Annotated in this window: 107 protein-coding genes (1 of these 107 running past the window's edge); 96 read left to right on the top strand and 11 right to left on the bottom strand. The window is 35.4% G+C overall.

The window, feature by feature from the left end:
* The 4 genes in view from H9661_RS06935 to H9661_RS06920 are tightly spaced (at most 14 nt apart) and all read right to left on the bottom strand, a layout consistent with a single transcriptional unit that may run on beyond the window.
* On the bottom strand, positions 1-443 hold the start of the coding sequence (locus tag H9661_RS06935) for a restriction endonuclease PLD domain-containing protein (protein ID WP_082831366.1). Its footprint begins 514 nt before the window's first position; the window shows 443 of its 957 coding nt (coding positions 1-443); it begins with the start codon at positions 441-443; the stop codon falls past the left edge of the window.
* 14 nt (positions 444-457) lie between these two features.
* A complete protein-coding gene (locus tag H9661_RS06930; protein ID WP_063442200.1) occupies positions 458-2317 on the bottom strand; it encodes a Z1 domain-containing protein in 1860 nt (619 codons plus the stop codon).
* Between the two features lie 11 nt (positions 2318-2328).
* Positions 2329-3477 carry a restriction endonuclease PLD domain-containing protein gene (locus tag H9661_RS06925; protein ID WP_145677659.1) on the bottom strand — a complete coding sequence of 383 codons (1149 nt, stop codon included), beginning with the start codon at positions 3475-3477 and terminating at the stop codon, positions 2329-2331.
* 4 nt (positions 3478-3481) lie between these two features.
* On the bottom strand, positions 3482-3712 hold the full coding sequence (locus tag H9661_RS06920; protein ID WP_063442196.1) for a helix-turn-helix domain-containing protein: 231 nt from the start codon (positions 3710-3712) through the stop codon (positions 3482-3484).
* Positions 3713-3914: 202 nt separating this feature from the next.
* Between H9661_RS06920 and H9661_RS06915 the strand changes: the two genes are divergently transcribed.
* The 14 genes from H9661_RS06915 to H9661_RS06850 all read left to right on the top strand — a co-directional run bounded on the left by H9661_RS06915 (position 3915) and on the right by H9661_RS06850 (position 17156).
* Positions 3915-5783 carry a helix-turn-helix domain-containing protein gene (locus H9661_RS06915; RefSeq protein ID WP_163200651.1) on the top strand — a complete coding sequence of 623 codons (1869 nt, stop codon included), beginning with the start codon at positions 3915-3917 and terminating at the stop codon, positions 5781-5783.
* 472 nt (positions 5784-6255) lie between these two features.
* A complete protein-coding gene (locus H9661_RS06910) occupies positions 6256-6789 on the top strand; it encodes an ECF-type sigma factor (protein ID WP_243150913.1) in 534 nt (177 codons plus the stop codon).
* A 46-nt stretch (positions 6790-6835) separates the two neighbouring features.
* The gene (locus tag H9661_RS06905) at positions 6836-7054 is read left to right on the top strand and encodes a hypothetical protein (protein ID WP_000682242.1); all 219 of its coding nucleotides are present in this window, start codon (positions 6836-6838) and stop codon (positions 7052-7054) included.
* The gene (locus H9661_RS06900; RefSeq protein WP_163200649.1) at positions 7029-7352 is read left to right on the top strand and encodes an rRNA biogenesis protein rrp5; all 324 of its coding nucleotides are present in this window, start codon (positions 7029-7031) and stop codon (positions 7350-7352) included. Before H9661_RS06905 ends, H9661_RS06900 begins: the two co-directional genes overlap by 26 nt.
* Entirely contained in the window at positions 7345-8493 is a 1149-nt protein-coding gene (locus H9661_RS06895; protein WP_163200648.1) for a DUF2800 domain-containing protein, read from the top strand. Before H9661_RS06900 ends, H9661_RS06895 begins: the two co-directional genes overlap by 8 nt.
* Positions 8486-9031 (top strand): DUF2815 family protein, encoded by a 546-nt coding sequence (locus H9661_RS06890; RefSeq protein ID WP_163200647.1) that lies wholly within the window; start codon positions 8486-8488, stop codon positions 9029-9031. The genes H9661_RS06895 and H9661_RS06890 overlap by 8 nt, the downstream gene beginning before the upstream one ends.
* Positions 9032-9103: 72 nt before the next feature.
* A complete protein-coding gene (locus H9661_RS06885) occupies positions 9104-11038 on the top strand; it encodes a DNA polymerase (protein WP_163200646.1) in 1935 nt (644 codons plus the stop codon).
* Positions 11039-11132: 94 nt separating this feature from the next.
* Entirely contained in the window at positions 11133-11885 is a 753-nt protein-coding gene (locus tag H9661_RS06880) for a phage antirepressor KilAC domain-containing protein (RefSeq protein WP_163200645.1), read from the top strand.
* Complete coding sequence (locus H9661_RS06875) at positions 11885-12319, top strand: DUF7768 domain-containing protein (protein ID WP_055742211.1); 435 nt, start codon at positions 11885-11887, stop codon at positions 12317-12319. The genes H9661_RS06880 and H9661_RS06875 overlap by 1 nt, the downstream gene beginning before the upstream one ends.
* A complete protein-coding gene (locus H9661_RS06870; RefSeq protein WP_163200644.1) occupies positions 12316-14682 on the top strand; it encodes a virulence-associated E family protein in 2367 nt (788 codons plus the stop codon). Before H9661_RS06875 ends, H9661_RS06870 begins: the two co-directional genes overlap by 4 nt.
* Positions 14683-14904: 222 nt before the next feature.
* Positions 14905-15186, top strand: coding sequence for a VRR-NUC domain-containing protein (locus H9661_RS06865; RefSeq protein WP_137743042.1), 282 nt, complete (start codon positions 14905-14907; stop codon positions 15184-15186).
* A complete protein-coding gene (locus tag H9661_RS06860; protein WP_341480411.1) occupies positions 15167-16528 on the top strand; it encodes an SNF2-related protein in 1362 nt (453 codons plus the stop codon). Before H9661_RS06865 ends, H9661_RS06860 begins: the two co-directional genes overlap by 20 nt.
* The gene (locus tag H9661_RS06855) at positions 16525-16746 is read left to right on the top strand and encodes a hypothetical protein (protein ID WP_264371224.1); all 222 of its coding nucleotides are present in this window, start codon (positions 16525-16527) and stop codon (positions 16744-16746) included. Before H9661_RS06860 ends, H9661_RS06855 begins: the two co-directional genes overlap by 4 nt.
* The gene (locus tag H9661_RS06850; protein ID WP_000987998.1) at positions 16743-17156 is read left to right on the top strand and encodes a DUF1492 domain-containing protein; all 414 of its coding nucleotides are present in this window, start codon (positions 16743-16745) and stop codon (positions 17154-17156) included. The genes H9661_RS06855 and H9661_RS06850 overlap by 4 nt, the downstream gene beginning before the upstream one ends.
* Positions 17157-17347: 191 nt before the next feature.
* Here the strand turns inward: H9661_RS06850 and def are convergent, their stop codons facing one another.
* Together def and H9661_RS06840 are read right to left on the bottom strand one after the other, a co-directional pair.
* Positions 17348-17923, bottom strand: coding sequence for a peptide deformylase (gene def / locus H9661_RS06845; RefSeq protein ID WP_027625331.1), 576 nt, complete (start codon positions 17921-17923; stop codon positions 17348-17350).
* Positions 17916-18107 (bottom strand): helix-turn-helix transcriptional regulator, encoded by a 192-nt coding sequence (locus H9661_RS06840; RefSeq protein ID WP_027625332.1) that lies wholly within the window; start codon positions 18105-18107, stop codon positions 17916-17918. Before H9661_RS06840 ends, def begins: the two co-directional genes overlap by 8 nt.
* A 284-nt stretch (positions 18108-18391) precedes the next feature.
* Between H9661_RS06840 and H9661_RS06835 the strand changes: the two genes are divergently transcribed.
* The 38 genes from H9661_RS06835 (at position 18392) to H9661_RS06650 (ending at position 53337) form a co-directional block, all read left to right on the top strand.
* On the top strand, positions 18392-18751 hold the full coding sequence (locus tag H9661_RS06835; RefSeq protein WP_163200643.1) for an HNH endonuclease: 360 nt from the start codon (positions 18392-18394) through the stop codon (positions 18749-18751).
* Positions 18752-18862: 111 nt separating this feature from the next.
* Entirely contained in the window at positions 18863-19414 is a 552-nt protein-coding gene (locus H9661_RS06830) for a P27 family phage terminase small subunit (protein WP_024400905.1), read from the top strand.
* A 17-nt stretch (positions 19415-19431) separates the two neighbouring features.
* A complete protein-coding gene (gene metK / locus H9661_RS06825; RefSeq protein ID WP_147716701.1) occupies positions 19432-20607 on the top strand; it encodes a methionine adenosyltransferase in 1176 nt (391 codons plus the stop codon).
* Positions 20588-21829: a site-specific DNA-methyltransferase gene (locus tag H9661_RS06820; protein ID WP_053995416.1), complete on the top strand. Its 1242-nt coding sequence runs from the start codon at positions 20588-20590 to the stop codon at positions 21827-21829. Before metK ends, H9661_RS06820 begins: the two co-directional genes overlap by 20 nt.
* Positions 21822-23981 (top strand): DNA cytosine methyltransferase, encoded by a 2160-nt coding sequence (locus tag H9661_RS06815; protein ID WP_163200642.1) that lies wholly within the window; start codon positions 21822-21824, stop codon positions 23979-23981. Before H9661_RS06820 ends, H9661_RS06815 begins: the two co-directional genes overlap by 8 nt.
* A gap of 113 nt (positions 23982-24094) precedes the next feature.
* On the top strand, positions 24095-24787 hold the full coding sequence (locus tag H9661_RS06810; RefSeq protein WP_015926205.1) for a hypothetical protein: 693 nt from the start codon (positions 24095-24097) through the stop codon (positions 24785-24787).
* Positions 24784-25011 carry a DUF4314 domain-containing protein gene (locus H9661_RS06805; protein WP_055742201.1) on the top strand — a complete coding sequence of 76 codons (228 nt, stop codon included), beginning with the start codon at positions 24784-24786 and terminating at the stop codon, positions 25009-25011. Before H9661_RS06810 ends, H9661_RS06805 begins: the two co-directional genes overlap by 4 nt.
* 23 nt (positions 25012-25034) lie before the next feature.
* On the top strand, positions 25035-25223 hold the full coding sequence (locus H9661_RS06800; protein WP_015926203.1) for a DUF5049 domain-containing protein: 189 nt from the start codon (positions 25035-25037) through the stop codon (positions 25221-25223).
* Positions 25224-25312: 89 nt separating this feature from the next.
* Entirely contained in the window at positions 25313-26917 is a 1605-nt protein-coding gene (locus H9661_RS06795; protein ID WP_147716704.1) for a terminase large subunit, read from the top strand.
* Between the two features lie 44 nt (positions 26918-26961).
* Positions 26962-28206 (top strand): phage portal protein, encoded by a 1245-nt coding sequence (locus tag H9661_RS06790; RefSeq protein WP_191767987.1) that lies wholly within the window; start codon positions 26962-26964, stop codon positions 28204-28206.
* The gene (locus H9661_RS06785) at positions 28207-28896 is read left to right on the top strand and encodes a head maturation protease, ClpP-related (RefSeq protein ID WP_015926200.1); all 690 of its coding nucleotides are present in this window, start codon (positions 28207-28209) and stop codon (positions 28894-28896) included.
* A gap of 19 nt (positions 28897-28915) precedes the next feature.
* Positions 28916-30109: a phage major capsid protein gene (locus H9661_RS06780; protein WP_163200640.1), complete on the top strand. Its 1194-nt coding sequence runs from the start codon at positions 28916-28918 to the stop codon at positions 30107-30109.
* A gap of 12 nt (positions 30110-30121) precedes the next feature.
* Complete coding sequence (locus H9661_RS06775; protein ID WP_015926198.1) at positions 30122-30334, top strand: head fiber protein; 213 nt, start codon at positions 30122-30124, stop codon at positions 30332-30334.
* 26 nt (positions 30335-30360) lie between these two features.
* The gene (locus tag H9661_RS06770) at positions 30361-30681 is read left to right on the top strand and encodes a head-tail connector protein (protein WP_163200639.1); all 321 of its coding nucleotides are present in this window, start codon (positions 30361-30363) and stop codon (positions 30679-30681) included.
* A 1-nt stretch (position 30682) separates the two neighbouring features.
* Positions 30683-31018 carry a phage head closure protein gene (locus tag H9661_RS06765; protein WP_041706780.1) on the top strand — a complete coding sequence of 112 codons (336 nt, stop codon included), beginning with the start codon at positions 30683-30685 and terminating at the stop codon, positions 31016-31018.
* Entirely contained in the window at positions 31011-31442 is a 432-nt protein-coding gene (locus tag H9661_RS06760; protein WP_015926195.1) for an HK97-gp10 family putative phage morphogenesis protein, read from the top strand. Before H9661_RS06765 ends, H9661_RS06760 begins: the two co-directional genes overlap by 8 nt.
* A complete protein-coding gene (locus tag H9661_RS06755) occupies positions 31439-31783 on the top strand; it encodes a hypothetical protein (RefSeq protein ID WP_015926194.1) in 345 nt (114 codons plus the stop codon). The genes H9661_RS06760 and H9661_RS06755 overlap by 4 nt, the downstream gene beginning before the upstream one ends.
* Positions 31784-31785: 2 nt before the next feature.
* A complete protein-coding gene (locus H9661_RS06750) occupies positions 31786-32385 on the top strand; it encodes a major tail protein (protein WP_015926193.1) in 600 nt (199 codons plus the stop codon).
* A 2-nt stretch (positions 32386-32387) separates the two neighbouring features.
* A complete protein-coding gene (locus tag H9661_RS06745) occupies positions 32388-32771 on the top strand; it encodes a hypothetical protein (RefSeq protein ID WP_015926192.1) in 384 nt (127 codons plus the stop codon).
* 209 nt (positions 32772-32980) lie between these two features.
* Entirely contained in the window at positions 32981-35437 is a 2457-nt protein-coding gene (locus H9661_RS06740) for a phage tail protein (protein ID WP_015926190.1), read from the top strand.
* Between the two features lie 15 nt (positions 35438-35452).
* Complete coding sequence (locus H9661_RS06735; protein WP_015926189.1) at positions 35453-36226, top strand: distal tail protein Dit; 774 nt, start codon at positions 35453-35455, stop codon at positions 36224-36226.
* A 5-nt stretch (positions 36227-36231) separates the two neighbouring features.
* Positions 36232-38751 carry a phage tail spike protein gene (locus tag H9661_RS06730; protein WP_163200638.1) on the top strand — a complete coding sequence of 840 codons (2520 nt, stop codon included), beginning with the start codon at positions 36232-36234 and terminating at the stop codon, positions 38749-38751.
* 222 nt (positions 38752-38973) lie between these two features.
* The gene (locus H9661_RS06725; protein ID WP_015926186.1) at positions 38974-39543 is read left to right on the top strand and encodes a hypothetical protein; all 570 of its coding nucleotides are present in this window, start codon (positions 38974-38976) and stop codon (positions 39541-39543) included.
* Positions 39540-42008, top strand: a complete 2469-nt coding sequence (locus H9661_RS06720; RefSeq protein WP_015926185.1) for a glycosyl hydrolase family 18 protein — start codon at positions 39540-39542, stop codon at positions 42006-42008. The genes H9661_RS06725 and H9661_RS06720 overlap by 4 nt, the downstream gene beginning before the upstream one ends.
* Before the next feature lie 84 nt (positions 42009-42092).
* On the top strand, positions 42093-42509 hold the full coding sequence (locus H9661_RS06715; protein ID WP_015926184.1) for a phage holin family protein: 417 nt from the start codon (positions 42093-42095) through the stop codon (positions 42507-42509).
* A complete protein-coding gene (locus H9661_RS06710) occupies positions 42506-43207 on the top strand; it encodes an N-acetylmuramoyl-L-alanine amidase (RefSeq protein WP_015926183.1) in 702 nt (233 codons plus the stop codon). Before H9661_RS06715 ends, H9661_RS06710 begins: the two co-directional genes overlap by 4 nt.
* Positions 43208-43401: 194 nt before the next feature.
* Positions 43402-43647, top strand: a complete 246-nt coding sequence (locus H9661_RS06705; RefSeq protein ID WP_191767986.1) for an SHOCT domain-containing protein — start codon at positions 43402-43404, stop codon at positions 43645-43647.
* A gap of 52 nt (positions 43648-43699) precedes the next feature.
* The gene (locus H9661_RS06700) at positions 43700-45265 is read left to right on the top strand and encodes a recombinase family protein (protein ID WP_058258317.1); all 1566 of its coding nucleotides are present in this window, start codon (positions 43700-43702) and stop codon (positions 45263-45265) included.
* Complete coding sequence (locus H9661_RS06695) at positions 45266-45679, top strand: serine integrase family protein (protein ID WP_067424350.1); 414 nt, start codon at positions 45266-45268, stop codon at positions 45677-45679.
* A 3-nt stretch (positions 45680-45682) separates the two neighbouring features.
* Positions 45683-47254, top strand: coding sequence for a recombinase family protein (locus H9661_RS06690; protein ID WP_163200637.1), 1572 nt, complete (start codon positions 45683-45685; stop codon positions 47252-47254).
* A gap of 158 nt (positions 47255-47412) precedes the next feature.
* Positions 47413-47925, top strand: a complete 513-nt coding sequence (locus tag H9661_RS06685) for a hypothetical protein (protein ID WP_067424354.1) — start codon at positions 47413-47415, stop codon at positions 47923-47925.
* A gap of 34 nt (positions 47926-47959) precedes the next feature.
* Positions 47960-48958 (top strand): PD-(D/E)XK nuclease family protein, encoded by a 999-nt coding sequence (locus H9661_RS06680; protein ID WP_079764933.1) that lies wholly within the window; start codon positions 47960-47962, stop codon positions 48956-48958.
* Between the two features lie 15 nt (positions 48959-48973).
* Positions 48974-49843 (top strand): nucleotidyltransferase domain-containing protein, encoded by an 870-nt coding sequence (locus H9661_RS06675; RefSeq protein WP_007897428.1) that lies wholly within the window; start codon positions 48974-48976, stop codon positions 49841-49843.
* A complete protein-coding gene (locus H9661_RS06670; protein ID WP_032541185.1) occupies positions 49824-50564 on the top strand; it encodes a class I SAM-dependent methyltransferase in 741 nt (246 codons plus the stop codon). Before H9661_RS06675 ends, H9661_RS06670 begins: the two co-directional genes overlap by 20 nt.
* 37 nt (positions 50565-50601) lie before the next feature.
* Complete coding sequence (locus tag H9661_RS06665) at positions 50602-51096, top strand: HD domain-containing protein (protein ID WP_032541186.1); 495 nt, start codon at positions 50602-50604, stop codon at positions 51094-51096.
* 94 nt (positions 51097-51190) lie between these two features.
* The gene (locus tag H9661_RS06660; protein ID WP_074441033.1) at positions 51191-51775 is read left to right on the top strand and encodes a GrpB family protein; all 585 of its coding nucleotides are present in this window, start codon (positions 51191-51193) and stop codon (positions 51773-51775) included.
* Between the two features lie 44 nt (positions 51776-51819).
* A complete protein-coding gene (locus H9661_RS06655) occupies positions 51820-52314 on the top strand; it encodes a P-loop nucleotide/nucleoside kinase family protein (protein WP_074441034.1) in 495 nt (164 codons plus the stop codon).
* 843 nt (positions 52315-53157) lie between these two features.
* Positions 53158-53337 (top strand): hypothetical protein, encoded by a 180-nt coding sequence (locus H9661_RS06650; RefSeq protein WP_191767985.1) that lies wholly within the window; start codon positions 53158-53160, stop codon positions 53335-53337.
* 236 nt (positions 53338-53573) lie between these two features.
* Here the strand turns inward: H9661_RS06650 and H9661_RS20065 are convergent, their stop codons facing one another.
* Positions 53574-53822, bottom strand: a complete 249-nt coding sequence (locus tag H9661_RS20065; RefSeq protein ID WP_423738979.1) for an ATP-binding protein — start codon at positions 53820-53822, stop codon at positions 53574-53576.
* Between the two features lie 1116 nt (positions 53823-54938).
* On the opposite strand from H9661_RS20065, the gene H9661_RS06645 reads away from it, so the two are divergent.
* The 8 genes from H9661_RS06645 to H9661_RS06615 all read left to right on the top strand — a co-directional run bounded on the left by H9661_RS06645 (position 54939) and on the right by H9661_RS06615 (position 65267).
* Positions 54939-57095, top strand: a complete 2157-nt coding sequence (locus H9661_RS06645) for a radical SAM peptide maturase, CXXX-repeat target family (protein ID WP_143315956.1) — start codon at positions 54939-54941, stop codon at positions 57093-57095.
* The gene (locus H9661_RS06640) at positions 57070-57387 is read left to right on the top strand and encodes a CXXX repeat peptide modification system protein (protein ID WP_143315955.1); all 318 of its coding nucleotides are present in this window, start codon (positions 57070-57072) and stop codon (positions 57385-57387) included. Before H9661_RS06645 ends, H9661_RS06640 begins: the two co-directional genes overlap by 26 nt.
* Positions 57388-57459: 72 nt before the next feature.
* Complete coding sequence (locus H9661_RS19845) at positions 57460-57585, top strand: hypothetical protein (protein ID WP_279232044.1); 126 nt, start codon at positions 57460-57462, stop codon at positions 57583-57585.
* A gap of 634 nt (positions 57586-58219) precedes the next feature.
* Positions 58220-59080, top strand: coding sequence for a MurR/RpiR family transcriptional regulator (locus H9661_RS06635; protein ID WP_143315954.1), 861 nt, complete (start codon positions 58220-58222; stop codon positions 59078-59080).
* Between the two features lie 174 nt (positions 59081-59254).
* The gene (locus H9661_RS06630) at positions 59255-60643 is read left to right on the top strand and encodes a 6-phospho-beta-glucosidase (RefSeq protein WP_143315953.1); all 1389 of its coding nucleotides are present in this window, start codon (positions 59255-59257) and stop codon (positions 60641-60643) included.
* Between the two features lie 273 nt (positions 60644-60916).
* Positions 60917-61987: an HD-GYP domain-containing protein gene (locus H9661_RS06625; protein ID WP_191767984.1), complete on the top strand. Its 1071-nt coding sequence runs from the start codon at positions 60917-60919 to the stop codon at positions 61985-61987.
* A 16-nt stretch (positions 61988-62003) separates the two neighbouring features.
* Positions 62004-64850 carry a response regulator gene (locus H9661_RS06620; protein ID WP_191767983.1) on the top strand — a complete coding sequence of 949 codons (2847 nt, stop codon included), beginning with the start codon at positions 62004-62006 and terminating at the stop codon, positions 64848-64850.
* 54 nt (positions 64851-64904) lie between these two features.
* The gene (locus H9661_RS06615; RefSeq protein ID WP_143315950.1) at positions 64905-65267 is read left to right on the top strand and encodes a response regulator; all 363 of its coding nucleotides are present in this window, start codon (positions 64905-64907) and stop codon (positions 65265-65267) included.
* A 137-nt stretch (positions 65268-65404) separates the two neighbouring features.
* Here the strand turns inward: H9661_RS06615 and H9661_RS06610 are convergent, their stop codons facing one another.
* The gene (locus H9661_RS06610) at positions 65405-66406 is read right to left on the bottom strand and encodes a helix-turn-helix domain-containing protein (RefSeq protein WP_143315949.1); all 1002 of its coding nucleotides are present in this window, start codon (positions 66404-66406) and stop codon (positions 65405-65407) included.
* A gap of 256 nt (positions 66407-66662) precedes the next feature.
* Between H9661_RS06610 and H9661_RS06605 the strand changes: the two genes are divergently transcribed.
* The 11 genes from H9661_RS06605 (at position 66663) to H9661_RS06555 (ending at position 82551) form a co-directional block, all read left to right on the top strand.
* Positions 66663-67607, top strand: a complete 945-nt coding sequence (locus H9661_RS06605) for an ABC transporter substrate-binding protein (RefSeq protein WP_143315948.1) — start codon at positions 66663-66665, stop codon at positions 67605-67607.
* Positions 67594-68586 carry a FecCD family ABC transporter permease gene (locus H9661_RS06600; RefSeq protein ID WP_143315947.1) on the top strand — a complete coding sequence of 331 codons (993 nt, stop codon included), beginning with the start codon at positions 67594-67596 and terminating at the stop codon, positions 68584-68586. The genes H9661_RS06605 and H9661_RS06600 overlap by 14 nt, the downstream gene beginning before the upstream one ends.
* A gap of 1 nt (position 68587) precedes the next feature.
* Positions 68588-69595: a FecCD family ABC transporter permease gene (locus tag H9661_RS06595; protein ID WP_143315946.1), complete on the top strand. Its 1008-nt coding sequence runs from the start codon at positions 68588-68590 to the stop codon at positions 69593-69595.
* Positions 69596-70384: an ABC transporter ATP-binding protein gene (locus tag H9661_RS06590; protein WP_191767982.1), complete on the top strand. Its 789-nt coding sequence runs from the start codon at positions 69596-69598 to the stop codon at positions 70382-70384.
* Position 70385: 1 nt separating this feature from the next.
* On the top strand, positions 70386-71618 hold the full coding sequence (locus H9661_RS06585; protein ID WP_143315944.1) for an MFS transporter: 1233 nt from the start codon (positions 70386-70388) through the stop codon (positions 71616-71618).
* Positions 71619-71968: 350 nt separating this feature from the next.
* Entirely contained in the window at positions 71969-73879 is a 1911-nt protein-coding gene (locus H9661_RS06580; RefSeq protein WP_191767981.1) for an acyl-CoA dehydrogenase family protein, read from the top strand.
* Between the two features lie 165 nt (positions 73880-74044).
* The gene (locus H9661_RS06575; protein WP_191767980.1) at positions 74045-75244 is read left to right on the top strand and encodes an FprA family A-type flavoprotein; all 1200 of its coding nucleotides are present in this window, start codon (positions 74045-74047) and stop codon (positions 75242-75244) included.
* Between the two features lie 239 nt (positions 75245-75483).
* On the top strand, positions 75484-77280 hold the full coding sequence (locus tag H9661_RS06570) for a DUF6055 domain-containing protein (RefSeq protein ID WP_207729645.1): 1797 nt from the start codon (positions 75484-75486) through the stop codon (positions 77278-77280).
* Positions 77281-77483: 203 nt separating this feature from the next.
* A complete protein-coding gene (locus H9661_RS06565; protein ID WP_191767979.1) occupies positions 77484-78407 on the top strand; it encodes a S66 peptidase family protein in 924 nt (307 codons plus the stop codon).
* A 346-nt stretch (positions 78408-78753) separates the two neighbouring features.
* Positions 78754-80229, top strand: coding sequence for a protein adenylyltransferase SelO (locus H9661_RS06560; RefSeq protein WP_143315939.1), 1476 nt, complete (start codon positions 78754-78756; stop codon positions 80227-80229).
* A gap of 210 nt (positions 80230-80439) precedes the next feature.
* On the top strand, positions 80440-82551 hold the full coding sequence (locus H9661_RS06555) for a methyl-accepting chemotaxis protein (RefSeq protein WP_191767978.1): 2112 nt from the start codon (positions 80440-80442) through the stop codon (positions 82549-82551).
* 130 nt (positions 82552-82681) lie between these two features.
* Here H9661_RS06555 and H9661_RS06550 read toward each other — a convergent pair whose 3' ends face one another.
* From H9661_RS06550 to H9661_RS06540, 3 genes are read right to left on the bottom strand one after another with little or no spacing between them, the layout of a single operon-like run.
* Positions 82682-83416, bottom strand: a complete 735-nt coding sequence (locus tag H9661_RS06550) for an alpha/beta fold hydrolase (protein ID WP_191767977.1) — start codon at positions 83414-83416, stop codon at positions 82682-82684.
* A 55-nt stretch (positions 83417-83471) separates the two neighbouring features.
* The gene (locus H9661_RS06545; RefSeq protein WP_191767976.1) at positions 83472-84476 is read right to left on the bottom strand and encodes a ketoacyl-ACP synthase III; all 1005 of its coding nucleotides are present in this window, start codon (positions 84474-84476) and stop codon (positions 83472-83474) included.
* A complete protein-coding gene (locus H9661_RS06540) occupies positions 84477-85982 on the bottom strand; it encodes a methyl-accepting chemotaxis protein (protein WP_191767975.1) in 1506 nt (501 codons plus the stop codon). It lies immediately after the preceding gene.
* Between the two features lie 956 nt (positions 85983-86938).
* Here H9661_RS06540 and H9661_RS06535 point away from each other — a divergent pair.
* The 25 genes from H9661_RS06535 to H9661_RS06415 all read left to right on the top strand — a co-directional run bounded on the left by H9661_RS06535 (position 86939) and on the right by H9661_RS06415 (position 115162).
* Positions 86939-87292, top strand: a complete 354-nt coding sequence (locus H9661_RS06535) for a response regulator (RefSeq protein WP_191767974.1) — start codon at positions 86939-86941, stop codon at positions 87290-87292.
* Between the two features lie 156 nt (positions 87293-87448).
* Positions 87449-88213, top strand: coding sequence for a TipAS antibiotic-recognition domain-containing protein (locus tag H9661_RS06530; protein WP_191767973.1), 765 nt, complete (start codon positions 87449-87451; stop codon positions 88211-88213).
* A gap of 261 nt (positions 88214-88474) precedes the next feature.
* Positions 88475-89824, top strand: coding sequence for an FIST signal transduction protein (locus H9661_RS06525; RefSeq protein ID WP_143315932.1), 1350 nt, complete (start codon positions 88475-88477; stop codon positions 89822-89824).
* A 45-nt stretch (positions 89825-89869) separates the two neighbouring features.
* A complete protein-coding gene (locus H9661_RS06520) occupies positions 89870-91345 on the top strand; it encodes a PAS domain-containing sensor histidine kinase (RefSeq protein ID WP_143315931.1) in 1476 nt (491 codons plus the stop codon).
* Between the two features lie 161 nt (positions 91346-91506).
* Positions 91507-92769 (top strand): ammonium transporter, encoded by a 1263-nt coding sequence (locus H9661_RS06515; protein ID WP_143315930.1) that lies wholly within the window; start codon positions 91507-91509, stop codon positions 92767-92769.
* A 43-nt stretch (positions 92770-92812) separates the two neighbouring features.
* On the top strand, positions 92813-93169 hold the full coding sequence (locus H9661_RS06510) for a P-II family nitrogen regulator (protein ID WP_143315929.1): 357 nt from the start codon (positions 92813-92815) through the stop codon (positions 93167-93169).
* 27 nt (positions 93170-93196) lie between these two features.
* Positions 93197-94327: an iron-containing alcohol dehydrogenase gene (locus tag H9661_RS06505; RefSeq protein ID WP_191767972.1), complete on the top strand. Its 1131-nt coding sequence runs from the start codon at positions 93197-93199 to the stop codon at positions 94325-94327.
* Between the two features lie 183 nt (positions 94328-94510).
* On the top strand, positions 94511-95236 hold the full coding sequence (locus H9661_RS06500; RefSeq protein ID WP_143315927.1) for an amino acid ABC transporter ATP-binding protein: 726 nt from the start codon (positions 94511-94513) through the stop codon (positions 95234-95236).
* A gap of 57 nt (positions 95237-95293) precedes the next feature.
* Positions 95294-96160 (top strand): substrate-binding periplasmic protein, encoded by an 867-nt coding sequence (locus H9661_RS06495; protein ID WP_143315926.1) that lies wholly within the window; start codon positions 95294-95296, stop codon positions 96158-96160.
* Positions 96161-96183: 23 nt separating this feature from the next.
* Positions 96184-96891 (top strand): amino acid ABC transporter permease, encoded by a 708-nt coding sequence (locus H9661_RS06490; protein WP_191767971.1) that lies wholly within the window; start codon positions 96184-96186, stop codon positions 96889-96891.
* 94 nt (positions 96892-96985) lie between these two features.
* Positions 96986-98197, top strand: coding sequence for a PucR family transcriptional regulator (locus H9661_RS06485; RefSeq protein WP_191767970.1), 1212 nt, complete (start codon positions 96986-96988; stop codon positions 98195-98197).
* Between the two features lie 221 nt (positions 98198-98418).
* Positions 98419-99681 (top strand): CapA family protein, encoded by a 1263-nt coding sequence (locus H9661_RS06480; protein WP_143315923.1) that lies wholly within the window; start codon positions 98419-98421, stop codon positions 99679-99681.
* Between the two features lie 192 nt (positions 99682-99873).
* Positions 99874-101214: a 4-aminobutyrate--2-oxoglutarate transaminase gene (gene gabT, locus H9661_RS06475; RefSeq protein WP_191767969.1), complete on the top strand. Its 1341-nt coding sequence runs from the start codon at positions 99874-99876 to the stop codon at positions 101212-101214.
* A 151-nt stretch (positions 101215-101365) separates the two neighbouring features.
* Positions 101366-103156 carry a WG repeat-containing protein gene (locus tag H9661_RS06470; protein WP_191767968.1) on the top strand — a complete coding sequence of 597 codons (1791 nt, stop codon included), beginning with the start codon at positions 101366-101368 and terminating at the stop codon, positions 103154-103156.
* A gap of 80 nt (positions 103157-103236) precedes the next feature.
* Entirely contained in the window at positions 103237-104259 is a 1023-nt protein-coding gene (splB, locus tag H9661_RS06465; protein ID WP_143315920.1) for a spore photoproduct lyase, read from the top strand.
* Between the two features lie 105 nt (positions 104260-104364).
* Positions 104365-104928, top strand: coding sequence for a DUF6143 family protein (locus H9661_RS06460; RefSeq protein WP_143315919.1), 564 nt, complete (start codon positions 104365-104367; stop codon positions 104926-104928).
* Between the two features lie 193 nt (positions 104929-105121).
* A complete protein-coding gene (locus tag H9661_RS06455; RefSeq protein ID WP_143315918.1) occupies positions 105122-105925 on the top strand; it encodes a TrmB family transcriptional regulator in 804 nt (267 codons plus the stop codon).
* 83 nt (positions 105926-106008) lie between these two features.
* Positions 106009-106887: an ABC transporter permease gene (locus H9661_RS06450; RefSeq protein WP_143315917.1), complete on the top strand. Its 879-nt coding sequence runs from the start codon at positions 106009-106011 to the stop codon at positions 106885-106887.
* 7 nt (positions 106888-106894) lie between these two features.
* Positions 106895-107722: an ABC transporter permease gene (locus H9661_RS06445; RefSeq protein WP_143315916.1), complete on the top strand. Its 828-nt coding sequence runs from the start codon at positions 106895-106897 to the stop codon at positions 107720-107722.
* Positions 107723-107751: 29 nt separating this feature from the next.
* Positions 107752-108759 (top strand): ABC transporter ATP-binding protein, encoded by a 1008-nt coding sequence (locus H9661_RS06440; protein WP_191767967.1) that lies wholly within the window; start codon positions 107752-107754, stop codon positions 108757-108759.
* Positions 108756-110957, top strand: a complete 2202-nt coding sequence (locus H9661_RS06435; RefSeq protein WP_191767966.1) for a hypothetical protein — start codon at positions 108756-108758, stop codon at positions 110955-110957. Before H9661_RS06440 ends, H9661_RS06435 begins: the two co-directional genes overlap by 4 nt.
* A gap of 84 nt (positions 110958-111041) precedes the next feature.
* Complete coding sequence (locus tag H9661_RS06430; protein WP_143315913.1) at positions 111042-111941, top strand: carbohydrate kinase family protein; 900 nt, start codon at positions 111042-111044, stop codon at positions 111939-111941.
* 103 nt (positions 111942-112044) lie between these two features.
* Positions 112045-113175, top strand: a complete 1131-nt coding sequence (locus H9661_RS06425) for an extracellular solute-binding protein (RefSeq protein WP_191767965.1) — start codon at positions 112045-112047, stop codon at positions 113173-113175.
* Positions 113176-113192: 17 nt separating this feature from the next.
* Positions 113193-114152: an NAD-dependent epimerase/dehydratase family protein gene (locus tag H9661_RS06420; protein WP_143315911.1), complete on the top strand. Its 960-nt coding sequence runs from the start codon at positions 113193-113195 to the stop codon at positions 114150-114152.
* 23 nt (positions 114153-114175) lie between these two features.
* A complete protein-coding gene (locus tag H9661_RS06415) occupies positions 114176-115162 on the top strand; it encodes a radical SAM protein (RefSeq protein WP_191767964.1) in 987 nt (328 codons plus the stop codon).
* Positions 115163-115343 lie beyond the last annotated feature (181 nt).

Below are 115343 nucleotides of genomic sequence, written 5' to 3'. Positions count from 1 at the left end.
ACTTCTTCATAAAACTTATAAGCTTCTTCTGGATCACAGCATACTACTATTTCTTTTCTGGATTGGATAAATGCATTCTGTACAAAATCAGCAGAACCTGTATAGGCCTGTACTGGAGATTCTCCCTTTAGCCATATATACAAATTTGCGTGAACTGGAGGGTTTTCGCAAACATAACTACATGAAAAGCTATCCACTGCATTTGGGTATGTTTTGCCATGAAGTTCTATAAAGCCCTCATGTATAGGTACACTTAACCCATCGTAAGGAACCATTCCTATAAGTAATGAAATATTTACAGGGTGCATATTTTGCTCTTGAAAACTCTTAATAAGCCATGATGCCATATTAGGGGTAGCATATCCGCTTAATATCAATAAAGTGTCCGCTCCTTGGAGTGGAGGGGCAAATAAAATTCTTTTTGCTATGTTGTTGGTTAACATCCATTCTTGCCCTCCTATGCTTCTTCTATAGTTTCTTCAGACACATCATAATACATGGTATCGTGAGGAAGTTTAATATTCGGCACCCAGAGTGCTTTTCCCCCCCATCCCTTAGTACCAGTCACTTGATACATGGTCAGAACTACTTTGTCATGGAAAGTGCCACCTAGTTTCCAGTCGTTCGGAGACAACAAGGCTCCTGTCCCTTGTGCAACATCTCTTCCTCTTCTGACAATCAAAATCCCCTGTCCAGCTGGTTGTTCTGAAAGAAGTGTATCAATGACAGAAAGGAATGCATCTAACTTGAAATCCGGGCTGGCAATAATGTGGGATAATATTTTTTTAATTAACCTCAAATTTACCTGGTAATAAGGATCATCATCGGAGAAAGGCTCCAATAGTTTTGTTATATCATCTATGGTGTTATTATCTGGATAGAACGGATAATAGTTCGTCCCACCTGAAAGGATATTGACTCGTTTGTTATCAATAACATTCCTTCGAGTTGGATTCAATCCAACTGGATAATAAATTTTTATGTTTTCAATTCCTTGCTCTACTTGTGCGATAATGGCATTATTAGTAGCGTTAATGTCCGCAAATAATTTATAGAGTTGTTCATCTATAAATATCTTCATCATGCCAGAGTCTCTGTCATAACCAAACATCCTACTATGTTGCCACATAGTATCAGCCTGGGGCTTTTTGCTGGTTCTTGTATAATAAATTGTCTGTAGCCCTGGAAAAGTTACGCCTCGGCCTAGAGTGTTTCCGCCTACGATAAAATTACAGCCTGTTGCATAATCTGGACTCTCAACATCTGTTTTTCCATTCATAACAAGAATTTTTATACCTTTGTTTTCCAACAAATCCTTAGTAGTTTTATAGATAACTTCAAAAGAAAGTTTCTCACTTTTATTGGGTTCTAAAGAATCATAGTGGGTTTGTAATTCTGTGATGAATTCGGTATTGATATGCTCCATACACCAATCTAGTTCCTTTGCGACATCGTCAGCAAAACGCTGGTGGACATTTTGTCGTACACTCGGATGTAGAAGGCAATTTGACACTTTTCCTTTTGATGCCAAAATCTGAGCAGATACAGCAAGGTGGCGTATAACAACACTTCGTGTAGGTCGTTTGATTGTTTCAAGAAAATCAATGCATTCAGGTTTACCGCTTGTTGGAAAGAAAAAGTCCCCACCTAAATAGCCATCCCCTGGATGGAAGTAGTATGTAAAATATGGATGCCAACCAGATGCAAGGGTCTGTAATAAGATTGCTTGAGGCGTACCTGTAACCTGTAGGTATAAGCTACTTGATGCTCCATTTTTTATAGAATCCAGATATCTATTAATTGATGACTGACTATTACGGTTTATTAGAGTATTTAAGGAAGCAGCATCCGCCTCATCATCAACGATGAATAGAGGATTGCCCTTCATAAAGCCTGTAGAATTAAATACATTTGCCCACAATCTTAGTACTCTTGCATTTTTCTTTAGAACGACAACGGCTGGCTTAACAAGGCTATTTTCAATAAATAAGCCTGAGTCGTTTTCGCCACAAATACAGAAACCGTCTAAGTCGTCTCTAACTCGATCTAAGGTTTGTTGTTGCAAGACAACATTGTCTGTTGTGAGTAAGATGAATGCGGGAAATCCTAAATCTGCAGCTTTGCACATAACGCCAAACATTTGACCAGTTTTTCCAGATTGCACATTACCGAACAACAAGCCAATCTCATGACTTATAAATGAAAAATTGCGAATATGTTGATTACCAATATCTTCAGCTGTTTTGGAAATGGACTCAGCTAATTTTTCGTTACCTCGCTCTTTTATTTTTTGCAGGTATGTTTTTAAATACTGCATTGATACACCTCTCATTCGTTAGTAATAGTTTCAAACGATAAAACCCACACATCAAGCTCGGTGCCATCTTCGTCCAATGCTTTCTGATCCGTTTTTGAAAGTACAAGGCTATCGCAACCGTATGCTTGTAACATTTCTTTCGTAATCATTCCCTTACGATCAGTATCAGCTTGGGTGTCATTAACTGGTGTTACTAAACCTGCAGCTGCAAGTCTACCTTTAATCCAACGACCAAGAATGAGTTCATCGCCAACAGCACTGAATTGTTTATTGCCATCGCTTGTGGTATGAGCTTTAAACCAATAGCCATCATCGGTTACAACAAAAAAAGGCTTGTTTTTTTCAGGATAACCTTCTGAACGAGTTATCGCTTTGCTAACGGTCAATTGAGTTTCGTACCAATCACGGGATTTCCTTTTACTTCGTGGTGCGGCATAGCTAACATTTATATTTGACTTTGTGAAATGCTTACCATCATCCATATGCCGCTCATCGTAAGCAGGAACTTTTAATGGCAGTACAAAAGAAACATCTGTTTTATGCTGTTCATAAAGCTGTACACCAGTTTGGGGAATCTGTGTTACCGTATCAATGCCACTAAGTGATGTGTTAATTTCCCTGATTATTGGCATTCCTGTAATGTTAGCGATATTATCAGAGCAGTTCTGAGCCTTTAACTTCTCTAAGAATTCTGCAATTTCTTTACATTCAGTAGCATCATCAGTAATCGATGAGATTTCATACTGCCTACGGTTATTAGCATCTAATTTGATTACACCTAAGTTTGCGGAACCAATTATAGAAGAAAAAGGTTGCCCATCTTTATAAAAGCAGTATACTTTTCCATGATATTTGAATGCTTTTACGATCTTAATTTCACCTATACCAGTCTCTGTCCATTTTTTGTTGATTTCTAAAGCAGTATTATATGATCCTTCTGGCATTCCTTCGATGAAGTACATTCCAATGGTAAGACATATATTTGATATATTATGCTCTTCGACCAGATTGTCGAGTTCTTCCAAGGCAGCACGAGAAATATATCCAACCGCGATTTCAACACGGTCTGATTTTGCAATCTGCTCGTTAAAACAATCTATAATTGTTTGTTGACCCTCTGATGTTCCAAGAGGTAGGATGTTTGAATATAACAGTTTCATTAGCTCACTCCTTTGTATTTGGTGGGGGTTCCGTAGTTTTTTCAATTTCCATAATATCAGAAATATCGCAGTTAAGTGCTTTACATACTTTTATTAAAATGTCAGTATTAACATTTTCATTTTTGCCAAGCTTAGCCATTGAAGCTGTACTAATTCCAGCTGCTTCTCTTAAGTCCTTTTTTTTCATGTCTTTATCAATAAGAAGTTTCCACAGTTTTTTATAACTTATGGACATATTATCACCTCGCCTTAGTACCTCGCCTAAAGTTAATAAATAAAGTTTATCACAAAATTAGTGAAGCAACAATTAAAATTTACGAACGCAAAATAAATATTGTGGTAGGCATAATATGTGCTATAATTTACCTATGAACTAATGTTTGAATAGTAAAATTACTTAAAGATATTAATTTCATATGGGGTGAGGAGGGAGTGCCTTGGCTGGTAATCGTTCTTTTAAAGATTACGTGGCTGATAGATTCTATAATGAGATATTTTCTGCCATACAAACCTATGCAACGGATAATTGTGAAGATTTAGACTTACGGTTATACAGGGTTCGAAACATTGGCGGCATAGAATTGTCAGATGTAGAAGTTAAGTTTGTGTCAGTTAATGACTTACCGGACATGAAAATAGAATTTGATGTTGCTGTTGAAGCAGAATTTGAAGTCCGAGAATCAGATTATCACTATGATGAATCGGAAAATTGCCGGCAATGGTTTATGCTGGAATGCTCAGGAGATTTAGATTGTAATTTGGATGATTTTTCAATCTCCAGTATAACTGAGTATACTAGCAAAAATAAGCAGCCAAAACCTATGTCAGACTCCCTTGTCCCTATCATTCATAAGGAACAACTAGAATCTGTTGCTACAGACTTCCTTAGAAGACATTACCCTGAAGCATTAAAAACCCCGATGGCAGTTGAGCCACAGGTGTTGGCAGAAAAAATGGGCCTTACAGTAGAAATGCGAGAGATTACAAAGGATTTCTCTGTTTTTGGACAGATATACTTTCACGACTGTGATGCAGAATTTTATGATGAAGATAGCGATGAAATGGTACAGACCCGTGTGAATGCTCGTACAATAATCGTGGACCCTAAAGCTTACTTCCTTCGTAATCTGGGGTCAGTCAATAATACTATTGTGCATGAGTGTGTTCATTGGGATCAACATAGAAAAGCATTTGAATTGGAGCGGTTATATAACAGCAGTGTCACACGAATAAAGTGTCAGGTAGTCGGGGGTATAAAAGACAATACCAGAGATGCAACTGACTGGATGGAATGGCAGGCGAATGCCCTTGCTCCAAAGATACAAATGCCACTAGCCATGTTTAAAACCCAAGCATTTAAGTTTATAAAGCAATTCCGTACAGAACTTGGAACATCAGAACTTATAGATGTAATGGAGCCAGTTATTGACGCATTAGCAACGTTCTTCAGCGTATCTCGGACAGCGGCTAAAATCCGAATGATTGATGTTGGATATGAGGAAGCAATCGGAACCTTTACTTACATAGATGGTCGCTACGTCAAGCCCCATAGATTTAAGAAGGGTGTGCTTGAAAGAAATCAGACCTTTTCTATAGGCGCAGAGGATGCTGCCATCCAAAGCATAACCAATCCAGAAATGGCCGCTTTAGTTAGGGACGGAAGTTATATATATGTAGATTCCCACTTTGTTTTAAACCATCCAAAATATATAACACAGGATATATTTGGACAGACCGTACTTACTGACTATGCACGAACCCATATGGAAGAGTGCTGCTTGGTTTTCGAGTTATCAGTCAAATCCGGGTGTAAGGAAAGATACTATACTGAATGTTTTCTCAACCGCGATAAGACATCGAATATAGATTTTGATATAAAATATTGTAATGGTTTTGAGCATTCATCTCCAGAAAAGAAGGCTCAAATACTGGCTGAAACATTAGCGGAAGAAATGAGAGTCTATAATGAATTGCCAAATAGTTATACCAGCTCTCTCAAAATAGTACGTGAGTGGAAAAAAGTAACTTATAAAGAATTAGCAGAGAAAATATTGGTCAACGAGCGTACCATAAGACGAATCGTTAATGGTGAGGAACCGGGATCGATTAATTCCATAGTATTAATCTGCCTTGGACTTCATCTACCGCCAAATATTAGCAGTCATATAATTCGCAACTCACCATTTTCATTGAACTTCAATAACAATAGTCATATTTGGTATAACTTTGCATTGACTCATCTATATGCAAAATCGATGGATGAGATTAGAAAGTTTTTACAGGAACATGGCGCAGAGCCATTATAAAATTCAATAATATTTTTGAAAAAGCGGACACAGGATGTCCGTTTTTTAGTTATTAAATAAGTAAGCCATGCATGAATCCTTTTAAGGGTTTGTGAATGGCTTTTTTTATTGTTCTTTTTAGGTGTTTTTGTTGGGAAATGCGTCATTTTGAGCCTGAAATTAACGGGCATGAGGTGTCCGCCAAGGCTGTCCAATTCTCACCTACAATAATGATAGATGAAGGAAAGGTCCTTCGTAGTTAGCAAGAATTAGACCATTCCTCGTCTACAAAAAAATATCAAATGCCTGATTTGCAATAAGGGCAAAGGATACATATTGCAACGTTTCAGTCCGTTTAGGATTGTTATGCGTTGCAATAGAAGTACCTTACCTTGTTGCGCTCATTTTCAGGACAAAGGGTCTGTGTACTTCGAGGCACAGACCTATTTTTGTATCCTTTGCCGCCAATGCAGTCCGGCGGAAAGGATGCAAAATGAAAATTAGAATTCAACACGAAAACAAATCTATCTACCTAGAGGTACCAGACGAGGACTTCACTTTAATGATTGATGCAGATTACGAGGACAGGCTATCTTCTGTTGAGGACAAGGAAACTGTAACACGCCGTTCCCCACAGGAGATTATGGACGAGCGTTTCAACAAACCTGAGTACAATAACTGGCATAAATTTGATAGGCACAGAGGGATGCCAAAGAAACCATTCCGCAAGGATGATGAATCTGAAGATGCTACGGACCATATGGACTATTTCCCTGATAACACCGATGAAGTGACTCGAGAGAAACAAGTAGAGTATGAATACCTCTGTGAAATTATCCGCAAGACCCTCAAGGAAAAACAAGCAGAGTTATTGATTGCTATATTCCTAGATGGTGTTTCTGTAACAGAGTATGCAGAGCGTGAGGGTGTTAGTAAAAGTGCCATTTCACACCGTTTAGATACAGCTAAGAAGAATTTCAAAAAAGTTTTTCCAGAATCCTCAACTTTCCCCTCTTGCCAGGGCTAATAGGTAGAGGGCAACACATAAACGCTCTCGAAAAGAGGTGAAGAACATGAAACACAATTTGAAAATCAGTGTTTCAAAAACTCCACAATCTGGCGGGATTGTTTCCTGTCGTAATGTCACCATAAGGGAGCGTTTCCTTCGTTTCTTACTTGGTGATAAGCAGAAACTGACTATCCTTGTTCCGGGTGACACCGTTCAGGAACTCGCCATCAGTGAGATTAAGGAGGGAGGATTAAACCATGAGCAAAATCAAACTACTTCTTGATGTGGTTTCTGATATGCGTTCTTTGGCGGACAGTATACAAGCGGTTGCTGATGTAATGGCCGGCAATGAACCTGTGGAAACAAAAGAACCGACTACAATCGTAAAAGAATCTGCGCCAAAGAAAAAGGAAATCACTCTGGAGGAAGTCAGAGCAAAACTTGCTGAAAAAAGTCAGGTTGGCCTTACTGCCCAAGTGAGGGAAATCATCCAAAAATACGGTGGCTCTAAATTAAGCGAAGTTGACCCAAAACATTATGCAGATATGTTGAAAGATGCGGAGGTACTAGGGAATGAGTGATCATGCAGTACTTTCCGCATCAGGGTCCCACAGGTGGCTTAATTGCCTACCATCTGCAAGATTGGAACTGGAATTTGAAAATAGCGAATCCAATGCGGCTGCTGAAGGCACTGCCGCCCACGCTCTCTGTGAACATAAACTTAAAAAAGCACTTCACATGAGAAGTAAGCGCCCTGTCTCGGCTTATAACACCGATGAGATGGAAGAACACAGCGATGCCTATGTGGAATTTGTAATGGAGCAGCTTGAACTGGCAAGGCAAAGCTGTACGGACCCGTTAATACTTATTGAACAACGTCTTGATTTTTCCTGCTATGTACCGCAGGGGTTCGGAACTGGTGACTGCATCATTATTGGAGATAAAAAGCTTCATATTATCGATTTTAAGTATGGCATGGGTGTGTTAGTAGATGCAGTGGAAAACCCGCAGATGAAATTATATGCCCTTGGTGCTTTGGAAATCTACGATAGCCTGTATGATATCGAGGAGGTTTCCATGACCATCTTCCAACCCCGCAGGGAAAATGTCAGCACATGGACAATCCCGGTAAAGGAATTAAAAGACTGGGCAGAAAATGAACTGAAGCCAAAGGCGAAAAAGGCCTATGAAGGCGAAGGTGACTATCTTCCAGGTGAATGGTGTACTTTCTGTCGAGCGGCTGTTAAATGCCGTGCAAGAGCAGAAGAAAAGCTGAAATTAGCACAGATGGAATTTAAACTGCCACCCCTGCTTACGGATTCTGAAATTGAGGAAGTTCTCTCTAAATTGTCCGATCTTACAAAATGGGCAAATGAAATCATTGCTTATGCCACGGATGCTGCCGTTAATCACGGGAAAGAATGGCATGGTTTTAAGGTAGTCGAGGGCAGATCAGTTCGGAAATATAAGGACGAAGGGGCTGTGGCTGAAGCGGCCAAGGCAAATGGATATAAGGACATCTACCGTCAGAGTCTCATAACCCTTACAGAAATGCAGAAGCTGATGGGCAAAAAGAAATTTGAGCAAATTCTTGGTGGTCTCATACATAAACCACCGGGCAAGCCAACGCTAGTTCCAAATTCGGACAAGCGGCCAGCTATGAATATATCAAACGTAAAAAATGAATTTAACGAAATAACGGAGGAATTGGAATATGAATAATCAAAACAGAACGAAGGTTATTACAAGTGTCGACACACGTCTTAGCTACTTTCACGGCTGGGAACCCGTATCCATCAATGGCGGAGCGGAAAAATACAGCGTATCCGTATTGATTCCCAAAACAGATAAGGAAACCATCAATGCTATCAATGCAGCAATAGATGCAGCCATTGAAGAGGGCATTGCAAAGTTTGGTGGTAAAAAGCCGAATAAGGCGGCTATTAAACTGCCACTTCGAGATGGTGACGTAGAACGTGATGACGAGGCTTACAAAGGACATTACTTTGTAAATGCCAACAGCAAGACTCCACCCCAAATAGTAGATAAAGCGGTTAGACCTATCCTGGATCGTAACGAGGTTTACAGCGGTTGTTATGCAAGAGTATCCCTAAATTTCTACGCTTTTAACTCTAATGGCAATAAGGGTGTAGCATGTGGTCTTGGCAACATCCAGAAGATAAGAGATGGAGAGCCTTTAGGTGGAAGAACCAATGCAGCTGATGATTTCACAACTATTGATGATGATTTTCTAGCATAAGGAATAAATACAGACGAGGTGGTGGAGGTTGTTCTTCTGCCACCTCGTTTGCATTGGAAAGGGCGGTAATATATGAATTCTATTTCTATTGATATTGAAACATTTAGTAGTGCCAACCTTCAAAAGTCTGGAGTTTACCGTTATGCAGAGAGTGATGATTTTGAAATTCTACTATTTGGTTATTCGGTGGATGGCGGTGAAGTACAGGTGGTTGACCTTGCCAGTGGGGAGGAAATCCCCGATGAAATTATAAACGCACTTATGGATGATTCCGTTACCAAGTGGGCTTTCAATGCAATGTTTGAGCGTGTGTGTCTATCAAAATGGCTTAACCTTACTGAATATCTTAACCCCGCATCCTGGAAATGTTCCATGATATGGTCGGCATATATGGGATTACCTCTTTCTTTGGAGGGAGTCGGTGCAGTTCTAGGTTTGGAGAAACAAAAGCTAACAGAGGGTAAAGACCTCATCAAATATTTCTGTACACCTTGCTCCCCTACAAAATCTAATGGTGGTCGAGTTCGTAATTTACCAGAACACGACATGGATAAATGGGAGCGGTTTAAAGTATATAACATTCGCGATGTGGAATCCGAGATGTCAATGCAACAGAAATTATCCAAGTTTCAAGTACCAGAGAACATCTGGGAGGAATATCATCTCGACCAGGTAATCAATGATCGTGGCATTGCCATTGACATGACTTTCGTAAAACAGGCTGTAGAGATGGATGAACATTCTCGTGAAAAGCTAATGGCTACGATGCAAGATATAACTAATTTGGAGAATCCAAACTCTGTACAACAAATGAAAGACTGGCTTGCCGACAATGGGCTAGAAACAGATACCCTTGGTAAAAAAGCGGTTGCTGAGATGTTAAAGACGGCTCCTGAACCACTAGGCACTGTTTTGGAACTTCGCCAGCAGCTTGCAAAATCATCGGTGAAAAAATACACGGCAATGGAAAATGCGGTATGTAGTGACGGTCGTGCAAGAGGAATGTTTCAGTTTTACGGAGCCAACAGAACCGGCAGATTCTCTGGCAGGCTGATTCAGTTGCAAAATCTCCCCCAAAACCATATGCCCGATTTGGAACAGGCTCGTGCTTTAGTTCGAAGCGGAAACTTTGATGCTCTTACTTTACTCTATGATTCAATCCCAGAGGTACTGTCGGAACTTATCCGTACTGCTTTTATACCGCGAGAAGGTATGAAGTTCATTGTGGCAGATTTTTCAGCGATTGAGGCTCGCGTCATTGCTTGGCTTGCAAGTGAAAAATGGAGAATAGATGTATTCCAAAACGGCGGTGACATCTACTGTGCCAGTGCCTCTCAGATGTTTAATGTACCTGTTGAAAAGCATGGTGTGAACGGTCACCTTCGTCAGAAAGGGAAAATAGCCGAACTTGCCCTCGGTTATGGTGGATCTGTTGGAGCATTAAAATCAATGGGTGCTTTGGAGATGGGAATTGAAGAAGAGGAACTTCAGCCCCTTGTAACGGCTTGGAGACAATCCAATCCCAATATCACAAAACTTTGGTGGGATGTTGACCGTGCAGTAAAAACTTGTGTTAAGCAAAAAACTCCTACAGAGACACACGGCATTAAATTTATCTATCAAAGTGGAATGCTCTTTATTGTCCTCCCCTCTGGTAGACGGCTTGCCTATGTGAAACCTCGTATGGGAGAGAATATGTTTGGCGGTGAGTCGGTTACTTACGAAGGGGTCGGTGGGACGAAGAAATGGGAAAGAATCGATAGCTATGGACCCAAATTTGTAGAGAATATTGTTCAGGCAATCAGTCGTGACATTTTGTGTCATGCCATGCAGACATTAAAGAATTGTTCTATTGTGGCTCATGTACACGATGAAATTATCATCGAGGCAGATATGGGAATGTCACTTTCCGCTATCTGTGAACAGATGGCTAGGACACCAACATGGGCAAATGGTCTGTTACTTAGCGCTGATGGCTATGAGTGTCAGTTTTATCAAAAAGATTAAAATAAATTTTTTCAAAATCCTCAACAATCATTACCTCCTGTGGCTATTAGGTAGAGGGGTTTCCTCTCTGACTATATTGCAGGAGGTAATTCGTATGGACGAATTAGTAAAAATTAATTATGAAAATCAACGACCAACCGTACTCGGTCGTGATTTACATGAAGCCTTGGAAGTAAAGACCGCTTATAAAGACTGGTTTCCAAGAATGTGTGAGTACGGATTTGAGGAAGGATCAGACTTTAGCTCATTTTTGAGCGAAAGTACTGGAGGCAGACCAAGCATTGACCATCAGTTAACAATTGACATGGCAAAAGAGCTGTGCATGATACAGCGTACTCCAAAAGGGAAAGAGTGCCGTCAATACTTTCTTGAAATAGAAAGAAGATGGAATTCCCCAGAAGCGATCATGGCAAGGGCACTTCAGATTGCCAATCAACAGCTAACTCAAGTAAGGAAACAAAATAAAATGCTTGAAGGTACGATTGCTGTTCAGAATCAGCAAATTGCAGAAATGAAACCGAAAGTGTCTTATTACGATGTGGTTTTAAATTGCAAAGACCTCATTTCCACATCAGCAATCGCCAAAGATTACGGTAAGTCAGCTATTTGGATGAACCGCTATCTTAATAAAAAGGGCATCCAATTTAAACAAGGCGGCATTTGGCTTTTATATCAGAAGTATGCGGAAAAAGGTTACACCAGCACTAAGACTCATAGCTACCTTGGCAGTAATGGGCAACAGCATACAAAGGTCCATACATATTGGACACAAAAAGGCAGACTCTTCATTTACGAACTGATGAAGGCAGACGGTATTTTGCCACAGATAGAAATGGAGGGTGTGTAATGGGAATCAACAAATTTAACCATGAAGGATACCATGACCCAACTCCCCATGAAGCACTGACCAACATAATGAGAAAGGAAAAGGCAGAGAAAAAATCTGCCTTTAAGCCGCTTGTATATATCTGTTCTCCCTATTCCGGTGATGTAGAAGGAAACATTAAAAAGGCTCGCAGTTTTTGCAGGTTTGCTCTAGACCAAAACTGTATCCCAATTGCTCCCCATCTTATGTTTCCTCAGTTTATGGATGATGAAAATCCCGAAGAACGGGAGCTTGCCATATTTATGGACATCGTGCTTATGGGCAAATGCTCCGAGGTGTGGGTGCTGGGCAATACCATCTCAAGCGGTATGGCGAGGGAAATTGAAGTAGCCAAGAAACGCAGACAAACGGTCAGGTATTTTAGTCCGGAGCATGAGGAGGTTGAAAGCTTATGAAAATTGCAGTGGGCAATAGCCGGATGGATAGGAAATGGAAAAACAAAGATATCTCCTGGGTGGATTTTTGCTCCCGTGTAAAGACGACGCAACGTACTACAGAAACGGTAGAAGAATATCGGAAACTTAAAAAAGGTCAACAAGATGATATCAAAGACGTGGGTGGCTTTGTCGGAGGACATTTAAAAGAAGGAAGGCGAAAGAAGGGCAATGTTCTATGTCGCTCTTTGCTTACCCTTGATATGGATTACGGTAGACCGGATATTTGGGAGCAAATCAGTATGCTTTTCGACTACAAATGCTGTGTTTACTCCACTCATAAACATACACCAGAAAATCCGAGACTCAGACTTATCGTTCCCCTTGCTCGTGAGATCAGTGAAGAAGAATATGCAGCCGTTGGACGTATGGTGGCAAAAGAAATCGGTATTGACCTTTTCGATGATACGACATATGAAGCTCATCGCCTTATGTATTGGCCATCTACTTCCTCTAATGGTGAATTTGTCTACGAAGAGCAGGATGGAGCATTACTTGACCCGGATGTTTATCTTTCAAAATATGAAAACTGGCGAGATACATCAACTTGGCCCGTATCAAGCAGGCAGTCTGAAGTTATTAATCGCAGTCTTAAAGAACAAGCAGATCCTCTTTTAAAGGAAGGTGTGGTAGGAACTTTCTGTCGCGCCTATTCCGTTCGTGAAGCAATTGATAAATTTTTAGGTGCAGTTTATGCCCCATCTGCTATGGAAGGGCGTTATGACTATATTCCAGCTGACAGTAGTGCGGGTGTGATTATTTATGATGATAAATTTGCATACAGCCACCATGCTACTGATCCAGCAAGCGGCCTGCTTCTTAATGCTTTTGATCTCGTTCGTATTCATAAATTTGGCTCTTTAGATGATAGAGCTTCCACTACTACGGCTCCTGGCAGGATGCCGTCTTTTGTGGCAATGTGCGAGTTTGCTATAAAAGACGAAGCGGTAAAAGCCGAGTTCGCAAAGGAAAGACAGGCTCAGGCTGAAGAGGAGTTTAGTGATGAGGATTGGCAGACAGGTTTGGAACTAGATAAGCAAGGTCGGATAAAAGACACACTGGATAACATTGTCTTGATTATTCGGCATGATGAGGAATTACAGCATATCGCTTTCAATTGCCACCGTGACGGTATTGATGCCAAAGGTGGTCTGCCTTGGGAACAGATCAAGATGGGTTGGAATGATTCGGATAACGCACTTCTTAAGGTGTACTTAAGCAGCAAATACGGAGTCTATTCCCCTACAAAGACCAAAGATGCTGTGTTAGCTGTAGCGTCAGAACGAGCCTACCATCCTGTTAAGGAGTATCTCGACTCACTGCCAAAATGGGATGGTATTAGTCGAGTGGAAAATCTGCTCATTGATTATTTCGGTGCAACAGATAATTCCTACACAAAAGCGGTGATTCGCAAAACGATGGTTGCAGCGGTAGCACGCATTTATAGACCCGGTACAAAGTTTGATAGTGTTCTAATCTTAAACGGGCCTCAAGGTATTGGTAAGTCAACCTTCTTTGCCAAACTTGCTGGAGACTGGTTTTCAGACAGTTTAACTCTCACGGACATGAAAGATAAATCTGGGGCTGAAAAACTTCAGGGATATTGGTTGTTGGAACTCGGTGAGCTTGCTGGGATGCGTAAGACGGATGTGGAGATTGTGAAGTCCTTTATTTCTAGGGCGGATGATAAGTACCGTGCCAGTTATGGGGTCAACGTGGAAAGCCATCCCCGTCAATGCGTGATTGTAGGTTCTACCAATGCGGAAAGCGGTTTTCTTCGTGATATTACGGGCAACCGCAGATTTTGGCCAGTCCGCATTAGTGGTAACAGTAGAAAGAAAGCTTGGCAGATGACCAAAGAGGAAGTACAGCAGATTTGGGCAGAGGCACTAGTATTATATGAGAAGGGCGAAAAACTCTACCTTGAAGGTGATGATGTAACCATGGCAACCAGTGAACAGGCAGATGCGATGGAAACAGATGAACGAGAAGGACTGGTTCGTACTTACTTGGATACGCTCTTGCCGGATGATTGGGACACGATGTCTTTGTACGAGCGTAGAAATTTCCTCGGCGGTAGCGAATTTGGTGGCGGCACCCGTGTTGGAACAGTAAAAAGGACTCTTGTCTGCAATATGGAGATTTGGTGTGAGTGTTTCGGTAAAGAGGCATCAATGCTAAAGCCTTCAGATTCCTATGCCATCGGTGCCATTATGAGAAAGATCAGTGAGTGGAACAAGTACACTGGGAACAAGAATGGTGTTGTGACGTTTCCTGTCTACGGAAAGCAACGAGCTTATTCCCGAGTCGAGGAACAAAACTAAGTTGTACCTTACCTTGTTCCCATACTGGTTCTTTCCCTAAAGCTAGTAACGATAAGGAAAATCAACGGTTCGGAACAAGTGGAACAAGAAGTATCCTATTTATTTATAAATAGTAAAAAGAAGTAATAGTAGCCTGTGCATACACGCATACGCGCGCGTATAGGAAAAATGGGTCAAAGTTGTTTTCTTGTTCCGAGCTTTTTATATGGGAGGTAGGTATTTATGCTTGAAAAATATATCGAAAAGAAACTGGTGGCTGAGGTAAAAAAGATGGGAGGCATTGCGGCGAAGTTTGTTAGCCCAGGTTTAGATGGGATGCCAGACCGCATAGTGCTTTTACCATATGGGAAGATGGCTTTTGTGGAATTAAAGGCTCCGGGAAAGAAACCTCGCCTGTTACAGATTAGAAGAATAAAGCAATTACAGAAGTTAGGCTTTGCCTGCTATGTCATTGATGATGTTAAGCAGATTGGAGGGATACTGGGTGAAATACAATCCTCATAAATATCAGACCTATGCAACGAACTTCATTCTAGAGCATCCCATTGCTGCGGTGTTTTTAGAAATGGGTCTTGGCAAAAGCGTCATTACTCTAACGGCTATATTTGACCTATGTCTTGATCGTTTTGAAGTTGGAAAGGTTCTGGTTATTGCTCCACTTCGAGTAGCTAGGGATACTTGGCCAGCTGAGATAAATAAGTGGGAGCATTTAAAAGGACTCAAGTTTTCGGTAGCAATCGGTACAGAGCAGGAGCGATTGGCGGCTCTAAGGAAGCCTGCAAGTGTCTATCTTATAAACAGAGAAAATGTTGACTGGTTGGTAAACAAAAGCGGTATTCCTTTTAATTTCGATATGGTGGTCATTGATGAACTATCATCTTTTAAGTCCTATGGCGCAAAAAGGTTTAAAAGTTTACTAAAAGTAAGACCGAGGGCAAAACGGATTGTGGGTCTTACGGGTACACCCTCCAGTAATGGATTAATGGATTTGTGGGCAGAGTTTCGTATTCTCGACATGGGTAAAAGACTCGGCAGGTACATAACACACTACCGCAATTCCTACTTTACACCGGATAAACGAAATCAGCAGATTGTGTTTTCATATAAGCCATTGCCAGGTGCTGAAGATGCCATATATCGGCTCATTTCAGATATTACCATTTCCATGAAGTCGGTAGATTTTCTCAAAATGCCAGAATGCGTGATCAATGAAGTACCTGTCTATCTATATGAAAAAGAACAATCAGTATATGATCACTTTCGTGAAGAGATGGTCCTTGAATTTGGCGATGAAGAAATAGATGCCATGAATGCAGCTGTCCTTTCAGGCAAACTTCTACAAATGGCAAACGGTGCTATCTATGATGATGATAAAAACCCCCATATTATCCACGACCGCAAGCTAGATGCTCTTGAGGATTTAATTGAAGGTGCTAACGGCAAACCTGTGCTTATTGCCTATTGGTATAATCACGATTTAGAGCGTATTAAGGCAAAATTCAATGTCAGAGAAATTAAAACTTCCAAGGATATTAAGGATTGGAACAACGGTGATATTTCTGTGGCAGTTATCCATCCTGCATCAGCGGGGCACGGTCTCAACTTACAAAGTGGAGGTTCAACGCTTATCTGGTTTGGACTTACTTGGAGTCTGGAACTCTATCAACAAACAAATGCGAGACTTTGGAGACAAGGACAAAAAGAGACAGTAGTAATCCATCACATCATTACTAAAGGCACAATCGATGAAGATGTGATGGGAGCCTTGAAACGAAAGGAAAAGACACAATCCGATCTTATTAATGCGGTCAAAGCAAATCTTGGGAAAGCGAGGGATGCCGTATGATGGATGCATTTGAAAAACTGGCAAATGCCATTATTCTTCAGGCAGTTAAGGATTATCGTTTTGCACTGAAAAGACTAGCAAAACACCCTCGCAATGATTCTGCTTTATATACGAAACGTGAGGTGGAGTGCTTCTTTCATTCTGAATTGTTCAATGTCCTTACCTCTCTAAACCCTGACATGTTAATCCAACAGCTACAAGAGGAGGTGGTGCGATGATGACAGCTAAGGAATTCTTAAAACAGGCCTATCGTCTGAATGAATTGATTAATTCCGACCTTGAAGAGTTACAAAACTTAAGGGAACTATCAAGAAGTGTTTCATCCCCCGTTCTTGAGGAAAAAGTCAGTCGAACCAAGTGTACTGACCCACCCTTTGAAAAGTATGTGATTAGAATAGTAGATTTGGAGCAACAGATACAACAAGAGGTTGAACGGTTAGTAAAGCTTAAATCAGATATCCGTGAAGCAATTAACCAGATGGAAAACGTAGATGAGAAGCTGATTCTTCGCTACCGATACATTAACTTTCTTAACTGGGAAGAAATCTGTGTTAACCTTAATGTTTCTATGAGAACCGTGCATAGACTCCATTCATCCGCTTTGCAACATTTAAAGGTTCCAAAATAAAAAGGAGTAACCGGAAAATAGTGCAGGAAGAGGGTTAAAAGGCCCTCTTCACCATTACCTTAGTCATTGTATGAAAATTACAGTGATTTAAATAATTAGTTTCTCCTTTTTAATGATTATTAAATTAAAATGAGCTGTCAAAACAACAACTCATTGCTTACCCACTTTGAATACCGACCTAATGCATGATCTCAGTATAAACTTTTACAGTTTTCTGGTAGTTTGAAAGGATTTTCTTTATTGATACGCTCATAAAACATAATTCCATTTAGGTGATCTATTTCATGTTGAATAACAATAGAGGAATAGCCATTGAGTTTTAATATTATTTCTTCTCCTTCTAAATTAAACCCTTTCACTTTAATTCTCTCATATCTTGGTACGAACCCATTTATATCTCGATCAACAGATAGGCACCCTTCACTTGGTGGTAAGTAAATCATAGAAACGGAATGGCTAATAATTTTTGGATTAATAAGGGTATATTCATGTTCTTTCCCCATCTCGTCAGTGAAATACGCTACAAACATTCGCTTATTCAAGCCAATCTGATTCGCGGATAATCCAACTCCTCCACGTAATTTATATTTTTTGGATAGAATGGGGTCTTGACTATTTTTTAAGAAATTCATCATACTAGTTAATGTTTCCTTATCTTCCTCAGGGGGAGGTACCATCACTTCCAGTGTTGGTCGATGTAAGATATCATTACCTTCCCTTACAATATCTTTCATTGTTATTATATAATTTGAATGAAATTTATTCATAAATAAACAATTCATCTACCTTTACTTTTAACGTTTTTGATAATTTGAAAGCCAGTTCCAGTGTGGGATCATATTTATCATTCTCTATACAATTTATTGTTTGTCTAACAACTCCACACTTCTTAGCAAGTTGCTCTTGTGTTATCCCCAATTTGTTCCGTATTGCTTTAATTTTATTTTTCAACAGTATCACCTATGTCAAAGATATTGGACATTGTTATTATAACAATTACAATAAACATGTCAATAACTTTGGATATTTTTGAAAATATCTATTGGTGGTTTTTGTACGCAGTAATCTGAATGCTCGCAAAAGGTTGGCACACTTTGGCACAGTTTGGCATACGATGACACTGTTTGTCTGTAGTGAAAGTTATATAATGGTAGTATGGAATATTAATAAACAGAAGCCTTCACGGGAGAACCACTCCTGCGAGGGCTTTTTCTATGGGCAAAAGGAGGTGCAGTATGCCAAAAAAACCTAAGCGTCCATGCTCTTATCCTGGTTGTCCAGAGCTGACTGACAGACGTTTTTGTGAAGAACATGCTAAAAAGGAAGCCGCACGGTATGAAAAGTACGACCGTGACCCAGCAACCCGTAAGCGTTATGGTCGTGCTTGGAAAAGGATACGTGACCGCTACATTGCAGCTCATCCTCTTTGTGAGGAATGTAAACGACAAGGAAAGCTGACCCCAGCAAATGAAGTCCATCACATTCTTCCTCTTGCAAGAGGAGGGACTCACGATAGAAGTAATCTGATGGCTCTTTGTACTCCTTGCCACTCTGCTATCACAGCAAGAGATGGAGACCGTTGGGGAACCCGGTAGGGGGAGTCAAATCTCCACAGCTTTTCATTTGTGTAACGGGCGTGGGGCAACGCGTGAAAATTCGCGGTTTCAAACAGGGTAATAGACCCATCGACGAAAAGAGGTGAGTGAATGGCCAAAGATGGAACAAATCGTGGCGGTGCCCGTATAGGCTCTGGTCAAAAAAAGAAACCGCTTGCTGATAAAATTGCACAGGGAAATCCAGGTAAGAGAAAGCTAGAAATCATTGACTTCCAAAATACCGCTGATTTAAAGGGGCAGGAAATGCCAAAGCCAAGGGCCATGCTCTCAGCGGTGCAAAAGGACGGGAAAACCCTAGTAGCCAGCGAGATTTATGAAATTACTTGGAAATGGCTTGAGGAGCGAGGCTGTGCCCATTTGGTGCTCCCGCAGCTTCTAGAACGATATGCCATGAGTGCGGCCAGATGGATACAGTGTGAGGAGGCGGTAACTGAGTTTGGCTTTCTTGCCAAGCATCCAACTACCGGCAATGCTATTCAAAGTCCATATGTAGCTATGAGTCAGAACTTTATGAGTCAGACAAACAGATTGTGGATGGAGATTTATCAAATCGTTAAAGAGAATTGTGCTACAGAGTATTCTGGTTTAAACCCACAGGACGATGTGATGGAGCGACTGCTATCTGCCCGCAGAGGAAAATAAAGATGAGGAGATATGTAATGAGTAAAAGATATTTAACAGCTGAAAGTGTATGTGCTGGACATCCTGATAAACTATGCGACATCATAGCAGATAGCATTTTGGAAGCTTGCTTACGTAAAGATAGGGCATCAAGGGTGGCTTGCGAGGTTATGGCGACTAAAGGAAAAATTATCGTGGCGGGCGAGATCTCCTGCAGCGAGAAAGTGAACATTAGAGACATTGTAAATACTGTACTGAAAGATGTGGGATACAACCCTTTAAAATTTTTGATTTATGTATATGTACATAATCAAAGTGTAGATATTGCGGCTGGTGTGAATACCGCGCTAGAAGCACGAAATGGAATAAATGAACAGTACGGTTCCATAGGTGCCGGAGACCAGGGAACAATGTATGGCTATGCTACAAAGGAAACAAGGGAAATGCTTCCCCTACCCCTTGTACTTTCTCACAGAATCGTAAAGAGACTGGATGATTGTCGTAAAGGAAAGCTGATAAAAGGGATTCTTCCCGATGGTAAAGCACAAGTAACGGTAGAATATGAAGCTGACACTCCAGTGAGAATAAAGACGATTGTGATATCGGTACAGCACGATAAAAATAAAACACAGGAAGAACTTAAGGCAGATATCCTTAACAATGTCTTATGGCAGTGCTTTGAAGACTTCCCTTTTGATGATGAAACAGAAATTCTCATCAATCCATCAGGTCAGTTCGTACTTGGTGGTCCCGCTGCCGATACGGGTTTGACCGGAAGAAAAATCATGGTCGACACCTATGGAGGGCTTGCATCTCATGGAGGTGGTGCTTTTTGTGGTAAAGACCCAACCAAAGTTGACCGAAGCGGTGCTTACATGGCTCGGTATATTGCCAAGCATATTGTTTGGTGTGGTTATGCAAAGAAGTGTGAAGTGAGTATTTCCTATGCCATTGGTAAGGCAAACCCAGTAGCCTTTACTATAAATTCCCTGGGTACTGGCACTATTTCTGATGAAATATTAACTCTTGCTGCCCAGGAAACTTTCAACTTAAGACCTGCGGCCATCATTGAAAAACTGCGTCTTAGAAATGTGATTTACTCTGACACCGCGGCTTATGGTCACTTTAACAGTTGTCTGTTCCCGTGGGAGGATGTAAATAAATACAGTGAATTTAGAAAGGCGGTGGAAAAGTATGTTGATAGAGAAGATTAAAACGAAACAACTCATCCCCGCTGAATATAACCCAAGGAAAGATTTAAAACCGGGTGATTCGGAATATGAGAAACTTAAACGCTCCCTTGAGGAGTTTGGTTATGTAGAACCCGTTATATGGAATAAGACTACAGGCAGAGTTATCGGAGGTCATCAGCGTTTAAAAGTCCTGCTTAGTATGGGTATAGATGAGATAGAATGCGTAGTAGTTGAAATGGATGAGCAAAAGGAGAAGGCGCTGAACATTGCACTAAATAAAATTAGTGGTGATTGGGATAAAGACAAATTAGCACTTCTCATCACGGACCTAAATGCTTCAGACTTTGATGTGTCTTTGACAGGTTTTGACCCGGGAGAGTTGGACGATCTTTTCAAGGATTCCCTTAAGGATAATATAAAAGAAGATGATTTTGATGTAGACAGTGAGCTGAAAAAGCCCGCTGTTTCGCATTTAGGGGATGTTTGGCTACTTGGACAGCATCGATTAGTCTGTGGAGACAGTACAAAGAAAGACACCTTTGATGTCTTGATGGATGGGAAAGCTGCCAATCTGGTAGTTACGGACCCTCCATATAACGTCAACTATGAAGGCACTGCTGGAAAAATCAAAAATGACAATATGGCTAATGAAGCGTTCTATGATTTTCTGCTTGCGGCATTTCAAAACACCGAAGCAGCGATGGCAAAGGACGCTTCTATTTATGTATTCCATGCTGATACGGAAGGACTCAATTTCAGAAGAGCATTCTCCGATGCGGGATTTTATCTATCCGGTACTTGTATATGGAAAAAGCAGTCCCTTGTTCTTGGACGCTCCCCATACCAGTGGCAACATGAACCGGTTCTTTTCGGTTGGAAAAAGAAAGGCAAGCATCTTTGGTATTCAGACCGTAAGCAGACCACTATCTGGGAGTTTGAGAAACCAAAGAAGAACGGCGACCATCCAACCATGAAACCAGTGGCACTTGTGGCATATCCCATTATGAACTCAAGCCTTAGTAACTGCATTGTGCTTGATCCCTTCGGTGGTTCAGGAAGCACACTGATTGCCTGTGAGCAGACCGATAGAATTTGTTACACCATTGAACTTGATGAAAAGTACTGCGATGTCATTGTAAAAAGGTATATTGAGCAAGTGGGAAATTCTGATGGTGTATTTCTATTAAGAGATGGTTCGAAATTCAGATATTGTGACCTGCCAGAGGTGAATGAGGATGAGTAAATTAACACTTGGTTCCCTCTTTGATGGTAGTGGTGGCTTTCCTCTGGGTGGTTTGCTTTGTGGCATCGAACCTTTATGGGCATCTGAAATTGAGCCGTTTCCTATAAGGGTTACGACTAAACGTATCCCTCAGATGAAGCATTATGGAGATATAAACAAATTAAATGGTGCGGAGCTTCCGCCTGTAGATATCATAACCTTTGGTTCTCCATGCACGGATATGAGTGTGGCGGGTAAAAGAGCCGGTCTGGACGGAGAGCAATCCGTCCTTTTTTATGAAGCAATCCGAATTATTAAAGAAATGAGGTGTAAGACCAATGGACAATATCCAAGGTACGCAGTCTGGGAAAATGTCCCCGGCGCATTCTCGTCAAATAAAGGAGAGGACTTCAGGGCAGTCCTCGAAACGGTTATCGGTGTCAAAGAACCGAACACCTCGGTGCCTTTTCCTGAAAAAAGACGATGGCCTTACGCAGACATCTATATGGGAGACGGATGGAGTGTGGCTTACCGAACTATCGATGCGCAATATTTCGGAGTCCCCCAACGTCGTCGTAGAATCTACCTTGTCGCAGATTTTGCAGACAGATGTGCCGGAGAAATACTATTTGAGTCCGAAGGCATGCCAAGGAATTTTACGTCGGGCGGCAGCCCGTGGCAAAGAACTGCCGACAATGCTAAAAAATGCACTGGAAAAACAGGCGATAGCATAACTTGCCTAAATGACCAAGGCGGAAGAGTGATGTCTGTTTCGAAGGATATTACTGCAACACTTCGAGCAGAGGAACATGGACACCAGCCTTGCGTAATGCAGTCAAGCGGATTTTGTACTGAACACAGTGCCAAGAGCAGAAGTGTAGGATATGAGGAAGAACGCTCCCCTACACTTAGAGCAGGCGTTGTCCCGGGTACAGTCATGTCCTTTGAACCTGGTGCGGCTTCTCGCATTGGGGGACATACTGACGAAAACTTAAGTGGATCACTTCGTGCAAACATGGGAGATAATCAAACAGCTGTTGTAATAGAAAACCATCCAACCGATAGCCGTGTGAAACTCTCGGAGGATAATAAAGTACAGACGCTAACCTCTCGGATGGGAACTGGTGGCGGGAATGTACCCCTTATTATGAACACTCCTAAAACGTTAAAAATCCGCTCTGGCTGTGAAGGCGGTGGTAAGGGTGCATTGATACAAGATGATAAGTCTGCAACTCTTGGATGCAATAATGATCAAACCGTTTTTGTGCCTACCGCATATGGCATATGTTCTGATAAAAGCAATTCCATGCAGTCAAGCAATCCACATAGCGGTATATATGAAGCGGATACTTCTCGAACTATTGATGCCAATGGAGGAAATCCGGGGTGTAATCAAGGTGGTATTGCAGTAGTTGCTCTGCAAGGCTCGATGATTGGTAGAGAGGATAAAAACGGTCCCCAAGGAAGCGGTATAGATGAAGATGTTTCTTTTACGCTTAATACCGCCGATCGTCATGCTGTTGCCTATGCCATGACTACCGGAGCCTATGCACAGGTTGAAGAAGATAAAGCACCAACGTTATTGTCGAGAGATTATAAGGATGCTCCTGTTGTGACTCAGCCTTCTTACGGTATTGATCGGGCGGCTTTTAATCAAGGAAAGAACGCTCTATATAAACCGACTATAGATGAAGAACAGCAACCTACGCTCACAGCTAAAGGTCCTGGAGCAGTGGCGCACCCAGATTCGTTTTATCCTCAGATGAAAGCTGAAAGTCAATGCTACAGACAGGATGGTACATCAAATACGATTATCAATGGTACCAATCCAGGCTATCAAAATGGATTGGTTGAGCCGGACTATATTGTTCGAAGGCTTACGCCAACGGAATGTGCAAGATTGCAAGGTTTTCCCGATGATTGGTGCGATGATCTTGGTACGGAAAATCCTAAAGAAGATGAAATTTCATTCTGGACGCAGGTTTGGGAAACTCACCGCAAAATTATAGGTAAAAGCAAAAGGCCAAAAACAAGAAATAAGATTATAAAATGGCTTAACAATCCTCATTCCGATGCAGCTGAATATAAAATGTGGGGTAATGGCGTAGCACTTCCATGCGTTTGTTTTGTGCTGACTGGCATTGTGTTATCTACACAAAATACCGCCGATTAATGGAACCGTATTTTCAAACCGTATTTTCTACAGAAAGATGCTCTAAATGACTTGATATTAACAGCTTTTAGAGTGATATATGTACGTACCGAAAATAGAAAGGCGGTATGAAAATGAAGATTAACTATAATGTTACGGGACCAAAAAGAAAAGCACTGGTTAACGCAATCAGCCAACAACTAAACGCCCCTGTAAAATATCTCGGAGCACCTACATTTGCATATGAGGTGGCAGACTACAATGTTAACAAAAACGGAGTTCTAAGCGGACCAGATAAAAAGGAACTGGTCGATGATCTATTGGGACTTCACGACTTCAAAGCAATTTCAGAAGAATTTGACGCACCACCTCCGAAAGCAGAAGCAAATGAAACGGAAGAATCTATCAATCTGATAATTCAAATGCCACGGGCAGATTTTACCGACACGGCAATCGAGAACCTAAAAGGATTGGTAGAGAGCAAAGCAACTCTAATAAAGAAAGCAATTGATACGGATTCCATTCCCATCATTGTATATGAGGAATTTGTAGCATTCCCTTGGTTTCAAGGTGAGTGCTCCTCAGAGGAGGTTAAGGCATACACCCATTTTGTCACGGCACTTTGCGAAATGGCGAAAAAACAGACCCGTGTCAACTCCACCGAGAAATCAGTAGAGAATGAAAAATATGCTTTCCGTTGCTTCCTGCTAAGGCTTGGTTTTATCGGACCAGAATATAAGATGGAACGAAAGATTCTCCTTTCCAAGCTTTCAGGTAGCTCCGCTTTCAAAAGCGGAACGGCCAAGCAGGAGGTGAGTGAACAATGAATATCATTCACCCAGAAATGCTAAAGCAACTTAGAAGCTATTACACTCCAGGAACACGTGTGATGCTACTTAAAATGAACGACCCTTATACTAAACTTCAGCCTGGATCTAAAGGTACGGTTACTAGTGTTGATGACATAGGAACGATTCATGTCAGTTGGGATTCGGGTGGTTCCCTTGGAGTAGCCTTTGGTGAGGATTTATGCAAGAGAATCGAAGAGTAAACATGAATCGGAGGAGGTAATAAATGAATGAGATAATCAAAGAACAAATCCTTTCCATCCGAGAAAGTGGAGTCACAAATATGTTTGATGCAAACCGAGTCCAGTATGAAGCAAATGAACGAGGGTTTTATGAATTGGTAGTCTATTTAATAGACCATAAAACGGAATATGCTCATTTCATACTGACGGGGGAAGTGGATGAAAAGAAGTAAATAAAATTTAACTAGGATAAGGAGAAGGGCTTCATCTATAGGATTGAGGCTCTTTTCTTTTGTCCTTTTTCATAAAAGGGGCGGTGTTTATGCGGAAACTGAAGAAATATAAGCCGACCGCCTTTATAGCTGATGGGTCATATTACGATAAGGATGCTGCTGATTACGCTGTAGCTTTTATCGAAGCACTCTCCCATACGAAAGGTTTATGGGCAGGTAAGCCTTTTGAACTTATCGATTGGCAGGAGCAAATAATCCGTGATTTATTTGGAATTTTAAAGCCAGATGGATATCGGCAGTTTAATACTGCTTATGTAGAGATACCTAAAAAGATGGGAAAAAGCGAGCTTGCCGCAGCAATTGCACTTCTCCTCACTTGCGGTGATGGTGAAGAACGGGCGGAGGTGTATGGTTGTGCCGCCGATCGCCAGCAGGCATCAATTGTATTTGAAGTAGCAGCCGATATGGTGCGGATGTGTCCGGCACTGAATAAACGAGTAAAGTTGCTGGCTTCAACTAAGCGATTGGTGTACCTGCCGACCAACAGCTTCTATCAGGTATTGTCGGCTGAAGCCTACTCCAAACACGGCTTCAATATACATGGTGTTGTTTTCGATGAACTTCATACTCAGCCAAACCGGAAACTATTTGATGTTATGACGAAGGGATCTGGGGATGCAAGGACCCAACCGCTGTATTTTCTTATCACCACAGCGGGAACGGATACTCAAAGTATCTGCTACGAAACACACCAAAAAGCGGTTGATATTATTGAGGGCAGAAAATACGATCCTACCTTTTACCCCGTAATCTATGGTGCTAAAGAAGAGGATGATTGGACAGATCCAAAAGTGTGGAAGAAAGCAAATCCAAGCTTAGGAATTACGGTGGGAATTGACAAGGTAAGGGCAGCTTGTGAAAGTGCAAAGCAAAACCCTGCTGAAGAGAACAGCTTCAGGCAGTTAAGATTGAATCAGTGGGTTAAACAGTCTGTCCGTTGGATGCCAATGGCAAAGTGGGATGCCTGTGCATTTCCAGTTATACCAGAAAGTCTTGAAGGGCGGGTATGTTATGGGGGTCTTGACCTATCTTCTACAACAGACATTACAGCCTTTGTGTTGGTGTTCCCACCAGAGGATGAAACAGATAAATACATTGTTCTTCCGTATTTTTGGATGCCAGAGGACAACATTGACCTCCGAGTCCGAAGAGACCATGTGCAATACGATCTTTGGGAGAAGCAAGGGTATATTCTAACCACAGAAGGCAATGTAGTGCATTACGGCTACATTGAGCGGTTTATTGAAGAACTGGGCGAAAAGTATAACATTCGAGAAATTGCGTTTGACCGTTGGGGAGCTGTTCAAATGGTTCAGAACCTTGAAGGATTAGGCTTTACTGTCGTTCCTTTCGGTCAAGGCTTTAAAGATATGTCACCATCAACCAAAGAACTGATGAAATTGACATTAGAAGAAAGAATAGCACACGGTGGGCATCCAGTGCTTCGGTGGATGATGGACAACATCTTTATAAAAACTGATCCGGCAGGTAACGTGAAACCGGATAAGGAAAAAAGTACAGAAAAGATAGATGGTGCGGTAGCGACCATCATGGCACTTGATCGTGCTATCCGTTGTGGCTCAGGTAATAGTGGGGATTCGGTGTATGACGAGAGAGGTTTGATTGTCTTTTAAACCTTAATGGTTAACAACAATGTTTATATTCGGAGGTGACGCCTATGAATCTAATAAAAGGACTGTTTCGGTCAAGGGACAAACCGCAAAACCGTGTGGGTAGTGCATTTTCCTTCCTGTTTGGTGGTACGTCATCTGGCAAAACAGTGAACGAGCGTACTGCAATGCAAGCAACAGCAGTGTATGCCTGCGTAAGGATACTAGCTGAAGCGATTGCAGGATTGCCACTCCATGTATTTAGATATCGTTCTGATGGAGGTAAAGAAAAGATTCCTTTTCACCCGCTGTATTACCTTCTTCATGATGAACCAAATCCAGAGATGACTTCATTTGTGTTTCGAGAAACACTGATGAGTCAGCTTTTGCTTTGGGGAAATGCCTATGCACAGGTGGTCAGAAACGGTCGTGGGCAGGCAGTGGCGCTTTATCCCCTACTCCCCAACAAGATGGAGGTTAGTCGAGCAACAAATGGTGAGCTGGTCTATACCTATTACCGTGATACGGATGAAAGTGGCCTAAACCCAAAAGGCGGCTATGTCACACTCCGTAAAGATGAAGTTCTTCACATTCCTGGCTTAGGTTTTGATGGACTCATTGGTTATAGCCCTATCGCTATGGCGAAAAATGCAATCGGTATGTCACTTGCTACTGAAGAGTACGGTGCGGCATTCTTTGCCAATGGTGCTAATCCCGGAGGTGTGCTGGAACACCCAGGAGTAATCAAAGATATACAGAGGGTCAAGGATAGTTGGAATAGCGCCTACCAAGGCACAGGCAACGCTCACAAAATTGCTGTGTTGGAAGAAGGCATGAAGTTTCAAGCCATTGGTATCCCGCCGGAACAAGCGCAATTTCTTGAAACACGGAAATTCCAAATTAATGAGATTGCGAGGATTTTCCGAGTACCGCCCCATATGGTGGGTGATCTTGAGAAGTCTAGTTTCTCCAATATTGAGCAGCAATCGTTGGAGTTTGTAAAATACACCCTTGATCCGTGGGTGGTGCGATGGGAACAAAGTCTCCAGCAATCGCTTATTTTGCCTTCTGAGAAAACTTCACTGTTTATCAAGTTCAATTTGGACGGTCTGCTTCGTGGTGATTACCAAAGTCGTATGAATGGCTACGCTACAGGTCGTCAAAATGGCTGGATGTCAGCCAACGATATCCGTGAACTGGAGGACATGAACAGAATACCAGCTGAGGAAGGTGGCGATTTATATCTGGTTAACGGAAATATGACAAAACTGGCTGACGCAGGTGCGTTTGCCAAAACCGAAGGAGGTCAGTAAATGAGGAAGTTTTGGAACTGGGTGCGAGATTCTGATGAAGAACGTACCCTCTATTTAAATGGAGTGATATCCGAAGAAACGTGGTGGGGGGATGAGGTTACACCTAAGATTTTTAAAGATGAATTGCTGGCAGGCACCGGCGATATTACGGTGTGGATTAATTCCCCTGGCGGTGATGTGTTCGCAGCAGCCCAGATTTATAACATGCTGATGGAGTATACCGGAAAAGTCACTGTAAAGATTGATGGACTTGCGGCAAGTGCGGCATCCGTTATTGCAATGGCAGGTGGAGATGTATATATGTCCCCGGTTTCCATGCTTATGATTCATAACCCATCAACTATTGCTATCGGTGACAGTGAGGAAATGCTACGAGCAAAAGCACTATTAGATGAGGTTAAGGAAAGTATTATTAATGCCTATGAGTTAAAAACGGGTCTTTCCCGAACAAAACTCTCCCATCTGATGGATGCAGAATCATGGATGAATGCAAATAAAGCCATTGAACTTGGTTTTGCAGACAAGATCATGTTCATGGAAAGTGAAACACCGGATTTGACGGATAGTCTTATCTTTAGCAGAATGGCGGTTACTAACTCGCTTATTAGCAAACTACCAAAACAACCAAAACAGAAAACAGGTACACCCATCGAGTCGCTGGATAAGCGGCTTTCTTTAATTTTGCACTAATTTAAAGGAGGAAATAACAATGAGTAAAATTCTTGAATTGCGTGAGAAACGCGCTAAAGCTTGGGACGCAGCAAAGGCATTCCTTGATTCAAAACGTGGTGGTGATGGACTGTTATCCGCCGAGGACACGACAACCTATGAAAAAATGGAAGCCGATGTGATGGCTCTTGGTAAGGAAATTGAACGTTTGGAACGCCAAGCATCTATCGACTTGGAACTGTCGAAAGCGACCAGTAACCCAATTACCAATGAACCTACTAGAACTGGAGAGGAAAAGACCGGTCGTGCAAGTGCTGAATACAAAAGAGCTTTCTGGAATGCAATGCGTGACAATGTTAGCTATGAAGTAAGAAACGCTCTAAAGATTGGCACTGATTCTGAAGGCGGATTCCTTGTGCCAGATGAGTTTGAACGTACTCTAGTAGAAGCTCTAGAGGAAGAAAATATTTTCCGTAGATTGGCTAATGTAATCACTACATCTTCTGGTGACCGTAAGATTCCTGTTGTTGCAAGCAAAGGTACAGCAAGCTGGATAGATGAAGAAGGAGCTATCCCAGAAAGTGATGACAGCTTCGGTCAAGTATCGATTGGTGCTTATAAACTAGCAACGATGATTAAAGTCTCTGAGGAGCTACTAAACGATTCCGTGTTTAATCTCGAAAGCTACATCACAAGAGAATTTGCCCGTCGCATTGGTAACAAGGAGGAGGAAGCCTTCTTTGTAGGTGATGGAACAGGTAAGCCAACAGGGATTTTAAATGCCACAGGCGGCGGTCAAGTTGGTGTTACTGCGGCAAGTGCCACTGCCATCACTTTGGATGAGGTATTAGATTTATTCTACAGCTTAAAAGCACCGTATCGTAATAAGGCAGTATTCGTAATGAACGATGCCACTATAAAGGCTATTCGTAAATTGAAAGACGGTAATGGGCAATACCTATGGCAACCTTCCATCCAAGCGGGAACACCTGATACGATTCTTAACCGCCCGCTGTATACCTCATCATATGTACCTACTGCTGAAGCTGGTGCAAAGACTGTGGTATTCGGTGATTTTAGTTATTACTGGGTGGCAGACCGTCAAGGACGAGTATTCAAACGCTTAAATGAACTCTATGCTGTCACAGGTCAAGTAGGATTTATTGCGACTCAACGAGTTGACGGAAAGCTTATCTTACCGGAGGCCGTTAAGGTACTCCAACAGAAAGCCTAACGGAGGTGCATTATGAGTTATAACGCGAAGAATTATACTGAACAAGGCGGAGAAAAAACTGTTATCGGTGGTGTTTTAGAAATTAAAGAGGGGGCCTCGGTTACGGGACTTCCTGTTCTTGAAAATCAGGCAGACAGTATAGCCACCGATGTTACTGGTTTAGTTACGGACTTTAATGCTCTGCTTGCCAAACTAAAAGCGGCGGGGCTTATGGAGTCTGACTAAGGTGGAACGTAAAGGAGGTTGGTGGTATGGCAGTGGCAGATAATCTTTTGCCAAAAGTTAAAGCGAACTTAATTTTAACGCATGATCAAGATGATTCCCTCCTTATTGGATATATCACTGCTGCAGTCTCATATGCACAGAGCTATCAACACGTTTCAGAAGACTATTATGAAACCCATGCCATGCCTCCAACAACAGAACAAGCAGTGATTATGTTGTCGAGCCATTTCTATGAAAGTAGGGACGGCTCGACGGCCGGTTTCTTTGCTGATAGTGTACAGGCGGGGCAACAAGTATGGAACACAGTGAACTTGCTTTTACGGCTTGACCGAGAGTGGGGTGTTTAGCATGAGTTTTGGAAAGATGAACACCTTCATCGATATCGTTTCAGTTGAAAACAATAAGGATAGCGAGGGGTTTGGTACAACCAGTGACACTATTGTTGCTTCGGTTCGTGCATATAAGGAAGAACGGCATGGTAATGAGAAATGGGCAAACAGGGCGGTATTTTCTGAAGCAACCGCTCTGTTTTGTTTTCGCAAGATTCCCGATATCCATGTGACCACAAAAATGGTCATTGTAGATAGCGATGGACGGTATGAGATTACTAGTGTAGAAGATGTAAAAGGCCGAGGAATGTATATTGAGGTTTTAGCAAAAAAGGTGGTGGCATCGAATGGCTAAAGTGGATGTAAGAATGCCCGAGGACTTTCTTCTTAAGGTATCCAAATTGGCTGAGCAAACCGATGTTATTATCCCCAAGGTGCTGGAAGTTGGTGGCGAAGTGGTGCTTGCGAAAGTTAAGGATAACCTACGCTCTGTCGTTGGAAAGGGAACAAAATACCCGTCCAAATCCACGGGAGAACTTGTATCCTCCCTTGGTGTTACTTCAGCAAAACAAGACCGTAAAGGTAATTACAATGTCAAGGTTGGATTTTCAGAACCCAGAAGCGATGGTGGTAGCAATGCCAAGATTGCTAATATCATTGAATATGGTAAGCATGGGCAGCCAGCAAAGCCATTTCTAAAACCTGCAAAATCTAAATCAAGAAAGCAGTGTGTGGAGGCAATGACTGCCAAACTGGATGAGGAGATTAACAGCCTATGAGTATTTTATTGGAACTAAATAGAATTGTGGATGGTTTAGGTATTCTTGTGGAAACTGGTGTGTTCAAGGACAAAGCCCCTGATGAGTATGTTGTTATCACACCTCTTGCGGATACCTTTGATGTTCACGCAGACAATCGTCCACAGTTTGAGATACAGGAAGCACGGCTATCGTTATTTAGCAAAAATAACTATCAAGTACGAAAGAATCAGCTTGTCCGTGCGTTCCTGGATGCAGACTTTACCGTGACGGACCGTCGTTATATTGGACATGAGGATGACACGGACTACCATCATTATGCCATTGATGTGGCAAAAGAATATGAATTACAGGAGGTTTGATTATGGCAACGATTGGACTTGACCGTCTCTATTATGCTCCCATCACAGAGGACGAAAGTGGAGACGAAACATATGGTACGCCCGTTATGTTGGCAAAGGCCATCTCTGCAGAGCTATCCATTGAGCTTGCGGAGGCCACCCTTTACGCTGATGACGGAGCGGCAGAGATTATAAAAGAATTCAGAAACGGAACACTCTCCCTTGGTGTGGATGACATTGGACGTAAAGCAGCTGAGAGTCTTACAGGAGCAACTACGGATGATAATGGGGTACTTATTTCCGCTAGTGAGGATGGAGGTAGCCCTGTTGCTATCGGCTTTCGAGCAAAAAAGGCAAATGGGCAATACCGCTATTTCTGGCTATACAGGGTAAAGTTTGGTGTTCCCTCCACCAATCTAGCTACAAAGGGAGATTCTATCACTTTTTCCACGCCAACCATTGAGGGAACTGTATCGCGCAGAAATAAATTAGATGGAAACGGCAATCATCCGTGGAAAGCGGAGGTCAATGCAGATGATGAAGGAGTTTTACCAGCTACTATCAGTGGTTGGTACACGGAAGTCTATGAACCTGTTTTTGCTGTTTCTGGTGGAGGTGAATAAGGATGGATAACGAAAGAAGTGCAATGATTAATATTGGCGGACAGGAACATGAGCTTATCCTCACGACCAAGGCTACCAAAGAAATTGCCCGACGCTATGGTGGTTTGGAGAATCTGGGCGAGAAACTGCTGAAATCTGAAAACTTTGAGATGGCTTTGGATGAGATAATATGGCTTATTACTCTCTTGGCAAACCAATCCATTCTCATTTACAACCTGAAAAATAAAGAAGCCCCAAAGGATGTGTTGACTGAGGATGAGGTGGAACTGCTCACCTCACCACTAGAACTCGCAACTTATAAAAGTGCCATTACAGAAGCCATGTTTAAAGGCACAAAGAGAAATATTGAAAGTGAAGATCACCCAAAAAACATCAAGGCCGAGTAAGCGATGATGAATTGTTTACTCGGCTTCTTTATTACGGAACAGTTCATCTGAACCGTACTGAGGAAGAAACGTGGCTCACACCATTAGGGCTTCTCATGGACTTGTGGGATTGTCATCGCCAGTTCTTGGGGCTTGCTAACCGGAAGCGAGAACTCTTCATTGAGGACATAATCCCCGAAGGATTGAATTAGAAAGGAGGGCGTTAACATATGGCTGATAATTTTGGCTTAAAGATTGGCATTGAGGGAGAAAAAGAATTTAAGAACGCCCTTCGTGATATCAATCAGTCCTTTAAGGTTCTAGGTAGTGAGATGAAACTCGTATCCTCGGAATTTGATAAAAATGATAAAAGTGTTCAGGCGATAACCGCTCGAAACGAAGTTCTGAACAAGGCTATTGAGGCACAGAAGGATAAAATCTCTACGTTAGAAGCTGCTCTAAAAAATGCTTCTGAGAGCTTTGGCGAGAATGACAGGCGTACACAAAATTGGGCTATTCAGCTGAATAATGCAAAAGCCCAACTCAACGATATGGAACGAGAGCTAGGAGATGCAGCTGATGAAGCAGATGATCTTGGAGAGGAACTTGAGGATACAGGGAATAGTGCAGATGAGGCCGGTAGCAAGTTTGAGAAGCTAGGCGGTGTCCTTAAAGGCATCGGTGTGGCGATGGGTACAGTTGCTGTTGCAGCAGGAGCCGCTGCTATAAAGCTAGGCAAAGAGGTAGTTGCTCAGTTCGGAGAGTTAGAACAGAATCTCGGTGGCTCTGAGGCGGTATTCGGTCAATATGCCGCATCCATTCAAAAAACTGGTGAAGAGGCTTACAAAAATCTCGGTGTTTCCCAAAGTGAGTATCTTGCTACGGCAAACAAAATGGGCGCATTGTTCCAAGGCTCTGGTATACAGCAACAGAGAAGTCTTGAGCTAACTGAAAAGGCTATGCAACGAGCGGCGGATATGGCATCTGTTATGGGTATTGATATGTCCTCTGCACTGGAGGCGGTCACAGGTGCGGCAAAGGGTAACTTTGATATGATGGATAATCTGGGTGTTGCTATGAACGCTACCAATATCGAAGCCTACGCACTTGCAAAAGGGCTGGATTTCACTTGGAACACCGCAACACAAGCGGAAAAAGCTGAAGTAGCCATGCAGATGTTCTTTGAGAACACAGAGCAGTATGCAGGCAACTTTGCCCGTGAATCAACAGAAACCGTCACAGGTTCGCTGGGTCTACTCCAAGCCGCACTCGGCTCGTTTACAGCAGGACTTGGCAATGCCGATGCAGATATGACGAATTTGACACAGAATCTTGTAGATGCATTCCAATCGGTTGTTGCTAATATTGTCCCAGTTTTAGAGAATATTGTAGCCGCCTTACCTACGGCAACAGGTGCGATATTATCAGCGGTAGGCGACTTGCTTCCTATGCTTCTTGGCACTGTAACAGAACTGTTTTCTCAAGTACTGGAGGCAATTCTGAATCTTTTACCAGAACTTATTCCGGCTACTGTTGAAGCTGTAATGACGATTGTTGGGGCATTGATCGATAATCTTCCACTCCTGATTAATGCTGCAGTGGAACTGGTCACTGCACTTGTAGAAGGCATCGGTTTGGCTTTACCACAACTCATACCAGCAACGGTTCTTGCAGTAACACAGATTGTACAAGGATTAACTGACAACTTGCCAATGATACTGGAGGCAGCCTTTCAGCTTATTATGGGGCTTGCCCAAGGTCTAATTGCCGCTATTCCGCAGTTAATTGCCGCATTACCCGCCATCATTACCGCTTTAGTTGACTTTATCATTGGCGCCATTCCGCAGATTATCGATGCAGGTATACAGCTTTTGGTGTCACTAGTTGAAGCATTGCCGGAAATCATTGCAGCAATAGTTGCTGCAATCCCACAGATAATTGATGGTTTAGTTACGGCGATACTTGGCTCAATCCCCCAAATAATTGATGCCGGGGTGAATCTGTTGATTGCCTTAATTCAAAATTTACCAATCATCATTACTATTGTGGTGGCAGCGATACCTAAGATTATTACCTCGCTTGTCAATGCAATTATTGGCAGTATCCCGCAGATAATTCAGGCGGGTATACAACTTTTAGTATCACTGATTAAAAACCTACCTACTATTATCGTAGAGGTTGTCAAAGCTGTCCCACAGATAATCACAGCTTTAGTTAAGGGTTTTACGGGTTCAATTGGGCAGATGGCTCACGTTGGTGGCAATCTTATTAAGGGTCTATGGCAGGGAATCTCTGATGCGGGTGCATGGCTCTGGGGGAAAATATCCGGTTTCTTCGGTGGTGTGGTGGATAAAATCAAAAACTTCTTTGGCATTCGCTCACCTTCTGCACTTTTTGCAGGACTTGGTGACAATATGGCACAGGGGCTTGGGCAAGGCTTTGAGAAGACGATGGCGCAGGTTGGTGAGGATATGCAAAATGCTATCCCCACAGACTTTGACACACCAGGTATAAACCTTAGCAGTTCTGTCAATGGGTCAGTCGGTACTGGGGGTTTTGGTGGTTCGCTTATCACCATACAGCAGATGATAGTTCGATCCGAGGACGATATCCGCAGGATTTCACAGGAACTGTACAACTTGATGGAAACCGGCTCGAGGGCGCAAGGACGCTTCAATCCCGCTTAAGGAAGGAGGATGAAAATGGGGTTCACATTTAACGGCATATCATCGCAATCAATGAATATCAAGGCTAGGCTGACAAACTGGCAAGCATCACCCTCATTGCGAAACTCCTTTGTAACGATACCTGGCAAGCCTGGTGTAGCTGACTTTGGTAGCGATATTGCAGAGAAAATAATCACAGTTCATTGCAATGTCTACCCACAATATAAATTTTCTAAACTGGTATCTGTTATGGATAGCCTTGCTGATTGGCTAAATCCTGAACGTGGGGTGCAACAACTTGTGTTGGACGATGTACCTGACCGTTATTTCACTGCCCGTCTGTCAGAAACTGTAGACTGTGACAGACTCATTCTTTCAGCCGGTGCATTTGATTTGAAATTTGTTTGCCCAGATCCCCATGCCTACGCTTTAACGGATGAAACCTATACCATAACAGCCGAGGGAGAAAATACCGTTACAAGGCTTAAAGGCAATGCCGACTCCGAACCTGTGTACTTGATAAAAGGAATAATTCCATCAGGAACAAACACATATGTTTCCATTCAGACTAACAATGAAGAAATTCGTGTTATTGGTCCTTTGTATGATGGTGAAACATTAATAATTGATACAGGAAAGGTCACAGCAAAGGTCGTTGATACTAGCGGCGAAACACTCCGTAACGGTCTACCGCTTATGCAAGAACTCAATTTCCCTGTACTTCGTAAGGGCAACAATACTGTGACGATTACTCCTGTAGGTGCGGATTTTACGGAGCTTAAAATACAAGCAAAAAGCCGATGGAGGTGATGCAAATGGCAATTAAATCAATATTGACATCACAAACTGACTTTACGGGTGAGTTTCCTGTAAGTGAGAATACCCTTGCCCTTTGGCGATTCAATGAGTCTGGACCTGACTCCGATGTTAAACTTGTCGATGCGAGTGGTCACGGTCGGCACGTCGCTATATCGGGATGGTCTGGCACATCGGCAAGTCTCCCAAATGGTCGCTATGGACGATTTTTTCGTCAGAATATTATTAATCCGACATCAGAGAAAACTTACTTGATTGCAAAGAATGATGGTACATTTTTCTCCAATCTAGGCGATAAAATCGCAGTAGGTGGATGGATAAACCCAACTACCTACTCTGTGGGACAGACCTTTATTCCGCTGTTTAATACAAGACAAGGCCCGGGTCAACCTATTCTATACTTGTCCCTGTACCAGGGCAGACCTCGAATGATGTTATATAACTCTTCTGGTTCACTGATTCTCGACCAGAGTGAAACACCAAGTTTTAACATGGTTAATGGTGGGTGGTACTTTATTGCAGCAATTATTGAAGTGAATACCAAGACATCGCAGTTTATTCTTTGTAACCGAACAGACGGTACAGTCTGGATTGCGCCTAAACGGACATTCACGGGAACATTAAACCCATCTTGCACAGCCGATATTGTGATTGGAATGCATGCAAATCAGTATTATTATGCAGGTGGATTTGATGATTGGTTCATCGAAGTAAATTCACAGCTTACAATTGAGGATTTAGAACGACATTTCAAGCAGTCAATACTTGCCAACGGCGGTGATACCAGTGGTGCGGTTGATGCTATAACAGAACCTGGTGTGGTAACACTCCTCAAGGATACTAACAACAGATATCCTGAAGGTGGGCAGCTTACGACTATAGCTGCGGAATGTTCTCTTGCAGGTAGTGGTCGAGTGTCTGTAACTTCGGAATATACTGCAGGTGTGACTTCAATTTCTTCTATAGAAACTGCTACATCAGATGATTTGCAGGATTGGTCGGCGTGGCAGGTGGTAGGTTCCAACGGTGAACTAGTATCTCCAAACCGTAATTTTATTCGCTATAGAATTACACTTTCAACTACTGATCCCTTGGTTACCCCGAAACTATTGGATATCACACTTCACGACATACCGAAAGCTCCATATGAGAAACTGGGTTTTGCCAGGCCTGTCGTGCTGGACGAAAATGGTGCATGGGAAGCGGTACTTGAAAATGCATATGACATCATCGTAACGGGAGAGATTAACGGCGCAGATACTTTGGAATTCAAACTCCCATGGAATGACAGCAAGCGTGTACATTTAGATAATGAAAAACAAGTTCAGGTGGCACATGACATTTATCGCATAAGGACGCTGACAGATGAAAAAGGAGCAGATGGAACGGGTGTTCTGACCACCGTATATGCGGAAGCAGCATTTTATGATTTGACCTTTTCAGCTGAAAAACAGCCGAGAGAATTTAATGCCGATTTACCATCTGCTCCGATGAGTTATGCGTTGGAAGGTACAGGATGGTCTCTTGGTGTAGTTGATGTCACTACCAAGCGGACATGGCAATGTCAAGAGAAGAATGCATTGGCCATACTCCGAATGACGCAACAGATTCACGGTGGGGACTTGGTATTTGATAGTCGAAACCGTCTTGTGAGTTTACTGAGATTTAGTGGTAGTGATAGCGGTGCATTATTTGCCTATAAGAAAAACCTTACAAGTATCAAGAGGGTTGTTGATACCCGCTCTCTGGTGACAAGGCTGTATGCCTATGGTAAAGATGGCATGACATTTGCCACTATCAATGGTGGCAAGGAGTATGTGGATAACTATGAATATTCCAATGAGGTACGGGTTTCAACACTCGATCTTTCGAATTTCACAAATCCTTATCAAATGCTTGAGTTTACGAATATGCGACTTGCAGAGTACTCAAAGCCTCGTGTTTCCTATGTGCTATCAGCGATGGATTTGTCTGTGCTGACAGGTTATGAGCATGAAAGGTGGTCACTTGGCGACATTGTGACGGTGGATGATAGAGATTTAAATCTTACTATCAAAACAAGGGTTGTTCGCAGACAATATAATCTTCAGGAGCCGTGGAAAACTGTACTTGAATTATCATCAAAACTTCGTGAACTTGGGGATACGTCCTCTGGCATCCTCGCTGATCAGCTTGACCAAAGCAACCTCATTGGGCAGGAAATCAAAGATATGGTGCCGTTCAACCACCTGCGTAATAGTAGAGCAGACGATGGCTTCGCTTACTGGCAGAATTCAGGTTTTGAGGTGGACACTGAAAAAGGTGTGACCGGTACAGCTTCCTTTAAAGCGGTAGGCTCTGCAACTGCTACAAAAAGTATGGCTCAAACAGTATATCCTGCATCCCGCCGTAACTACACCATATCAGCACAAATAGGCTCAGATAACCTCCAAAAAGGCCCAGATGGACAAGTGGGTATCGAAGTAGTGTTTGAGTTTGAGGACGGAACTACTGAAACGAGATTTATTGACCTATATTAAGGAAGGATGGTGATTGACTTGGCTGTATTTCAACAAATTGCTCGTGATGCAACACCTAAAGGGTATGAAACACTTCGCTCTATCACCATTCGGTTGGTAGTTTCAAACTGCACAGGAGAAGTATATTTCACTGACCTTATGCTGCAGGCAGGTTCTATTGCCACTGGTTGGGTCGGTCATGTATGCGAAATCAAGTGGACGAACGACGGGTAGGTGATGGCTATGCAGGAAAGCAATTTTATACGTTTTGCGGAAGTTATAAAAGTAAAATCAGAAAAGCGTGTAGTAAGTATCACTGTGCGTCCCCTTATTACCAACTGTACGGGTTCGATTTATTTCACCGACCTTCAACTGCAGGAGGGTGATAAGCTGACGGGATATACCCCTCATACGGAAGCATTCCTAAAGTATTCGCCTAATCCGGTACGTTTCCACAATGGTGTAGTGCGTAGTGGCGACACAATCATTATCTTTAATCTTGGTGAAACTTCAAACGGGCTAGACTGCTATATCTACCCGCTACAAGCAATGGAAGCAGGAAGCATTCAGCTTTCGCAAGGTATGGGTTCACATAAGGTAAGGTTTGATTCGGAGGCTTATGCAGGCGACGAATTTGCACTTAAAGCTTCAACAAGAGAGTGTTTGCGAAACGGCTATCCCACACCGAAACATGGATTCTATCAATACACAGCTGCTACTGACAGCAAGCACCAAGTGAAGCTACAAGACAGAAAATCTGCTAGGGTATATTTCGAATACAAAGAAATGCTGAAAGGGGATCTGCGTCCATGAAAGATTATATTAAGGGTAAACGCTGTATGGTATGGTCCTTCATGGGCAATGCCCGGATGTATCAAGCTTTGAACGATTACGGTGACCGCTTAGATACTGTTGGTATTTTCACTTTTGAGGTAGACATCACAGGCACGATAACGGAAACAGGTACCAGCGTTTCTTCCCTTACTCCATATCGTATAAAGTGGCCACATATCAAATGGTTACTTACCATTATGAACCATGGAACAGAGAGTATCTTTACGGCTCTGCGAAATAACGAGGGCGGTGCAAAGTCAAAATTCCTCTCAGAAATAGTGCGTATTATGAACAAATACCCTTGGTGTGCAGGTGTAGATATCGATTTAGAGCGCGGTGGTGGATTTGAGAACCGTACTGCCGCAAATGCTCTATTCGCTGATATATACACGACTGTTAAAAACTACGATTCATCAAAACTAGTCAATATCTGCTTACCTGGAATGACGGGTGTGCAAGGTTCAGTTGGTGGAGAAAATTGGTGTGTTTATGCCGACCTTAACGATTATTGTGACACGGCAGCAATCATGAGTTATGGCATGGCATGGGCAGGTTCAGCTCCAGGCCCAGTATCACCAAGGAGTTGGCTTGAGGGTATTTATAACTATGCGGTTACAGCTATGTCACCACAAAAAGTATATATGGGTTTACCTGGTTACGGTTGGAATTGGCAGATTTACGATTACCCGTCCAACCTAGGTAAGGCTTATCGCGGTACATCAAACACCTACTACGCAGCTAAGAACTGGATGACTGGGGTGTATAATTTTACGAACGACCAGCCTCCGCAACCATTTATCCCAATTATTGCTTACTGGGATGATCACGATAAAGTACCATGGGCACTGCCACATGTCTACGATTATATGGAAGGTTGGGACGCAGTATCACGAGAACCTCCTATTATTGATGAAACATATAACCGCCGAAAATATCTAACTTGTTACGGGAAAACACAAAAGTCGGAGTTTGGAACTATCTATGTTAATCGAAATGGTGAACCTGACAGCTACACGGATGGTGTTGTGGTTGGTAATGGAATGATCACTCTTTCGTCAAGTGAAGGCAAATCGGAGTATAACTTTACCATTGCCCAATCAGGTACTTATGATGTAGTTGTACAGCTTTGCTTTCCGTTCTGGGATAAGAACGGTATCACAATTGCACTTGACGGTACAGTGGTTAGCTACTCAGAGAATCGTCTGTGGTGGCCATACTGGAGAAAAACTTTCTGGGCAGAACTTGCCACTAATGTAAATCTTCTGGCAGGAACACATAGCATTAAGATTGAAGGCGGTGTAGTCGGTACGCAATTCTATGGTTTCCGGGTTTGTTCTAATTTTAGCGAATATCCCTCTGCTGGAGAGGCAACTTTCTGTTTATCTCCACGAAGCTTCAAAGACATAGATGGTAACATGGCTGTTCCCGACAAAGGGTTTAAGCTTACTACAGAGGTTTTGCGCCGTAAGCCGGATTCAGCGTTAGCTTGGTATGAAGATTTTAGAGATCCCATCATCCTGCCGGAAAGCTACTGGCAGATGTTATCGGGGAGTTGGAGTGTATGGCAAAATCCCGATGACAATGGCAACCGCCCATATTCCCAGCTTGAAGGAAGCGGTCAGCTTGCTTGGAAATACGATAGCTTTAGTGATGTGCATATCCGTGCAAGAATTGCCTTTCCTATGGGTAGTAGCGGAAGAGCAGGAGTGTTTTGTGGGAATGTGTTTTGCTGTATCAACATTGACACCCAACAAGTGGAGCTCTACCAAGGCTCTACTTTACTTGGCAGTTATGCAGCAAGTTACTCTAAAACTCCGGATGCCGACATTCGCACCAATCCGAATATGTATCTTATCGAAATGAGAAAGCGTGGCAATAGGGTGCGTGTCTACTCTGGGAATTCAAACACGCTTCGCTTTACTGCAAACATCTCAAGTACGGGTGGTTATTGCGGTATTCAATCCGATGGGCAAATCAAGTGTGAACTTCTCCGCTTGGGCGATGCATGGACTTATGAGCCTTATGAAGCCTTTGATGTCACCATGCCAGACGGATCACTCATGCAGTATGGCAGGATTGCTAGGAGTGGTGTAACTTGGGATAATAGGTTTCATGTATTTACTCTTACAGCTGATGTAGAGGAATCCTCCACCAGAAGTGAGGATATTTCCATGGATTATGACTTTTATCACAGTAATCTCTTGCAGATACCATGCAATGCAGATTATACAGCGAAGGTTATACCAAGGGACATCAACGTCTGGATATCTCGGCTGTTTCTCGGTGATGCAGATGGCTTTTCAATTTTGTACTATCAAGATGTGGATTCGCTGGTCTACTGGTCAAACGAAGCGGCCTATCGCTGGGACTTACGGGGTATTGCTATCTGGTCATTGGGACAGGAAGATATGCGGCTATGGGAAGCCTTGCCAAAACAAATATAAAGGAAGAATAACCTATACAAGTATACGCTTGCCTATTTCGGCTGGCGTTTTTTTATGCAATCAAAATGATAGGAGGTTAAGACAATGAGAGAGATTTGGAACTGGATTCAAGTGACATTTGCCGCTATTGGTGGTTGGCTTGGGTATTTCCTCGGAGGATGGGACGGATTTTTATATGCTTTACTTACTTTTGTTGTGATTGATTACATCACAGGTTTAATGTGTGCTGTGCTTGATAAAAAGCTATCCAGTGAGGTAGGCTTTCGCGGCATATTCAAGAAAGTACTCATCTTTTCACTGGTAGCAATCGGTCACATTATTGATAAAAACGTTATTGGAGATGGCTCTGTTATACGAACAGCGGTCATCTTTTTTTATCTTTCAAATGAAGGCATATCCATACTTGAAAATGCTGTTCATGTTGGTCTGCCTGTGCCACAGAAACTCAAGGATATATTAGAGCAGCTTCACAACAGAAGCGACAAGGAGGACTATAAATGAATCTACGCAAACTATTACTTACGAACAATGCCTGCTATAAAGCGGGCAAAACAATAACACCGAAGGGTATCATGATTCACTCAACGGGAGCTAACAACCCGTGGTTGAAGCGCTACGTTGGCCCAGACGATGGCTTGCTAGGAAAGAACCAGTATAACAACCATTGGAATCAAGACAAACCTGGAGGGCGTCAAGTTTGTGTTCATGCCTTTATTGGCAAATTAGCAGATGGTTCCATTGCTACCTATCAAACATTGCCTTGGAATCACCGAGGTTGGCATGCTGGAGGAGCTGCTAATAATTCCCATATTGGTTTTGAAATTTGCGAGGACGGTTTGACCGATGCCTCGTATTTTTCTGCTGTTTATAAGGAAGCTGTGGAGCTTTGTGTATATCTTTGCAAACTTTATGGGTTTAGTGAAAGAGATATCATTTGTCATAGCGAAGGTTATAAACGAGGCATTGCCAGTAATCATGCAGACGTGATGCACTGGTTTCCTAAGCATGGGAAGAGTATGGACACCTTTCGAGCGGATGTAAAGAAACTATTAAGTGCCGAAAATAAACCAGCAGACACGGTGAATAAGAAATATTACCGTGTGCAGATCGGTGCTTATTCTGTTAAAGCAAATGCTGAGGCACAGCTTGCCAAAGCTAAAAAAGCAGGCTTTACGGATGCATTTATTAAGTATGATTAATCAAAAGGGCAAGTTAAAAACGGTGTTGCTTGATTTTCACAAAGTCTCTAAAATAAAGTATTAAACTATTAATTTATCTAGCCTGTGGGGGTTCTTCCCTTGCAGGCTCTTTTTTTATGCCTTGATTTAATTAAATTCTACAAATCCTCAACTTCGACCTGTTCCCACGGCTATTAGGTAGGAGGTGATTCCTAGTGAATCAGCACGAGGATAAAAAAGTTACAAAGATTTCAGATAAGGTTATAGACAAAAGCATCGAATCAAAGAGAGTATCTCAGGAACAGCTACAACGTGAGTTTGATTATATCCAGGCAGAAAAATTGCTGAGAAAGATGCTCGAAAAAGGCTTAATAACTGAAATAGAATTCCACAAGATAGACGCATTAAACCGTGAAACTTTCTCACCTATGTTAGCACAGATAATGCCCGATATTCCTTGATATACTGGGCGTTCAGAGGTAATATGTGACCTACCAAAAAGGAGGTGAGTCGATGAAAAAGATAACAAAAATAGACGGGAATAAGGGTACATCAATTATCAAGCCAAAATTACGAGTAGCTGCTTATTGTCGTGTTTCTACGGACAGTGATGAACAGTTAGTGAGCCTAGAAGCACAAAAATCCCATTATGAGACTTACATAAAGGCAAACCCAGAATGGGAATATGTTGGCTTGTATTATGATGAGGGGATCAGTGGGACCAAAAAAGAAAACCGGTCAGAACTTCTTAGAATGCTATCAGATTGCGAAAACAAGAAGATTGACTTAATTATTACAAAGTCCATTAGTAGGTTTGCAAGAAACACAACGGATTGTTTAGAGATGGTTCGTAAGCTGTTGGATCTGGGTATTTACATCTATTTCGAGAAAGAGAATATCAATACCCAGTCAGTGGAAAGTGAGTTGATGCTTTCTATATTAAGTGGACTTGCAGAAAGCGAGTCCATTTCCATTTCGGAAAACAACAAATGGGCAATACAAAGGAGATTTCAAAACGGTACTTTTAAGATTTCATACCCACCATATGGTTATGACAACATTGATGGTCAAATGGTGGTAAACCCTGAGCAGGCAGAAATCGTGAAGTATATTTTCGCAGAAGTATTATCGGGCAAAGGTACACAGAAAATTGCAGATGATCTTAATCAAAAGGGCATCCCCCCTAAAAGAGGTGCTCGTTGGACTGCTACTACAATTCGAGGGATATTAAAAAATGAGAAATATACTGGGGATGCTATTTTGCAAAAGACTTATACTGACAGCCATTTTAACAGGCACACCAATTATGGTGAGGAAAATATGTATCTAGTAGAAAACCACCATGAAGCAATTATCAGCCATGAAGATTTTGAAGCTGTAGATGCCATTCTCAATCAAAGGGCAAAGGAAAAAGGCATCGAAAAGCGCAACAGTAAATATCTAAACCGATATTCTTTCTCTGGCAAAATTATCTGCTCGGAATGTGGCAGTACCTTTAAAAGACGGATTCATTCATCCGGTCCAAGAAAATACATTGCTTGGTGCTGCAGTAAGCATATAAGCAATATAACGGAATGTTCTATGCAGTTCATTCGAGATGAAGATATAAAGACTGCATTTGTTACGATGATGAATAAACTCATATTTGGTCAGAAGTTCATATTAAGACCACTTTTGCAGGGGTTACGTAACCAGAACAATGCAGCGAGTTTTCGTAGAATTGAAGAGTTGGAAACTAAAATTGTAAACAACATGGAGCAGAGCCAGGTACTGACAGGTTTAATGGCCAAAGGGTATCTGGAACCTGCTCTGTTTAATAAAGAAAAGAATGCACTGGAGGCAGAAAGAGAAAGGTTTCTTGCCGAAAAGGATCAACTTACTCGTTCCGTCAATGGCAATATTGCAAAGGTAGATGAGGTTGACCGTCTGCTTAAGTTTGCCACTAAGTCCAAAATGCTCACAGCTTATGAGGATGAGTTGTTTGAAGATTACGTAGAGAGGATTATTGTCTTTTCACGGGAGGAAGTCGGTTTTGAATTAAAATGTGGAATCACATTGAGGGAAAGGTTGGTGAATTAGATGGGTCACACACCCTATGGATATAGAATTGAAGATGGAAAGGCTGTTGTAGATGATATAGCAGCAGAACAAGTAAAAGAATTATTTTCAGGATACTTGGCAGGACTTTCTTTGAAGGGTGCTGCTAAAAAAGCTGGGATAGACTGCTATCATGCCACTGCAGGAAAGATGTTGCAGAACAAGCAATACCTTGGCGATGAATTCTACCCTCCAATTATTGATGAGGAGACATTTAAAAAGGCTGGGGTGGAAAAACGAAAACGAGCAGAAAAGCTCGGAAGGATATGGGAGCCTAAAGATGAACCGGAAAGGGATTACCCTGTAAAGTTCAAAGCAAAACCTCTGGTGCAAAAATATGAAGATCCATACAAGCAGGCGGAATATGCCTACAATTTGATAGAAAGCGAGGTGTAACAAGTGGCAGTGAGTAGGAATGTAACAGTCATTCCGGCAATTAAGCGAGTCGGAAATAATAAAAATAGTGAAAGCAAACCCAAAATACGAGTGGCTGCTTACTGCCGTGTTTCAACGGATAGTGAGGAGCAGGCTTCAAGTTATGAAATTCAGATAGAGCATTATACAAACTATATTAAGAAGAACAAGGAATGGGAATTGGCAGGTATTTTTGCGGATGACGGCATCACAGGTACAAATACCAAAAAGCGTGATGAATTCAACCGCATGATCGAAGAGTGCATGGCAGGAAATATTGACATGATCATTACAAAATCCATCAGCCGATTTGCGAGAAACACGTTGGACTGCCTTAAATACATTCGTCAATTAAAGGATAAAAACATCGCTGTATTCTTTGAAAAAGAGAATATCACCACCATGGATTCCAAGGGTGAAGTATTGCTAACTATCATGGCATCCCTTGCCCAACAAGAAAGCCAATCCTTAAGCCAGAACGTTAAGCTGGGTATTCAGTATCGATATCAGCAAGGTGAAGTTCAGGTCAACCACAAGCGTTTCCTTGGATACACCAAGGATGAAAACAAGCAACTAGTGATTGACCCAGAGGGTGCTGAGGTTGTTAAACGGATTTACAGGGAGTACCTAGAAGGAGCCAGCCTTTTACAGATAGCAAGAGGACTAGAAGCAGACGGGATTCTTACAGCGGCGGGAAAAGCCAAATGGAGGCCAGAAACACTGAAAAAGATACTGCAGAATGAAAAGTACATCGGTGATGCCCTTCTACAAAAAACATATACGGTTGATTTCCTTTCTAAAAAGCGAGTCAAGAATAACGGCATCGTTCCCCAATATTATGTAGAAAATAGCCACGAGCCTATCATTCCACGAGACCTTTTTATGCAGGTTCAAGAAGAGATGGTTCGAAGAGCCAACCTTCGTGGCGGGAAAGGCGGTAAAAAGAGAGTTTACAGCAGCAAGTATGCTTTATCGAGTATTGTTTACTGCGGACAGTGCGGTGATATTTACAGACGGGTACATTGGAATAACCGAGGTTACAAGTCTATTGTTTGGAGATGCGTCAGCCGCTTGGAGGAAAAAGGATCTGAATGTACTGCCCCTACCATAAACGAGGAAATATTGCAGACAGCAGTGGTCAAGGCTATTAACGAACTTTTGGCTAACAAAGAACCCTTCCTCTCAACGTTACAAAAAAACATAGCCGCCATACTTAATGAAGGAAATGATAATGCCACTGATGACATCGATAGCAAATTGGAAGAATTACAGCAGCAGCTTCTTATACAAGCAAAATCCAAGAACGACTATGAAGATGTAGCTGATAAAATTTATCGACTTCGGGAGTTAAAGCAAAATGCACTGGTTGAAAGTGCAGAGCGAGAAGGGAAAAGGCAACGCATCGCTGAGATGACGGATTTCTTAAATGAACAATCCTGCGAGTTGGAGGAATATGATGAGCAGTTAGTAAGGTGGCTTATTGAAAAGGTAACGATCCACGCTAACAGGGTTGAGGTGGAATTTAAGTCTGGAATTAGTATAGACGTTAAAAATTGAAATGAAAAGAAAAATGTTATTTGAATCTAACACCTTGCCGGAAATGCAGGGTGTTTTTCATATTACTTCTATGAGTCAATACAAATTAGTATATTAGTATTTACAAAATATAAATTAGTGGTATAATTTTCTATAGAGTAATAGCGGAGGTGTAAACTTTGAGTAAGAGCGTGACCTTTACAGTAGATGCAGATGTGTATGAAAAATTCTGCATCGCATTGAATTTAACAAATGAAACAAAAGATGCTGCAGTGGAAAGTTGTATGCGTTGGTATATTGCAAAAACTTTTGAAAAGGCATCACAAGCCTATAACCCAAAAACTGTAGCAAAACAGAATGAAGATACAAACAAGGATTTTTACGGAAAAGCAAATCAACGAATCCCAGTATGGGCTATAAAGCCGAATCAATATAACCACAAAATCATTCGTGCTTATTTTAAGGCAGTGGCTGCCACAGGTCGTGCTACCATAAATATGATGGAGCGTTTATGCAGTGACGAAAACAACCCAGAACTGTATGTGCCCACTTTTAAGAATAATTACTCACAGATGAAGTTGGATGGACCTAAAAGTCACGGTAAAGTATTTGAGGATGACGGTGAAACGGTAACAATTTGGCACGAGGTAGAAGATACACTGATGAAATATAAATCGAGTTTTTGTAATTAAAAGGAGCAAAGAGTAAAGTAAAGGGGGTTTGACTTTGAATATAAACAAAATGAAAGATTTATCATATGATGAACTGCGTTCTTTATACAGAGAATTCTTATATAGCCAGAACATTTCAAAGTTAACAATCAATACTGCTTACACAGACACCTTCTACCTTTGGAGGAAAGGGAGCAAAGACCTGTTCTGGAATACAGTGACTGCTACTGATTTCGAGAATGAGGCGAAGAATTCCTTAATAAAGGCTCTTTCTGAGAATTCGACCGGCAATGTTAAATCACTTGTTAATAGTTACTTGTCTCATCTAAGAAGGTTCCGTTTACTCTTAGCTTCTGATGGAGCTGCCGAGCGATCAACGCCCAAGCATGAAAATACTGCTAATCGTACATATACTCGTAAGAAGAAAATGGATGTTGATGTTCCTGATCCATCAATTGAGCAGGTGGAGTTTTATCTTGCTAAGTGGGATGGCCTTGAGAACTACCACCTGCAGGAGGATGCACTTAATAAACTGTTCTTTGAGCTATGCCCGAAGAATACAGACATAATCGATGTTCTTTTGAAGGCATCAACGCTTAATGATTTTTATAGTACGAATATTTTCTCAATCTATCCAGTAGCTAAGCACATATGCGCTTTGGATATTGATGCGAGGCTTAAGGCTGGTGATGTTACTCTTGTTGGAGATATCCAGTATGTACCTATCGGTGATACAGAGAAGAGTTTTTACTCCTTTGCCACAAAGTATTGTAGCCATCACAATCCACTTGATTATCCGATTTATGACAGCTACGTCGATGAGGTACTTCGCTATTTTAGAAATCGTGATAGCTTCTCAGATTTCCAAGATGGTGATTTGAAAGACTATGTTAAATTCAAAGGTATACTGATTGATTTCCGTGCCTTCTATGGCTTGGATAAATTTAGCCTGAAGCAAATCGACCAGTATGTTTGGCAGCTCGGGAAGGATTACTTCCCGAAGAACTACGGAAAGAAAAAGAGAGGAGACAAGTATTTTGTCTTTAATCGATAAAAGGAGTGTGTTCGTATGGTAGATAATGTAATTCAAATAGTAACAGAGAAATTATCTTCTTTGCCTTGCATAGAAGGCATTGTATTAGGGGGCTCACGTGCAAGAGGCACCCATACAGAGGATTCTGATATAGATATCGGAATCTATTACAATTCAGAATCATTTGACCTGACAGCGATTAATCAAATTGCTACAGAATTGGATGATGAGAATAGAAACGACCTTGTTGTACCTCCCGGAGCGTGGGGTGATTGGGTTAATGGCGGCGGATGGTTAGTTATAAACGGGTATCATGTTGACTTGATTTTACGTGATATAAAACGGGTGGAACAAATAATCAAAGATACGGAGCAAGGAATTGTTACTGCCAATTATCAGACTGGGCATCCCCATGGTTATATAAGTGCTATGTATCGTGGAGAATTGGCGATCAGCAAGATACAATATGCTAAGAATGAAAGCTTATGCGAATTAAAAAATCAGGCAGAAATTTACCCTGGTGCTCTAAAGAAGAGCTTGATAAACTTTTTTATATTTGAAGCAGAGTTCTCTTTAATGTTTGTAAAAGCAAATGCGGGAGCAGAGGATAAATATTATATTGCAGGCCATGTTTTTCGTATTATTTCATGCTTAAATCAAGTACTATTTGCATGCAATAATGCTTATTGCATTAACGAAAAGAAAGCTATAAAACTGCTTGAAACTTTTGAATATAAACCTGAAAAATATGCCGAAAGGGTTAATCATATTTTTGAAGTACTCGGTCTTTCACTTTTTGAATGCTACGATATGACCGAGAAGCTTTATAAAGAAGTGAAAAAAATTGCAACGGAGATAAATAACTTTTTAAACGAGGGGAATTCAGATGAAAGAAAACAAATATGATGATAATATATTTTTTCAAAAATACAGTCAAATGAGTCGCTCACAGCAGGGACTAGCCGGTGCAGGAGAATGGGAAACATTGAGAAAGCTGCTGCCGGATTTTAAAGATAAGCGTGTGCTTGATTTAGGATGCGGCTATGGATGGCACTGTATTTATGCGATGGAACACGGTGCTTCTTCTGTTGTAGGTGTTGATATTTCTCATAAAATGCTCGAGGTAGCCAAAGAAAAAACACATTTTCCACAGGTTGAATATAAATGCTGTGCTATAGAAGATGTGGAATTCCCAGAGGAGAGTTTTGATGTAATATTAAGTTCACTTGCGTTTCACTATGTAGCAGATTATGAGATTTTAGTAAAAAAGATATATAGAATACTGAAGTCTGGTGGTAAGCTAGTTTTTACGGTTGAACATCCTGTTTTTACTGCCTATGGAACACAAGACTGGCATTATAACGAAAAAGGAGAAATACTGCATTTTCCGGTGGATAATTATTATTATGAGGGCAAACGGACAGCTGTGTTTTTGGGAGAAAAGGTTACAAAATATCATAGAACACTGACCACATATCTAAATACACTGCTTTCAAATGGTTTTATAATAAATCAGATTGTGGAGCCGCAGCCGCCGGAAAACATGATGGATATTCCGGGGATGCAGGATGAAATGCGCCGTCCCATGATGCTGATTGTATCGGCGAACAAAAAAGTGGATAGATAGAACTAAAACACCTATAAGGTATAAATGGAGGTAATTTATGTTTAAAGAAAAAATTATTATAGAGATGAAAGAAGTATTCAAAGAAATTCCTTTTGGCATAGAGCATACTCTCAAAGTTTTGAAAAATGCAGAAGATATAATGAAAGGAGAAAATATCGGAGAGGAAGAAAAAGAATTCATTAGTATTATTGCTATACTACATGATATTGGTGCGGTTGAAGCACAAAAAAAATACGGTTCTATTGATGGTGTCTATCAAGAAAAGGAAGGACCAGCAGTAGCGAAAGAAATATTAAAAAAGGTAGGCTATAACAAAAATATTGATAGAATATGCTTTATAATAGGCAACCATCATACTCCATCTAAAATTGATGGACTTGATTTTCAAATACAATGGGAAGCTGATTTGCTTGAAAATTTAACAGTTATGGATAAAGAAAAAGAACAGGAAAAGATAAAAAAGTGTATAGATGAAAACTTTAAAACAAACACAGGAAAAAGGATAGCTTATAATCGCTTTATTTTAGATTAGTAGTAGATTATTACAGTTATATATTTTATATCGCAAAGAAAAAATAGTAGTTAAGTTTAACCCTAGATAATAAGCAGCAAAGGAGTGCGATAAGATGATATCTAATAATACCTCCATGCCTACAACGGATGATGAGTTGCAAAAGAATACGGTTGGTGAGCTTAAGCCGCACAATGCACCGATCACTCTTGTTGAATACGATTCAAGTTGGCCTGAATTGTTTGAGCAGGAATCGAACCGGATTCATTCAGTACTCGGCAGCAAAGCGTTGCAAATAGAACATGTGGGCTCAACCTCGGTTCCTGGGCTTTGTGCAAAGCCAATCATCGATATACTGTTGGTTGTTAAGGATTCTGCTGATGAGTCATCCTACGTTCCAGTGTTGGAAGCGGCCGGATATGTGCTACAGATTCGAGAACCTGACTGGTTTGAGCATCGTTTGTTTAAAGGACCGGATACCGATATTAATCTGCATGTGTTCAGTTTGGGCACATCAGAGATTGATAGAATGTTACGCTTCCGTGATTGGTTGCGGACTAATGATACTGATCGGGACAAATATGCACAAGTCAAACGAAGCTTGGCAAAGAATAAATGGAGGCATGTCCAGCACTATGCGAATGCTAAAACATCAATAGTACAGGAAATCATGAAAAGAGCGAATGGTAATAATGCTTAAGGAGAGTGTCATGTTTTCTTGGTTTGTTATAGGAGGTTATATCAATGAAAAATACAGTAGATAATTTGTCAAAAAGTAAAGTTATTTTAATGTGCGGCCCTGCGGGAGCAGGTAAATCAACACTAGCAAAAAAATTTGAAAGTACTGGGATGACAATACTATCTTATGATGAAGAATCATTCAAACGAGGTTTGAAAGAACATCCTTTACCTCAGGAGGTTTTAGAAGATATTAAAACCTATCTTGATGAAAAACTAATTTCACTTATCATGCAAAACATTGATATTGTTCTCGATTATTCATTTTGGTCTAGAGAAATGAGAAATGAATATATTTCATTATTAAAGAAATACGACATAGAACCCAAAATCTATTATATAAAGACACCTAAGGAAGTTGTTATGGAACGTATTCGAAAAAGAAACGGAAATCATCAAAATGATATCATATTGACGGAGCAAACAGCTTCCACTTATTATGATCATTTTCAACCCCCAACTGCTGAAGAAGGTGAAGTTATAGTAGTCGAGGGATATTAATATTGTGGTTTTAGGCATGGAAATTGTACTAGATGATAAGTTTTGTCAAATTTTTTGAAAGATATACTTCCAACAAGGGGATACCAGCTTCAGGTGATATCATTATTGTCATCTCAGAGCAGGGGGTAGTATTGATTCAGCCGGAAGAATAAGTGGCGATGCAATGAAGACGATGAATGCATTATTGAAATTGCAGGAAAAAAACTTACTGAAATACGTTATGTTTATTCTTTTGACAACTCTACTCAATCATGATTATGCAATTAGACACGTTATTTTTTATCATGAATGGATATGTTCCCGTCTACCGATAGTGCTAAAAACGCAGTGGATATGTTTCCGAGAACGAACATACTCAAATGACATTCATTCTGTCCTCTCAAGCCACGTGGAGAATGTGGTGAAGCTAGAAAGAAAATTGTAACAACCCAATAAACCCATTCAATTTTAAATAAACCCTTGCTTTTTCAAAAAAAACTAGCAGGATATACTTAAAAAGAAATCCAAAAGACTCCAAACCAAAGCCTCCTATGGGCTTACAACCGGGTAGCAGCTTTGCTGCTTTAGGTACGCATAAATAGGTTATATGATGGTAGTTTCAATGGAAATTCGGCTATAGAACGAATATATAGCTGCATCAGCTGTTGTTGGAGGACTGATTTTTGCAGGATTATTTAAAGTCAGTTTTGATAATGGTTGGGTAGAAGCAAGTAAGTAATAAAATATTATAGCATAGATCGAATCTACTTTCTTTTTATTTAAAATAGAAAGTGGATTTGTTAGTAAGTTGAAAGATAAAGATATTTAATATATATATTAATAAAAATGTTGGGAGTGCTAGGTTTGAAAAAAATTAGTAGCTATTTAAACGCAATTGGTTTTAGTTTAATAATTATATTGATGGTAATAAATGAGAATAAGGCTGATGAATCAATTTTTAATAGTGGAGCGTTAGGTCTTATAATATTAATTTTAGGTATATGTATGGCAATTATAAATATAAAGAGAATCATTAGTAAATAAAGTTTATATAATAATTTTGCAGAATAATATCATCTTACTGTGCCTACACACACATGGAGAATGTAGTGAAGCTAGAAAGAAAATAGGTAATATTCTTTTATGGTAATATTCTTAAGAATATGCTGGTAGAATGAGGGCTTGCAAAGGTTTTTCTAAAAAACACATGATTTTATAATATGAAAAATAAAATATAAATAAGTTATCAGAGGACAGTAAGTTAATCTTACTGTCCTTGTTTAGTGTGCCCAACATTGGCATGGACTAATATTGATGAAGAGTAGCCCTGCCCCCTCCTTGATGAATTGGAGAACACTTAAACTTTTTAATTGATTCTGTGCATCTTTTGGAAGAGTTGAAATATCTAAGTTTTCTAGATATCTTTTGTAAGGGAAAGATGCACTTTTTATTGTTGATTGAATTAGGTTGTAGTGTCTTATATCATATTCTTTTTGAAGCAAGCTATATAGGAATTCTTCATAGCTTATTTGGTCGCCTTAAAGCACCATTAATGGATTTTTCTCTGCATGAAGTGTATACATTGTACAAGTAATAATAGTATCTGTAATAGAAACAGTAGTAACGGTAGAAATACAGCTTTCTAGCATAAATTAAACTTTTAAGAGTCCGGCATGGAAGTTAGTATAATTTAATTTATTTGTTAGTTATATTTGCCAATACAAAATCCTTTGATTGCGATTTCGGCGTCTTATCTTTATATGAGAATAAGTGGCAGAACATGTGGCAAAATCTTACGTGATGGGTAAAAGCGATATTTTACTATTTCATATAGAACATTGATAGTCTTTGCGTATTCACAGTTGAGCGGGTCAAATAAATCTGATAATTATAATAATTAGATATTTGTTGCCTTATTTATCTCGAAAAATGTGGAATTTTGCGTTTAACATAAACTTGACAATGTAAAAAAAAGTAATATAATAAAAAATGTGGAAGCGATAATCCGTGTGAAATAGAAATAGAGTTCTAAAATGTAAAATTAGGTGCATTAAAACTGTTCTCTATTTTATAATTAAACTCAAAAATGAGCAAAACAACCTGATTAAAAAGTGAAGTCTTATCACAGGTTGAACTGGTTAAGATTAAGGCATAGGAAAGCTAACGTAAATCTCAAACTTACGAAAAATGATTATAGGTCATTCCAATTTGGGACAAGCAGTTTGTTTTACTGATTTTAGTTTTCAGTAGGACTGTCCAGATTGAGTGATAACATCAGCTATTATTGTCAGCAAACTGATGTGGGCAATGATATTAAGTTTGGCAACAGAAACTTTATTTCTTATCCACATACGGTTTCAGGCCTGTGTTCTTAAATCTGGAATGGTAACGCTTGCATCCTGTACAGAACGCATAATTCTCCTTGAAATATTTACTGTTACGATTATTGGAAAGTTGCATGGGTATGTGCCAGGATATTGTTGTCAAAGTGTTTCAGAAAACGATTAAAAATCCAGTAAGGATAAATTGTTTCTATAAATTATAGTGATAAAGAAGTTTGTCATACCTTGTAAATTCGCATAAATAATGAGTGTGTGGGATTTTACTAATGGTCAATTTTAGATAAATAGGAAGGTGATTAATTTATGAATTCAAAAAGCAAAGTTATGATGGGAGAGATGAGAGAATCATGGAAAGAAAGCTTAGCTAAAACAATAACTTTTTCAGTTACAGAGGAGTGCAATCTTGCATGTAAATACTGCTATATGACTGGAAAAAACACTAAAAATAAAATGAGCTTTGAAACTGCAAAAAAAACCGTTGATTATATACTTCAGAATAGAGAGATATTTGATGAAGAAGCTGTCGTATGGGAATTTGTGGGGGGTGAACCATTTTTAGAAATTGATTTGATTGACCAAATAACTGACTATATTAAATTTCAAATGTATATACTTGACCATCCTTGGTTTAATAGTTTCAGGTTTAATTTCTCAAGTAATGGAATTCTATATGATACTCCGGCAGTACAAAAATATATTAAAAAGAACAGAGGACATCTTTCTATAGGGTTAAGTGTTGACGGAAATAAAATAAAGCATGACATGCAAAGGGTAAATCTTCATGGGGATGGGTCATACGATAATGTAATGAAAAATGTTCCTTTGTGGTTAAAGCAATTTCCGGGATCTGTAACTAAGTCAACTTTTGCCCACGAGGACCTCTTATATCTTAAGGATAGTATTATAAGCTTATGGGAAAATGGTATAAAGACTGTTACTGCAAATGTAGTGTTTGAGGATGTTTGGCATGAAGGCGATGATCTGATATTTGAGAATCAGTTAAAAGAACTTGCAGATTATATATTAGAAAAAGATTTATGGAGAGAATATTCAGTAAGATTTTTTTCTCCTTCAATAGGATTCCCTTTAAGAAAAGAGGATTTAAAGAAGAATTATTGCGGGGCAGGTAAAATGCTTGCAATAGACTATCAAGGAAGGTTTTTTCCTTGTCTTAGATTTCTTGATTTTACTTTAAATAATCATAAGGGTTTATGCATAGGGGATATGGATAATGGTATAAATCAGGATATGATAAGACCTTTCCAAGCATTAAATTTAGAGTCTCAGAGCAAAGAAGAGTGCGTGAATTGTGAAGTAGCAAGTGGCTGTGCATGGTGTACAGGTTTTGATTACGATGCGGCAGATACAGATACAATATATCAAAGAGCTACTTTTAACTGTAAAATGCATAAAGCTAATGTTCGAGCTTGTGAATATTTCTGGAATAAATTTGAAAAAGTTACGGGAATTGTATCGCCAAGGAAAAGATATAGAGAAAGCATGAAGGAGACCTATGAAGAAGATTCCAATGCTGCATATATGCAGATAATTACATCAGATGACATTACGCCACACTGTACATATAGAAACTGGCGAAACACATCTAATGTTATGGACAAGCAGATGTTTGATGAAGGACTGAAGTTTTGCGAAAAAAACAACTTCACACCTGTTATACTAGGAACCTTAAAGGATGAAAGTACAGAATGGATTAATATTGTAGATGGAAAAGCAAATAAAATATCGGAAAATACAATTGTTATATGTGACAATAATACAAAAATTCCTACGGGATTTGAAGGAAATTGCATCCTTCTAATATCCAGAGCTAATATAGATAAATTGAATGAATTTGTTAGAAAAATCTATCCAGCTGTTTCAAGGATAAATGTAGTATTAGAAAATATAGATAAATGGGTTACTTGTGATATAGATGTATATAGGGAGCAGTTGGATAACCTTAAAAGTTTTGTAATTGATACTTATAAGAATGAAAATCCTTTAGAAATCAATGTACTTACAGATAGATTGGATTTAAACGATATGTGTAATTGTGATGCAGGGGAAAATACATTTACGCTTGCTCCAAATGGGAAAATTTATATATGTGCTGCATTTTATTTTAACAACCCTGACGACTATATAGGTGATTTAGTTAATGGAATACACATAAAAAATAATTATCTACTTGAGTTAAAGAATGCACCTATATGTTCAAGTTGTGATGCTTACCACTGTAGGAGATGCAAATACCTCAATAAAAAGCTTACAGGGGAGATAAATACTCCATCAAAGATACAGTGTGTAATTAGCAATATTGAAAGAAACAAATCAAGAGAACTACAGTTAGAATTAAACAAACAAAAAATTATATCTAGTGAAGAAATTATTGGACCAATAGACTACATTGATCCTCTTGATAAGTTATTAAATAATGTTAGGAGTGTTGAAGGTGTTTAAAGAAAAACTAGGGAATCTAAAGCTAAATGAGAGGGAAGAAATTTTAATGCTGTTAGAGAGAAAGTGGGCCTTAGAGGAGCTTATGGATGCATTGGATAGCCAACCATATTCGGATGAAGAAAAAAAAGATTTACACATCAGAATAGTAGCTGACCTAGAAAAAAATCAAGTAGCATATAAAAAATGGATGTCTGATATAACTGAAAAATACCATTGGAAGATTGGTGATGAAGCGCGATGTAAGATTGACTTTAATACATCTGAGATTTTTATAGTACAACAAAGTGAGTAAGTTATTTAGTTTTTAACATAATAATGCAGCAAATAGTAGATTGAAAAAGTTATTATAGAAAGGGTGATTTTAATGAAACATTTGTTTAGTAAAAAAATCGGTGAAAAAGGAGAAAGTATAAAAGGACGTGGTTGTATACCTTGTAAGGGTAGTTGTATGTTTTCTTGTTATGGTGGTAATGTCATCGACATTGGTTAATAAAAGTATATAAATTTACGATAATTATTTATAAGAAATAAAATTGTAAAGTAAGTACTACTATTTGTGAGTATTGTTATGTTTAAATAAAAGGAGTGTCGCAAGATTATTAGCGGCACTCCTTTAAAAAACCTTAGATTAATTTAGAGGTGAAGATTCAACAATAATTGGAAGGTGGCAGGTGCATTACAGAGAGTGGAAGCTTGCTGAAAAATTTTTGGTGATAATTCAAGTTCTTAATCGAAAAAGAAATTACCTAAGGTATATAAATTAGGAAAGATGATTTTTTAGTATGTTTTAAAACAAAATACCGTTAGGAAGTAATAGATTCAATAACATTTGAAATTACAATAGTAAAAACGTGAAGATGTAGTTAGTTGAACAAAATTCACACCACAGATTGCAGGAAAGGAAGCAGATCTTATTCAGGCTATGCGTGATTCGAGTTTAAAGAGATTTGATACTTATTATATTGATATGTACTGTGAGAGTCGCCCTGAGCTATAAGTGTAAATAATTTTCCTTGAATTGTACTTTTAAAGTACTTATTATTAAATAAAAGAAAAATATATTGTTTTGTAAATACTAAGCCACAGTGGAAAAACTGAAACAAAATGAATTAGGAGATATAATTATGACAATAGAGAATATGATAAAATGCTGTGATAATTTAACCCCAACAGAAAATCAATTAGCACAATATATTCTGAGAAATAAAGAACAAGTTCAAAAATTGTCTATTCAAGACCTTTCTGAAAAGACTTTTGTATCAAAATCTGCAATTCATAGGTTTTGCAAAAAAATTAGGGTTGATGGATTTAATGAACTTAAAGTAAAGCTTGTTCAAGATATTGTAGAAGATGGGAAAAGGAAAGAAGAAATTGATGTTAATTTTCCTTTTGCATCAAATGATACTCAGGGAATAATAGCTCAAAAGTTATTAAAGCTATATGAAGCCTCAATAACGGATACTTATAATTCTATTAATGTGGAGGAATTGCATAAAGCTGTAGTATTATTACATAATGCAGAAGTTATTGATATATATACTCATGCACATAATATTAATGTAGCAGAGAATTTTCAGGATAAAATGCGTTCAATTGGTAGAATGGTTAATTGTCCAAGATCCTCTTATGAACAGCGTTGTACAGCAACTGCATCAAGTAAAAAACATGTAGCTCTGATATTATCATATTCTGGAAAAGCAACTTTTTTACCTTCTATTGTAGAAGTGTTACATGAAAATGGAGTAGAAGTAATCTGGATAGGAAGAGTGGGAACTAGCGTTGTTCCAAATTACATAAAGTATCATCTGTATATAAGTGATAGAGAAAACTTGAGGAATAGAATATCTCAGTTTTCATCTCATATTGCAATGCAGTATATGCTAGATGTTGTTTTTAGTTGCATTTTTAAAATAGATTATGAAAAAAATATTGATTATATTCAAAAAGTTACTGGTGTGGTTGACGACAGAAAGATTAATGAGTAACTAAATATCTAAGAGATGAGCTTTTTATATTTTAAATGGAAAGTTTCAGAAAGTTTCAAAAAAATATGTTTAGAATAATAATATTTAGAAAAAAGAATCAGAATATTATGCTTCTATAGACGAATAAGACTTTAATAAATATATTATAAGTAAAATAGTTTATGGAGGGATATTATGGAGAAGGCTATAAAAATCGTAACAATTGGAGGAGGAAGCAGCTATACACCGGAACTAATGGAAGGGTTTATTAAGAGATACGATGAACTTCCAATAAGTGAAATATGGTTAGTTGATATAGAAGATGGAAAAGAGAAGTTAGAGATTGTTGGAAAACTAGCTCAGCGTATGTGGGATGCAACTCCTTATAATGTTAAAGTGTTTACAACATTAAATAGAAAAGAAGCATTAAGAGGTGCAGATTTTGTAACAACACAATTTAGAGTAGGATTATTAGATGCAAGAATTAAAGATGAAAGAATACCAGCCCTGCATGGAATGTTAGGTCAAGAAACAAATGGAGCTGGTGGAATGTTTAAGGCCTTTAGGACAATTCCTGTAATAAAAGATATTGTTGAGGATATGGAAGAGTTATGTCCAGATGCATGGCTAATCAATTTTACTAATCCTAGTGGAATTATTACAGAAGCAGTTATTAAACATTTTGGATGGAAAAAGTGTATTGGTCTATGTAATGTTCCAGTAGTTTCAATGATGAGTGAACCCAAAATTGTTGGAAAGGATTTATCACAATTAAATTATCGGTTTGCTGGTTTAAATCATTTCCATTGGCATAAGGTTTTTGATGAAGATGGAAAAGAGATAACAGATAAGTTAATAGAACATATCAACGAAAAGGAAGGGGGAACTCCAGTAAATATCTTTCAAGCTGAATTTTCATTAGAGTTATTACATTCTGTAAATTTATTGCCTTGTGGATATCATCGTTATTACTATTCAGAAAAAGAGATGCTAGAACATAGTATAGAAGATTTCAAAAAAGGTGGAACTCGTGCAGAACAGATGAAAGAGGTAGAGGCAGCACTCTTTGAAGTGTATAGGAATCCAGACTTAAATAAAAAGCCTGAAGAGCTTCAAAAGCGTGGTGGTGCATATTATAGTGACGCAGCTTGTGAATGTATAAGTGCAATATATAATAATAAGAGAATTCATATGGTTGTAAGTACTGAAAATAATGGGGCTATACCTTGTCTTGATTCGGATTCTATAGTTGAAGTTTCTTCATTAATTTCTGCTAATGGGGCAGAACCAATTGCATGGGGAGAGATGGGATCCTTTGAAAAAGGCCAACTTCAAGTTATGAAAGCAATGGAAGAATGCACAATAAGTGCTGCATTATCCGGTGATTATGGAATGGCATTGCAGGCATTTACAATAAATCCATTAGTTCAAAAGGGAAGTGAAGCGATAGGAGTATTAAATGAATTATTAGTAGCGCATGAAAAGTATCTTCCACAATTTAAAGAAAAGATTAGGGAGCTAAAGGCACAAGGCATAGCATCAAAGGATCCTGTTGTAGTAGATTTGATGAAAAACGGGCACTAAAATAGTTTTGTGAGTTTAATTATATTAGTAGTAAAGTAGGTCAATATATATTATCTTAATAGTTAATGTATATTGACCTTTTTTACTCAAGTGGGTAGCGTAAATTAAAAGATATTCACTGTTATAATAGTGGGAACGTATGTTGAACTTATGTAGTAAAAGTTATGGGAATATGCTAATATTTTAATTAAGAATTGATACTTATTGCTCTTAGTTAACTACTTGGTAAGAGCATGACATTTTTTAGCGTAGTTATTACTTATGGAGGTTTATATGAGAATTGTCAGTGTCTCCAGCCTTAAGGGAGATGAAATACTTGGAAGGCAGATTTATGATGAATCAGGCAGAGTTTTACTTGGTGCTAACGTAAAACTTAGGCCTTATTATATTGAAAGAATTAAAGAACTTGGAATTAATTCAGTATATATTGACGATGATATGTCAAAAAATGTAGTTATTGAAGAAAGCATTTCTGAAAAGACAAGGCAAATGGGGAAACATGCGGTTAAGGAAATGGTTGAAAAATATTGTAGGGAAGGAAAAACTGATAATAACAGTGTTATGAATTCGGTAAATTCAGTTATTGAAGATGTACTTTCCAATAAAAATGTTTTGACAAACGTTTCTGAAATAAGTGCAAGTGATAATAATATATATTCACATTCAGTAAATGTTTGTGTGTTGTCTACAATAATAGGAACACATATGGGATACAATATGGTAAAACTTAGAGATATAGCAACAGGTGCATTACTCCATGATATAGGTAAAGTGAAAATTCTAAATGACAAGAAAATTTTATCGCAGTTTAAGACTAAGGAAGAATTAGATCAATATATTGAACTTATGCATCCAAAGGTTGGGTATGATTTTTTAGGAGAGCAATATGTTTGGACTGCATATGTTAAAGTAGCTGCATTAATGCATCATGAGAGAAGTGATGGTAGTGGTTATCCATTTAAGCTAAAGGGTGATGAAATAAATCAAATAGCAAAGATAGTATCCATCTGTGATGTTTTTGATAATTTAATAGCTGGTAGAGGCACGGAGCAATGTCGAACTGTATATGAGGTTATTGAATATCTTGTAGGGATGAGTAATATTTATTTTGATGAAGAAATGGTGAGAAAATTTACAATGAATATAGCTGCTTTTCCAACAGGAAGTGGAGTTATTTTAAGTTCAAAGGAAAAAGGGTTGGTAGTAAAGCAGAATAATTCCATGCCAATGAGGCCTGTAGTAAAAGTTATATATGATAAAGATGGCAATATGCTTTCAGAACCTTATGAAATTGATTTATTAGCGGAATTAACTCTTTTTATTATAAAAAACTGTGATATTTAAGTTTTGGAGGGAGTTTATGAGTAATAGAGGAAGTTATATGAATATAAGACATTCTAGTGATTATTTAAAACTAATTAATAACATTTTTCAGAAGTTTTTTGATGTAGATCGTATTAATTATCATGATGAGTTAAAAAAGACATTAGAAGAAATTGGTTTGTTTTTTAACTTAGATAGAGTTTATATATATTATTTTTCAAAAGATCCTACTTTTATGAAAATAGAATGCCAGTGGAATAGAGAATGTATAAGACCCAAAAGAGAAAGTATGCAAGAAGAAGTTGTTTATGCTCTTCCATGGTTGTTTCGTAAGATTAAGAATAATGATTTTGTCGCAATAGATAGTGTAGAGGAACTTTCTTCTGAAGCAATATTTGAGAAAGAAGCTTTCAGTATAGAGAAAATAAAATCTTTTTTAGCGATTCCATTAAAAAGTGATAAAGAATTAGTCGGGTTTATAGGTTATGAAAGTCTAGAAAAACCTATGAAATGGGAAGAGGAACAAATCAAAATATTAATAAATATTTCAAAGGTTTTTTCATATACAAGAGTAAGGCTGCTAAAGGAAAAAGAATATGAATCAATACTTAATGGACAAGCTATTTTGCTTAATAATTCAGAATCTCAGCTTTGGGCTTTGAAAAATGTTACTTCTTATGCCACTGTTAATGAAGCTCATGCAAAGTTTTTTGGGAAGAAGAAAAGTGATTTAGAATATCAAGACCTATATGATATATTTGATATAGATACTGCAAATAAGTTTTCTGAAGTTAGTTGGAAATTGTTTCAACAGAATGAACCAGCGGAAATGGAACTTGAAGTTAAGAATTGGAAGGGTGAAGATAGAATACTTCAAATTAAGAGTAAACCGCAATGGGATAAAGCAGGTAATATTAAATATCTTATTTGCACTGCTGAAGATATTACTGAAAAACGTTTGGCAGAAATTGAGTTATATAAGGCAAAAGAGCAAGCAGAAGCAGCAAATATTGCAAAGAGCCAATTCCTTGCCAATATGTCTCATGAAATAAGAACACCAATGAATGGGATATTTGGATTTCTTGAGCTTTTACAATCAACTGATTTGTCATTAGAGCAAAAAGAATTTATACGTGAAGCCAAATCTGTTTCAGATGTATTGTTATGTCTTATCAATGATATATTAGACTTTTCTAAGATTGAAGCTAAAAAATTAGTCATGGAACAAATTAAATTTAATTTAAGAACTACTATTGAAGATTCTGTTTCACTTCATGTTCCCCAGGCTACAGAAAAGGGACTAGATCTTTATTCAATGATTGATTCTAAAGTTCCAGAAGAAGTTATTGGAGATCCATCAAGGCTTAAGCAGATATTAAATAATCTTATAAGCAATGCAGTCAAATTTACTGAAAGTGGTGAAATTTCAGTTGCTGTTGATTATTTAGAGGAAGAGAATGAAGTAGCCTTGCTTAATTTTGAAGTGAAGGATACTGGCATTGGAATTCGTACTGAGGATGTCAGTAAGATTTTCAAATCTTTTAGTCAAGCAGATACTTCAACCACTAGGAAATATGGAGGAACTGGATTAGGACTAGCTATATCTAGCGAATTAGTTAAATTGATGGGTGGTGAAATTTCTGTTGAGAGTATACTGGGTGAAGGGTCAGTATTTAAATTTAATGTGAGATTACAGATAGGAAAAAGAGTCTGTAAGCAGAAATTTGATTTCGAAAAGTTTAATGATATAAATATCTTGATTGTTGATGGTAATGGTAATAGCAGAAAAGTTATTAGTTCATATATTCGTGAAACCGGACTTAAAATATTTGAAGCTGAAGATGCTACTAGTGCTATTACTACAATACTTTCAAATGCAAATACAGAAAATAAAATAAATATTGCTGTTATAGATTATCAAATGTCAGGAATGAATGGTTATGAACTTGCAACTACATTAAAAACAATACCATTTGCAAAGGATATTAAACTAATACTTTTAACTTCTTCAACTCAAAGAGGAGATGGCATTGCTGCCAAGAAATATGGCTTTTCGTCTTATTTGACTAAACCAGTTAAAAGAGACGATCTGTTAAATTGTATTGCAATAGCATTAAATTTAAAAAAAGCAGATAAAGAAGATAAAAAGACAGAGAAGTATGTGATTAACGAGGTTAAAGATGAATTAAGACCTAAGATTTTATTAGTTGAAGATAATGAAATGAATCGTAAAATTGTTATAAGCATGCTGAGATCTCGTGGAATGACTTGTGATGTAACGGTGAATGGTAGTGAAGCTGTTAAAGCGGTGAAAGGAAAAGATTATGATGTTGTATTTATGGATTGTCAAATGCCGATAATGGATGGGTATGAGAGTACACGTAAAATAAGGGCTATTGAAGGAAGTGAAAAGCATACTACAATTATTGCCATGACTGCTAATGCTATGGCAGGTGATTATGAAAAGTGTATTGAATCTGGAATGGATAATTATATTAGTAAGCCAATTAACTTTGATATTATGTTTAAGCTAATAGAAGATAATACTAAAGAGAGAGAGTTTGTAGCCGATTATAATAGTATAATAAATAATAATATTGATTACTTTATTGAAGAGACAGGACTTAGTAAAGATGATGCAAAAGAAATATTTGAAGATTACATAAAATGTCTACCAGATATGCTGACAGGTATTAACGATGCCATTAATGAAAATGATTTTGAAAAAGTAGCGAGGTTGACTCATGAGTTAAAAGGATCTGCTGGAACTTTAAGAATAACTTCAATTTATGAGTTGTCCGTAAATCTTGAAAAAGCAGCTGTTAGAAAAGAATTAGATAAATGTATTAAAGGTTTTAGTGAAATAAAAAATCTATTTTATTAAATGGACTTTAGGAAATAAGTAAATAATTTTTGAAAGATATAAAGGGGGACTAGGATGAAGAAGGTACTAATAATTGATGATTCATCATATATGCGAATGTTTTTGAAAAAGATAATAAAAAAAGATGGGCTGTATATGTTTTTTGAGGCATCAACAAAGGAGGAAGCATTAGAAAGTTTTAAGAATGTAAAACCGGATATTGTTACCTTAGATTTAAATATTTCTAATGTTAGAAGAGATGGTATTGATGTATTAACTGAGATAATGAATATTAATCCAGAAGCAGTTGTAATTGTTATATCTGCATCAGGATATGAAAATTATAAAGATGAATGTATGGCATTGGGAGCTAAGAGTTATCTTAAGAAGCCATTTGAAACTGAGACCTTATCGCAGATATTAGAAGAATATAAGTAAAAATATACATATATTTCTTGAAGCAAATTACTATTTATTATGATTATTGGAATATTACTTGGTAGTTAAAAAATATATATTTTGGTTAAGATAATTATTGAAAAACCCTTGTTAATTAACAAAGGGTTTTTAATTTTTTATTTTGTTTTTCTAAATTGTAATGGAGTTTTTCCATAGGTCTTTCTAAACATTTTAGAAAAATTTGCAGAGTAATTGTAACCTACTTTATAAGCTATCTCCTCAATGCTTAGATCTGTTGTAGATAAAAGATTAGCTGCGATAGTCATTCTAATATGATTTGTATATTCACCAATGGACATATGATAGTGTTTTGAGAATCCTGCTTTCAACTTTTGTTCGTTCAAAAATACTAATTTACTCAAATTCTCTATATTGGGTGGATTACAATAATTTTTCGATAAAATATCATGAGCTTTTTGAATAGAATGAATATCAGAGGAAGTTAACTTTATTATTCTGTTATTGCCAATATTAATGTTTCCATAGTTAATTTGATTAGTAAAAGCATTTTCCGGAGATTTAGTAATTTCATTTATTAAAATAGCAATACACTCAAGTATTTTGCTTTCTAAATAAATACTATTTAAAGAATTCTTGTTTGCTAGACTTTGCAACTGGTGAATAATCTCTACAATTTCTAAAGGCAAATAAGTATAGGTATAATTTTTAATTAAAGAATCAAAATCAATGATATTTGGAAAGTTAGGTTTTATTACCTCAGTAAAGTATTTTTCATATATAGTTATTTCGGTTCCATGATAATGTTGTCCTTTTTTCCATTTTTGATGGCCTTTTAAATCTTTTTCAATAACAAAGAAAGAAGAAGGCGTAAAAGAAGACACAGGATTATTTTCAATTTTAAATTCTGTAATTCCTTTATAGACTAGTCCAAAACGCATTAAATGTTCAGGATTAGCAAAAGATAAAGAAAAGTTCTCAGGAATAGTGTAGTCTGCAATACCTAAGTTATAATATCCTTCCCTTGCAAAACTAATCAGGTAACCAAGCTCAGGAGTATTTTTATTTGTATATAAAGTGTAATTTTCTTTTTTGATTTCGTTAAAGCCTAATTTATTTAATACTGCAGACTTAAATTCTTTGCTAGATTTTACGATCATAAAATTTCTCCTTCTATGGTGCCTTAAATTATTATAATAGCATGTAATAGGCAATATATCTAAGACTAGAATAATATAAGTATATTGAATAATTATTGATTTTACAAGTAAAAATAATTAAATAAGATGCAAAAATAATTAAATAAGATGCAAAAATAATTAAATAAGGTGAATACATTGAATTGATAATGAATATCATGTACAATTTGCTTTGTTAAGAAAAGATAGAATATAAATTCTGAAAGGAAGATAAGATATGGCAAAAAAATCAGTATTAAAAACATTTTTAGTTGCATGTATGACATCAATGCTTTTCGTTGGATGTACGAATACTTCTACAGTAAAGGAAGAAACCAAAACAGTTAAGGTAACTGATGTTAAAGGAGAGGTTGAAATACCAGAAAAGCCAGAAAGAATAGTAGATTTAAGTGGTAATAGTGATACTTTATCCATTTTAGGATATAACGTAATAGGAACTGCTAACAGTGATGCATATGATTATAAAAAACTACCTACATATTTAGAAGATACATTAAAAGATGCTACAATACTTGGCTATAGTATGCAAGATACTATGGATGTAGAAGCAATAATGAATTTAAAACCAGACTTAATCGTAATTTCAACAGTACAAGAAAAAATGTATGATCAATTAAGAGATATTGCTCCTACAGTGATGATTAAGTTAGAAGCATTAGATTGGAAAGAGGATGTTAAGGCTTTAGCGAAAGTATTTAATAAAGAAGAAGCTGCAAATACTTGGTTAGAAAACTATGATAAAAAGGCAAAAGAAGTTGGAGATAAGGTTAAAGAAACTTATGGGAAAGATACAACTTATCTTTCTTTCTTAGCTAGCGGAGGACAATTCTTTGTATTTGATGGAGCAGGATTTGGTAATATCTTATATAGAGATATGGGATTAAGTAGGCCTCAAGGTATGCCAAAACAAAGTGACATTAGTTTACCAGTAGTAACTTATGAAGGTTTAGCAGAAATTAAGGCAGATTATATATTTGTTATAGGAACAGATGAAGATTTAAAGGTTTTAGAAGGAAATGCTATATGGAATAGCTTACCTGCTGTGAAAAATGGTAAAGTTGTTAAGTTACCTTCATCACCTTACTTTAATCAAGGATATAGTTCAGTAGGGAGAGAATTACTTTTAGATGAAGCAATGGAGATGCTAAATGGAAAGAAGTAGTAAAGGTGCAATAACTTTTACAGTTTGTAGTATTTTTATTCTATTAATTGGGTTGTTTCTAGCCGTAAGTCTAGGAGCTACCCAAATTGGAATTTCAGAAATATGGCACAGTATCTTTAATTACAGTGAAAAACTTGATCTTGTACTAATTAGAGATGTGCGTATTCCGAGAGCACTTTCTGTATTACTAACAGGTGGGATTTTAGGAGTAACAGGAGCTATGATTCAAGGTGTTACAAGAAATCCGATAGCAGAACCTTCGCTCCTTGGTGTAAGCCAAGGAGCTACATTAGTTGTAGCTATCTTTTATGCAATCGGAATTTCAATAACTACTACAAATGTTATGATAGCATCGATGATTGGAGCATTAATTAGTGGAATTATAGTTATAGGATTTATATCAAAAAAGGCTAATAATAGTTCAATCACAAAAATACTACTAGCAGGAACTGCTATGAGTACATTTTTTATCTCTCTCACAACTATTGCAGGACTTTTATCAAATAAGTCTCAGTTAATTGCATTTTGGGTAGCTGGAGGCTTTAGAAATGCAACTTGGGCTGATTTTAAATTAGTTGCAGTAGTTGGAACTATAGGACTAATAATAGGAATTTTACTTTCAAATAAAATAAATGTGTTAAGTTTAGGGGATGATGTAGCAATAAGTCTAGGTCAAAATCCAGAACGAATAAGATTAATAACTTTACTTGTTATTATACCAATGTCTGCAGCAGCAGTAGCCGTTGGCAAAAATATTGCATTTGTTGGACTTATAGTTCCCCAAATTGTAAGAAAATTATTAGGAGAAGATTATAGGAAGAATATACCTTGTTCTTTTTTACTAGGAGCGGTAATTTTAACTTATTCTGATATTGTTGCAAGAATGTTCTATAATCCGTATGAAACACCAATCGGAATATTTACAGCTCTAATAGGAGTGCCATTCTTTATAATGGCAGCAAGAAAGGAGAAAGGCTAATATGGCAAAAAGAAACTTCAAAATAATATTCTTAATGTTATTTAGTCTACTGACATTATCACTACTTTTGTATTTAGGCTGGGGAACTTATAAAATATCACCTATAGATATTATAAAAACTATATTAGGACAGGGAACAAAATTTCAAAAATCAGCACTTTTTGATATTAGAATTCCTAGAATGTTAGTTGGAATATCTGTTGGAGTAGCTTTATCTACAGCTGGAGCATTGTTACAGACTATAACAAAAAATGAATTAGCTGATCCGGGGATAATTGGTATAAATGCAGGGGCGGCAGTAGCTGCTGTAATTTTTATTTCATTAAAAACTGCAAATTATTATAGTGAGCTTGGAAACTTATCAATTTATGTATTACCTTTTATGGCTATTTTAGGGGCAGGGATTTCAGCATTTACAATCTATTTCTTATCAAGTAAAGAAAGAATAAGACCAAGAAGATTGCTGTTAATTGGACTTGGAATAAATGCAGGGTTAAATGCCTTTATAACGTTCTTTACATTTAGAGGTGGGGTTAGTGATTATAATAGAGTTTTAGTTTGGATCTCAGGAAGTCTTTGGGGGTCAGGATGGAGCTATGCCAAAATAATAATTCCACTAGTAATTATAATGGTTATATTAACTGTACTAAATTATAAAAAGTTAGATGTATTGAATTTCTCAGATGAACATGCAACTTGTCTTGGACTAAATTTAAATAGAGAAAGAAAAAAGTTTTTAACATATGCGGTTATTCTTGCTGGGGGAGCAACAGCCTTTGCAGGGAATGTAGGATTTATAGGATTAATCTGTCCTCATATGGCAAGAAAATTGGTAGGACCTTATCATAAAAATTTTCTTTTGATATCTGCTTTAATAAGTGTAGTAATAATTTTACTTGCAGATGCAGTTTCAAGAAATTTATTTTCTCCAATTGAAATACCAGTAGGAATTACAATTTCAATATTTGGAGTACCATATTTTATTTATTTAATGATGAAGGAGAAATAAATGGAAGCTATTAGTGTAAAAAATTTATTCGTAGCCTATGAAAGTAATTTAATAATAGATAATATGAATCTTTCAATTCCAAAGGGTGAATTAAGTATAATAATTGGAGCAAATGGATGTGGAAAATCAACATTACTGAAAACTATAGCTAGGATAATAAAGCCTAAAAGTGGTGAAATTTTTATTAATGAGAAAAATATTAAAAAACAAAAAGAAAAAGATATAGCAACTCAAGTTGCATTTTTACCTCAAGGGCCAACTTGCCCAAGTGGAATTACTGTTAAAGAATTAGTTGCATATGGAAGATTTCCACATCAAAGGATGATAGGTGGACTTAATAGTCATGACAAGGAAGTTATTAATTGGGCAATTGAGGAAACTGGTCTTAAAGATTTTGCAGATAGAGAAATAGAAAATTTATCTGGAGGACAAAGACAAAGAGCTTGGATTGCAATGACTTTAGCTCAAGAAACAGACATAATTATGTTAGATGAGCCAACAACTTATTTAGATATGTCATATCAATTAGAAGTATTGGAGGTTCTAGAAAGATTAAATAAAAAGAAAAATATTACTGTTGTTATAGTTCTTCATGAGCTTAATAATGCTTGTAGATTTGCAAGTAATATCATCGGGCTAAAGAGGGGGAAAATTATTTGTAATGGTGCTCCTAAAGAAGTAATAACTAAAGAAAGTTTAAAAGAAATTTATGGGATAGATGCTAAGTTGCAATTAAGCGAAAACAAAAGTTATCCAATTTGCGTAGATTATGAACTTGTAAGGGGATAAAATGAAAAACAAAAATTTTATTATTGTAGTTATTGGACAGATAATTTCTCTATTGGGAAATGCAATTCAAAGATTTTGTATGTCCTTATATATTTTAGAGTTAACTGGCAGTGCTGCAGTTTTTTCAAGAATATTAGCCATTTCAACTATACCATACATAATATTTGCCCCAATTGCAGGGTTATTAGCAGATACTATAAATAGAAAAAAAATAATGATATATCTTGATTTTTTTAGTGCTGCTTTAATGTTTGTATATTCTCTAATAATAATTAATGGAAAAGATAATACAGTAATAGTGGGATTAGTAATGTTCCTATTGTCAATTATTTATACTTTATATAGTCCCTGTGTTACAGCTTGTATTCCTCAAATTGTTCAAAAAGAAAGTTTAGTGAAAGCAAATGGAATAATTCAACAGGTTGGAAATGTAGTAAATTTAGGTGGCCCAATAATAGCAGGTATGTTATATAGTTTGGTCGGTATAAAAGTTGTAGTAATAATAAATGGAATAAGTTTTTTACTTGCAGCTATTTTAGAATTATTTTTAGAAATTCCTGATTTAGGAACGAAAGAAAAGTTTGAAAAGCCAATTAGAAAATCTATTATGGAAATGATAAAGGTATTTAAATATTTAAAGGAAAAAAAGACAGTTATATTAGGTATTATACTTACGTATGCATTAATTAATATTTTTGTGGCGCCAATTTTAAGTATTATATCTCCATATTTTATAAATGTTAATTTAAAAATGCCTTCTAATGTGTATGGATTTATTGAAGCAATATTTGTTTTGGGGATGATAATAGGTGGATTATTAATTACTATAAGGTCTAAATTATTTACTATGAAAGTGTTACATAAAACTATGTACCCTATGATAATAGCTATAATTATTATGGGTATAGCTACTAATTTGAATAAAGAAAAAATATATATTATACTAGGACTTTATTCAATTGGAGGTCTTGGAATAATGTTATCAATATCCCTATCTAACATTATATCATTGACATATATTCAGAATGAAGTAAGACAAGATATGCTAGGGAAAGTTAGTGCTTTTTCTACTGCAGTTGCTACAATAAGTGTATCTCCTGGACAAGTATTATATGGACAGCTTTTAGAATGTGATTATAATCTTTTATATATTTTAATAGGTACAGGGATATTTAGTCTTTTAGTAGTGTGCTTTATAAAATGGAATAGTAGAAAAATTGAATATAATTTATAATATGCTATTAGAGGTATTAATAAGTTGATTAATGCCTCTAATAGCATAATTTTTATTAAAAGGACAACTGGAGTTAAATAATACAAATTATTATTTGATAATGATTTAAAGAGCATTTGCTTTAAAAATCAAGAAAAAGTGTTAAATAAAAATATAGATTAGTTTAATAAGAGATTCTAGTTTATTTAGAGAAAAATAAGAAATATATGGGAATTGAAAAGTATACCTACTAGGTATACAATTAGATCATAAGGTATAAAAAGTAAAAGTAGTAAAAGATTAAATAGGATTTTTATTTATCAATTAATTATTTAGCTTAATGAGCTATGTAAATTTGAGGAGGTGTATTTATGAGTTTTAAGACAACAGAACAACATGAAAATTTAAGAACAAAAATTAGAACATTTGCAGAAGAGGAAGTTAAGCCAATTGCTTTTATGTTAGATCAGGAAAATAAATTTCCTTCAGAAATAGTGCATAAGTTAGCTGAAATGGGGATGCTAGGAATACCATATACCAAAAAGTATGGTGGAGCAGGATTAGATATAATTAGTTATGCAATTGCTGTTGAAGAGTTATCAAGAGTAGATGGAGGTACAGGTGTAATTCTATCTGCCCATACATCTTTAGGAACATATCCAATTGCTGCATATGGGACAGATGAACAAAAGGAGAAATATTTAGTGCCACTTGCCAAAGGAGAGAAACTTGGTGCTTTTGGACTTACAGAAGAAAATGCAGGAAGCGATGCTGGTGGAACAGAAACTACTGCAGTTTTAGATGGGGACTATTATATTTTAAATGGAGAAAAAATATTTATTACCAATGGTGGTGAAGCAGATATATATGTTGTATTTGCTGTAACAACACCAGGGATAGGAACTCGTGGGATAAGCGCATTTATTGTAGAAAAAGGATGGGAAGGTTTTTCTTTTGGTAAGCATTATGACAAGATGGGAATTCGTTCATCAGCTACTGCAGAATTAATTTTTAATGATGTAAAAGTTCCTAAAGAAAATCTATTAGGAAAAGAGGGAGAGGGATTCAAGATTGCTATGTCCACATTAGATGGTGGTCGTATTGGTATTGCGTCTCAGGCCCTTGGTATAGCTCAAGGAGCATATGAACATGCATTAGAACATTCAAAAGAAAGAGTACAATTTGGGAAACCTATTTGTGCGCAACAAAGTATAGCATTTAAATTGGCTGATATGGCTACAAAGTTAAGAGCAGCTAGATTGCTTGTTTATAGTGCAGCAGAGTTAAAAGGAAAACATGAACCTTATAGCATGGAGGCTGCTATGTGTAAGCAATATGCTTCTGATATTTGCGTTGAGATTGTTAATGATGCTCTTCAGATATTTGGTGGAAGTGGATATTTGAAAGGCATGGAAGTTGAACGAGCTTATAGAGATGCAAAAATTTGTACAATTTATGAAGGAACTAATGAAATTCAGAGAGTTGTTATAGCTTCTCATATTATAGGTAAGATGCAAAAAAGCAATAAGGGTGAGGTTAAAAACTTACAATCTGAGCCAGCAACAGGTTATCGTAAGAAGATAATATTGAAAAAAGGAACTCCAGAAGAGAGGGTTAATGAACTTGTTGAAGCTCTTAAAAAGGATGGATATGATTTTACAGTTGGAATTCCAATAGATACTCCAATTAACAAAGCAGAAAGGGTAGTTAGTGTTGGTTTAGGTATAGGTGAAAAAGAAAATATGAAGTTAATAGAAGAACTTGCAGTTCAAGCTGGAGCAGCAATTGGCTCATCAAGACCGGTTGCAGAGACTTTAAAATACCTGCCATTAAACCGTTATGTAGGAATGTCTGGACAAAAATTTAAGGGAAACCTTTATATAGCTTGTGGGATTTCAGGGGCAGGACAACATCTAAAAGGAATAAAAGATGCTACAACAATTGTTGCAATAAATAATAATCCTAATGCAAAAATTTTTAAGAATGCTGATTATGGAATTGTTGGAGATTTAAAAGAGATATTGCCATTACTTACTGCTGCTTTGGATAATGGAGAACCAAAGAAAGGGGCTCCACCAATGAAGAAGATGAAGAGAGCGATTCCAAAGAAAACTGCTCAAACATGGAAACATTATGTGTGTAATGGATGTGGCTATGAGTATGATCCTGGAATAGGAGATAAGGAAGGAGAAATAGCTCCAGGTACATTGTTTGAAAATTTACCTGAAGAATGGACTTGCCCAGCTTGTAGTGAAGAAAAAGCCATGTTTATAGAAGTATAGTTTATCCGATAGCTAGCATCCGTAACACTCCCCCTTCTTCAAGTGGGAGATAACGGCTGCACGTTCATGGATAAGTTCAACTAAATTCAGCTGGAGTTAAAACTCCACCTGAAAAGTTTCACTTTATATAATTATGTATTTTAAATGTAAAGGAGGATTAAATATATGTATTGTGTTAGAAAAGTAACTGAAGATCTTTATTGGGTTGGAGGTAATGATAGAAGGCTTGCGCTTTTTGAAAATATTCATCCAATTCCAGGAGGAGTTTCATATAATTCGTATTTACTTTTGGATGAAAAAACAGTTTTGTTTGATACAGTAGATTGGTCAATTTGTCGTCAATTTCTTGAGAATATAAGGTCAGTTTTAGCTGATAGGGATTTAGATTATATAATAATAAACCATGTAGAACCAGATCATGCAGCATGTGTTGAAGAGATTATTCTTCGTTATCCTAATGTGAAAATTGTATGTACACAAAAGGCTGCTATGTTTATGAGGCAATTTGGATTTAATATCGGAGAGCAGGTGATTGAAGTAAAAGAAGGAGATAGTATGTCCTTTGGAAAACATGAGATGATATTTGTATCTGCTCCAATGGTACATTGGCCAGAAGCGATGGTAACTTTTGACACTACCGATGGAATACTATTTTCAGCAGATGCATTTGGATCTTTTGGATCTTTAGATGGTAAGTTATTTAATGATGAAGTTAATTATGATAGGGATTGGATTGATGATGCCAGAAGGTATTATACAAATATTGTAGGAAAATATGGACCACATGTTCAAAATCTTTTAAAGAAAGCTAGTAAACTTGATATTAAGTATATATGTCCGTTGCATGGATTAGTTTGGAGAAATGATTTTGGATATTTATTAGATAAATATGACAAATGGAGTCGCTATGAGCCAGAAGAAAAGGGAGTAATGATAGTATATGGAACAATGTATGGAGGTACAGAAGCTGCAGCTAATGATTTGGCAACAAGATTAGTGAAAAAAGGAATGACAAATGTAGTGATGTATGATGTTTCAAACACCCATGTTTCATATTTAATTTCTGAGGCATTTAAATATAGTCATGTAGTTTTGGCTTCAGTAACTTATAATTTAAAAATTTATCCACCTATGCTTAATTATATAATGGATATGAAAGCTTTAAATCTTCAAAAGCGTACATTTACTCTTATAGAAAATGGTTCATGGGCCCCTCAATCTGAGAAATTGATGCATGAGCTTTTGGATCAAATGAAAGAAATGACTATTTTAGAGAATGAAGTGTCATTAAATTCCATTATGAAAGAAGATGATTCTGAGCTGATGGAAGCTACTGCTGATAGTATTATTGAATCAATGAAGTAAGGTGAAAAGTATATATAGAAGAACCAACCTAAAAATATAATTTAAAGTTGGTTCTTTTATCATTTTAATTAAATTTGTCAACAAGTAATGGGTTATATTAAATAACTGACATATTGTATTTAGCGGCAAATAGAGGTATGTTTCGTGATTGGTGCTTTTTTACTCTTAAGATTGATTGTTGATTTTAGAAAAAAGCTATAAAATAATAGTAAATAAATCAAATATCTGGGGGGATTTAAATGATTTTAAAAAAAGTGTGTAAAACTTTAGGGATAATTATCTTATCTACTATTATCTTAAGTTCTATGGCTAATACAAATGCAGCAGTATCTAAGATTAATTCACTTCAAAAAAATACTGTAGTAAGTAGCACTTATATTGCTAGAGATTCATTTTATGATTTAAATGAAAAATCAGTTAACAGACTTTCATCAGAACATTTTCAAATTATATGGGGAAGTAATGATGAAACAGGTACTGTTAATGAAGATTTAGTTAGAGGTAATCTTCAAAATTTAGAAACTATTAGAGACTTTTATGTTAATGTAATGGGATTAGATGATACCAGTGTTTCTGTTAATAGTCCTATAAACTCTAGTAGTATTCACTATAAAACAAATCTATATATAAACAAGACAGGTTTATCTAAAATTACAGATGACTGGGCTTATATGTCAAGTGATGGTGATGGCTTTGCTTATTTAGCAGTTGAACCAGGAGCTATGAGAGTTGATGAACCAAGTTGGGTAATTCCTCATGAATATGCTCATGCTATTACGATGCATCAACGTGGGACAATAGCAGCACCTTGGTATGAAACATTGGCAAATTGGTTTAGAGATCAATATTTAGGAAGTACATACTATAGATATGGAGATCGTGTATATGGACCTACTTCAGATTTCTTTCAGCCAGTAGTTTTAAATTCAGATTACTATTTTCCGCATATGAAAAATTATTATGATGCTTGGCCATTTTTATTATATGTAACTGAAAACCCAGATAATATGAATGGGTTAGGGATGGATGTAATGAGAAAAATGCTTCATGATGGTAGTAATGAAATAATGTTTGATAAAATTCAAAGATTATCAGGTACATCTACTAAAGATATGTTAGGTGGATATGCTAGAAGAATGGTAACAATGGATTTTAGAAGACAATCTAGTTATACAAATTATTTAAATGATCTTCTTAAGGATAGTTCGAATTATGACAAGGTATATACAACATTAGAAAATACAAATGATGGATGGCTTAAGGTGACAGATTCAAGAGCGCCACAGCAGGGAGGGTATAATATTATTCCACTTAATATAGATATGAGTAGTAAACAAGTGTCAGTAAACTTCCAAGGAGACAAGTCAGTTTCAGGAGCAGATTTCCGTGCAAGTATTGTAACTAAGACAAGAGATGGTAAAACAAGATATTCAACTATGTGGAATAATGGTATTAACACTTTAAATCTTCAGGGAGATGAAGAAAAAGCGTATCTTGTGGTTTGTGCTACACCTGATGAAATGCTTGATTTAACTTCTTTTGATGTTAATGCAGTAGGAACAAAATATCCATATAAAGTGCAGGTATTAACAAGTGGTAAATCTGATGAAAAAGTTAATATAGCTTCAAAGGCAGTAGTTAGTACGTCATATTGTTCGGAATGGGAAAATATTAGTGCTCTAAATGATAGCTTTGATCCTATAAATTCAAATGATAGATCACATGCTGTTTATGGAAACTGGCCTGAAACTGGAACACAATGGGTTCAATATAAATTTGATAAAAAGTATACTATATCTCAAAGTGATGTATATTGGTTTAAAGATAATGGAGGAATAGATGTTCCAAAATCATATAAGATTCAGTATTGGAACGGAAATAAGTGGGTTGATGTAAAGAATGCCGTAGGTTATGGTACTGCTATAAATCAGTATAATACTACAACATTTACGCCTGTAACCACTAATTCTATAAGAATTCAAGTGGTTTCTAATGGCAGTGCATCTACAGGCATATTAGAATGGAAAGTAGAATGAATTAATAAGTAAAAATACATCACAAGTAATTTTAGCAACTATTTGAATAGTTTCATATAATATTCTAGTAATGATGATTAGGTTTTAGTAATTCTGTAAGTCTAAATTTTTTGCATCTAGATTATATGAGTAGGGGCATTAATAAGTGCAATTTTTGCGGAATTGTAGAGCTCTATCATTAAATGATTTAAAAGGTGATGAGAATGGCGATAAAACCACAAATTTTACGTCCCGGAGATACAATTGGAATAGTTACTTTAGGAAGCCCACTATATCCCGATGTCATTAATGCGGGAATACAAACTCTCGAGAATATGGGATTTAGCGTGCTTCTAGGGAAATATGTATATTCCTATAGTGGCTATATTGCAGCCACAGAACAGCAGAGAGCTGCAGATCTTATGGATATGTTTAGAAATCCAGTTGTGAAGGCTATTATACCTGCAAGAGGAGGAGTAGGCGTTGAAGGTATTATACAATATCTTGATTACTCTGTTATTGCACAGAACCCTAAAATTTTAACAGGGTATAGTGATATAACAATTTTGTTAAATGTTCTGTATATATGGGCTAATTTAATTACTTTTCACAGTCTTCTTTTAATAGACTTTAAACCTACTACCCCTGAATACAATATGGATCAGTTCTTCATGGCAACATCTACACTTACTTCACCAAGGAGGCTTGAAAATCCTCCTGGAAGACCTTTAATAAGCAGAGTGCCTGGAAATGTAACAGGGCCTATAGTTGGAGGTAATCTTGCATCCTTTGTAGGTAGCATTGGAACCCCATTTGAAGTTGATACTAGAGGGAAGATAATATTGATTGAAGAAGTTCATGAACCTGTTAACACAGTATACAGGTATATATATCATCTTATTGCAGCAGGTAAATTTAAAGACTGTGCAGGTATTATCATGGGGCAATGTTCACATTGTCAGCCAGCATATGATAAGACATATGCGGACTTAATTAATGAAGTTATGGTTCCACTTAACAAACCTCTTATGACAAATTTAGCAACAGGGCATGGTACATACAAAATGGCCATACCTATAGGTGCAGAGGCTAACCTTAACACTTATGAGAATACATTGACTATACTTGAACCAACAGTGCGAATATAAAAAGAAAACAATTTTTTTAATTTAAAAAAAATTATTTTTTAGAACTATAATTAGAAAATATAATGTTTGCAAAAACCGTATTATTCATAATTGAATATTACGGTTTTTTTATCTTATTTCAAAAGTTGTACATTGATAACAATAAATGAAGCAGTAAGGACTATTTCCAAAAACTCTATAAGGATAAAAAGAGTATAATAAGCCTTATAGAAGTAGAGACTAAAATGGAAGGTAATATAATAGGTTTATTTAGAATTTAGGTAAGAAAAATATTATGATTATCTGTAATTTTATTTTTTTGAGAAGTTTTAATTTCATATGTAGCAGATAGAAGAAAGGAGATATTATGACAGAGATGAAAGTAATGATAGAAACAGGATGGAATTTGGATAATAGTTATGCTCGTTTGCCTGAATCATTTTTTGCTGATCTTAAGCCAACTCCTGTAAGTTCTCCTAAATTAGTTGCATTTAATGAGAATTTAGCAAGTTCACTTGGATTAAACGTTAAGGAGTTACAAAAAGTTGAAGGGGTAGATGTGTTTGCTGGCAATAGGATTCCAGGAGGTGCTAGACCTCTTGCACAAGCTTATGCAGGGCATCAATTTGGACATTTTACTATGTTAGGTGATGGTCGAGCATTATTAATTGGGGAACATATTACTCCTTTAGGAGAAAGAGTAGATATTCAACTTAAAGGCTCAGGAAGAACACCATATTCTCGTGGTGGGGATGGAAGAGCGGCTCTTGGACCAATGTTAAGAGAATATATAATTAGCGAGGCAATGTATGGACTTGGTATTCCTACTACACGTAGCTTAGCAGTGGTTACAACTGGTGAAACAGTATATAGAGAAACAGAGCAAATTGGTGCAATTCTTACCCGTGTAGCATCCAGTCATATACGTGTTGGAACTTTTCAGTATGCTTCAAAATGGTGTGACACTGAAGAATTACGTGCTTTGGCTGATTATGTATTAAAAAGACATTTTCCAGATGTCAATAGCAAAGAAAATGCTTATCTCCACCTGCTTCAAGAAGTCATTAATGGGCAAGCTTCATTGATCGCTAAGTGGCAGTTGGTTGGGTTTATCCATGGAGTTATGAATACAGATAATATGACTATTAGTGGAGAAACTATTGACTATGGACCTTGTGCCTTTATGGATACATATGATCCCAAAACAGTATTTAGCTCTATTGATATTCGTGGCAGATATGCTTATGGGAACCAACCTAGCATAGCAGAATGGAATTTAGCTAGATTTGCAGAAACACTATTACCATTATTACATCAAGATAGAGAACAAGCTATTAAATTAGCACAGGATTCTCTTTCGGATTTTGCAGAACTTTATAATAAGAACTTGTTATCAGGAATGAGAGATAAATTAGGTATATTTAATGAAGAGGAGCAGGATAAACATCTTATTGAAGGATTACTTAATATAATGGAGAAATATAAAGCAGATTATACTAATACTTTCCGTCAGTTAACTCTAGAAGATTTTGAGGATACGCCTTTATTTAGAAGTGATGAATTTACTAGGTGGTATGAGTTATGGAGAGATAGATTAGATAGACAACAAGAAACAAAAGAGGATTCCAAGCGGTTGATGAAAAATAGTAATCCCGCAGTTATACCTCGTAATTATCGAGTGGAAGAAGCTCTAGAGGCTGCAGTTAAAGCTGGAGATTATAATATTATGAATAAACTACTCAGTGTTCTTTCTAATCCCTTTGCATATTCAGAAGAGCAAAAAGAGTATTCTATTTTGCCAAAGGAATCAACTTGTGGCTATCGAACATTTTGCGGTACTTAATATTAAAGCCATAAAATCAAAAGAAATAGTTTTTAGATCCCGAGTAAGAAAACACTCGGGTTTAATTTTACTTTAAAATTATTAGAAAGATAGGAAAAGTATTTTAAAGAATTGAGAAGTCTTGTCGAATAATATATAATATAATAGGAGTATTTTTTGTTTAAAGTTAAAATAAATAATACGATTTCAAAGATTATGGAGGTATAAAGATTGAAAAAGCTTTTAAAACCAGCAGTAGCATTACTAAGTAGATTAAAATATTCAGCCAAGTTCTTAGTAATTTTATTATGCTTTATGATTCCTTTGATATTTATTCAAATAACTTACTTAAGGGATTTAAATGGAAAAGTTAAGGTTTTGGATAATCAACAAATTGGGTTGGGATTAAATGAAAAGATAACTTCCTTAATAATGTATGTTCCACAACATCGTGGATTATCTTCAACTTATCTTGGTGGAAGAACAGATGTAAAAGGAAAAGTTGATGAGGCACAAAGTCAAATAGACAAAGTAATTGTGGCGATAAATGATGAAATTGCAAAAGATGGAGAAGGGTTCAATCTGAAAGATGAGTGGGGAAAAATAGAGAATCAGTGGTCGACATTAAAAGAAGAAAATTTTAAGTTGTCTCAAGTAGATTCCTTTAAAAAACATACAGAACTAATGGATAGTATAATTAAATTTAATGTGAAGGTAGCAGAAGCAACACAGCTTTCACCAGATTCAAAATTGGAAAAATATTACCTAGTTGATTGTATAATAGATAAATTTCCTGTTGTAACAGAATACATGGGACAAGCTCGAGGTAAAGGCTCAGGGGTATTAGCTCAAAAGTCAATGTCTGATGATGACTATTCATTATTAGTATTTCAAACAAAATCTATAGCAGAAGCATTAAAGGGGTCTTCACAACAACTAAACTATGTATATGAAAAAAATTCAAATGCAAAGAAATCGCTATATGAGTTGGATGAAAATTCGCGAGAAGCAGGAGATAAAGTTGTAAATATACTACAGGAAAACATAATTAAAGAGAAAAACAATTTAACATTTGATGCAACAAAGTATTATGATACAACTACAGTAGCAATTAATGAAGTATTTAAGTTATATAATGAAACATTTAATGTTATCGATGAGATGATTGTAGAAGAAAAAAATGATCTTGCAAGTCAAAAAGCAATTTTATATGTAATTTATTTTAGTACTATAACTATACTTATTTATATATTTGCAGGATTTTATGTGAATATTAGAGATTCTATATTAGACATTCAGTTAGCCACAAGCAAAATAGCAGAAGGTGATTTAACTGCTATGACTAATCTGAATAGCAAGGATGAGATGGGTAAGTTAAGTAAGTATTTCAATAAGATGTCACAGGAATTAAGAGAACTTGTATTGAAGATAAAGCAAGCTTCAAATCATGTAGCATTATCTTCAGAGGAGATGGTGATAAGTGCTGGCAAGACATCAAAAGCAGCAGAAGAAGTATCTCTAACACTGCAAAATGTTGCTGATGGTGCTAGTGAGCAAATTGAAAGTATAAATGAAGCTACTGAATCTATTTCAAAAATGTCTGTAGGTATTAACAAGATATTTGCTAATGGTGAAGAAGTTTCTAGATTATCAGAAAATGCTTATAAAGCATCAAAAAGTGGAACTGAAATAGTTGATTCTGTAGTTAATCAGATGAATGAAATAAGTATTGGAACTCAAGAAACAGCAGGTGTCATAAAGAATCTTGGTAGATATTCAGAAGAAATTGAAAAGATAATTGAGATAATTAAAGATATTAGTGAACAAACAAATCTTTTAGCATTAAATGCGGCTATTGAAGCGGCAAGAGCAGGAGAGTTAGGTCGTGGATTTGCTGTTGTGTCTGATGAAGTAAGAAATCTTGCAGAGCAATCAAGTGTTTCAGCAGAACAGATTTCATCAATAATACGTGATATTCAAAGTGAGATGGCTAAGGCTGTAGCGTCCACAGAAAAAGAAGTAGAAAAGGTTAAAGTAGGTATTGATAAAACGAATTTAGTAAGTAGTGTATTTGAAGATATTGAATATGCTGTATCAAATATGAGCGTGAAAACTAAAGAAATGACAATGTCTATGGAAGAAATTGCTGTTCAAAATAAGCAGGTTATCAAAAATATAGAAGTACTTGAGAAAACAGCAAAAGGAAATGCTAATTCAAGTATAGATACTGCTGCAGCAAGTCAAGAACAATTAGCTGTATTAGAAGAGATAACAAAAGAGGCTAAGGGACTTTCTCAATCAGCTGAGAACTTAAATATGGCAATAACAAAGTTTAATATATAATTGTATACAGAAGGAAAGAATCTATATTAACAATAATTAAAGGTAAATTAATTTCTAATTGTAAAATATAGATAGGTAAAAGCCTGAAGCTAGTTAAAGTATTAGCTTTAGGCTTTTATATTTTAAATATTTATTCTTTTAGCATAAATTCTTTAATAAGTTGGGAAACATAGCTTTTTTTAGCTATTGGTAGCATATGCCTTACTCCAGGAACAATAATTAACTGAGAATCTTTAATTCCATCTTTCATTACGTAGGAGTATTCCGGTATTGTGAGAATATCATCATTACCTACCATAATCAATGTTGGAATATTGATATTGCTCATAACATTTGTTATATCAACTTTTACATTTATATTAAAATCTTTAAGCATAACCTCTGATGGTTCGAGGGTTAGTATAGTTTTTAATACATTTAAATTGGTAAAAGAACCAAGACACTTACAAATATAAATCCAATTTACTTTATTATTATCCACCATATCATAAACTTTCTGATCAAATTTATCAAATTTAGCCCCAGAACTTATAAGAACAAGTTTCTTTATTGTATGAACAGATCTTGCAGCAACACCTAAACATATGGTGCCACCTAGTGAATGACCTATTAGTGTAACATTATCTATATTGGCCACAAATTTTTCAACAGCATCTATATATTCTTCTACTTTAGTACAATTCATATTATCTGATTTGCCGTGATCAGGTAAATCTATTAAATAACAATTACAGTTATTTAATTTTTTTGATAGTGGTCTTAAAAAATTATGATTACATCCTGAACCGTGAACGAATACTAAATTTTCTTTTGTTGATGAATTTTCAATTAATTCATAATAAATACCATTAATTTTATCATGCATTAAACAGAGCCCCCTTTATGTACTAATTAGTTTTCTTGATAGGCTTATATGAAAATTAATATGTAAATAGGACACATGCACAAGTTGTACCTGCTCCTACGGACCAAAAAATTATATTATCACCTGATTTGATATCTTCATTTTCAATAGATCTTGCAAGTGCTAAAAATGGACTTGTAGTACCTGTATAACCAAACTCATTACTGATAAACGTAAACTTGTTGATATCTTCATCCATCTCATTGCATACTTGTTCGATGCTTTTTTTAGCAAATTGTGAAATGAAATATCTTTTTATATCTTTTTTAGTGAGGTTATTTCGCTCAAGTAATTCTTCTATAGAAATTTTAGCACTATAGAAAGCACCATCAAAGTTAAATGGAATCCACGTAACTAACTTATCCTTTACTTGTAGTTTACGGTCGTGAATTGTAGATGATAAACCTTTAGCAGGCATAAGGATTTTATCGCAATTACTGGAGTTTGTGTAAAAGTCTGAATCTATAAAACCACGTTCAGTATTTTGAGTGTTTTCCAATACTATTGCACAAGCAGCATCACCAGAAATTGAATAAACTGTAGGTTCATTGAATCTGGAATATTTATTAAGTTGATCTGCCCCAACAATAAGAGCGTACTTTATATTGGGGTTATCTCTCATAGTTCTACTAACTTGATCTAAAGCAACAATCATACCAACACAATTAGCATTTACATCATAAACTGCTGTTTTTTGACCAGCACTTATTGCATTGTGTATTTTCATAGCATTGGTAGGAGAAAGATATTCAGGTGTTCCAGTTGAAAAAACTATTAAATTTAATTCAGATGGTTTAACATTAGTTTTTTCTAAAACTTTATTAACTGCATTAATACCCATTGTAACTATAGTTTCATTAACATCATCTGAAATATATCTAAGATCTGATCCTGTGACAGCAAGGTAGTTTCTAATATCTTCACCTTGTTTTTCAAAATGTTCTATAAAGTAATCATTTCCTACTTGGTTTTCTGGATGATAGTAAGCTATTCCTTTGATAACTGAATTATGAAGTCTCATTTATTTTATCTCTCCTTCATTGTTATTTTTATTTAGTATTTCTGATAGGTGTTGAGTTATATCTTGAACTTTATCTAAGGATTTAATAATATTTTCACAGGTAGCTGCCTGCTCTTCTGTGGAAGCACTAACTTCTTCAGTTGAGGCAGAATACTGCTCAGAAATAGATGCGAGTGTATACATAGATTTTAATAAAGTATCTTTAAAAGCACTGATGTTAGCTAGTTCACTAGATAGCATATTTATCAATTTAATTATATCCTCTGAGGAAAGAACAATATTGTTGAAAGATTCTATTGTAATATCCAATTTGTCATTTGATTCTTTTTCTAGAGTTTTAGTATGTTTCATTGTGTGTTGTGTTTTTTCAATAACATTGATTATTTCACCTAAAATATCACTTACTTTGCAGGTTGAATCCGTAGACTGTTCTGCAAGTTTTCTTATTTCTTCTGCAACAACTGAAAATCCACGTCCAGATTCACCTGCTCTTGCAGCTTCAATAGCCGCATTTAATGCGAGTAAGTTAGTTTGATCTGCAATTTCAGTAATTGTTTTTATTATGTTGCCAATTGAATTTGACTTTTCGGATAAGTTATTTATTTGTAGAAGTACTTCTTCAGAGGCTTTCGTATTCTCAGTAAATTTATTTGAAAGGTCATTAATTGATTTAAGGCCCAAATCGTTATTCAATTTCAAGTTATTCATGCTTTCAATTGTTTTTTTGATTTCACTTTCTGAATTAGTAATTTTTTCAGATAACTGATTAAAAATATTCAAACTTTCAGTTACTTCCTGAGTTTGATTGATTGAACCAGAAGCAATTTCTTGTGTAGATTCTGCAATTTGGTGGGACATTTCATTAAATTGATCTAATGATTGATAAATATTACCAGATGTGTTTTTAAGTGTAGCAAATACTTGATTTGCATTTTCTGATACTTTTTTTTGGTCGTTATATAATTGTGAAGTTTCTTTTTCTTTTTTTTCAATATTTTTAAATAATTTATAGGTTTCATTAGCAATAATTGCAGCTATTGCTGATGCTAGGATAAATTCTATGCAAACAAATACCCATACAGGTAAGTTATTCATAATTAAAAATTGATTTGGATAGAGTATGAAAAGTAGTGCATTTAAGGATATTGTAGCAATAGAATACACAATTACAACGCTCTTGTCATAATAAGCACTAGCTACTATAAGCATAAGAAAATAACCTTGTGTAATGGCACCAAAACGACCATCACCTGAATAGGCTATAGTTATCGCTGCAGCTAGAGGTAGGTTTACCATATAAAGGTACTTTGCATATTTTTTTAATGGTTTTTCTAGCATTTTTATAATCACACTACCTACTAACATTATAAAGACTATGGCATCTCTTGAGTTTCCACCTAGAAAAAACCTTACAAATATAAATGCTGGAAAAGGTAATAAAAGATTAATTATAAATACAATAAGATTCATTTGTTTTTCTTTACCGTTTAACATGTCTAATTTCATAATAATCCTCCTAGAGTTAATAGACTCATTAAAATAATTTTGATTATTCAATCTATAAATGAGTAAATTAACAAATGGATTTTACTTAAATTATTAGAAGTGCCAAAAAGACTAAAGAGAAGTTTAGGGTAAAACTTTGATAAGAAAAATGTATTATATCATGTTTAAATTCTCATTGTAGGATTTAGATGTTATGAGTGGAACTAATGATATACTGATGATAAGTTGTATAAACAAATAATCGGCGATGAATCTTTACAATTATCAAGCTTCCTACCAATGCAAAATAGTTCTAAGTTTTTGGTATAGAATAAGAGTGTTACAAATTAATAGCGCTGATTTTCCCGAAAAAGTACTATTAGTTATAGAAAATTTGCTTTGTTAGTCATTAAACTTCTCCAATATTCAATTATTATTTGCTGGATATTAATTAAAAATCCATTAATTATTTTTTATCATTTATAGAATAATATATATATTCTACAAAAATATTGAAATACCTCTACTATATACTAATTTATCAATAAAATGTATTCAAATGTTGCTTGTATATAGAAATTATAATGTTATGTAATATGATTGATAGAGTAGAGCGTTGATTTGTTATTTAGTTAGTATACAATGAAGCTTGCAAAAGGAGATTTTATACAAATGCTTTACATAATATTACTTATGTGTAAAAAAGATGAATTAGAAACTCGCATTCTTAGTGGAGTAATGTTTTATAGTTTAATATATGGGACTAATGAACAATCGAACTAAAGTTCATACAAATTTTAACGACAAAAAAAGGATTATAATAATAAAATATGACAAACCACCAAGTGTATTGACAAAAATGTGCAATTTTTTATATAATTAAAGATGTGTGAAAGCGTTTTTTATAATTAAATGTTTTGGAAAGAATTATTAATGTTATATAGAATATGATTTAAGAAATTAGGGAAGGTGAAGTTATGAAAAAAGTTCTTATAGTAGATGATGCTTCATTTATGAGAATTAATCTTAGAAAGATATTAGAGAAAAATGGGTTTGAGGTTGTAGGGGAAGCAGCTGATGGATTAGAGGCAATAAGAAAGTATTTTACACTTAAGCCAGATATTGTAACAATGGATATTACAATGCCTAAAATGGATGGTATTGAAGCACTTAGGGAAATAAAAAATAAAGATTCATCTGCAAAAATTATTATGATTTCAGCTTTGGGTCAAGAAAAGTGGGTTAGAAAAGCAGTTATTCAAGGTGCAATAGGATTTATTGTGAAACCATATAAAGATGATTATGTTGTTCAAGCATTAAACAAGCTATAAGAATTATTTAAGATTAATGGGAAGTTTCTATTAAAAAGACTTAACCCCCTATAGTAAAATAAGCATTACTATAGGGGGTTAATGTTTTAATTGCTAAGGTATTGACGTTAACGTTACGTGAAGGTATATAGTTTTCTTGTAAGGAAGGTGAAATTTGTGGAATATACAGTACAAAAGCTAGGAAAGTTAGCAAGTGTTAGTACCAGGACACTTAGATATTATGATGAGATAGGAATTCTTAAGCCGGCAAGAATTAATTCATCAGGATATAGAATTTACGGAGAAAATGAAGTTGATAGATTGCAACAAATACTTTTCTATCGAGAACTAAGTGTGAGCTTAGAAAGTATAAAAAATATATTACATAATCCTTCCTTTAACGAAGAAAATGCGCTTAGGGAACATCGGAAAAAACTTATAGAAAAAAGAAATCAAATAAATGTTTTAATTGAAAATGTTAACAAAACTATTGCTTTGAAAGAAGGAAAATTAAGAATGAATAATGAAGAAAAATTTGAAGGGCTTAAGAAGAAGTTTATTAAAGAGAATGAAACGAAATATGGTAAGGAAATAAGGAAAAAATATGGAGAAGGAGTAATTGATAAATCAAATTTTAAAATAATGAATATGACAGAAAAGGAATATGCTGAAGCTAAAAACATTGAAGAGAAACTTAGAGAAGTTCTATCAGAAGCTTTAAAAACTGGTGATCCAAGTAGTACAAAGGCTCAAGAAGCGGCTGAACTTCATAGAAATTGGATTGAATTTTATTGGACTGAATACAGTAAAGAAGCTCATGCGGGTCTTGCGCAAATGTATGTAGAGGATGAAAGATTTAAAGAGTATTATGATAAATACGAATCTGGAACAGCAGATTTCCTAAGAGATGCAATTCTAATTTATACAGGTATGAAAAAGTAATTATTAAAAGACTTAAAGTGATTATATATCATTTTAAGTCTTTTTCTTATAAAGGAGCTAAATAATCATAGTAATTCTAAGATGATAGATATAAGAAACTAAACTATGAAATTTATAAAAAACTTGCAGTAATTATTAAATTAAATAACCCCAAATGATAAAGAATAAGTAAGTTATAGAAAAATATGTTATAATACTGCTATGTTTTGGTAATTTGTAGATTGAAATCAATTATGAATAATATGAAGGATGTGAGGAGTTTTGTCTGGGAAGGTAAAGGAAATTATTGATGAAATAATTGAAGAACGATCTAAAGGAAATCCTGCAATTAGAGAGATGACTAAAGCAAAATTGATTTTAAAAGGACTTAATCCTAATAAGTTTAATAGATATTCATATGATGATCCGAAGATAATAGAAAAACTTCGGATAATAGAAAAAGAGTTAATTGGTAGGAAAGTAGAAGATGAGAAGCTAAATATAAAATCAATATTTTCAGAGGAAAATTCAGAAGAGGATGTTGTGCTAGATATTAAAAATAAATTTAAAAATTTCAGTGCGGATCTCATTATATTTTTTTCTTCTTCAAATTTTAATCAAGGAAAGTTAAGTTATTTAATGAAGGAAACTTTTAAAGATAGTACAATAGTTGGATGTTCTACTGCAGGGGAGATGGTAAGTGGACAATTGCTAAATAATGCGGTTGTAGCTATGGCTATTAATTCAAATGTCATTTCTGATATGAAGTTGGAAGTGATTAAGGAAATGGATAAAGGTTTAAACTTGGAGCCAGCTTTTAGGTCGTTTGAAAATTATTTCAAAGAAAGTCTATATACAATGGATATAGCAAAATATGTTGGATTGGTTTTAATTGATGGAATAAATAAAAAACAGGAAGAAGTTATGGACTTAATTGGAAATAGGACTAACATATTTTTTGTAGGAGGAACAGCTGCTGATGAGGGCAAACATGTAGAAACTCATGTATGTGCTGATGGGAAGGCATATACAGGAGCAACAGTTCTTTTAATGTTAAAAATAAATGATGATGCTGAGTTCAATATTATTAAGACACAAAGTGTTAAAGTTTTAGAGAATACACTTATTGCCAATAAGGTTAATGAGGAGACTAGGGAAGTAATAGAATTTAATAATATGCCTGCTGTTGTAGCATATGCAGATGCGGTGGGGGCAGATTCAATAGATGATGTAAAAAAATACTTTAAGACAAATCCAGTTGGATTGATAGTAGGGGATGATGATATTTATGTGAGATGTCCTGAAAAGTTAAATGATACTAGGATGGAATTTTGCTGCAAAATACTTAATGGTATGGAAGTTACTTTACTAAAAACAACAGATATTATTAAGGATACTAAGAGAGCTATAGAAAATGAAATTAGTGAAAATGGAAAAATCGAAGGAATTGTAAATTTTGATTGTATATATAGGATTGAAAAGATAAAGAAGAATGGTCGTCAAAAAGAATATGGGGGAATATTTAAGGATATACCTACAATCGGTTTTTCTACATATGGAGAGGAGTTTATAGGACATACAAATCAAACTTCTACAATGTTAATTTTTAGATCAAAGAAAAAAGATAACTAATAATACAAATAGTAAAAATATTCTATAATATTGGAGTAATAAATTATGGATAACTTGATGAATGAACTAAAAAAAAGTCAATTAAAGAATAAGGATTTAGAGATAGATAATAAAGATTACGTTAATAAAATAAAAAAGATTAATGAGGAATTAATAAAAGAAAATACTGAATTAAAAAGTAGATTAAGAGAAAAGACGAAACAATTAGAGGATATAACTGTAGAACTTAAAGATTTTAATATTATGTTAGAAGATGAAATAAATGAACGTACAAAAAGTGAAGAAGCTTTAGTGGAAAGAGAAAGACAATTTAGATATGCTGTTGAAGAGGCACCAGTGCCAATTATGCTATATACTGAAGATGGGAATATAATTAAGATAAATAAAACTTGGACTGATATTACAGGATATAAAATAGAGGACATTCCTACAATATCTGAATTGAAAAAAATTTCATCTGAACTTGCAACAGTACTAGAAAACACTATGATGAGTAAATTTAATGACTTTCAGAAGAAAAAGAATGATGGTGAAGTTTGTATATGTACAAGTAAGGAAGGAAATAGAATTTGGGATTTTTATTCGGCTTGCATAGGCACATTACAATATAAACAAAAATTATTAATGGTGGTAGCTATAGATATTACTGAAAGAAAGCAGGCGGAAGAGTTACAAAAAAGTATTCAAGAGGAAAGAAAAAGATTATATGAAATTAAAGAGTATGATAGGATTAAAACAGAATTTTTCTCTAATATTTCCCATGAATTAAGAACACCAATTAATGTTATTTTCTCAGCAGTTCAGCTACATGAAATTAAGTCAAAAGAGTGCAAATGTAAAAATGCATCTTTATATATAAATAAATATACTGGAATAATGAAACAAAATTGTTATCGTCTTTTAAGGCTTGCGAATAATTTGATTGATATAACTAAAATAGATGCTGGATATCTGGATTTAAATGAAGTAAATGTAAATATAGTTTCTACTGTTGAAGATATAACTACTTCTGTAGCAGCCTATATTGAAAATAAGGGATTGTCATTAATATTTGATACGGATGTAGAGGAGAAAATTATTGGATGTGATCCAGAAAAAATTGAAAGAATTATTTTGAATTTATTATCAAATGCAGTCAAATTCACTCCAAGTGGGGGAAAAATAATGGTTAATATAGAGACTAACTCAGAAAATGTTTGTATAAAGGTAAAGGATACAGGAAGGGGGATTCCAGAAGAAGAGACGTATTCTATATTTGAACGATTTATACAAGTTGATAAGTCTCTTGCAAGAGACCATGAAGGTAGTGGAATAGGACTATCTCTTGTAAAATGCTTGGTGGAACTTCATAGTGGAACAATATCGGTGAAAAGCAAAGAACATTATGGAACAGAATTTATCATAAACATTCCTTGCAAGTTAGTTGAAGGCAAAGCTTTAGATAGAAGTAAGCAGTGTAACAATAAAAGTGAAAGTTATATTGAAAAGATTAATATAGAGTTTTCAGATATATATAATTAAAAGATAAGAATTAATAGTTGTACAATGTGCACTAAAATATTGTTTAGTGTAGTTATAGAATATACAGTTTAAATATGCTACTCTTATTAAGACAAAGATGTCTTTATCATTGGATAAAGGCATTTTTTTATTATAAAGTTTTACATATAAGGGGGAGTTATATGAATATTAATATATCTATTGATAATTTATGGGTGATATTTGGTGGCATTTTAGTGTTCTGGATGCAAGCTGGTTTTGCTATGGTTGAAACTGGTTTTACAAGATCGAAGAATGCAGGAAATGTTATAATGAAAAACTTGATGAATTTTACATTAGGTTCATTGATATTTTGGATTATAGGGTTTGGAATCATGTTTGGCTCCGATATAGGCGGGGTTATAGGAATGCCAAAACTTTTTGGAGCAGTGGATGGAAGCGCATATCCAAAAGGAATATCCAGTTACACTTTTTTATTTTTTGAAACAATTTTCTGTACAACAGCTTCGACAATAGTTTCAGGAGCTATGGCAGAAAGAGCAAAGTTTATTTCTTATTGTATATGTAGTGTTGCAATAGGAGCTATTATATATCCAGTTGCAGGACATTGGATTTGGGGTAATGGTTGGCTTTTTAAATTAGGCTTTCATGATTTCGCTGGAGCTACAGTAGTCTACTCAATTGGTGGATGGTGTGCATTAATTGGAGCAGCAATGCTTGGACCGAGAATTGGCAAATACTCAAAACATGGTAAGTCTACTGCTATTCCAGGACATAGCTTAACCCTTGGAGCACTTGGAGTATTTATTCTTTGGATGGGATGGTTTGGATTTAACGCTGCATCAAGTATGAGTATAACTGGGGAAGGATTGCTTGAAATTACTTCAAGGATATTTATAACTACTAATTTATCAGCAGCAGCTTCAACAATGACTACAATGATTAGTACATGGATTAAGTATGGTAAACCAGAGGTAAGTTTAACTTTAAATGGGGTACTTGCTGGATTAGTAGCTATTACAGCAGGGTGTGATGTTGTTACGCCTAAAGGAGCAGTTATTATAGGCATTATAGCTGGGATTGTTATGGTGTATGGTATAGAATTTATTGATAAGGTATTAAAAATTGATGATCCAGTAGGTGTAATTGGAGTTTATTGCATAAATGGTGGTTTAGGGACAGTATTAACAGGGCTATTTGCAGCTTATGGCAATTCACTTGGAGTATTTTATGGTGGAGGATTTAATCTGCTTATAATACAGTTAATTGGTGTAATAGCTGTAGGAATTTGGTCAGTTGTGGCGGCAACTATATTATTTAGAGTAATTAAAGCAATTGTAGGATTAAGAGTTACAAGGAAAGAAGAAATAAGAGGTCTTGATATAGAAGAACATGGATTAGAAAGTAGTTATGCAGATTTTCAAAGTATAGATTTAAATATGTAGATAAATTGAACATGAAAAATAGAGTGTTTAAGGGGGAAATGGTATGGATAAAATTACGAAGGTGGATATTATAACAAGGAAAACTAATTTTGAAGAATTAAAAACTGCACTTGCTGAAATAGGAGTTATGGGAATGACAGTAACTCAAGTAGTAGGTTGTGGAACTCAACAAGGTGACATAAAATATTATAGAGGAGTTCCCATGGAAGTGAAGTTGCTACCTAAAATTAAAATTGAAATAGTAGTTTATGAAGTACCTGTAGAGAAAGTAGTAGAGACAGCAATAAAGGTTTTAAGAACTGGTGAAATTGGAGATGGGAAAATTTTTGTTTATGATGTGCAGCAAGTAATTAAAGTTAGAACGGGTGCAACTGGAAGAGAAGCACTGATTAATGAATAAAATAAGAATATTTTGGAGGAATTATTTATGAATTTTAGTTATTGTTTACCTGTGAATCTTTTGTTTGGAAGAGGAGAAATAAGCAAAGTAGGAAAAGAAGTCGCTAGATATGGAAAAAAGGTTCTTATAGTAACTGGTAAAAATAGTACAAAGAAAACAGGCTTACTTGATAGAACTGTAAACTTATTAGAAGAAGAAAAAGTAAAATATGAAGTTTTTGATAAGGTAGAACAAAATCCTCTTACTACAACAGTATATGAAGGTGTTCACATTATTAAAGAAACAGGATGTGATGTAGTTTTAGGACTTGGAGGAGGAAGTATTATGGATGCTGCTAAGAGCATAGCTTTCTCTGCAAAAAATGATGGAGATATATCTGAATATATATTTGGAATAAAGCAAGGAAATGAAGCGCTTCCAATAGTTTTAGTTCCAACAACTTGCGGAACAGGTAGTGAAGGAAATTGCTTTTCAGTACTCACTAATCCTGAGACTAAGGATAAGAAATCTTTAAGAACTAATGTGATTATTGCCAAGACATCTATCATAGATCCAGAGCTTATGACTACGATGCCTAGAAATATACTTGCATCTGTTGGTTTTGATGCTCTAGCACATAATATGGAGGCGTATGTTTCTAAAATAGGACAGCCATTAAGCGATATGCAAGCACTTTATGGAATAAAGTTATTGGCTGAACATTTACCTAAAATATATAATAATCCAGAGAATTTAGAATCATGGGAAAAAGTAAGTCTTGCTAGTACCCTTGGAGGAATGGTGATAGGAGTAGCAGGAGTAACAGCACCTCATGGTATGGAGCACCCTGCAAGTGGATTATATGATATTGTTCATGGAAAAGGACTCGCAGCACTAACTCCTATAATAGTAGAAGATTCATGGAGGTTTTCTAGTGAGAAATATAAGGATATATCAAAAATACTTGGAGGTAGTGGCGCTGAAGATTGTTCAGAAGCTATAATTGAATTTCTTAAAAAGATTGATTTGAAGGTAACTTTAGGTGAACTTGGAGTTAAAGAAAAGGATGTTGAATGGATGGCAGAAAATTGTATGAAAGTCTCAAGGCCAAGTATTATAAATCATCCAAGAAAATTTAATTTTGAAGAAGTTAAGGAAATTTATTATAGAGCATTATAGTTATCTGAGTTTTAAGATTATAAAATATGCATGATGCACAAAAAAAATGTTCTTAATGGGTATAGGATTTATGAGAATATTATGATAATATAAATCAATAGAATAATTTAAAATTGGATGCAAAGGCGCACTGAAATAAAAACAGTGCGTCTTTTTGTATTAAAAAAATGGGGGGCTAATAGGATGTATAAGGTATATGAGTTATCTAAAAAATTTGGGGATTTAGAAGTTTTAAAGAATATAAGTTTAGATGTTCAAGAAGGGGAAGTTGTATGTATTATTGGACCTTCAGGTTCAGGCAAAAGTACTTTTTTGAGGTGTCTAAATTTATTTGAAATCCCCACAGGTGGAAAGATGTATTATAGTGGCACCAATATTCTTGATAAGACGGTGGATAGTAGATGGCTTAGAGAAGAAGTAGGGATGGTATTTCAAAAGTATAATCTATTTCCTTTATATACAGTGTTAGAAAATGTCATGCTTGCACCGGTACTTACAAAAAAGAAGAATAAAAAAGAAGCAAAGGAGATAGCGCTTGAACTACTTGATAAAGTAGGGCTAAAAGATAAGGCAGCTGTTTATCCAAGAACTTTATCTGGTGGGCAGCAACAGAGAGTTGCTATAGCAAGAGCATTAGCGATGGAACCTAGAATGCTTTTATTTGATGAGCCAACTTCTGCTTTGGATCCAGAACTTGTTGGAGATGTACTAGACGTTATGAAGCAACTAGCAAAGGATGGAATGACTATGGTAGTTGTTACTCATGAGATGGGTTTTGCTAGAGATGTATCAGATCGAGTTATATTTATGGATAAAGGATACATAGTTGAAGAGGGAAGGCCAGAAGATATTTTTACCAATCCCCAAAATGGAAGAACAAAGGAGTTTTTATCAAGGGTACTAAATTAATTGCTGTACTAAAGTGAAGTTATGTAAAAATAATTGTGAAAAGGAGAAAATTAAATTATGAAAAAAATATATAGAAGACTATTATTATTTATTGTTATTGTTGTAAATTGTGTTGGATTAATGGCTGGATGTGGTTCTTCCACGTCAACGACGGGAAGCAAAGGAAAAGGTACATTAGAGACAATAAAGGAAAAGGGTGTGTTAACAGTTGCTTCATCAAATGATGCTCCATTTGCTTTTGTTGATTCTAAGACAAATGAATTTACTGGAATTGATGCAGAAATTATAAAAGAAGTAGCAAAGAGACTTGGTATAGAAAAGGTTGAAATGAAGCAAGTTCCTTTTGAAAACTTATTAGTAGAGTTAAATAACAACAGTGTTGATATGGTAACTGATGGAATGTACATTAAAGACGAGCGCAAGAAAAAAGCACTATTCACAAATATATGGTACAAGGAAGGGGAAGCAATTGTTATACCTAAAAGTTCAAATATTACAAAAAAAGAGGATTTGAAAAATGCATCATTAGGAGGACAAAAGGGGACTGCATTTTTAGAAATAGCTCAAAAATGGGAAAATGATGGGGCAATAAAAGAAGTTAAGGTATTTGGAAGTCAATCAGAATTAATGCTAGCTGCCAATACGGGAAAGATAGATGCATGTATAACAGATGGTATGGTAGCAGGTTATACATTATCTCAAGACAGTAGTCTTAACCTTAAAATGCTATCACCATATAAGGTTGAAGCCTCAGGCATGGTAGCAGCAGCTGTTAGAAAAGATGATAGAGAATTGGCAGATGCAGTAAATGGAAAAATTGATGAGATGAAAAATGATGGAACAATTCTAAATATACTAAAAAAATATGGGATGAATGAGGATTATTTTGTTTCAGCTGAAGAGGGACATACTTCGGACAAATAAACATTAAAAAGGAGACAGACAATATGGAGATTTTATCTAATTTAGATTTTAAAACAGCAATTCAATATTTGTTACCTTCATTAATTCAAGGGTTATGGATTGTATTAGAGGCAACAGTATTTGGATTTTTATTAGCAATTGTATTAGGACTTTTAATAGCAATTGGTCGTATCAGCAAAGTTAAAATATTAAGAGGAGTTTTAGTAGTTTTTTTGGAATTTATCAGGGGAACTCCATTATTAGTTCAACTAGTATATATGTATTATGTAGTTCCTCTTTTAATATCAATAATTATTCAAATTTGGAGTCCAGGGTATCAACTTAAGATTAGTTCCTTAGTTGCAGGTACGCTGGGCCTTGGAATAAATTATGGATGTTACATTTCAGAAGTTATACGTTCTTCAATAGTGTCAATAGATAGTGGACAAACAGAAGCAGCACTAGCACTTGGATTAACAAATAAACAAGTTTTATCAAGAATTATAATACCTCAAGCATTACGCAATGTTGTACCTGTTTTTGGGAATTACCTTGTAATGATGTTAAAGGATACTTCACTTTTGGCATATGTTTCAGTTAGTGAATTGTTATTACGGACACAAAGTTATGCATCACAATCTTTCCTAACAATTGAGTCATATACACTTTTAGCAGTGTTTTATTTAATATTAAGTTTACCACTTGCACAAGTAATTAAATTAGTTGAAAAGAGGATCCAAAAATTTAGTTAATTTATATTTAGAATAAATCTCTCTTTATTTATGAGAAAATATATGGTAAAAATATAATTAATAAAATAGATTTTCATAAATAAGGATGGATGCTATGTCAATTTCGGTGAGAGATATATTTAAATTAGATTCATTAAAAAAAATTAATCTTGTTGCAGGTGAGGCAGGATTAGAAAAGAGCATAGAGTGGATATATGTAGCTGAATGTTTTGAGAACCCATTAGATGGTATCAAGTGGCTACAAGGTGGAGAAATTATAATTATTACTGGTGTTGGAATTAAAGATAATGTAGAAATACTATTGAATCTTATTAAGGGTATCAGTGAAAAAAATGGAGCAGGACTAATTATAAATATAGGACCATATATAAAGAATGTATCAGAAGAAGTAATTAAGCTTGCAGATAGTCTTGAGCTACCATTATTTACATTACCTTGGGAAGTAAAGCTTGTTGAAGTATCTAGAGAGTTAAGTAATGCTATTGTGCTATCACGTATTGAAGAGAATTCTCTTACTCATTTTTTAAGCAATATTCTTTTTGGAGATAGGGAATTAGAGGGGAATGCTATAGAGAAAGCAGCGTATTTTGGATATAATTTATCTGGAGAATGTTTTATATGTGTCATAGATATCGATGGGTTTGAGAGGTTTTTAAAATTGAAAAATTTAGATGATGAGGTAAGTATATCTAAGATAAAAATAACATTTAGAAAAATAGTGCAAGATATATTAGAGAAACATGCATTAAAAGTTCCTATTATTGATAAAGATGATTCTGTTATCATTTTTAATAGAGCAGAAAAAAATTGTATGAGTAGATTGTTAAAATCAATAAATGAGATACAAGATGTATTAAAAAAGCGTATGGATGGACTTTCGGTAAGTGTAGGAATAGGAAATTCCTATAAAGATTTAAAAATGATGAAACAATCATTAAGTGAAGCAGAACTTGCTATTAATTGTGCGAAGTGTAAAGGGCTAGATGGGACCATTACAGAGTATAAAGATATAGGAATTTATGGGCTACTTTTCAGCATTAAGAATATTAGTATATTAGAAAATTACTTTATTAATACTTTAGGGCCAATTAGTAATGGTGATGATAATTTACTACAAATATTAGAGACTTATTTAAATGAGAATTGTAATATTACAATTACAGCAGAAAAATTATTTTTACATAGGAATACACTTAAATATAAAATAAAAAAAATAGAAGAACTTTTAAATTGTGATTTACACAACTTTGATGATTGTATGAAGGTGAAAATTGCATTATATATAAATAAAATTTTAAAAAAATAATATATATAGAAACTAGCTTATCATAAAATGTGATGGGCTTTTTTATTTGTTCAATTAGAAAATTCAATAATGTTCTAACTAAAATTACGAAGATAAAAAGTTCAACTTTATTATACACTTGCATAGTATTTAAATAAATAAAGAAATGGATATATAATCAAAATGATTAGATTTTAATTTGGATTATTAAAGAGAAATTGAATTTATGGGGGAACATAGAAATGGATAAAGTTAAAAGTGTAAAGATAGTAACTATTCTTGTTTTGGTAGGTATTGCTAGCGTTTTATTATTTGTGAATGTTGGGAAAAAGGATGTTGCTGAATTTAAATCTGCTCAGGAGAGCAATGTAGATGAGACAGAAAATAAAGTTGAAGTTAAGGAAACTATAAAAATAACATCTTTAGGGAATATACTTTTTCATGAGAAACAATTATTAGGTGCTAAAACAAGGGATGGATATGATTTTAATCCAAGCTTTGATTATATAAAAGATACGATTTCTGGTTCAGATATAACTATAGGTACTCTAGAAACTACACTTGGTGGTGATGATTTTTCAGGATATCCAACATTTAATAGTCCTGATGAAGTTTTGTCTAGTCTTAAAAATGTGGGAGTTAATGTAATTAACTATGCAGATAATCATATTTTAGATGATGGTGCTAATGGTTTTTTACGTACTTTAAGTGTTACAAAAAATAATAATATAGATATGATAGGGGTAAGGAGCAATACTAATGAAAAAGGATATTTAGTGAAAGAGGTTAGTGGACAAAAATTTGGAGTAATAGCATATACCTATGAAACTGAGAAAGAAAATGGGCAAAGAACTATAAATAGTATTACTATACCAAAACAGATTTATGGACTTATAAACACTTTTAATTATGATGAGTTAGACGCATTTTATAGTAGCATCGCTTCAAATATTGAAGAAATGAAAAAGGATGGTGTGAGCTTTATAATAGTAGATCTCCACTGGGGAGATGAGTATTCAATAAGGGAAAATACTACTCAAGAAAGTATGGCGAAAAAGTTAAGCGAGTTGGGGGTAGACATTATTTTAGGAAGCCATCCACATGTAATAGAGCCATACAGCATTATTACTAATAGTAAAGGTAAAAAGACTTTTGTAGTATATTCACAAGGCAATTTTATATCCAATCAATGTGCTGATGAAAGAGTTACACAGGATGAAAATGTTAATTCTGATATGGAGGATGGAACTATAATAAAATTTACACTATGTGTAAGTGATGGGGACGTAAGATTGAAAGAGTATAATGTAATTCCAACATGGGTATACAGAGAGCCCAAAAGTGATGGGTTGCTTATTCATAGGGTGATACCTGTAAGTGAAGCGTTGAATGATAGAGGAAAATTCAATATACCAGATTCAGATTACAATAGGATCCAACATGCTTTAAATAACACGGAAAAAATATTAGCTCCAAATGGGATAGGCCCTCATGAATTTGCATAAATAAGGCTTTAATATGTACTTTGGTCAAAGGGGACAAAAATATTATGATGTTTGTACATAGAAAAGAAAAATAGAAAGTATTATTATAAAAGCATGTTAAGAAGTAAAGAAATTCTAGACGATGGAGTCATTCATGTAAATAAGCATGAGGACTCTATTTTTATGAATTTTAATTGATAGGAGGCTTAAATAATGATAGAAGAAACAAATGTAAAATTGGTAACTTCAATACCAGGACCAAAGTCAAAGGCAATTTTCGAAGAAAGAAAAAAATATGTGGCTAGTGGGGTGTCTGTATCAACTGAAATTGCTATTGCAGAAGCAAAGGGTGCATTAATAAAAGATGTTGATGGAAATGTATTTTTAGATTTTGCAGCAGCAATTGGAGTTCAAAATGCAGGACACTGTGATGAAGAAATAGTAAAAGCAATAAAAGATCAAACAGAGAAATATATTCATCCAGGATATAACATAGTAACATATGAATCTTATGGAACTTTAGCTAAGAAGCTAACAGAGATAACAACTGGAGATTTTGAAAAGAAAGTTATGTTTGCCAATAGTGGAGCAGAAGCTTTAGAGAATGCAATAAAGATAGCAAGAACTTATACTAAAAAGACAGGTATCCTTTCAGCAACGGGTTCTTTCCATGGACGTACAAATATGACTATGTCAATTACAAGTAAATATAAACCTTATAAGAATGGATTTGGGCCATTTGCACCAGAAACTTATAAGTTTGATTATCCATATGCATATAGAGCACCTCTTGGAGTCTCTTCTGAAGAATATGCAGAGGAATGTATTAAAAAATTGAGAACTATGTTAAAAACAACAATTTCACCAGATATGATAGCTTGCTTAATAGTTGAGCCATTACAAGGAGAAGGTGGATTTGTAGTTCCAACAACTAAGTATATGCAAGAATTGCAAAAGATTTGTAATGAAAATAATATAGTATTTATAGTAGATGAAGTACAAGCTGGCTTTGCTAGAACTGGTAAGATGTTTGCCTATGAATATTATGGCATAGAGCCAGATGTTGTTACATTATCAAAGTCAATAGCAGCAGGGGTTCCGCTAAGTGCAGTAGTTGCTAAAAAAGAAATAATTGATTCTGCATGTGTTGGAGGAATTGGCGGTACATACTGTGGAAGTCCAATTGGGTGTGTTGCTGCACTTAAGGTAATTGAAAAAATTGAAAAAGAAAACTTATGTGAAAAATCACTTAAACTTGGAGAATATATTGCTGGCAGACTTAATAGTATGAAAGAAAAGTTTGACGTTATAGGTGAAGTTAGAGGTCTTGGTTCTATGATTGGAATAGAATTTGTAAAAGACAGAACAACAAAAGAACCAGCAGCAGATATTGTGAAAGCAGTAATTAAAAGATGTTATAAGAATGGAGTTATATTTTTAAATGCAGGGCTGTTTGGTAATGTAATTAGATTTTTACCACCATTAGTTATGACTGAAGAACAAGTTAAGTATGGAATGGATGTACTAGAAGAATCAATTAAAGAATGTATATAAATAGAAATATTTATATACCATTTAAGCTAGAATAGTATATATAAAAAACCGCTATAAAAATTAGCGGTTTTTTACATATGCTAAAAACACTATTAACAATAATCAAAGAACTATAATATTATAATAATCATAAATAAAATAGGGGTATTCTATGAATTTAGGAGATGAAAGTAATGGGATTATGGATGCAAGTAGAGTAGGTTTAATTAGGCTATATCCAGCTTTAAAAAATATTATATCAGGAAAAGTTTATGGTTATATTGATGAAAATGGGACGTTTATTATAGAGCCTAAATATGAAGAGGCAAGTGATTTTAATGAGTTAGGTATAGCAATAGTTCGGGAAAATGATTTAACAGGAGTAATAGATTCTAATGGGGAATATGTAATTGAACCCATTTATGAGAGTATTAGTCTTTTTGAGGAAGGTCGTGCTGTATATGTGTTAGATAGCAATGTAGGCGTTATGGATGAAAGAGGAAATAGAATTACTAAGAAAAATTATAATTATATTGGGAATTTTAATGAGGGAAGAGCAGTTGTAAGTGTAACTGAGAAAGATGAATCTTATTATGGTTATATTGATAGAGATGGGAATGAGGTAGTACCTACTAAGTATTTAATGGCAGATGAGTTTAAGGGTGGAGTAGCCTTAGTTAGAGTTAAGAATGGTGAGTATGCATTAATAGATAGTGCTGGGAAAATTATCAACACCTATAATTATGAATATGTTAGCCAGTATGGTGATGGACTAATGGTTTTTTCTAAATCTTTTGGTGGACCTTATGGGTATTTAGATAAGGCGGGTAATGTGGTTATTAAGCCAGTTTATAAGTCAGCTACAGGTTTTGAAGGCGGAATTGCAGTAGTAAGTACTGAAGAAGTATATAATTTCAAATATGGAGCAATTGATTTAAGTGGAAAGTATGTGTTTACCCCCGTGTATAGTGAAATAAAGTATTTAAAAGAAGGTAAAGTTGCACTAGGTATGCCTTTAGGTGATGAAATTAATATTGGTTCTAGTATTTACGCTATAGGAGAGGTTACTGGTAACACATTGACAAGTTTTAAGTATTTAGCGGTAGGGAATTATGAAAATGGATTAGCTTATGCATCTGATAGTTTGTTTACATTTTTTATAGATGATAGTGGCAGTATAGTTAAAAATTTGCCTAGGGTTGAAGGTAGTGGAGAATTGAAGATAAAAGATAACATAGTACTAGCTGATATAGATTATTTACCATACTATTTAAGTAAAAATGGAGAAATTATTTATAAGCCTAATGAGACTATAGAACTTAGTGATAAGTATTCAGTAACAAGAATTAAAGATAAGCCCAATATAAATTACTTAATATATTATCCACAAGTTAATGAAGTATCCAATAAAAAAGTAGAAAAAGAAATAAATATAAAGTTAAAGAAAATGTCATATTTTAAGCCTATTGATGGTGAAGGTACCACAGATAATGTAGATATTGAACCAGATGATGTTTTAAAGTACAACTATTATGGAGATTTTTCAGTGAATTTTTTTAAGAAGGACTTACTAGTTATTGATATTTCAGGATATTACTATTTCTTTTATGCAGCTCATGGAATGCCAAATAAGAAGACTCCTAGTATAGATTTAGTTACAGGACAGTTTTACAGTCTAGGAGATTTATTTGAAGGGGGAGTAGATTGGATTCAGGAAATAAATAAGATTATTGACAATATGATAAAAACAGATAAACAGTATGATTATGTTTTTAAAGACGCTTTTAAAGGTATAAAAATAGATGAAGGTTTTTATATTGATGAAAATAATTTGTATATATATTTTCCACCATATGAAATAGGTCCATATGCAGCAGGAGTTGTGACCTTCAAAATACCATTCAATGAAATTGAAAATATTATAAATAAAGAAGGGAATTTTTATAAAGCATTTAATCAATAACTAGAGTCTAGTATATATTGTATAAGCTTTAGTAAATAATAATTCTATAGGAAAAACTAAAAGGATAAAAAGGAGAAATTATGTTTAAACCTAAGAGAATTATTTTTGAAAAAGGATCATTAGATTATCAAATATCTAAGGAAATTTTTGAAAAATTTAAAGATAAGCCAAATGTTGAAATTATAAATTTAAGTACAAATAGACTAAAAGAGAATATTCCAGGAGATGATTTATTCTCTCAATATAGAGAAGGTAAAAAGACTTTAGTTGTTGGTACAAAGAAGAGTTTAAAATTTCAATCATGTAAGCCATCAGCTCATTATCAGTTGCCACTAGTATCAGGTTGTATGGGTCAATGCGAATATTGTTATTTAAATACACAATTAGGAGATAAACCTTATGTAAAGGTTCATGTTAATATAGATGATATATTAAATCAGGCTGAAAAATATATAAATGAGAGATTGCCGGAAATAACTATATTTGAAGGGGCAGCTACATCTGACCCTATACCAGTTGAAGTATTCACTCATTCGTTAGAAAAAGCTATTTTGTTCTTTGGTAAAAATGAAAATTCTAGATTTAGATTTGTAACAAAATATAATGATGTAGATTCACTACTTAAGTTAGAACATAATGGACATACAGAAATAAGATTTAGTATTAATACTTCTTATGTTATAGATGAATATGAGAATTTTACTGCTTCTCGGGATAAGAGAATAGAAGCAAGCATAAAGGCAGCTAAGGCAGGATATCCAATGGGATATTTAATTGCACCAGTATTTATTTATCCTAACTGGAAAGAAGAGTATCATAGATTATTGTTAAAATTAAAGGAGAAACTTCCAAGTGATTTAGACTATCCAGTGACTTTTGAAGTTATATCTCATAGATATACTACAATAGCTAAAAAACGAATACTTGAAGTATTTCCAGAGAGCAGTTTGCCCATGAATGATGAAGAACGCAAATTTAAATTTGGGCAATTTGGATATGGGAAATATATATATGGAGAAGAAAGTTTAGGCGAAATAAAACAATTCTTTAAAAGAGAGATAGAAGAGTTATTTATTAATAAAGAAATAAAATATATCATATAACTATAGTAGACTAAGAGGTGTCCTTCTTAGTCTTATCTATTTTCAAAAACATATTATCACCATATGTTAATGATAAAAATATCATAATATAGAGGGGGATTTTTGATGAGCAATATAATTTTTTCCAATATATATGAGCCACTTTTAGAAAATGTTAGTACTCCTATTGAGCTATATGAATCTATACTTGGTAAATACTTTATTGGATATGCTGATAATTTAACTTTTGGGGAAAATACAAGTGCTTGGGCTAGATTATATAATCCAATTGGATCAGGAGTTCTTTTGCATGTAAATGTGTGGACTGTAACAGCTGTTTCAAATTCAGCTTTTCGTGCACAGTTTTGGTTTAATGCAACTCCGCCAGTGTCTGATGTTAAAGAGGCGCCTGTAACTCCTACAAACTTAGTTATTAAACCAACACCAAAATCAAAGATAAAGTTAGAGTATGCATCTGATGTTGTTGGAAATCCTACTGGAGGAATAAAAGCTTTTGTTAGGAGAGCTCTACCAGAAACAACATTAGTAGAAAGTGAAAATGGAAAGATAATTATTGGAGAAGGAGGTAACTTCTTAGTATTTTTATCAACTCCAGAAACACAAGAAGCAGCTGAAGGTAGAATAGCTTTTGGATACTGGCAAGAGAAAATTTGTAATAGATGTAGATAAAATAACAATACCACTAGAAATATCTGAGAAGATTATTCTAGTGGTATTTTTTATTGAGAGTATATTTAATCAATATATAGGATTAAAGGTTTTATTGTTTTGAAAAAAAATACATTTTATGAAAAAGCTTGAAATATAATATGGATAGTAATACAATAGTTGTATAAAATAAACAACTAGGAGAAGAACGATAATGGAAATAGATAATTTGGTAACTAATTTAGAGAAAATAGGTTTTTCTAAGCTTGAATCGCAAATATATCTTGCATTACTTGAAGGTGGGAATAGGTCTGCATATCAGATAGCAAAGAAAATAAATATTTCAAGGCCATCAATTTACAATGCATTAGAGCATATGGTTATGAAGGGTATGGTTGAAGTTATACCTAATAGTACAGCTTTATATATAGCAGAGAAGCCAGAAGTACTAATTAAAAAAGTCCAATATGAATTTGATTCCAATGCGAAAAAAGTTTCAGAAGGACTGAATGAATTTAAAGAAACAAGATATGAAGAACATTTTGCCAATATAAGTGGATTTGAAGCCATTTTATATAAGGCGAAAGATATAATTGCTAATGCACAAAGAGAAGTTTATTTAAATTCAGATTTTGACCTTGAATATCTAACTGAGGATATTAGAAAGCTTACGGATAGAGGAATACGTGTTGTTACCTTCTCATTCTATGATATAGGTATGACTATAAAAAAAGTTGAATTTTATAGTCATATGAGGAAAATGAGGGAGGGGCATGTTCCATCTAGATTAATGGTGGTAGTGGATCAGACAATAGTTCTTGTAGCTGATGCAAGCAAAAATCAAGAAAAATGGATTGGAACAGTTACAAATAACCCTCTTATGATAAAAATAATGTCAGAACACATTCATAATGATATTTATCTTTTGAAATTAAGAGAGAAATATGGTAAAGAAATAGACGATTTGTTCCATATTGGAACGGACTATGAAACTAGGGAAAGTGAGGCAGAAATTTGAGTTTGAAAGTTATTAGAATAAAGTTAAAACTCGACAATTAGAACTCGATAGAAAAATGAATTGATAAATTGGAGGGTAATATAATGTTAAACACTGTATCTAAATATAGTGCATTCACAACCAATGCAATAAAAGAGAAATATGCATATCGTTTCAAAGCATTAATGTGGTCGATGTCAACATTATTCAATATGTTAATACAGTATTTTCTTTGGCAATCAATTTATAAAGAAGTAAATGGAGAATTTATGGGAATTGATAAAGAAAGTTATTTATTATATATAACTTTTGGTGTTGTATTCTATAATTTAACCTCTTGCATGGAAAATATGAATATTGCAGAAGATATTAAATCAGGAAATATATCAATGAATTTATTAAAACCAATTAATTATAAAATCATGGTATTATTTCGGCATATTGGTTCAAAGATTGGAGAAGTTATAGGGCTTATACCCTTATTTATTATTGCTATTTTATTAGCTGGAAATATTAATTTTAACTTTGAGAGAATATGTTTGTTTTTGATGTCAATGATATTAGCCTTTTTTATTGTGTTTCTATTTTCATACATTATGGGAATGCTAACTTTTTGGACAACAAATTATTGGGGAATTCAATTTTTAACAAATGCATTAACAGGATTGTTTTCAGGACAGTTAGTTGCTATAAATTTTTATATAGAGCTTGGAAAAGGTTCAAGTATATTAAATTCTACATTGACTTTTTTACATACAAAAGGTTTTATAAGTTTTTTTCAAGTGCTAGGAATAATGGCTTATTGTTTGCCTTTTCAAAGTATGTATTATACGCCAATGTCAATTCTTTCGGGTATTATTTCAGGACCAAAAAGTATTTTTTTTCATATTATGTTACAAGTATTTTGGATATTTATACTTAGTATTATTGTGAATATTATGTGGAAGGCTGCTCAGAAGAAAATAACTATACTAGGGGGTTAATAAAAGAATGAAATATATAAAGTTATATCTCCAATTCCTTATATTACAATTGAAAACCATTATGGAGTACAAAACTGATTTCATAATTGGACTTCTATCAGTAATACTTGGTCAAATAAATACTTTTTTACTAACAGTTATGGTTTTTACACAGTTAGATTCATTGGTTGGATTTTCTATTTACGAAATATTTTTAATGTATGGATTTTATACATTAGTTAGAGGAATAGATCATTTTTATAATGATAATATTTGGAGTTTTGCATGGAATAAGATTAGGGATGGTCGGTTCATGACTATTCTACTTCGTCCGATAAATCCAATTTTTTACATAGTAATGGAACGTATTGAAGTTAGTGGCTTAAGTGAATCAGTAATCGGAATACTAATAATCATATATTCTTTGAGAAAGCTTATGATATCAATTGGAGTGTTAGAGTTCTTGGTGTTATTCCTGTTGGTGCTTTGCGGATTGGCAGTATACTTTAGTATTAAACTATTGTGTTCTACTCCTGCATTTTGGACAACTTGTTGTGGGGAGTTTATGACTGCAGGGGTTGAAATCGGGAATACAGCAAAGTATCCTATTGAGTTGTATAAAAATAAATTAATAAAAAATATATTATTATTTGTTTTACCCTTTCCAATTGCAGCATACTTTCCTAGTATATACTGTCTAAAAAAAATTGAGAATATTAGATGTTTATTTGGGGTAAGTTGGATGAATGTAAATCATATTGTTTTATATTCTGTCTTTATGGCAATTGTTCTATTATTCGTATCTATCAAGGTTTGGTATATAGGGTTGAAGCATTTTGAGCCTACAGGGACTTAATTAAAATTGATGTATAAAGGGGGGATATTATGATAGAAGTAAATAATTTATCAAAAGAATTTAAGATAAATAAGAAATATGAAGGATTAGGTGGTACATTTAAGTCATTTTTTTCAAGAGAATATACAATAAAAAAGGCTGTTGATAATCTTAGTTTTTATGTAGAGAAAGGAGAAATTCTTGGATATATTGGCTTAAATGGAGCAGGAAAATCTACAACGATTAAAATGTTATCTGGACTTCTAGTTCCTACATCAGGTGAATGTAAGGTAAATGGAATAATTCCATATAATGAAAGAAAAACATATACGAAAAATATTGGGGTTGTATTTGGAAATAGGTCGCAACTATGGTGGGATCTCCCGGTTTCGGAGTCTTTTTCAGTGTTAAAAAAGATTTATGAAACGCCTGAAAAAGAGTTTTGGAAGAGACTAGAATATTTAAAGGAAGTACTAGATCTTAATGAATTTTATTTAACACCTGTAAGAAATTTAAGTTTAGGACAAAAAATGAGAGCTGATCTCGCTGCAGCTATATTACACAATCCAGAAGTATTATTTTTAGATGAACCTACTATTGGTCTTGATATTTTTGTGAAAGAAAAAATTAGACAAGCAATAAAGCAGATTAATAGGGAAACTAATACAACTGTTTTGTTAACTACTCACGATTTAGATGATATCGAAAAAATTTGTAATAAAATTATTGTCATTGATAAAGGGAAAAAAATATTTGATGGAAACATTGATGAATTAAAGAAGAAGTATGGAAAAACTAGAACTGTATATGTTGATTTAGATGGCACTGTTGGTAACGATACCGAATTTGAATTGGATATGGACAAGAAATATATAACTATATCAAAAGATGACAATGGTAAAGTAAAGATCAGTTTTGATAAAGATCATGTTAACTTATTAGATTTAATTCACCATGTAGGTTCTCATAACACTGTAAAAGATTTTACAGTTATGGAGCCTCAGCTAGAGGAAATCGTGAAAATGATTTACGGAAATCGTGATGGAGGGAAAATATGATTATTATAGATGATCTATTAGATAGGAATTATTCCATAAGTAAGTTGCCTATATATTGGAGAAAAGTTGTTTATGCTGCAGCAAAAAAAACTGAATGTACAGAGAGATCAATGGATGATTATCTCAAAATAGTTGAGGCATTTGTGCAGGAATATCAAAGCAGAGATTGTATTCGTAGCAAGATCTTAACTGAAATGTTAGACTTGCCGGATATTGTTATAATTCTGTTTTATGTTTCTATGTACAATAAGCTGAAGTTAGAAAATAGAGAATTATTTCATATAGCTAAAATGAGAAAAAACATAAAATGGATGATGGAATCTGATTTTTGTTTTGTAAATATTAGAGCTCTTGGAAAAGATGTTGCAGAAACAGGAAATATTATTGATGCAGTAAAGGTAATACCTTCATTACGTGTAAATGGAATACATTTAGCACCATTTTTTGAATGTAGCCATGGGATTGTTTATTGTCAGGATTCATTTTATCGTATAAATGAAGAAATAGTAAATTTATATTATTTAAGAGAAAATGTAGAGCCAATTGAACAAATGAAATTTTTAATAGATTGTATCCATATATTAAATAAATCAGTTGGTTTTGATGTTACTCCTCATACAAGTTGGAATTCAAAGTTACGTCTAGATAGACCAGAGTTATTTAGATGGGTACGGCTTAATAAGAGTAAAAATGATTTGTATGATAATATGACCATAGATTCACAATATGAAGATAAATGTCAGAAAGTATTTAAAGAAGATATTTCGAAAATTGTAAATGAAATTAAAGATAAATATAGTGTTAAAAGATTAGATGAAGTAGATAGCAACTTGGAATTATGTAAAGAAGCTACACAAAAAATTAATAAAGAACTCCAAAATGAAGGCTATTTTACTGTACCACCACATACTTGGAATGGGGTTGGTGTACCTGATTTTAAGAAATATGCAGAAAATATACATATGCCTATTTGGAGTTATCTTGATATTAATGGAGATGACCAAGGACAACATGCTATTTGGTTACATTCGAGCTTATATATTCATAAAGGAATGTATGGGAATCAATTGCCTGCGCAAATTAGTGGTGACACGAAAAAGGATGAAGTACAAAGAAACGAAGAAGTAATATTATTTTTCAACCAATACCTGACAGAAGTAGTAGAAAGATATAATTTTGACTTCATTAGAATGGATTATATCGATCACATTTTTGATAATATTATCAAAGTAAAAGGAGAGGAAATCCCGCTAAGTGAGATGTTTACTCCTGCTGAAATAAAAGAAGTTATTACTAATTTGAGAAAAGAATATCCAGGGCTGGGGTTACAAGCAGATCATCTAGGATATGATGCTAAAATATTTGAAACTGTAGGTTTCAATTTAATTACAGGTAGTGAAGTAGGACTTAGCATTGACCGTTGGCACTTAAATGAAATATTTGAAAATTTAATTAAGCAAGAGAAGATTCAAGGAGACATATGCAGAGCAACTTTTGCTATTGATACACATGATATGGCTCATCCACTATTTTTAGGGAAAGAGATTGCGCATAGAGAAGGAAAAATAGGTATAATTGCAAGGTTATTTATTAGTCGGTTTGGGAATGTTGGATTATATAGAAGGCCCAAATATGAGGTTATTGGAAATCAAGATTTATCATATGGCATACATAGTGCCAATAATAAAGCAGAAAGTTTGGTATGGGGGAGTAATAAAGTTGTTTATAATGCTTATCATGATATAGAAGATATTTATGCAGATCTAAAAGAAGTGTTAAAAGAAAGTTCTATGACAGAATATTATATTTCTAATAAGCATGTTGGTTGGCAAATTTATAATAAAAAGAAAAGAAAAAGGTTTATAGCAGTGATTCCAGTTGTATTACAAGATGGGATACCTTGTGATTCGGATTTAATAAGGAAACAAAAAGATAAAGGAGAAAAAGATAGGATAGAATTTGAATTTGATTTTCCAAAAGGTGGTGGTATGGAAGATGTGTTGAAAATGGATCATGAAAATATAAAAAGAAATTATAATTTTGATTGTAAAGTTTGTACATCAGTAGAGGAGCTGAAATTTAATAGAGTGAAAACTATAAATTGTGATAAACTTTTTTCGCTTTATGTCAGAAATAATAGATTAGTAGTAGAGATGAAAACATATGGGTTTGTATTATTAGAAGCTTTAAATATATAGAAAAGAAAAAGAGATTGAATTAGTGCATTATTATCAAATATTTATTAAGGAGGATTACGATAAAGGTTATCGTAGAAAGATAGGATGAAAAATATATTAGTTGCAGGATTAATTAACATTGAAACGACTATTGGAATTAATCAATTTCCAATAGAGTATACTCCAATTGATTATAAGTTTTTTGGATTAGAAAGTACAGTATCGGGGGTTGGATATAATGTGGCAAAAGCATTAAAAACTCTTGGAGCTGAAACGCAATTGCTTTCTTTGATAGGTAGAGATATGTATGAAGGGGTAATAAAGGGTGAACTAAAAAAAGAAGGTATTGGTAGTAGTTTTGTAAAGGCTACATTATCACAAATTCCACAATCAGTAGTGCTTTATGATGATGCTGGTACAAGAAAAATTTATTTGGATTTAAAAGATATACAAGATAAATCTTATCCTTTTAATGATGAAGAGAACATGTTGGATGAAGTAGATTTAGTAGTGGCATGCAATATTAACTTTTCAAGAGATCTATTAGAAAAAGCGAAGAGGTTAGGAAAGTTAATTGCATCTGACGTTCATGTGATTAGTAATATTGAAGATGAGTACAATAAAGATTATATGGCTTATGCAGATATTTTATTTTTAAGTAATGAAAATATACTTGGAAAAGAGGAAGAATTTATTAAAGAAATTGCAGAGAAATATGAAAATGAAATTATTGTAATTGGCATGGGAAGTCAAGGAACATTGTTATATGTTAAGGCAGACGCTAAAGTCACCTACATGCCAGCTGTAAATACAAGAAAAATTGTGAGTACAATAGGTGCAGGAGATGCATTATTTTCTTCATTTATATATTTTTATTGTAAAGATAAAGATCCATATGATTCCTTAAAAAAGGCAATATATTTCGCTTCTTATAAAATAGGAGAAAAAGGAGCAGCAAGTGGTTTTTTAAGTGAAAAGGAATTAATAAATTTAATTGGCCAGTAAGATAAAAAGATTTTTAGATGTGTAATAAATATAATAAGCAACTTCATTAGAAGGTGATGATAAAAAATAAAGTTGATTAATAAGTATGGGGGGATTGAATATTATGGATAAAATAGAAGTTTATTTACTGAATTCTACATTGGAGCGTTTGCCAGAAAAGTGGAAAGTTAATGAGTTCATGCATTTTAACTATAGTGATGTTATGAAATCATTGTATTTAGATGATTTTCCTAATGCATGGAAACAGAAAGATTTAAGAAAGAAAATGGCAACAATAGGTGCAAATGATTATTTCAATAAGTGGACAGGCAAAGAGTTTATGAACATTGATGACACAGTATTAAAAAGTATTTATAACAATGTTAGAGTTGAATTGGCTGATGGGTCAATTATTAATGGGAAACGGACTGGTATACCGTTAGCTGGCGGGAATCATCAACTTTTATTTTATAATAAAAATTATGTTACTGAAGAACCAAAAACTTTTAATGGATTAATTGAGATGTCACAAAAAGTGAAAAGTAAATACAATCTTGATTATGGTTTTGTTTTTCCTACAGGAGCTTGTTATTTCATTTTGCCAATATTATATGGTTTCGGAGCAGATTTATGGTCCACAGATGCAAAAGATCCAATACCATTTGATAGTTTATGCAAAACTATTGAATATTTAAAAAAATTAATTTACGATAAGAAAATTTTACCTATAAAGTGGGAGCAAGAGCAAAGTATGCCATGCTTTATGAATGGTAAAGCAGCTTTTTGCATAGGTGGAGATTGGAATATTCGTGAATTTGATGAAGCATTAGAACATAAATTAGGGGTATGTGAAATTCCTTGTCTTGAGAGAGAATGTCGCACAACTGCTAATGCAAGTTATCTGTTCTTATCGAAAGAATTAGAACCAGAATTATATAAAAAAGTAGAAACTTTTTGTACAAAAGTTTTATCTTACGAAATTCAAACAATGATTATTAAAGAACTATATCGTATGCCAGCTTCCAAGAATTTTGATTTCAATGAAGGTGAATTTGATGAATTAACAGTTAAGAGTTATGAAATTTATAAAAAATCATTTATTATGCCACCTCTCAAAGAGGTAACAAATATGTATCATGTTTTGGCAGACTTACTTGAGCCTAATGTATTAATTAGTGATACAACTGAGAATTTAGCGCAATCAGTATTAAAACAGCTAGAAGATGTAGATAGTTATTATAAAATAGTTAAATAGAGAGAGGAGGTATATTGATGAGGGTAGTTATACTGGGGGGGACTGGAGTATTATCCACTGGAATTACAAAAGCGTGCCTAGAAAAAGGTTATGAGATAATTCATTTCAATAGAGGAATGAAATCTACTAAGTATCCAGTTCAAACAATAGTAGGGAATCGTTACAATTCAGAAGATCTAAAAAAGGTTTTACAGATAAAACCAGATGTTATTATTGATATGTTATGTTTTGATAGCAAAGCAGCAAATATGGCTGTAGAAGCATTTAAAGGAAAAGTTAATCAATATATTTTTTGCTCAACTTCCTGTGTTTATACGCCTATATTAGGGAAAATGGAAATTACAGAAGATAGAGAGACTAATCCATATACTGAATATGGGAAAAATAAGCTGGCAGCTGAAAAGGTGTTTCTTGAATCAAATAAGAGCGGATATTTCCATATAACTATTTTTAGGCCAAGCCATGTTTTTGATGATAATTTTACGGTAAATAATTTAACAATGGATGGTTTCTATGTTTTTGGGAGAATGATAAGAGGACAGGACGTTATATTGACTGAAGATGGCAAAAGATATTTTCAATTGTGTCATTCAGATAATGTAGGGTTAGCTTTTGCAGAGGGTTGTGAAAATGCTTCATGTTATGGAGAAATATATAATATAGCTGGTGAAGAACGTTTGACATGGAATGAAATTTATAGAACAGAATGCAGCTTGCTTAACAGCAAAAGCAAAATTATATACCTTGATGCAGATAAAGTTGTAGAGAATGATAAAGAACGGTTAAACTTTTTAGATACTTATACACGATATGATTGGATTCAGGCTGTGAATAAGTTGAAAGTAGATATGCCAGGTTATGAATATAAAACTAGTTTTTATGATGGAATAAAAAAGGCTATTGAAAGTAATTATGAAAATATTATAACGAATTATAATGAAGATGATTTATATGAAAAGATATTAGAAAAAAAATAAACATGTGAGGAGGCAAAAGAGATATGTTTAATTCAACGGTATTAGTAGAACCCACTAATATATGTAATCTAAAGTGTGTTATGTGTGAAGCAAGATGTACTGTAGAGGCAGGAAATGAAAAAGTTCAGTATTTGATGCCTGATCAATTAGATATTATGCTAAGTAAATTGAATGGTTATATAAGCAATGTAGTATTTCAAGGAGATTGTGAACCAACGTTAAATCCATATTTGGAAGGGCTAGTAGATGTTGCAAGAAAATATACTGAACAAGTTGCAATAGTAACAAATGGAATAATGCTTACTCCAGAACGTATTGACTCACTTATAGCAAATGGAGTTACATGGTTTGCACTATCTATTGATGATCATAGAGAACAAATTTATAATGGCATCAGAAAATACAGCGACTTTAAGAAAGTTGAACAGAACTTAGATTATTTAATAAAAGTTCGAAATGAAAGAAATAATTCGATTTTTATTGTTACACATAAAATTGTATTTGAAAATGATACAATTGATTCTTTGAAAGAATATGTAAAATATTTTTATATTGACAAAGATGTAAATAAAATCACTTTTGCACCACTTGTATGTGAAGGAAGTATTAAAAAAAAGAATTGGATAATTATTAGGAATAAACTAGAAAACTCATTGATTCAGGAAAATATTCATATTAATTTAAGCGATTTTGCAAATTATCCATATGCTACACTTCATAAGTATTGTGGAACAAATTTATTTTTCATTAGTCATGAGGGCAATTTTGCACCATGTGGTTTACATACACGAGATGGGAATAATTTTGGAAATCTGTTAGTAGAAAGTCTAGAAGATATTAAAGAAAAAGATGTTTTTAAGGAATACCACAGCTTTTGGAAAAATCGAAAATATGATTGCAAAAAACCAAGAGTTTGTGAAAATTGTTATTTGCTACGAAGCCCATATTTTAAATATTGCTTAAATGAGGGATATGAGGCTGGAAAATGTTTTGATTTAGAAAAAGTATAAAAAATTATGGATTTATAATGAAAATTTGGTTGCACTCAGAATGATTAAAAAACATTTTGAGTGCAATATTTTTTATTTTTTGTGAAATATAGTCATTATATAGGGAATGTAGATAGATTTGTGTAAAACAAATCTACTACATTCTTTTTTTGTATTGTTTGATGGTAGATTTGGAATAATA

The organism is Clostridium cibarium (assembly GCF_014836335.1).
Taxonomy (GTDB): domain Bacteria; phylum Bacillota; class Clostridia; order Clostridiales; family Clostridiaceae; genus Clostridium; species Clostridium cibarium.
The sequence above is the reverse complement of the archived record's forward strand: the minus strand, read 5'-3'. Positions and strand labels throughout refer to the sequence as shown.

Excerpts from the sequence above, each read along its gene's own strand:
- H9661_RS06930 (WP_063442200.1), bottom strand. The coding sequence starts at position 2,317 with ATGCAGTATTTAAAAACATACCTGCAAAAAATAAAAGAGCGAGGTAAC.
- H9661_RS06925 (WP_145677659.1), bottom strand. The coding sequence starts at position 3,477 with ATGAAACTGTTATATTCAAACATCCTACCTCTTGGAACATCAGAGGGT.
- H9661_RS06920 (WP_063442196.1), bottom strand. The coding sequence starts at position 3,712 with ATGTCCATAAGTTATAAAAAACTGTGGAAACTTCTTATTGATAAAGAC.
- H9661_RS06910 (WP_243150913.1), top strand. The coding sequence starts at position 6,256 with ATGAAAATTAGAATTCAACACGAAAACAAATCTATCTACCTAGAGGTA.
- H9661_RS06905 (WP_000682242.1), top strand. The coding sequence starts at position 6,836 with ATGAAACACAATTTGAAAATCAGTGTTTCAAAAACTCCACAATCTGGC.
- H9661_RS06900 (WP_163200649.1), top strand. The coding sequence starts at position 7,029 with ATGAGCAAAATCAAACTACTTCTTGATGTGGTTTCTGATATGCGTTCT.
- H9661_RS06895 (WP_163200648.1), top strand. The coding sequence starts at position 7,345 with ATGAGTGATCATGCAGTACTTTCCGCATCAGGGTCCCACAGGTGGCTT.
- H9661_RS06890 (WP_163200647.1), top strand. The coding sequence starts at position 8,486 with ATGAATAATCAAAACAGAACGAAGGTTATTACAAGTGTCGACACACGT.
- H9661_RS06885 (WP_163200646.1), top strand. The coding sequence starts at position 9,104 with ATGAATTCTATTTCTATTGATATTGAAACATTTAGTAGTGCCAACCTT.
- H9661_RS06880 (WP_163200645.1), top strand. The coding sequence starts at position 11,133 with ATGGACGAATTAGTAAAAATTAATTATGAAAATCAACGACCAACCGTA.
- H9661_RS06875 (WP_055742211.1), top strand. The coding sequence starts at position 11,885 with ATGGGAATCAACAAATTTAACCATGAAGGATACCATGACCCAACTCCC.
- H9661_RS06870 (WP_163200644.1), top strand. The coding sequence starts at position 12,316 with ATGAAAATTGCAGTGGGCAATAGCCGGATGGATAGGAAATGGAAAAAC.
- H9661_RS06865 (WP_137743042.1), top strand. The coding sequence starts at position 14,905 with ATGCTTGAAAAATATATCGAAAAGAAACTGGTGGCTGAGGTAAAAAAG.
- H9661_RS06855 (WP_264371224.1), top strand. The coding sequence starts at position 16,525 with ATGATGGATGCATTTGAAAAACTGGCAAATGCCATTATTCTTCAGGCA.
- H9661_RS06850 (WP_000987998.1), top strand. The coding sequence starts at position 16,743 with ATGATGACAGCTAAGGAATTCTTAAAACAGGCCTATCGTCTGAATGAA.
- def (WP_027625331.1), bottom strand. The coding sequence starts at position 17,923 with ATGAATAAATTTCATTCAAATTATATAATAACAATGAAAGATATTGTA.
- H9661_RS06835 (WP_163200643.1), top strand. The coding sequence starts at position 18,392 with ATGCCAAAAAAACCTAAGCGTCCATGCTCTTATCCTGGTTGTCCAGAG.
- H9661_RS06830 (WP_024400905.1), top strand. The coding sequence starts at position 18,863 with ATGGCCAAAGATGGAACAAATCGTGGCGGTGCCCGTATAGGCTCTGGT.
- metK (WP_147716701.1), top strand. The coding sequence starts at position 19,432 with ATGAGTAAAAGATATTTAACAGCTGAAAGTGTATGTGCTGGACATCCT.
- H9661_RS06820 (WP_053995416.1), top strand. The coding sequence starts at position 20,588 with ATGTTGATAGAGAAGATTAAAACGAAACAACTCATCCCCGCTGAATAT.
- H9661_RS06815 (WP_163200642.1), top strand. The coding sequence starts at position 21,822 with ATGAGTAAATTAACACTTGGTTCCCTCTTTGATGGTAGTGGTGGCTTT.
- H9661_RS06810 (WP_015926205.1), top strand. The coding sequence starts at position 24,095 with ATGAAGATTAACTATAATGTTACGGGACCAAAAAGAAAAGCACTGGTT.
- H9661_RS06805 (WP_055742201.1), top strand. The coding sequence starts at position 24,784 with ATGAATATCATTCACCCAGAAATGCTAAAGCAACTTAGAAGCTATTAC.
- H9661_RS06800 (WP_015926203.1), top strand. The coding sequence starts at position 25,035 with ATGAATGAGATAATCAAAGAACAAATCCTTTCCATCCGAGAAAGTGGA.
- H9661_RS06795 (WP_147716704.1), top strand. The coding sequence starts at position 25,313 with ATGCGGAAACTGAAGAAATATAAGCCGACCGCCTTTATAGCTGATGGG.
- H9661_RS06790 (WP_191767987.1), top strand. The coding sequence starts at position 26,962 with ATGAATCTAATAAAAGGACTGTTTCGGTCAAGGGACAAACCGCAAAAC.
- H9661_RS06785 (WP_015926200.1), top strand. The coding sequence starts at position 28,207 with ATGAGGAAGTTTTGGAACTGGGTGCGAGATTCTGATGAAGAACGTACC.
- H9661_RS06780 (WP_163200640.1), top strand. The coding sequence starts at position 28,916 with ATGAGTAAAATTCTTGAATTGCGTGAGAAACGCGCTAAAGCTTGGGAC.
- H9661_RS06775 (WP_015926198.1), top strand. The coding sequence starts at position 30,122 with ATGAGTTATAACGCGAAGAATTATACTGAACAAGGCGGAGAAAAAACT.
- H9661_RS06770 (WP_163200639.1), top strand. The coding sequence starts at position 30,361 with ATGGCAGTGGCAGATAATCTTTTGCCAAAAGTTAAAGCGAACTTAATT.
- H9661_RS06765 (WP_041706780.1), top strand. The coding sequence starts at position 30,683 with ATGAGTTTTGGAAAGATGAACACCTTCATCGATATCGTTTCAGTTGAA.
- H9661_RS06760 (WP_015926195.1), top strand. The coding sequence starts at position 31,011 with ATGGCTAAAGTGGATGTAAGAATGCCCGAGGACTTTCTTCTTAAGGTA.
- H9661_RS06755 (WP_015926194.1), top strand. The coding sequence starts at position 31,439 with ATGAGTATTTTATTGGAACTAAATAGAATTGTGGATGGTTTAGGTATT.
- H9661_RS06750 (WP_015926193.1), top strand. The coding sequence starts at position 31,786 with ATGGCAACGATTGGACTTGACCGTCTCTATTATGCTCCCATCACAGAG.
- H9661_RS06745 (WP_015926192.1), top strand. The coding sequence starts at position 32,388 with ATGGATAACGAAAGAAGTGCAATGATTAATATTGGCGGACAGGAACAT.
- H9661_RS06740 (WP_015926190.1), top strand. The coding sequence starts at position 32,981 with ATGGCTGATAATTTTGGCTTAAAGATTGGCATTGAGGGAGAAAAAGAA.
- H9661_RS06735 (WP_015926189.1), top strand. The coding sequence starts at position 35,453 with ATGGGGTTCACATTTAACGGCATATCATCGCAATCAATGAATATCAAG.
- H9661_RS06730 (WP_163200638.1), top strand. The coding sequence starts at position 36,232 with ATGGCAATTAAATCAATATTGACATCACAAACTGACTTTACGGGTGAG.
- H9661_RS06725 (WP_015926186.1), top strand. The coding sequence starts at position 38,974 with ATGCAGGAAAGCAATTTTATACGTTTTGCGGAAGTTATAAAAGTAAAA.
- H9661_RS06720 (WP_015926185.1), top strand. The coding sequence starts at position 39,540 with ATGAAAGATTATATTAAGGGTAAACGCTGTATGGTATGGTCCTTCATG.
- H9661_RS06715 (WP_015926184.1), top strand. The coding sequence starts at position 42,093 with ATGAGAGAGATTTGGAACTGGATTCAAGTGACATTTGCCGCTATTGGT.
- H9661_RS06710 (WP_015926183.1), top strand. The coding sequence starts at position 42,506 with ATGAATCTACGCAAACTATTACTTACGAACAATGCCTGCTATAAAGCG.
- H9661_RS06700 (WP_058258317.1), top strand. The coding sequence starts at position 43,700 with ATGAAAAAGATAACAAAAATAGACGGGAATAAGGGTACATCAATTATC.
- H9661_RS06695 (WP_067424350.1), top strand. The coding sequence starts at position 45,266 with ATGGGTCACACACCCTATGGATATAGAATTGAAGATGGAAAGGCTGTT.
- H9661_RS06675 (WP_007897428.1), top strand. The coding sequence starts at position 48,974 with ATGGTAGATAATGTAATTCAAATAGTAACAGAGAAATTATCTTCTTTG.
- H9661_RS06670 (WP_032541185.1), top strand. The coding sequence starts at position 49,824 with ATGAAAGAAAACAAATATGATGATAATATATTTTTTCAAAAATACAGT.
- H9661_RS06665 (WP_032541186.1), top strand. The coding sequence starts at position 50,602 with ATGTTTAAAGAAAAAATTATTATAGAGATGAAAGAAGTATTCAAAGAA.
- H9661_RS06660 (WP_074441033.1), top strand. The coding sequence starts at position 51,191 with ATGATATCTAATAATACCTCCATGCCTACAACGGATGATGAGTTGCAA.
- H9661_RS06655 (WP_074441034.1), top strand. The coding sequence starts at position 51,820 with ATGAAAAATACAGTAGATAATTTGTCAAAAAGTAAAGTTATTTTAATG.
- H9661_RS06645 (WP_143315956.1), top strand. The coding sequence starts at position 54,939 with ATGAATTCAAAAAGCAAAGTTATGATGGGAGAGATGAGAGAATCATGG.
- H9661_RS06640 (WP_143315955.1), top strand. The coding sequence starts at position 57,070 with ATGTTAGGAGTGTTGAAGGTGTTTAAAGAAAAACTAGGGAATCTAAAG.
- H9661_RS19845 (WP_279232044.1), top strand. The coding sequence starts at position 57,460 with ATGAAACATTTGTTTAGTAAAAAAATCGGTGAAAAAGGAGAAAGTATA.
- H9661_RS06635 (WP_143315954.1), top strand. The coding sequence starts at position 58,220 with ATGACAATAGAGAATATGATAAAATGCTGTGATAATTTAACCCCAACA.
- H9661_RS06630 (WP_143315953.1), top strand. The coding sequence starts at position 59,255 with ATGGAGAAGGCTATAAAAATCGTAACAATTGGAGGAGGAAGCAGCTAT.
- H9661_RS06625 (WP_191767984.1), top strand. The coding sequence starts at position 60,917 with ATGAGAATTGTCAGTGTCTCCAGCCTTAAGGGAGATGAAATACTTGGA.
- H9661_RS06620 (WP_191767983.1), top strand. The coding sequence starts at position 62,004 with ATGAGTAATAGAGGAAGTTATATGAATATAAGACATTCTAGTGATTAT.
- H9661_RS06615 (WP_143315950.1), top strand. The coding sequence starts at position 64,905 with ATGAAGAAGGTACTAATAATTGATGATTCATCATATATGCGAATGTTT.
- H9661_RS06610 (WP_143315949.1), bottom strand. The coding sequence starts at position 66,406 with ATGATCGTAAAATCTAGCAAAGAATTTAAGTCTGCAGTATTAAATAAA.
- H9661_RS06605 (WP_143315948.1), top strand. The coding sequence starts at position 66,663 with ATGGCAAAAAAATCAGTATTAAAAACATTTTTAGTTGCATGTATGACA.
- H9661_RS06600 (WP_143315947.1), top strand. The coding sequence starts at position 67,594 with ATGGAAAGAAGTAGTAAAGGTGCAATAACTTTTACAGTTTGTAGTATT.
- H9661_RS06595 (WP_143315946.1), top strand. The coding sequence starts at position 68,588 with ATGGCAAAAAGAAACTTCAAAATAATATTCTTAATGTTATTTAGTCTA.
- H9661_RS06590 (WP_191767982.1), top strand. The coding sequence starts at position 69,596 with ATGGAAGCTATTAGTGTAAAAAATTTATTCGTAGCCTATGAAAGTAAT.
- H9661_RS06585 (WP_143315944.1), top strand. The coding sequence starts at position 70,386 with ATGAAAAACAAAAATTTTATTATTGTAGTTATTGGACAGATAATTTCT.
- H9661_RS06580 (WP_191767981.1), top strand. The coding sequence starts at position 71,969 with ATGAGTTTTAAGACAACAGAACAACATGAAAATTTAAGAACAAAAATT.
- H9661_RS06575 (WP_191767980.1), top strand. The coding sequence starts at position 74,045 with ATGTATTGTGTTAGAAAAGTAACTGAAGATCTTTATTGGGTTGGAGGT.
- H9661_RS06570 (WP_207729645.1), top strand. The coding sequence starts at position 75,484 with ATGATTTTAAAAAAAGTGTGTAAAACTTTAGGGATAATTATCTTATCT.
- H9661_RS06565 (WP_191767979.1), top strand. The coding sequence starts at position 77,484 with ATGGCGATAAAACCACAAATTTTACGTCCCGGAGATACAATTGGAATA.
- H9661_RS06560 (WP_143315939.1), top strand. The coding sequence starts at position 78,754 with ATGACAGAGATGAAAGTAATGATAGAAACAGGATGGAATTTGGATAAT.
- H9661_RS06550 (WP_191767977.1), bottom strand. The coding sequence starts at position 83,416 with ATGCATGATAAAATTAATGGTATTTATTATGAATTAATTGAAAATTCA.
- H9661_RS06545 (WP_191767976.1), bottom strand. The coding sequence starts at position 84,476 with ATGAGACTTCATAATTCAGTTATCAAAGGAATAGCTTACTATCATCCA.
- H9661_RS06540 (WP_191767975.1), bottom strand. The coding sequence starts at position 85,982 with ATGAAATTAGACATGTTAAACGGTAAAGAAAAACAAATGAATCTTATT.
- H9661_RS06535 (WP_191767974.1), top strand. The coding sequence starts at position 86,939 with ATGAAAAAAGTTCTTATAGTAGATGATGCTTCATTTATGAGAATTAAT.
- H9661_RS06520 (WP_143315931.1), top strand. The coding sequence starts at position 89,870 with ATGGATAACTTGATGAATGAACTAAAAAAAAGTCAATTAAAGAATAAG.
- H9661_RS06515 (WP_143315930.1), top strand. The coding sequence starts at position 91,507 with ATGAATATTAATATATCTATTGATAATTTATGGGTGATATTTGGTGGC.
- H9661_RS06510 (WP_143315929.1), top strand. The coding sequence starts at position 92,813 with ATGGATAAAATTACGAAGGTGGATATTATAACAAGGAAAACTAATTTT.
- H9661_RS06505 (WP_191767972.1), top strand. The coding sequence starts at position 93,197 with ATGAATTTTAGTTATTGTTTACCTGTGAATCTTTTGTTTGGAAGAGGA.
- H9661_RS06500 (WP_143315927.1), top strand. The coding sequence starts at position 94,511 with ATGTATAAGGTATATGAGTTATCTAAAAAATTTGGGGATTTAGAAGTT.
- H9661_RS06495 (WP_143315926.1), top strand. The coding sequence starts at position 95,294 with ATGAAAAAAATATATAGAAGACTATTATTATTTATTGTTATTGTTGTA.
- H9661_RS06490 (WP_191767971.1), top strand. The coding sequence starts at position 96,184 with ATGGAGATTTTATCTAATTTAGATTTTAAAACAGCAATTCAATATTTG.
- H9661_RS06485 (WP_191767970.1), top strand. The coding sequence starts at position 96,986 with ATGTCAATTTCGGTGAGAGATATATTTAAATTAGATTCATTAAAAAAA.
- H9661_RS06480 (WP_143315923.1), top strand. The coding sequence starts at position 98,419 with ATGGATAAAGTTAAAAGTGTAAAGATAGTAACTATTCTTGTTTTGGTA.
- gabT (WP_191767969.1), top strand. The coding sequence starts at position 99,874 with ATGATAGAAGAAACAAATGTAAAATTGGTAACTTCAATACCAGGACCA.
- H9661_RS06470 (WP_191767968.1), top strand. The coding sequence starts at position 101,366 with ATGAATTTAGGAGATGAAAGTAATGGGATTATGGATGCAAGTAGAGTA.
- splB (WP_143315920.1), top strand. The coding sequence starts at position 103,237 with ATGTTTAAACCTAAGAGAATTATTTTTGAAAAAGGATCATTAGATTAT.
- H9661_RS06460 (WP_143315919.1), top strand. The coding sequence starts at position 104,365 with ATGAGCAATATAATTTTTTCCAATATATATGAGCCACTTTTAGAAAAT.
- H9661_RS06455 (WP_143315918.1), top strand. The coding sequence starts at position 105,122 with ATGGAAATAGATAATTTGGTAACTAATTTAGAGAAAATAGGTTTTTCT.
- H9661_RS06450 (WP_143315917.1), top strand. The coding sequence starts at position 106,009 with ATGTTAAACACTGTATCTAAATATAGTGCATTCACAACCAATGCAATA.
- H9661_RS06445 (WP_143315916.1), top strand. The coding sequence starts at position 106,895 with ATGAAATATATAAAGTTATATCTCCAATTCCTTATATTACAATTGAAA.
- H9661_RS06440 (WP_191767967.1), top strand. The coding sequence starts at position 107,752 with ATGATAGAAGTAAATAATTTATCAAAAGAATTTAAGATAAATAAGAAA.
- H9661_RS06435 (WP_191767966.1), top strand. The coding sequence starts at position 108,756 with ATGATTATTATAGATGATCTATTAGATAGGAATTATTCCATAAGTAAG.
- H9661_RS06430 (WP_143315913.1), top strand. The coding sequence starts at position 111,042 with ATGAAAAATATATTAGTTGCAGGATTAATTAACATTGAAACGACTATT.
- H9661_RS06425 (WP_191767965.1), top strand. The coding sequence starts at position 112,045 with ATGGATAAAATAGAAGTTTATTTACTGAATTCTACATTGGAGCGTTTG.
- H9661_RS06420 (WP_143315911.1), top strand. The coding sequence starts at position 113,193 with ATGAGGGTAGTTATACTGGGGGGGACTGGAGTATTATCCACTGGAATT.
- H9661_RS06415 (WP_191767964.1), top strand. The coding sequence starts at position 114,176 with ATGTTTAATTCAACGGTATTAGTAGAACCCACTAATATATGTAATCTA.